Source organism: Rubrivirga marina (genome assembly GCF_002283365.1).
Lineage (GTDB): Bacteria > Bacteroidota > Rhodothermia > Rhodothermales > Rubricoccaceae > Rubrivirga > Rubrivirga marina.
The window spans coordinates 2,543,858-2,655,190 of the sequence record NZ_MQWD01000001.1; the positions used below are offsets into that span (position 1 = coordinate 2,543,858).

A 111,333-nucleotide genomic window follows, 5' to 3' on the forward strand; every position below is an offset into this window, starting at 1 on the left:
GTCCGGGGGGTGGGTGGGCGTCGAATCGGGAACGGGCGGCCCTGTTCCATCCGTGCGGGGCGGTCGGGTGGATTCTCCGTGCGACCGGCGAGCCGTCGAGCGCCCGCCCCGAACGGCCTCAAACTACGGCCCATCGGCACGCGGACCGGCGGAATTCGACGTGCGGAACGCGCCCCGCGTCATCCTTCCCCACGCGGACGCCGAGGCGGGGGACGGCGTCACGCGAGCGACCTGACGCTACGGCCGCGCCAGAACGACCACGCCTCGGAGGGTCTCCGTCGTCCCGCCCTGCGCGTCGACGGCCTCCACGAGGACGACGTAGATGCCAGCGCGGAGCGGCCGACGGGCGTCGTCGGTGCCGTCCCAGGTCAGCGTCGCGGTGCTCCCGCTGAGCCGGCCCGCCTCGACCTCACGCACGAAGCGCCCACCGCCGTCGTAGATCCGGGCGCGGACCAGGCCCGCCTCGGTCGAGAGCTGGTAGGTGATCTGCGCAGCCTCGCCGCGCGTCGGGGCGAACGGGCTCGTGATCGTCAGCCCGGCCTCGCGCTCGACGGGGGTCTCGGAGAGGCCGACCGAGTTAGGAGCCGAGGGCGTCCCGCCTCGCACGTCGAGCGACGACGACCAGTTGGCTGGATCGTTCGGCGGGCCTGCCGGGTCTCGGCGTTCGAGGCTGATCCCGGTCGCGTCGTCGAGCTCCACGCGGTGCCAGTCGGGGTCGTACGCCACAGAGTCGAGGACGGCGCCGTCCGCGCGGAGGACGATGGCCTCGCCGCTGTTCGACAGGCTGATCCCGGTACCCTCGACGAACGGCGCCTCCGGGAACGCGGCACGAAAGCCGGCCGCGTCGCGGACGACCGTGAGCGGTTCGCTAGGGAGCAGAATCGTGGCCTCACCAGAGAGCACGTCGCCATTGCCCGATCCGTCGTCGAGTGTGATCCCGCGCAGGTCAAACACGCCATCCGCAGTCGCGTTGAGGAGCTCGAGGTACTCGCCATCGCTCCCGGTCTGCGGGTCAAACATGATCTCCGTCACCACCACGTCGCCGGGCCCCGGTGTGTCGGGCGTGCCGACGAGGAACCGGGCCTCGGCGCGGTCGGTCACGTTGCCGGCGAGGTCGGTCAGTCCGGTCACCGAGAGTGTGTAGAGCGTCTGGTCGTCGAGGGGCTCGGCGAGGGCGAGCTCGACGCTCAGGATGCCCACCTCGTTGGCCGTGTCGAGCTCCGTCACTGAGACCACGGGCTGGCCGAGGCCGACGACGTCGTAGGCGCCTGCGTCCGTCGCCGAGGCGTCTGTCACGGGCTCGGTGAACGTGACGCGGACCTGCCCCGGCGCGTCCGGAAGCGCGGAGGCCCGTACGATCCCCGGGGCCGTCGTGTCCGGGGTGAACTCGACCGTGGTCGACGTCGAGGCCGTCGTGTTGCCCAAGAGATCGACGAGGGACGTTGCCGTGATCGTCGTGGTGCCAGCCGACAGCACGCTGGCGAGCGCCAGCGTCACGGTCGTGGCGCCGTCATAAGCCGCCTCGGTGACCGTGGGGCCGGACTCGAGCGAGAACGCTGACGCCGTCACCGAGGCGGGGTCGGCCGGCTCGTCGAGCGTGACCGTGACCCTCCGCCCGTCGGGGCCGGCGGACGCCGAGACGAGTTGGGGGCCCGTCACGTCGGGTTCGTAGCGGCTGTTCTGCACGCCTGGGGTGCCGCCGCGGAGGTCCGTCGTCGTGGCGTAGTTCGAGGCGACCGACGATGGGCCGTCTGGGTCCTTCCGTTCGAGGCTCGCGTCCTCACCGCCCCAGGCGGGGTCGTAGAAGAGCGAGTCGACCGTCACGTCGCCGTATTTCAGGACAATCGCGTCGCCCGTGTTGTTGAGCGCGCTCCACGCCGGCTGCTCGACGAACGGGACACTGGGGAAGACCGCCGCGAACAGCTCGCCGTCCTCGACGATCACGGCGTACTCGCCCGGCCCCACGAACGCGAGCTGGTCCGTCACCGGCTCGGGGTCGCCCGTCCCGTCGTTGAGCGTGAGGTCGCGGAGGTCGAACGCCTGGTCGGTCCGGTTCAACAGCTCGACGAACTCGCCGGGGGTATCGGAGGTCGGCTCGTCGTAAAGGAACTCGTTGATGACGAGATCGCGCGGGCCTGCCGTGCCCCCCTCTCCAAAGAAGAACGTCGTACTCGCCTCGGCGATCGCGTTGCCGCGGAGATCGGCCACGTTGCGGACCGTGAGCGAGTACGACGCCGGTCCTTCGAGCGGAGCCGCAAGTGCGAGGACGACCTCGCTCGGCACGTCGCCACGCATCGCCATCGCGGGCGTCCTGGCACCGCCGCCGATCGTGTAGTTCGATACGACTTCAGTTGTCGCGGGGTCCACGGGTTCGCCGAACGTCACGCGGACGGTCTGCGCGTCGAGCGCCTCGGCCGCGACGAGCGTCGGCGGAGTCGTGTCCTCGAAGAAGAGCGTGTTCTGTGCGCCGGGCGTCCCACCGTCGGGGCTCGTCGTCGTGCCGAAGTTGCCCGCCTCGGTGCTCGGGCCGAGCGGGTCGCGCCGTTCGAGCGACGCGTCCGAGCCGCCCCACGACGGGAGGTAGGGGACGGCGTCGATCTCGGTGCCGCCCATCAGCAGGGCCGGGCGGTCTCCTGTGTTGTTGAGGGAGGGAAACCCATCAAGATCGACGAAAGGCACCCCCGGGTACGCCTCTGCGAACGCCTCGCCGTCGCGCGCGATGACGAGGTAGTCGCCGGCCGCGAGCGTCGTTCCACCGGGGATCGGGTCCGTGGCGCTGCCGTCGTCTGTGAGGAGGAGGCCCCCGAGGTCGAGTGGGCCGTCCGTCACGTTGAGGATCTCGACCCACTCGTTGCCCGACGGCTGCGGCGCCGGCGGGTCGTACATCACCTCGTTTATGATCAGGTCTCCCGCCACAGGCGCCTGCGCAGAGGTGGACGTGGACACGAGGGCGAGACAGACGAGCGAAAGCCAGCGCATCGAGCGAGTGAAGAATCGCTCGAAGCTAGGGTGGACCCGCCAATCGCCCGCCGCGGCCCCGTCCGCCTCGGCGCCGAGGTGGGCCGAGCCGGTGGGTCGCTACGCCTCGGCCCGCGCGGCGAGGTCGCGGAGGCAGACCTCCGTCATCAGCCGGGCCGCGAGGGGGAGCGCGCTCTCGTCGAGGTCGAACCGGGCGTGGTGGAGCGGGTAGCGCGTCTCGGGGCCCGCCGCCGTCCCCACGCGGACCATGCACCCCGGCACCTCCTGGAGGTAGTACGCGAAGTCCTCGCCGCCCATACTCGGGAGCGGGATCCGCACGGCGGCCTCCGGCCCGAACAGGTCGGCCGCGGCCTGCCGCGCGCGCTCGACTTCGGCCCCGGTGTTGACGACGGCCGGGAGCGTCACGTCGAAGTCGACGTCGACGTCGGCCTTGTAGACGGCGCCGAGGGCGCCGGCGACCCGGCGGATCTTCTCTCGGAGGAACCCGAGCGTCTCGCCGTCCGAGCACCGGATCGTCCCGCCGAACTCGACCTCCGACGGGATCACGTTGAGCGCGTCGCCGCCGCGGAACCGGCAGATCGTGAGGACGGACGCCTTTCGGGCGTCGGTCACGCGACCGGGGAGCTGGTACATCTCCGTCGCGATCTGATTCGCCACCCAGACCGTGTCGACCGCCTCGTGCGGTCGCGCCGAGTGGCCCGAGCGCTCGCTGCACACGGTCACGCGGAACGGCGCGCAGGCGGCCGTCAGCGACCCGCGCCGGAAGCCGAACCGGCCGACGGCCTGCGACGGGTCCATGTGGACGGCGTAGATGGCGTCGACGCCATCGATTGCGCCAGCCTCGATCATGGCCGGGGCGCCGGACGGGTTGATCTCCTCGGCCGGCTGGAACAGCACGCGGACCGTCCCGGCGAACTCGTCGCGCCGCGCGTGCGCGAGGGCGGCCACGCCGCAGGCGACCGTCATGTGGGCGTCGTGGCCGCAGGCGTGCATCACGCCCGGCGTCTGCGAGCGGTACGGCGCGTCCGTCGCTTCCAAAATGGGGAGGGCGTCCATGTCCGTCCGGTACGCGACCGTCGGCCCGGGCCGGGTGCCCACGACGTCGACCACGAAGCCGGTGCCGGCGAGGGGCGCCGACGGCGTGAGGCCGCGCGCTTCGAGCCACGCCCGGACGCGGCGCGACGTCTCGACCTCCTCGAACCCCAACTCGGGGTGCTGGTGGAGCTCGCGACGGAGCGAGACGAGGTCCGTGCGGAACGCGTCGGAAAGGGCGGGGTCGGCGGCGGGGGGCGCGTCGGCGAGCACAGAGACGAGGGTTGGGACGTGTGATCGAATCGTGACCAACGTACCGACCTGTCGACTCGTTCGCCGTGGCTGCGAAGGGCCAGCGAGGAGCCCACGCAGGCCCCGCGAGTTTGCGGGGGACCTAGCCCGCCTCGGGCGTCGCCGCGGCCAGGACGCTCTCCCGGAGTTCGGTCGAGAGCGCCGCGACGACGTCCGGCAGCCGACTCGACCGTTCCATCGTGCGGCGCTGGCGCTCGTACGACGCGCCTCCCTCGAGAACCCGGTGGAGGCCGCGGAGCTCCTCGAGGCAGTTCAGCTGCTCGGCGACCGGCTCCAGCTTCGCCACGAGGTCGGGGATCTGCTGGCGCAGCGGCGCGTGGTCGCCGTCGTTGTCGCAGATCACGTCGGCGTCGAGGCCGTGGCGGGCGGCGCGCCACTTGTTCTCGCGCAGGATCCACGGCTTGAGGAGCTGGAGCGGCGACCCCTTCTCGTACCGCTCGCCGATGGCGACGACGAGGCACTGGACGAGCGCCACGAGCGACGCGACCTCGTGCATCGTCGAGGGCGCGTCACAGATCCGAATCTCGAGCGTCCCGAAATTGGGGTGCGGCCGGATGTCCCACCAGATCTCGCGGATCGTCTCGATGGCCTTGGCCCGGACGAGCGTGTTCATGAACCGCTGGAACTCGCCGTAGTTGGCGAGCCGGTACGGGAGCCCAGCGGTCGGCATGCCCTCGAAGATCTTCGACCGCGTGCTCGCCAGGCCGGTGTCCTCGAAGTCGACGAACGGACTCGACGCCGACACGGCGAGCAGATGCGGGAGGTAGCTCGCGAGCGCGTTCGAGACGGCGATGGCCTTCTCGCCCGAGGAGATCCCGACGTGGACGTGGAGCCCGTAAATCAAGAGCCGCCGCGCCGGCCACTGGATCTTGTCGACGAGGTTCTGATAGCGGTCGTTGGGGAAGATCTTCTGGTCTCGCCACTGCCCGAACGGGTGCGTCCCGGCAGAGGAGAACGCCAGGCCCAACTCGTCGCCGAGGTCGTACAGCTCGCGGAGCGACCCGCCGAGGTCGGTCACGCAGCCGGCGACGTTGTCGCAGATGCCCGTGATGACCTCGATGGTCGACTGGGTCAGCTCCTGCTTGATCTTCGGGTGCTCCCCGCCCAGCCGGTCCAGCAGTTCGACGGACCCCTGCTTGAGGTTGAATGTGACGGGGTCCACGATCTGGAGCTCAATCTCGACTCCCAACGTCGGATTCGGCGACGGCGTGAACGGGATCGGGGCCAGGGCGTCGGCCGTGGAGAGGTCCATCTGGGCAAGAAGGGGCATGGGAGGAAGAAACCGCCCGTGTGAAGGAATGGCAAACGAGTCGACGTGCACGCGGGTCCCAGACAGGAGCGCCCCGCCGACACGAGGCCGGCGGGGCGCGGGGCAGAGGCTGCTGAGAGGTGCGCTAGCGCACGATCGTCAGCGCCCTCGTCTGCACGAGGCTCTCGCCCGCGGCCCGGACGAGGTAGGCGCCCGGCACGAGCTGGCCCGGCGCGATCGACGCCTCGAAGGTGCCGGCCACCGGCCCGTCGTGGAGCACCGCGACCTCACGGCCGAGCGCGTCGTAGATCGCGACGCGGACGTCGCCGGTCACGTCGGACAGGGCCACCGTGGCCCGCCCGGCGGACGGGTTCGGGTAGACCGACAGCGACGGCAGGGCCGGGCTGCCTTCCGACGCGACGCCGGCGCCCACGGAGAGCTGGATCGCGAAGCGGCCTGCGAGAACGCTGTCGCCCTCGGCCACCGTGAACGTGAACGGCGTCCCGGCCTCGAGCTCCGTCGGGGCCGTCCCATCGAACAGCTCGACGATGACCGGGCGGCCGTCGATCTGGCTCGGCATCTCGGTCAGCACGAACTCATAGGCGCCCGGCTCCGGCACCCGGAGGTAGATCGGCATCGCGATGAGCTGGCCGACCTCTGGCGCCGGCCACGAGAACGCGGCGTAGAGCGCGTCGGTGTCGACCGGGCCCGGCGTCGCGAGCGAGGCGCCGGGCGGGCTGACCACGTCGAAGCCGTCGAACTCGTCGAGGCCCTCGCCGCCCACGCCGAGGCGGAGCACGAGGACGTCGCCCGGCGCGTCGGCCACGAGGCTCGCGCCGCCGCCGCTGGCGGGGCGGACCTGCAGCACGACCGCCGACTCGTCGTCGGTCGGGGTGAAGTCGGCCTCGGTGATCGACTCGCCAGCGCCGCCGGCGGCGTCCTCGCCGATGGTCACGCTCACGTCGTCGGCGTCGCCGTCCGGCGTGACCTGGAGGATGACGGCCGCGTACGGGTAGAGGTACGGCGACGCGGCGTCGCAGCAGTCCTCCGCCGCGAGCGAGATCGGCTCGAAGGCGCCCGACATCGGGTTGAACACGAGCGCCACGTCGGCGAGCGTGCCGCCCTCGACGGTGATCGCCGAGAGCGAGACCGGCTCGTCGGACGGGTTGCCGATCGGGACGAGCACGCGGGAGGCGTCGTCGACCGCAATCGTCGTCTGGTCGTAGGCCGTCGCGCCCATCGGGGCCGAGCCCGTGAACGTCAGGTCCGAGCCCTCGGCGACGTCGATGAGGACCGGCTGGCCGGCCATCAGGACCGTCCCCGGCGCGGCCGGGACGAAGGCGCCCGTGGCCGCGTCGTAGATGAACACCTCGTCCGACCCGGCGGCGTCCGCGAGATCGGCAGCCGAGACGCCGTTGATGGGCAGCGAGAGGGCGCGGAGGCCGGGCTCGCCTACCGGGACCGTCGTCGTGACCGGGTCGCCGTCGTTGTCGACGACGACGAGCACCAGCGTCCCGCCGCCGACCTGGTTGGGCGGATTGACGGAGAGCTGGAACACGAACGGCTCGTTCTCCTCCGGGACGAAGTCGTCCGTGATCGGGATCACGACCGTGTACGGCGGCGAGGTGCCGAACCCGCCGATCGTCGTCGTGGTCGAGGTGAACCCGTCGAGGTCGGCCGGGTCGCCCGAGAGAAGCGAGACCGTCACGCGGACCGGGTTGTCGAGGTTGTCGGCCTCGAGCTCGACGATCGCCTCGCCGGCCCCCTCGCTCACGACCTGCTGGACGCGCGCGAAGCGGACGGTCGCGCCGCCCTGGACCACCGCCGTGCCCGTCAGGTTCACGCGGTAGCTGCCGGTGGAGCCGCCGTTGTCGGCCCAGTCGTCGAGGACGCCGGTGGCGCCGTTGTCGAACTCCTCGTCGTCGGCGTTGACGGCGTCGTTGTTGAAGCTCGAGACGCACAGGCTGTAAGTCCCGGCCATCCCGCCGGCATCGGTGAGATCACCCGCGCCGAACCGCGAGTTGAGCCCCTCGCCGCCGTCGTCGTCGAAGAGGACGAACGTGCCGTCGGCGCGGAAGAGGTGGAACTGCGAGTCGCCCAGCGGGAAGCTCTCGCCGCTCGTGAACAGCTCGGCGGAGAAGGCCGCCGGGTCGACCACGCGGAAGACGAAGCAATCGGCGTCGTTGGTCGGGTCGGCCTCGGGGCCGTTGCCGATGTAGCCGAAGAACGACGTGCCGTCGCCGCCGACGAGGAAGGGCGCGTTGTCGACGATGTTGCCGGCGTCACCGGGCTGGCCGTCGTCGCCCTCAAACGGGTTCTCTTCGTCGTCCTCGATGGTCACCGACGCGATGCACGAGGCGCCCTCGCCCATGGCGAGCGCGCCGCCGAGGCCGGCGCGGTCGTCCTTCGAGGTCGTGATCTCGGGTCCGCCGCCGAGGCACATCGGGTCCTGCACGTTGCCCGAGACGTCGGAGATGTAGACGACCGCGTCCTCGACGGGCTCGAACTCGTCGTCGTCGAGGGCCGTGAGCGTGACGCTCCCGCTGGAGGTGCCCGAGCCGATGACGATCTGGACGCCGGCCGTCTCGCCGTCGTCGTCAGAGAGCGTGTAGTCGGAGCCGAGGACGGCGTCGCCGAAAGGCGCCGCGTCGATCGTGACCGTCACGTCGCCGTCGGCCGCTGAGGAGAGGAAGGCCGTCAGCGTCGAGGTCCCGCCGTTCTCGGAGATCGACGACGGGCTGGCGATGAGCGAGACCGTGGGGTCCGCCGCGCCGATGTCGAACATGTTCGGTAGGTACGTGCTCGGCTCGAAGTTGATCGCGACGACGTAGTTCGAGAGCGCGTTGAACGCGGCGATGAGCTCCTCGACGGTCCCGGAGGTCGGCGCGTTGAGCCCGGTCGGGCGGGTGTCATAGGCGAACCCGTCGTTGTTGTCGAACTCGACGACGGCGTCGGGGCCGAGCGCGCTCGGCGCATCCGAGGTCGCGTCGACGAGGTCGACGTAGTAGAGGAACGTGCCGCCGGCCGGCGTCGTCCCGTCGGCCCCCTGGTAGGCGACGATGGAGTCGCCGGAGAACTCGGACAGGACGAACCCGGAGTTCGTCACGAGGACCGTGCCCTGGCTGGCGGTCTCGGGCGTCGAGTTGTTGACGTTGATCGTGACGACCGTCCCGGCGGGCAGCGCGTTGAGCGTGACCGAGACGACGCCGTCGTTGCCGTCGTCGGTGGCCGCGCCGCCGGCCGTCATGTCGAAGTCAGAGAACCGGACGACGGTCCCGGAGGAGACGTCCGTCAGGAGGACGAACGAGAACTGCTCGCCGCCCGTGGCGCCGGCGTCGACCGCCAGGATGGCGACGTCGCCTTGAGAGAGGATGGTCTGCGCGTGGGCCGTCGGGGCCAGCAGCAGGACCGAGAGGGCTGTGCCGAGGAGCGCGCGGGTGAGGGGTAGCAATCGCATGTGGGAGCGTGGAGGGGAAGAGGCATCCTATATACTGGAGACCGAGCTACCCGTGGTCAGGGGAGTCAGGATTGAGGGGTCCGCCCCCGCTCGCCGCGACTCCAACCTGCTGTGTCGGGAGCCTTGCCCCGCCTGCTCTGTCGGGGCCTTGCTACCCGTTCACCGTATTCAGCGCCTCCAGCGCCTTGCCCCGCCGCTCGCTGTGGTCCACGATGGGCTCGGGATATGTGTCGCCGAGCACAACCCCGGCCGCCTCGAGCACGTCGTCGGGCGCCTCCCACGGGGCGTGGATGTGCTGTGCCGGGAGGTCGGCGAGCTCCGGCACCCAGCGGCGGATGTAGTCGCCGTCGGGGTCGTGCTTTCGGCTCTGCGAGACCGGGTTGAAGATGCGGAAGAACGGCTGGGCGTCGGCGCCGCAGCCGGCGGCCCATTGCCAGCCCATCGTGTTGTTGGCGAGGTCGCCGCCGCAGAGGGTGTCCCAGAACCACCGCGCGCCCTCCTGCCACGGCACGAGGAGGTCCTTCGTGAGGAAGCTGGCCGTCACCATCCGGACCCGGTTGTGCATCCACCCGATGTGCCACAGTTGCCGCATGCCGGCGTCGACGAGCGGGTAGCCCGTCTGGCCCCGCTGCCACGCTTCGAGGTACGATGGCGTCGCGCGCCACGGCATCGAGGCGTACTTCTCCTTGAGCGGCTCCGTCGGCGTGTCGGGGAAGTGGTGGAGGACGTGGTACGAGAACTCGCGCCAGCCGATCTCGGAGAGAAACACGTCGGCGTCCTCGCGCATGGCGCCGTTCGAGACCCAGTGCTCGACCCGGTTCCAGACCGTCCGCGGGGAGACCTCGCCCCAGTGGAGGTGCGGCGAGAGCATCGACGTGTCGCGTGCGGCTGGGACATCGCGGCCCTCCGGGTAGTGCGAGAGCGCGCCGTCGAGGAACGCGTCGAGGCGGGCGAGGGCGCCGGCCTCGCCGGGCGTCCATTCGTCGCGCATCCCGCCGGCCCAGTCGACGCCGTCCTGGGCCTCGGGGGTGAGGCCGAGGTCGCCGAGGTCGACGGAGTCGGGCCACGAACCGGGCGCCTTCGTCTCGCCCATCCGCGGCACGTCGAGCGGCTCGCCGACGTCGAGCTGGGCCTGGGCCTTCTTCCAGAACGGGGTGAACACCTTGTACGGCGTGCCCGAACCCGTCTCGACCCCCTCGGGGTCGTGGAGGATCCGGCCGGCGAACTGACGGACCTCGACCCCGGCCTCTTCCAGCCCGGCCTTCACGTCGGCGTCCCGCTGGCGGAGGGCGGGGGCGAGGCGCGACTGCCAGACCACGCGGTCGGCGCCGGTCGCCTCGCAGACGGACGTCAACTCAGCGAGGCTGTCTCCCCGTCGCAGGACGAGCCGACTTCCCTTGTCGCGGAGCGACGCGTCGAGGGCCTGGAGTGACTCGTGGAGCCACCAGCGGTGCGCGCCGCCGGGCGCCCAGTCGCCTTCCTCGTCGGGAGCCCACACGAAGACCGGGACGACGTCGCCGCGCTCGGCGGCGTGGGTCAGGGCGGCGTGGTCTCCGAGGCGGAGGTCGTTGCGAAACCAGACGACGGTGGCGGGCATGGGCGTGGGGGTGGGGCGCCGTGCCTACCCCGCGACCGTCACCCGCCGTTCCGCCCGCCTCGGTCGTCAGGCGGGCCCTGCCGTGTCGTCGTCGGCGTCGTCCTCTGCGTCCAGCGTGAGGACCTCCTCGGTCGGCTGGTAGCTCTCGCCGTAGAAGTCCTTGTCGCGCCAGGTGTGGATCTCCTCGTAGACCGCACGGACGAGGTCGAAGGCCTCCTCGTCCGTCGTGTCTGCGGGCGACCACAGCAGGATCTCGAGCTCGTTGATCTCCTTCGTGGCGAGCGAGCGGCGGCGGTAGCGGAGGCGCTCGACGTGGCGGAACCCCTCGCGCTCGTAGAACCGCTGGCGCTTGACCGTGTCGGTGTCGTCGTAGTCGGCGGGTTCGACCTCGAGGAGGATCGGCTTGCCCTTTTCCTTCAGCATGTCGAGCAGCTTCTTGCCGAGCCCCTGCCCGCGGGCCTCCTTCGCCACGAGGAGGTAGTCGACGAACACGAGCCGCTCGCCCTCGACGTAGAGCAGGACGTGGTGGTCGCCGTGGTCGACGTGGTAGACGTCGCCGCGGTCGTCGAGGAGCGCCTCCATGTGCTCGCGCGACTTCATCTCCTCGATCGGGAAGTAGCGCTTGAGCTTCTCGTACCAGTGCATGGGCCTCGGGGGATGGGTCTCAGCCTACCCGCCGCCCCCGCGCGCGTTGTGGGCTGGGGATGAAAGCCGACGGTGAGCGGTCGAAAGCTCGGCTCCGACCGCCTCGGCCTAGATGCCGACGCGCAGGACCTCGACCGTCACGGCGGCGAAGTGGCAGACGCTGCCGGCGAGAACGAACCCATGCCAGACGGCGTGGGCGTAGCGCCAGCGGGCGAGGTAGAACAACGTGCCGGCCGTGTAGGCGAGGCCGCCGCCGACGAGCCACGCCAGCGTCGTGCCCGGGAGGGCCTCCCGGAGCGGCCCGGTCGCGACGACCACGAGCCAGCCCATCGCCACGTAGACGAGCGTCGAGAGCTTCTTGAACCGGCCGGTGAAGAACAGCTTGAACACGATGCCGACGAGGGCGAGGCCCCAGATGGTCGCGAACAGCGACCAGCCCCACGGCCCGCGGAGGCCGCCGAGAAGGAACGGCGTGTACGTCCCGGCGATGAGGCCGAAGATGGCGCAGTGGTCGAGCGTCTTGAGACGCCGCTTGGCCTGCTCGAACGGGATCGCGTGGTAGAGCGTCGACGAGACGTAGACGAGCACCATCGTCCCGACGAAGACCGACACCCCGACGATCGTCCACGGGTCGCCGGTGAGGACCGCCAGCGTGACGAGGACCGCGCCGGCGCCGACGCTCAGGAGCACGCCCAGCCCGTGCGTGATCGCGCTGGCGACCTCGTCGGCGAGGGAATACGTTGGACGGCGGGCGGACATCAGCATTGGCGGGGCTCGGGAGGCTACGGGCGACAGACCGAACGGTGCCCGACGCGCGCAGGCTGGGGTGTTTTCTTAGTCGCCGCTCGGGGTCCGGTCGGCGACGGGGGCCCAGACGGGCTCGGCGACGCCGGCGGCGTGGTTGACCCAACGGGCGAGCGTGAAGAGAAAGTCCGAGAGCCGGTTGAGGTAGTGGAGCGCGTCGGCGGAGATCTCCTCCAGGGCCGCCGTCTCGACGACGTGGCGCTCGGCGCGGCGGCAGATCGTCCGGGCGAGGTGGAGCGCGGCAGCGGCCGGCGTGCCACCCGGCAGGACGAAGTGCTTGAGCGGCGTGAGGTCGGACGTCAGCGCGTCGATGTCGGCCTCCAGCTGCTCAGTGTGCGCCGCGTCGATCCGGGGCACCGGGTATTTGACGTCGCCGGGCGAGGCGAGGTCGCCGCCGAGGACGAACAGCTCCTCCTGGATCCGGCCGAGGAGGGCGTCGGCCCGCTGGCGGAGCGCGTCGTCGGCGTCGGCGAGCGCGGCGCGGGCCATCCCGAGCGCGGCGTTGGCCTCGTCGACAGTGCCGTAGGCGGCGATGCGGGGGTGACTCTTGGCCACGCGGCCGCCGCCGAAGAGCGCCGTCGTGCCGTCGTCGCCGGTGCGGGTGTAGACCTTCATCGTGGGGCGTCGGGCGTGAGTCGTGGGGGAGGGGAGCGGTGCCGCCGCGGTCCTCGAGAACCCCACGGACTACGCACCACGCGCCACGCCAAGGTACCGGACCCTCGGTGCAGATCCGGCCCATTCGACCTCGGCCTCGACGCCGAAGGCGTGGCGGAGCGTGGCGGAGGTGAGGACGTCGGCGGGCGCGCCATCGGCGGCGAGCGTGCCGTCCGACAGGACCCAGAGGCGGTCAGCGAAAGCCGCGGCGCGGTCGAGGTCGTGGAGCGCGGCGACGACGGTCTTGCCGGCCTCGGCGAGCGCGCCGAGGCGGTCGAGGAGGTCGAGTTGGTGGCGGACGTCGAGGTGGGCCGTCGGCTCGTCGAGGAGGAGGAGGGGGGCGTCCTGGGCGAGCGCCTGGGCGAGCGCCACGCGCTGCTGCTCGCCGCCGGAGAGCTGCGTGACGGGGCGGCCGGCGAGGGCGCCGAGGTCGACGGCCTCGAGCGCGGCGTCGACGCGCTCGCAGTCGGCGTCGCGGAGCCGCTCGGCCCACCCGAGGTGCGGGGCCCGGCCGAGGGCGACGAGCTCGCGGGCCGTGAAGTCGACGGCGAGGTCCGACTGCTGGCGGACGAGGGCCACCTGGCGGGCGCGGTCCTTCGCGTTCCACTCGCGGACCTCGCGCCCGCGGAGCGCCAGCCGCCCGGCGTACGGGATCAGGCCCGCGACGGCCCGGAGGAGCGTCGTCTTGCCCGCGCCGTTCGCGCCGACGAGCGCGATCCGCTCGCCCTCGCGGACCGCGAACGCCACGTCGGACAGCACCGGCCGGCCGCCGAGGGACACGCCGAGGCCGTCGGCCGCGAGGACGTCGGGCACGGAGCGGGGGGACGGAGCGTTCATCGGGGCCACCACGGTCTTCCCATGCTACGCCCGCTCACCGCTCTGACTGCCGTCCTCCTGCTCGCCGGCTGCGATTCCAACCGGGCCGCCGAGCAGGAGCTGTTCGAGGACGAGGCCCTGTTCTCGGCCGTCGCCGGCATCACCGAGACCGAGGAGGAGCCGTACACCGTCGGCGCCCGCGACGCGTCGGACTGGCGGATCGGGCCGGCGTACCTCAACCGCGTGACGCTCCTTCAGCTCCCGGCGCCCAACCCCGTCCGCCTCGGTCAGGCCGTCAGCTTCCTCGTCGACACGCAGGGCCTGCCCGGCGGGCTCCGGCTCTACGTGCTGCTGGAGGACCCGGACACGGGCAACGTCGACCTGTTTCCGATCGCCGACCCGAACGCGAACCAGCCCGGGGCTCAGCAGCCGGGGTTCTACCCGTTCTCGATCAGCGCGCGGCAGATCGCCCTCGGCGGCGTGGGGCTGTACCGCGTCGTGCTGCTGGACGGGACCTCCGGGATCGTGACCTTCGGCGACATCGAGGTCACGAACTGACGACCGTCGGTCAGCCGCCGGCGGTGCGGGCCTGGAGGCGCTCGAAGTAGCGCTTGATGAGCTCCTGGTAGTCCGGCGCGTAGCCGCTTTCGAGGGCCCGGATGAGGTCGCCGCGGACGCGGTCGGCCGGGCGGCCCGGGCGGGGTGCCGAGGCGGGCGGGGCCGGTCGCTGCTGGGCCTGCTGGGCCTCGCGCTGCTGCTCGCGCCCGCGCTGGTTGACGGACTCCTCGGCCTGGAGGAGCCGTTCCAAGATCTGCTGCTGGCGCGGCGCGGTCCGCCGGTCGAGCCCGCCGCGCCGCATCTGCTCGGCCGACTGCCGCATCTCCTCGCCGACCCGCTGGAGCGCGCTCCGGTCGTTCGGGTTCATCCCCTCGCCGGCGCCCTCGACCGCCCGCTCGAGCTGGCGGCGGATGGCCTCCTGCTGCTCGGCCATCTGGCGGAGCCGCCGGCCCTGCTCGCCCGACAGCCGCTCGCCGGCCGACTCGTTCAGCATCTGCTGGATCCGCTGGTTGAGCTGCTGCTGCGCGCGACCGAGCTGCTGCATCTGCTGGGGCGACATGCCGCCGCTGCCGCCGCCCTGCCCGCCGCCGCCCTGGCCGCTCTGGTTCTGCTGGTTCTGGAGCTGGTCGAGGACGTCGGCGAGGAGGAGCGCGAGCTCGTTGAGGTGCGTCATGGCCGAGCGCTGGTGGCCGGCGGCCGGGCCGGAGCGGCGGTCGGCGAGTCGCGTCACGGCGAGGTCCATCTCGCGTCGGCCGTCGGCGGCGCGCTCCTCGATGCGCGGCCCGAGCGAGGGGACCGTCTGCGCCACGCGCTGGAGCGTGTCGGCGACCGTCCGGAGGGCGTCGCGGAGCTCGCTCTGCTTCCGGGCGGACGGGACGAGCGCTGGGCTCCCGTTGGGAAGCACGCCCGTGTCGGACGCCAGCGTCTCCTGGTCGCGGGAGATCGTGAGGACGTCCTCGAGCGCGCGGCGGAGCGCGGCCTGGTCGACCTGCCGCTGCTGGCCCTGCATCTGCTGGCTCTGCTGGCGCATCCGGCCCGCCATCTGGCGGAGTTGCTGCGACATGTTCTGCTGGCCCTCCTGCGCGTCTTGGAGCCGGTTCTGCTGGAGCTGCTGGGCGTTCTCCTCCATCTGCTGCGGGAGGCCGCCGTCCTGCTGCATCTGCTGGCGCATCTCCTCGACCGCCTCTTGCGGCGCGTTGCGGACATCCTCCAGCTGCTCCTGGAGGTCGTCAAGCTGTTCCTGGAGCGCCTCGGCATCCTCGCGGGCCTGACGCTGCTCCTCCGCGAGCCGCTCGCGCTCGGCCTGCGTCTGACGCTCGCTCCGCTGGGGTTGCTGCCCGTTCTGCGGGTTCTCCTGTCGCTCGCCGTTCCGCGGCTCCGAGTCCTGGCGCTCGCCGTCCTGGCGCTGCTCCTCGGCCCGACGCTCGGCGTCGGGGCGGTCCGCCTCGGTCTGCTCGCGGAGGGCCTCGGTCTGGCGGGCCAGCTCCTCCTCGGTCTCGGCGAGATTCTCCGCGCGGCGCGCGATCTCTTCCATCTCGACGGCCGCCTCGAGCCGCTTCATGAGCTCCATCGACCGCTCGAGGCGGCGGCGGAGCTCCTCCTCCGACGCCGCGGCCTCGTCGGCCTGCTGGAGCATGTCGCGGAGGTCGAGCTTTTCCATGGCCTCGCGGAGCCGTTCGAGCGCGTCGCGGACCTCCGGCGTGTCGAGCTCCTCCAGCACCCGCTGCATGTCGTCGAACTGACGCTGGAGGTCGTCTGAGCCAAGGTCCTCGTTCTGCATCTGCTCGCCGAGCTGGCGCATCTGCTCGCGGAGCTGCTGGGCCTGGTCGCGCAGCGCGTCCTGCTGGCGGAGGAGCTCCTCGACCTGCCGGCGGTCCTCCCAGTCGGGGTCGACGTTCTCGCGGAGCTCCTCGCGGAGCCGCCGGAACCGCTCGCCCGACTCCTCGGCGTCCTCCTGCAGTTCTTCCAGCGCGTCGACGGTCGAATCGCGGCGGGCGCCGAAGTCGTCGAGGCGGTCGGCCATCGACGGGTAGCGGAGGGTGAAGAGCGGCGTCCGCGCGGTCTTGCCGCCTGCGGCGTCGTTGTCGGTGATCTGGCCGTAGAACTCGACCGTGTCGCCGGGCCGTGCGCCGGGTACCCGCCAGTCGACGGCCACGTCCTGGTCGAGGGGCCGCGTCCGGACGCCGAGGCCGAGGGCCCGGGGCGCCGACGTCCCGCCGCCGCGCGTGACGCGGTACACGAGCCGGCCGCCGCGGAAGCCGAAGTCGTCGGTGACGCGGAAGACGAGGCGCCGGGCGCCGCCGTCGAGCGACCCGTCGGCGCCCTCGACGAGCGCGATCTGCGGCGGGCCGTCCGATAGGACGCCGAGCCGGTAGCGGGCGGGCTCGGTGTTCTCGAGGCCGTCGGCGGAGCGGAGGTGGACGGTGTACGTCCCGGCCGCCCGGAGGCGGAACTGGCCGAGCGCGGCCTCGCTGCTGAGGCGGAGCGGCACGCGCTGGCTCCGGCCGTCCTCCCACGCGACGCTCAGCCACGCCTCGACGGGCGCCGGCCCGCCGTGCTGGACCTGTACGCGGACGGCCGACCCCACGAGCCCCGTCGCGTCGCCGACGCCCTCGGGCAACTGGCGCGCGCTCCGCCCGCTGTAGCCCGGCGGGATGACGGCCACGCGGACGCCCCGCACGAGCGGCCGGTCGACGGCCCGGACTGTGTACCACGGCGTCCGCACGCCGTCGGCCTCGAGGCGGTAGCGGAGGTCGGCCCGGACGGCCTCGATGGTGTGCTGGAAGACGTCCCCCTCCGCCTGGATCCGGACCTCCTCGGTCGCGCGTTCGTCGTTCCGGCCGAACTCGAGGGTCGTCGTGAGTGGCAACTCACGGCCGACGGCGCGGGCCGTGACCTCGAACGCCGCGCCGCGCGTGACCTGGGCGTCGCCGGGGTCGACGACGAGTTGGAAGGGGGCGGGCGGGGCGAAGTAGACGCCCGGCGCCAGCAGCCGGCCTGCGGCGGCCGTCATCGGCTGAGGCCAGAGCGCGAAGCCGAGCACGAGGAGCGCGACCGGCACGAGCGCCCACCGCGCGGCGTTCCTGGCGGGCCCGAACGCGTGGACCCGCTCGAACGGGATCTGGGCGACCTCCCGGCCGAGTGCGTCGAGCGCGGCCGCGTGGAGCTGCTGGTCGTCGCCAGAGTCGTGGCCGTCGGCGAGGTCGAGGAGCGTCGCCAGCCGGTCGTCGGCGCCGGGGTAGTCGCGGCCGGCGCGGCGGACGACCGACCGCTCGTCGAGGCCGGGCAGCACGCCCCACCCACGCAGCAGCGGGATAAGCACGAGCGCGCCGACGAGCCCCGTCAGCGCCAGCACGATCATCCAGAAGAGCGCCGTGCGGAATTCGACGCCGAGCCAGACGGCGGCCTCCGCCCCGACCGCGAGCCCCGCGATCGCCCCGACGACACCGAGCGTCACGAGCGCCCCGTGCGCCACAGCCGCGCCCGTCAGCCGGCGGCGCGCGGCGCGGATCCGGCGGCGGAGCGAGTCGACGAGGGGAGAGGCAGTCACGGGCGAGGGGAGGCGGCAAGCTAGCGGGAGACAGGACGCCAACGAACGCGAGGATCGCGGATTGCCCCGCCCCGCAGATCGTCGGCCCCCGGTCTGGCACCCGCGCGGCCGACTCCGCTGGCGTCGGCATCGAGGCGGGGCGGGCCCGCGGCCGCCGCCGGTCTCCGCCCCCATCGTTCCGGGAGCGCTTCCTGCGTACGGATCAATCTGGGGCGGCGGCCTTATCTAGCAGTCCCTCTCTCCCCTCTCATCCCATGCGCGACACGCTGGCCGTCATCCTCGGGGGCGGCGCGGGCACGCGGCTCTTCCCGCTCACCCGCCACCGCTCGAAGCCCGCTGTCCCCCTCGCGGGGAAGTACCGGCTCATCGACATCCCGATCTCGAACTGCGTCAACAGCGAGCTCATGCGGATGTTCGTGGTCACGCAGTACAACTCGGCCAGCCTCAACCGCCACGTCGCGCGGGCCTACCGGTTCGACCGGTTCGGCCACGGGTTCGTGACCATTCTCGCGGCGGAGCAGACGCCGGACTCCGACAAGTGGTACCAGGGCACGGCTGACGCCGTCCGCCAGTGCCTCCAGCACATCGACCCGTACCCGCACCGCCGGGTGCTCATCCTCTCGGGCGACCAGCTCTACCGGATGGACTTCAACACGCTCTCGGCGCACCACCGGTCGAGCTGGGCCGACCTGACCGTCGCCACGATCCCGGTCACGGCCGACGAGGCCCCCGCCTTCGGCATCCTCAAGACCGACGCCGACGGGGTCATCACGGAGTTCCACGAGAAGCCGGCGCGCGACCAGCTCGACGGGCTGGACAGCCCGGTCTCGGCCAAGATGCGCGAGCAGGGCCGGATCTACCTCGCCTCGATGGGGATCTACATGTTCGAGCGGGACGTGCTCCGGGAGGTCCTGCTCTCGGACCCCTCGCAGGCCGACTTCGGCCACCAGATCATCCCGGCCGCGATCCGCGAGCGCCGCGTGGTGAGCTACCCGTTCGACGGGTACTGGTCCGACATCGGGACCGTCCGGTCGTTCTACGACGCCAACCTCGCGCTGGCCATGCCCGAGCCGGAGTTCGACCTCTACGACGAGGACGCGCCGATCTACACGAACGCGCGGACGCTCCCGCCGGCCAAGGTCCAGGGCTCGAACGTGCGCAACTCGATGATCTGCGAGGCCTCCGTGGTCGCCGACGCGACCGTCGAGCACTCTGTGATCGGCATCCGTTCGTTCATTTCGACCGGCGCCGAGATCCGACGGACGGTCATGTTGGGCGCCGACTACCTCCCGTGGCGGGACCCGTCGAGGCGGCCCGGCCTGAACCCGCCTCCTGCGCCCGGCATCGGCCCGAACAGTGTCGTCGAGGGGGCCATCATCGACAAGAACGTCCAGGTCGGCGCCAACTGTCGGATCACGAACGCGGAGGGCGTCCAAGAGGCCGACGGCGACGACTGGTACATCCGCGACGGGGTGATCGTACTGCCCAAGAACGCCATCATCCCGGACGGGACGGTCATCTGACCCCCCTCTGACCCCGCCCGCCTCGGCGTCGAGGCGGGGGAGGTCAGTCCACTGCGTACTGGCTGTGCGCGACCGGCGCTGCCGCGAAGAACGGGACCGTCAGGGCCCACGTCTTGCGGAACAGGTCCGACTGGCGGTAGGCCTGGAGTGCCGCGTCGTCGTCCCAGCGGCTGAACGTCGTGAGGACGTTCGGGAAGCGGGCGTCGCGCCAGAGCTCGAGGTGCTGGCACCCCGGCACCCCCGCGATCTTCGGGCGGACCCGGGAGAACAGGTCGAGGAAGTCGTCGACGACGGCCGGGTCGAACGTCATGCGGACGGTGCGGAGGAGCATGGCGTGTTCGGAGTTCAGGGTTCAGAGGTCGTGTCGCGCAGGAGCGCCGTTCGCCCGGGCTCCGGACGCCGAGGTCACCACCACGCCCAGCGCTCGAAGGCGACGACGGCGCCGGCCGGGGCGTCGTCCCAGTCGGCGGGGAGGTGGGCGAGGCCGTCGGAGAACGCGAGGGAGAGGGCGACGTGGGAGCCCTGGGCGCCGGCGGGGGAGGCGCAGAGGCGGCCGTCGGGGTCACGCCGGACGGCGACGCGGGCGAACGTGTGGAGCCCGGCCGGCGTGGCGATCGGCGCGTCGAGGGTGGCCGGCTCCGTGACCCGATCCGTCGGCCGCCCGAGGCCGGCCAGGAGGAGCGGCCGGACGTAGACCTCGAAGCACACGGCCGCGCTCACGGGGTTGCCGGGCAGCCCGACAACGGGCCGTCCGTCGAGCGTCCCGAACGCGAGCGGCTTGCCGGGCCGCTGGCGGACCTTCCAGAACGCCCACTCGGCGCCGCGCGCGTCGAGAGCCTCACGGACGAGGTCCCGCTCGCCCATCGACACGCCGCCGGCGAACACGAGAACGTCCGCCTCGGCGGTGGCATCGAGGACCCGGGCGAGGTCCTCGGCCGTGTCGCGCCCCCAGTGCGGGCCGCTGACGTCGCCGCCCGCGGCCTCGACCTGCGCGGCCAGCCCGGGGCCGTTGGAGTCGCGGATCTGCCCGGGGCCGGGCGTCCCCGTCGCGTCCACCAACTCGTCGCCGGTCGCGATCACCGCGACGCGCGGCTTGCGGCGGACCTCGACGGTCGCGGCGCCGACCGAGGCGAGCAGGCCGAGCACTCCGGGCGTCACGAGGGAGCCCGCGCTGAGAACCTGCGCGCCGTTGGAGAGCCACTCGCCCGCGTGGCGGATGTGGGCGGCGGCCTCGGGGAGCCCGTGGAACCGGACCGTGTCGCCGGTGCGCGTCGCCCGCTCGACCGGGACCACGGCGTCGGCGCCGGCCGGAACGGGGGCGCCGGTCATGATGGCGACGGCGGTCCCGGGCGGCAGGGGGGAGGGCACCTCGCCCGCGTGGATCGTCGCGGCGACCGGGAGCTCCCCGGTGCCATCGCCGAGGTCCGCCCGGCGGACGGCAAATCCGTCCATGGCCGAGGTGTCGAACGGCGGCTGAGCGCCTCGGGCGACGACCGGTGCCGCCAGCGTCCGCCCGACGGCGCTGCGCAGGGCAACGGTTTCCTCCGGCATCGGCCGCGCCGCGTCAAGGACGGCGCGCCGGGCGTGCTCGACGGTGACGAACGTGTCCATAGCCGGGGCGGTCCGCCGCGGCCCCGAGGCGGGCGGGGCCGGCCTCAGCCGCCGTAGCCGAAGAGGCCCATGAACTTGGTCGCGAACGGGACCGAGCCCTTCATCTTGACCTTCCCCTGCATCATGGCCATCATCGGGTTGAGCTCGCCGTTCTCGATGGCGACCCAGTCCTCGGTCTTGGCCGTGAGCTTCAGCGTCGGGTCCTCCGGCACCTCGCCGTCGAGGATGTCGAGCTCGCCGTGGTGGACGTACAGCGTGACGTCGCGGGCGTTGTCACCGGTCAGGTTCATGTAGACCCGGTCGTCCATGGACTGGGCCTTGGCGCTGTTGAAGCGGTCGGGGTAGGAGGCGAGGACCTCGTCGAAGTCGGCGTAGCGGGCCATGTCCAGAAGGGGGGATGGAGAGGGGCCGGAGAAGATAGAGCGGTCGGAACAGCACGTACGGCCTCGCGTGGGCGGCGTTCTCCCCCGTCCCCATGCCGCCCGAGTCGTCCGTCTCCGTCGCCACGCCGCGCGGGCTCGTCACGATCACCTCCCGGCCGCCGCCTTCGCGGCGGGCACGGTTGCGTGTCGAGGCCCACCGCGACTTCCTGGCCGGCCACTGGGCCGAGCTCTCGGCGGCGGCCTACGAGGGATACCGGCGGCACGGCGCCGGAGCCGTCGTCCTGTGGCGCAGCGAGACGCCCCGCCGGTTCCGGCCGCGCCCGTTCGAGCCGGAGCGGCTGTTCTACACGACGCAGATACACAATCTCCCTGGCACGACGGAGGCCGACTTCGACGGCTGGGAGGCCCGCCAGCTCGAGACCTACGACCCCGACGCCGAGGGCCTCGTCGTCTTCGTCGAGGGCAGTGGCGTGGTCGGGTACCGCGTGGCGGGGCAGCCCGCGCCCCCCGAGGCGCTCCGGGCCTCGCGGGCACGGGAGAACTGAAGGAGTCCGCCAGGGGCGCGCGTCATGGGCACGTTCGGCGGGGGCGCGCCGTTCGTGCCCTGTCGCCCCGTTCACGGTCGGCGTAGCTTCGTCCCGCACCCGACCCCCGACCGCCCGGCGTCTCCGCTACCCCGCTTTCCGTTTCCCCTCGTGGTCTCGATGCGCCCCGCGTCGTCGGTTCGTTTGTCGTCTGTGCTCCTCGCCCTCGTCGGGCTGGGGATCGGTCTATCCGGGTGCAAGGCGGGGTCGCCGCTGCACAGCCGGTACAACAACTTCCGGGCGTACTACAACACGTTCTACAACGCGGAGCGATCGCTGGAGGAGGGGGAGGGCGCCCTGGAGCGCTCGGCGGTCACCATCGACCGGAACCAGTTCGTCGCCGTCTTCCCCGTGACGACCGGCGCGGCCACCGCCGGCCCGTTCCAGGAGGCCATCGACAAGAGCGCCGACCTGCTCCGCGAGCGGCCCAGCTCGAAGTGGGCCGACGACGCGCTCCTCGTCATCGGCAAGGCGTACTTCTACCAGCGCAACTTCGCCGGGGCGGACCAGAAGTTCCGCGAGACGATGGCCGCGGCCGAGGCCGTCGGCGACGACCGGCTGGAGGATGAGGCCCGGTTCTGGCTTGGCCGGACGTACGCGGCCTCGAACCGGTTCGACGAGGGCGTCGCCGTGCTCGAAGAGGGGCTGGCCGACGAGGAGGGCGACCAGCGGTGGCACCCGCAGATGCAGCTCGCGCTCGGCGAGCTCTACGCCCGCGCCGGTCGGTGGGACGAGGCGGCCGAGGAGCTCCGCCTCGGCGCGCCCGAGGAAGGGGACGCCGACGTCGCCGCGCGGGCCTACGTGCTGCTCGGGCAGGTCGAAGAGCAGGCGGAGCGGTGGGACGAGGCGGCCCAGGCGTACACCGAGGCGCTCCGCCGCAACCCCGCCTACGAGCTGGGCTACGCGGCCCGCCTCGGCCGCGCGCTCGTCATTGGGCTCCAAGCCGGCCGACCCCGGGAGGGGCTGGACATCATCCGCGCGATGCGGTCCGACGACAAGAACTACGACCGGCGCGGCGAGCTGGCGCTCGTCGAGGCCCGCCTCCGCGCCGCCGACGGGCAGGCCGACCGCGCGCTCGGCCTCTTCCGCGACGTCCTCTACGACGAGACGCTCGCGGGTCAGAACGTGCGCGGGCAGGCCCACTACCGCCTCGCCGAGTTCTACCGCGACGCGCTCGACGACTACGTCCGCGCCTCGGCCCACTTCGACACGGCCGCCACGTCCCTCCGCGCGCCCTCCGGCGACGTCCGGCCGACGCGGGGCGCGATCCTCGACGTGTCGGGCGAGGCGCAGACGTACCGGGCGCTGGCCGAGACGGCCCGCCAGATCGCGGCGACCGACTCGCTCCTTGCCTTGGGAGACCTCTCCGAAGAGGCGTTCGAGGCGCGGATCGCAGAGATCGAGGCCCAGCGGCTTCGCCAGTACCGCGAGGAGCAGCGTCAGCTCCAAGAGGCTCGGACGGCCCAAGAGTTCAGCGGTGCCCCGGGCGTGATGGGTCAAGAGCGCGGGGCGGAGCGGGGCGGCGCCGCGCAGCCGACGCCGTCGGCCGACGCGGGCTTCCTTTCGTACCGTGCCCCGTCGTCGATCCAGGCCGGGCTCATCGCGTTCGAGCAGGCGTGGGGCGACCGACCGCTCGTGCCCAACTGGCGCCGCCGCGCGGCCATCCAGGCGGGCGACGTGGCCTCGGCACGCGGCGTGATCGAGGGCGAAGTCGAGGGTGGGTTCGGCATCAACGAGGGGCCGCCGCCGCTCGACCTCAGCGAGGTCCCCCGGACGCCGGCCAAGCGCGCCGAACTGGTGACGGAGATGGCCGGTCTCCGCTACGAGCTCGCCAACGCGTTCTTCCTCTCGCTCGGGCGCGCCGACACGGCCGCCGCGCTCTACCGCACGATCCTCACCGACACGCCGGACCTGCCGGTCGCCACCCGGGCCCGCTACGCGCTGGCCGAGATCGAGCGGGCGGCGGGCCGGGAGGACGCCGCGCGGCCGCTGTACGAGGCCGTCGTCGCCGCCGACTCGTCGGCCCTCCGGCGGGCGTCGCGCCTCCGCCTCGGTCTCGACGAGGAGGGGGGGGCGGCCGACACGAGCGTCGCGTCGTCGCCGGCCTACGACGCGATTCGCCAGCGATGGCGCCGGGGCGATCCGCTCGGCGCGACCGAGGCGTTCGTGGCCCTCGGCGACGCGGACCCCGATGCCGGCGTCGCACCGCGGGCCTACCTCGCGGCCGCCATCGCGTACGCAGAGTGGGCCGGTCGGGACTCGACGGCCCTGGTTCGACCGCTGCCCGACAGCCTGGTCTCGGCCGTCCTCTTCTCCGTCGCCGACTCGCTGTCGACGGTGGAGATGGCCGAGGCCGCGGCGGCCTACGAGGCCGAGCGCGCCGCCGAGGCGGACTCGCTCGCGGCCCCGGCCGATTCCGTCGCCGCTCCGGCCGCCCAGCCCGACGCGCCCCTGCGAGACGGCGTGCAGCCCGTGGGCCTCCCGGACGACGAGCGGCCGGTCCTCCGTCCCCCTGGAGACGACGACGAGCAGCCGATCCGGCCGATTCGCGCCGAGCCCGATGACGTGGTCGACGAGATTCCCCCGGCTGACGACGACCGGCCTCTCGTGCGCCGTCCTGAGAGCCTCGGTGGTCCCGGCGCGCGTCGTCCGACCCCGGCCCCGGTCGCGCGCGCCACACCGGCCGCTCCGCTCGAGCCGCAGGGTCGGACCGCGCTCCCCCTCGTCGACTCGACATCGTTCACTCTGCGACACCACCTCCGGGCGATCACGTCCCGGTACGCTGGGACGCCGGCTGCCGTGCGGGCGGCTGAGCTCGTCGCCGCGCTCCCCGCGCTGCCGCCGTTCGACCCGTCCGAGCTTCGTCCCGAGGCCGACTCGGTCGATGCGGAGGGGCTCCTCGCTCGGGCTCTCGCTGCGCCACCGCCGCCGGTGCAGGCGGACTCGACGGTCGCCGTGGACTCGACGGCGGCCCCCGACACGTCCGCGCCGGAGCCCAGGCCCGTGCCAGCCGATGACGAACCCGTGGCCCAGGTCTCGACCACCGCCCCGGCGCCCGCCACCGTCGGCGGACTTCGCGGCGAGGGCCCGCTCGATCCGAGCGCCGGTGGGTTCACGTGGCGCGTCCGGACACTCTCGATACCGGGTGAAGGCGAGCAGATGGTCGACGTGCTCACGCGCGCCGGTTTCAAAGCAGCGATCCTCCGAGAGACGGGCGGCGGGGCGTACGTCATCGCCATCGGTTGGTTCGAGGAGGAGGTGCAGGCCCGAGCCGCCCGCGACGCGCTGCCGGCCTGGGCTCAGCTTCGAGGCGAGATCGTTGCGCTCGCGGGCTATGAAGCTCTCCCGGAGTCCGAAACGTCGCGAGACGACGGGCCGTAATCCTCGCGTTACCGTCGTCCGTAGGTTTCCAGCGGCGCCCGCTTGGGGGCGCCGTGGCCTCACCCGGAGGAACCTCCCCCCAAGGGTCGTGTACCGGCCTCCTTTGTATTGATCCGACCGCGCGGGACTCCGCGCACGCGCCTCGCGCGCACGATTCCCTATGGCTTCCCCCCCGCGATCCCCCCAAAACCCCCGCGACGGCCAGTCCGACCGGAACGGGGGCGGTGGTGGCAAGCGTCCCCGGCTCTCCCTCGGGACGTTCTACCTGTTCGTCCTGATCGCCCTGCTCCTGCTCGCCGTGCAGACGTTCGTCGCCGGCGGCGGCGGGTCGTCGGAGGTCGAGTACTCGACGTTCCTCGAGCAGATCGAGGACGGGTACGTCCAGTCGTTCGAGGTCCAGGACCGCGTCGACATCCGGGGCACGTACACCCAGGAGGCCGTCGACGAGGGGGCCGTCGAGGTCGCCCAGCCCGAGCCGTCGTTCGGCCGCCAGCCGGACGCCGACGCCGGCCGCCGCTTCCGCACCACGAAACCCGACGACCACGACCTCACCGATTACGTCCAGGGCATCAACGAGCAGCGAACGGCGGCGGGCCAGGATCCGGTCGGGTTCGAGGCCGACTACACGTCGAGCATGTGGAGCGGCCTGCTCTCGTGGGTCATCCTGTTCGGCTTCCTCGCGCTGTTCTGGATCTTCGTGCTCCGCCGGATGGGCGGGCCGGGGCAGCAGGTCCTCAACATTGGCAAGAACAAGGCGACGCTCTTCGACCAGACCGAGGGCGCCCCCATCACGTTCGAGGACGTGGCCGGCCTCGACGAGGCCAAGGAGGAGGTCGAGGAGGTCGTCCAGTTCCTCAAGGACCCGCAGCGGTTCACGAAGCTCGGCGGCAAGCTCCCCAAGGGCGTCCTCCTCGTCGGCCCTCCGGGCACGGGCAAGACGCTCCTCGCGAAGGCCGTGGCCGGCGAGGCCGGCGTCCCGTTCTTCAGCCTCTCCGGCTCCGACTTCGTCGAGATGTTCGTCGGCGTCGGCGCGGCCCGCGTGCGCGACCTGTTCAAGCAGGCCAAGGAGAAGGCGCCGTGCATCATCTTTATCGACGAGATCGACGCCGTGGGCCGGTCCCGCGGGCGCGGCGCCATCATGGGCGGCAACGACGAGCGGGAGAACACGCTCAACCAGCTGCTCGTCGAGATGGACGGGTTCAACACGGACAAGGGCGTGATCCTGATGGCGGCCACGAACCGCCCCGACACGCTCGACTCGGCGCTCCTCCGCCCGGGCCGGTTCGACCGCCAGATCCTCATCGACCGGCCGGACCGCCGCGAGCGCGCGGCCATCTTCCGCGTCCACACCGAGAACCTCACGCTCTCGCCGGACCTCGACGTCGAGCTCCTGGCGGGCCAGACCCCGGGCTTCGCGGGCGCCGAGATCGCCAACGTCTGCAACGAGGCGGCCCTGCTGGCGGCCCGCGACGGCAAGGACGCCGTCGAGATGATCGACTTCGAGCGGGCAATCGACCGCGTGATCGGCGGGCTCGAGAAGAAGAACAAGCTCATCAGCCCCGACGAGAAGAAGATCGTCGCGTACCACGAGGCCGGCCACGCCGTGGCCGGGTGGTTCCGCGAGTACACCGACCCCGTCGTCAAGGTGTCGATCGTCCCCCGTGGGATGGCCGCGCTCGGCTACGCCCAGTCGCTCCCGGAGGAGCGCTACCTCTACACGAAGGAGGCGCTGGTCGACCGGATGGTCATGACGATGGGCGGGCGCGTGGCCGAGGAGATCATCTTCGGCCAGATCACGACGGGCGCGCAGAACGACCTGGAGAAGATCACGAAGATGGCCTACGCGATGGTCGTGGACTATGGGATGAGCGAGGAGATCGGCTACGTCTCGTTCAACCTGTCCGGGCAGCAGGACCAGCCGATGTTCGACAAGCCGTTCTCCGACGACCTCGCCCGGCGGATCGACGGCGAGGTCAAGCGGATCATCGACGACGTCCGGGCGCAGACGCGCGTTCTTTTGGAGGAGCGGGGCGACGAACTCGAGACCCTGGCTCAGGCACTCCTGGAGAAGGAGGTGCTCAACGAGAACGACCTCAAGGAGGTGCTCGGCGAGCGGCCCTACAAGCGCGTCACGCACGACCCCGGCGTCGACGCCGAGGGCGAGCCGGTCAACCTGCCCCCGGGTCCCGCGGCGGCCGGCGACGGCCAAGCCTCAACCGAGCCGACGCCGATCGACGATCCTGACGCGCTCCCCGACCCCGGCTCAGTCGGTCCCTGACCACCCGCCTCGGCGAACGGAGGGTCGAGGTGAGCGCAGGCTGAACTGCGCTTGAGGGGGAGGTGGGTTCGCTTGGTCGATTGATACAGACCAGTTGCCGGACTCCATCCAAGCTTCGCGGTCTGGGCGGTCGGATGGGCGGTCGGGGCGGGGAATGTGAAGGTCCGAACATGGGGATTCGGCGGGGAGCCCGGTATGTTGAGGGTTCCGAAACGCGCGCGAAGGCCGGTCGCCGATCGCGCACTCCTCAGACTCGAGACCGCACCGCAGTGCCTACGATCAACCAGCTCGTCCGCAAGGGCCGCACGCCGAAGCGCAAGACGTCGAAGTCGGCCGCGCTCCAGGGCAACCCGCAGCGCCGCGGCGTCTGCACCCGCGTCTACACGACGACGCCGAAGAAGCCGAACTCGGCCCTCCGGAAGGTGGCCAAGGTCCGCCTGACGAACGGCTACGAGGTCATCGCCTACATCCCGGGCGAGGGCCACAACCTCCAGGAGCACTCGATCGTGCTCGTCCGTGGCGGCCGCGTCAAGGACCTCCCGGGCGTGAAGTACCACATCGTTCGTGGCGCGCTCGACACGGCCGGCGTCGCCGACCGTCGCCAGAGCCGCTCGAAGTACGGCGCCAAGAAGCCGAAGGGCTGAGCCCCAGGCCGCGGAGCCTCCGGTCGTCGCCGACCGGCTCCGGGCCGCCTGCCTCGGCCGCCGCGCCGAGGCGCTCCGACCACTCCCGTCCACGCTGATCGCCGGCGCCCAGCGCCCGTGCGGATCGCCGACTGAAAACCCCATGCGCAGGAAGCAAGCAGACAAGCGGATCCCCACCCCGGACCCGATCTACGGTGACGTCACCGTCGCCAAGTTCATCGCCGCCGTCATGCGCGACGGCAAGAAGTCCGTGGCCCAGGGCCTCGTCTACGGCGCCTTCGACCTCATCGAGGACCGGACCGGCGAGCCCGGCGTCGAGGTGTTCCGCCAGGCGCTCACGAACGCGGCCCCGCTCGTCGAGGTCCGCAGCCGCCGCGTCGGCGGCGCGACCTACCAGGTCCCGATCGAGGTCCGCCCCGAGCGGCGGACGTCGCTCGCCTTCCGCTGGCTCCTCCAGTACGCCAAGGCTCGCGGCGACAAATCGATGGCCAACCGGCTCGCGGCCGAGCTCATCGCCGCCAGCCGCGGCGAGGGCGGTGCCGTCAAGAAGAAGGACGACACGCACCGGATGGCCGAGGCCAACAAGGCGTTCGCCCACTTCGCCCGCTTCTAAACCGCATCGTCACGCGCGGGGCCGCCGACTGACGGCCCTCGCCCGTTCCACCTCGGTCCCCCCGACCACACCGAGACCCCACCATGGCCGACCTCACCGGCAAGACTTTCTCGCTCGAGAACACCCGGAACATCGGGATCTCTGCCCACATCGACGCGGGCAAGACCACGACCACCGAGCGCATCCTGTACTACACCGGCCGGACGCACCGGATCGGTGAGGTCCACGAGGGCGGCGCCACGATGGACTGGATGGAGCAGGAGAAGGAGCGCGGCATCACCATCACCTCGGCCGCCACGACGGCCGAGTGGAAGGACCACCGCATCAACATCATCGACACGCCCGGCCACGTCGACTTCACGGTCGAGGTCGAGCGTGCGCTTCGCGTCCTCGATGGCGCGGTCGCCCTGTTCTGCGCCGTCGGCGGCGTCGAGCCCCAGTCCGAGACGGTCTGGCGGCAGATGGACAAGTACAACGTCCCCCGCATCGCGTTCGTCAACAAGATGGACCGGACGGGCGCCGACTTCCAGAACGCCGTCGCGATGATGAAGGACCGGCTCGGCGCCAACGCCGTGCCCGTCCAGATCCCGATCGGCGACGGCGACATGTTCCGGGGGGTCATCGACCTCATCGAGAACAAGGCCATCGTCTGGGACGACACGACGCAGGGCGCGACCTGGGACGAGATCGACATCCCGGAGGACCTCAAGCCGACGGCCAAGAAGGCCCGGATCAACCTCCTCGAGGCCGTCGCCGAGCACAACGACGACCTCCTCATGATGTACCTCGAGGGCGAGACGCTCCCCGTCGAGGACGTCAAGGCGACCGTCCGCGAGGCGACCATCGCCATGCACATCACGCCGGTCTTCTGCGGCTCGGCGTTCAAGAACAAGGGCGTCCAGCGGCTCCTCGACGGCGTCCTCGACTACCTCCCGAGCCCGCTCGACGTCCCGCCGATCGAGGGCCACAAGCCCCGGACGGAGGACATGGTCACGCGCGTCCCGGACCCCGACGGCCCGTTCGCGGCCATCGCCTTCAAGATCGCGACCGACCCCTACGTTGGCCGCCTGACGTTCGCGCGGGTCTACTCGGGCACGCTCAACAAGGGCGACTCGATCATCAACGCCAACACCGAGAAGAAGGAGCGGGCCGGTCGCCTCCTGTTCATGCACGCGAACACGCGTGAGGACATCGACCAGGTCAAGGCCGGCGACATCTGCGCCATCGTCGGGCTGAAGGACACGAAGACCGGCGACACGCTGTGCGACCCCGACTCCCCGGTCGTCCTCGAGTCGATGGACTTCCCGGAGCCCGTCATCAAGATCGCCATCGAGCCGAAGACGAAGGCCGACATCGACAAGCTCGGGACCGGCCTCCAGAAGCTCGCCGAGGAGGACCCGACCTTCAAGGTGTCGACGGACGACGAGACCGGCCAGACCCTCATCGCGGGGATGGGCGAGCTCCACCTCGAGATCATCGTGGACCGCCTCAAGCGCGAGTTCAAGGTCGAGGCCAACGTCGGCGAGCCCCAGGTCTCGTACCGCGAGGCGATCCGGTCGAGCATCGACCACAAGTACACGCATAAGAAGCAGTCGGGTGGCCGCGGCCAGTTCGCCCACGTCGAGATCGAGTTCTCGCCGGCCGAGCCGGGCACCGAGGGCCTCGAGTTCATCGACGAGATCAAGGGCGGGTCGATCCCGCGCGAGTTCATCTCGTCGGTCCAGAAGGGGATCGAGAGCGCGCTCGATCAGGGCCCGCTCGCCGGCTTCCCGATGGAGGCCATCAAGGCCCGGCTCTATGACGGCAAGTTCCACAACGTCGACTCCGACCAGCTCTCGTTCGAGATCGCCGGCCGGATGGCGCTCCGCGAGGCCGCGCGCCGCGCGAACCCCGTCATCATGGAGCCGATCATGCACGTCGAGGTCATCACGCCCGAGGAGTACATGGGCGACGTGATCGGTGACCTCTCCTCGCGGCGCGGCCGGATCGAGGGGATGGGCCAGCGCGGCGACGCCCAGGTCGTCAACGCGTTCGTCCCGCTCTCCGAGATGTTCGGCTACTCGACCGACCTCCGCTCGAACACGCAGGGCCGGGCCATCTACTCGATGCAGTTCGACCACTACGAGGAGGTCCCGACCTCCATCGCGGAGGAGATCTCGGCGGCCGGCAAGGCCGCCGCATAGTGCCCCACTCGGCCCGCCTCGGCAGCGAGGCGGGCCACCCCACTCTCTCAGACAAGACTCAACCCAGACCAACAGAATCATGGCGAAGGAGCAATTCCAGCGGACGAAGCCGCACGTGAACGTCGGGACGATCGGCCACGTCGACCACGGCAAGACGACGCTGACGGCGGCGATCACGAAGGTGCTCGCCGAGGCGTCGGGCGGCGAGGCGAAGAACTTCGAGGACATCGACAACGCCCCGGAGGAGCGGGAGCGGGGGATCACGATCGCCACGGCCCACGTCGAGTACGAGACGGCCGAGCGGCACTACGCCCACGTCGACTGCCCGGGCCACGCGGACTACGTCAAGAACATGGTGACGGGGGCGGCCCAGATGGACGGGGCGATCCTCGTCGTCGCGGCGACCGACGGGCCGATGCCCCAGACCCGCGAGCACATCCTCCTGGCCCGCCAGGTCGGCGTGCCCTACATCGTCGTGTTCATGAACAAGGCGGACCTCGTCGACGACGAGGAGCTCCTGGAGCTCGTCGAGATGGAGGTCCGCGAGCTCCTCTCGAGCTACGAGTTCCCGGGCGACGACCTCCCGGTGATCCAGGGGTCGGCGCTGGGGGCCCTGAACGGGGAGCCGGAGTGGGTGGCGAAGGTCGACGAGCTCATGTCGGCCGTCGACGCGTACATCCCGACGCCGGAGCGGGCGGTCGACCGGCCGTTCCTCATGCCGGTCGAGGACGTGTTCTCGATCACGGGCCGGGGGACCGTCGTGACGGGCCGGGTCGAGCGGGGGTCGATCAAGGTGGGGGACCCCGTCGAGATCGTCGGGATGCAGGAGGAGAAGATGACGTCGACGGTGACGGGCGTCGAGATGTTCAGGAAGCTCCTGGACTCGGCCCAGGCCGGGGACAACGCGGGGATCCTCCTCCGGGGGATCGAGAAGACGGCGGTCGAGCGGGGGATGGTCCTGACGAAGCCGGGGGCCGTCACGCCGCACAAGCGGTTCGAGTGCGAGGTGTACATCCTGTCGAAGGACGAGGGGGGCCGGCACACCCCGTTCTTCAAGGGGTACCGTCCCCAGTTCTACTTCCGGACGACGGACGTGACGGGGGACATCGAGCTGGCCGAGGGGGTCGAGATGGTCATGCCGGGGGACAACACGCAGTTCACGGTGGACCTCATCGTCCCGGTGGCGATGGAGGAGGGGCTCCGGTTCGCGATCCGCGAGGGCGGGCGGACCGTGGGGGCCGGCGTCGTCTCCAAGATCCTCGACTAGAACACACACACGCGGGGGGCGGCCGGTCCCATCTTGACCGGCCGCCCGCACGCCTCACCCAGCCACAATGGCGAACCAGAAGATCCGGATCAAGCTCAAGTCCTTCGACCACACGCTGGTCGACAAGAGCGCCGAGAAGATCATCCGCACGGTCAAGTCGACTGGCGCGGTCGTGAGCGGGCCGATCCCGCTGCCGACGCGCAAGAAGATCTTCACCGTGCTCTCGGGCCCGCACGTCGACAAGAAGGCGCGCGACCAGTTCGAGACGCGCGACCACAAGCGGCTGATCGACATCCTGTCGACCTCGTCGAAGACCGTCGACGCGCTCATGAAGCTCGAGCTTCCGAGCGGCGTCCACGTCGAGATCAAGGTCTGACCCCGCTGGCGATCGTCGCCAGCGTTCCTACTTCCCGCTTAACTAACCACACGGTTCAATGAGCGCCATCCTCGGCCGCAAGGTCGGAATGACAAGCGTCTTCGATGAGTCCGGCCGCCAGACGGTCGTGACGGTCATCGAGGCCGGCCCCTGCGCCGTCACGCAGGTCAAGACGCCCGACACGGACGGCTACTCCGCCATCCAGCTCGGCTTCCAGGACAAGAAGGCCAAGCGGACCACGAAGGCCCTCCAAGGTCACTTCGAGGCCGCCGGCGTGTCCCCCAAGAAGCATGTCGTCGAGTTCCGCGACGTCGACCTCGACGTCGCGCTGGGCGACGAGGTGACCGTCGACGTGTTCGCCGAGGGCGACCGCGTGGCCGTCTCCGGCACGTCGAAGGGCAAGGGGTTCCAGGGCGTCGTTAAGCGCCACGGGTTCCGCGGCGTCAACGACGCCACGCACGGCCAGCACAACCGCCAGCGGGCGCCGGGCTCCATCGGCCAGGCCTCCGACCCGAGCCGCGTGTTCAAGGGCACGCGGATGGGTGGGCGGACCGGCGGCGAACGCGTGACCGTCAAGAACGTCCGCGTCGTCCGCACGCTCCCCGACAACAACCTGATCCTGGTCAAGGGCGCCGTGCCCGGCCACAAGAACGGGATCGTCGAGATCCGCAAGGCCTAGAACGATGAAACTGACTGTCTACACCCGCGAAGGCGCCGAGGCCGGCCGCGAGGTCGAGCTCGACGACGCCGTCTTCGGCCTCGAGCCGAACGACCACGCCATCTGGCTCGACGTCCGCGCCATCCAGGCCAACAAGCGCCAGGGCACGCACAAGACGAAGGAGCGGAGCGAGGTCTCGAAGTCCCGCCGCAAGCTCTACCGCCAGAAGGGCACGGGCAACGCCCGCGCCGGCGACGCCAAGAGCCCGCTCCGCAAGGGCGGCGGCACGATCTTCGGGCCCAAGCCGCACGAGTACCGGCTCCGCGTCAACCAGAAGACGAAGCAGCTCGCTCGCCGGAGCGCCCTGAAGTACAAGCTCGACGGCGACGCGCTCCGCGTGGTCGAGGCCCTCGAGCTCGACGTGCCCAAGACCCGCGAGGTCGTCGGCATGCTCACGGGCAACGGCGTCGAGGGCAAGGCCCTCGTGCTGACGGCCGGCCGCGACGACGTGTTCTACCGCTCGGCCCGCAACCTCAAGGGCGTCCGCGTGCTCCCGGCCGACCAGGCCTCGACGCTCGACCTCCTCAACGCCAAGACGATCGTGCTCCAGGAGGGCGCCGTCGAGGCGCTGACCGAGGCGCTCCGCCCGGCCCAGAAGGCCACGGTCGCCGCGGACACGACCGACGCCCCCGAGGGCGACGACAACGCCTAGGACCCATGAGCCAGATCATCATCACCCCCGTCCTGACCGAGAAGTCGACGCGCCTGGCCGACGAGGGCCGGCACTACAGCTTCCGGGTCGCGAAGGACGCCAACAAGCTCGAGATCCGGAAGGCCATCGAGGACCGCTACCCCGACGTCACCGTCAAGGAGGTCCGCACGATGGTCGTCCGCGGCAAGCGCCGCCGCCAGTTCACCAAGCGCGGGCTGGTCCAGGGCCGCCAGGCCGCTTGGAAGAAGGCCGTCGTGACGCTGGCCACCGGCGAGATCGACTTCTACGAATCCGTTTAACCCACCAGGGCGCAAAGCCGGCGGTCGCCGTCGGCAGGTAAGCCCTCCTCACTATGGCTATCCGTAAGCTCAAGCCGACCACGCCCGGTCAGCGGCACCGCTCGGTCTCGGCCTTCGACACGATCACGAAGTCGGAGCCGGAGAAGAGCCTGCTCGCCCCGCTGAAGCGGAAGGGCGGTCGCAACAACAACGGCCGCATCACGACGCGCCACCAGGGCGGCGGCCACAAGCGGCGCTACCGCATCATCGACTTTAAGCGGACCAAGGACGGCATCCCCGCCCGCGTCTCCGCCATCGAGTACGACCCGAACCGGAGCGCCCGCATCGCCCTCCTCGTCTACGCCGACGGTGAGAAGCGCTACATCATCGCGCCGGACAAGCTCGAGGTCGGCCAGACCGTCGCGTCTGGCCCGGACGCGTCGCCGGACCTCGGCAACTGCCTCCCGCTCCAGAACATCCCGCTCGGCACGCAGGTGCACGCGATCGAGATGAAGCCGGGCAAGGGCGCCCAGCTGGCCCGCTCGGCCGGCACGTACGCCCAGCTCACGGCGCGGGAGGGCAAATACGCCAACCTCAAGCTCCCCTCCGGCGAAGTCCGCCGCGTCCCGGTCGAGTGCCGGGCCACGATCGGCCAGACCTCGAACCCGGACCACTTCAACATCGACATCGGCAAGGCCGGCCGGAAGCGCTGGCTCGGCGTCCGTCCGAAGACCCGCGGCGTCGCCATGAACCCGGTCGACCACCCGATGGGCGGCGGCGAGGGCAAGGCGTCCGGCGGCCACCCCAAGTCCCCGACCGGCGTCTACGCCAAGGGGTTCAAGACGCGCAAGAAGAAGAAGGCGTCGAACAAGCTCATCGTCCGTCGCCGCAACGCGAAGAAGTAACCCCTATGGCACGCTCGCTCAAGAAAGGACCCTTCGTCCACTACAAGCTCCGCCAGAAGGTGGAGGAGATGAACGAGGGCGGCAAGAAGCGCGTCGTCAAGACGTGGAGCCGCGGCTCGATGATCACCCCGGACATGCTCGGCCACACGTTCGCCGTGCACAACGGAAAGCAGTTCATCCCGGTCTACGTGACGGAGAACATGATCGGGCACAAGCTCGGCGAGTTCGCTCCGACGCGCACCTTCCGGGGCCACGCCGGCGCCAAGAAGGACCGCCGCCGCTAACGACCTAGAACACCGAACCAATGGAAGCACGCGCCAAGCGGAAGTACCTCCGCATCAGCCCGCGCAAGATGCGGATCGTGGCCGACGTCGTCCGCGGCAAGAACGCGCAGCAGGCGATCGACACGCTCGAGTTCATGCCGCAGAAGGCCGCCGCGATGGTCCGCCGGGCCATCCAGGACGCCTACGGCAACCTGATCGACCAGAACCAGGACGAGCGGATCGACGACGAGCGTCTCATCGTCAAGACCATCATGGTCGACCAGGCGCCGGTCATCAAGCGGTTCCGCCCCGTCTCGCGCGGCCGGGCCCACCCGATCCTCAAGCGCTCCAGCCACCTTACCGTCGTCGTCGGCACGCCCGATGAGAAGGAGCCCCGCTCCATCCGTCAGGGCGAGCGCGTCGAGGACTAACTCTTACACCCAGACAACAAGACCATGGGTCAGAAAACCAACCCCGTCGGCTTCCGTCTCGGTGTGATCCGAGGCTGGGACTCCAACTGGTACGCCGACGGCTCGTACTCCGACAAGATCGTCGAGGACCACGAGATCCGTCGCTACCTCGAGGCGCGCCTTAAGCGCGCCGGCCTCTCCCGGACCGTCATCGAGCGGACGCCGAAGCGGATCATCCTCACGCTCCACACCTCGCGCCCGGGCGTCATCATCGGCCGCGGCGGCTCCGAGGTCGAGAAGCTCCGCGAGGAGCTCAAGGCGCTGACGGCGAAGGACATCCAGATCAACATCAACGAGATCAAGCGTCCCGAGTTGGACGCCTCGCTGGTGGCGCAGAACATCGCGCAGCAGCTGGAGGGCCGCGTGTCCTACCGCCGCGCGATGAAGCAGGCGCTCGGCGCCGCGATGCGCATGGGCGCCCAGGGCATCCGCATCAAGCTGGCCGGCCGCCTCGGTGGTTCCGAGATGGGCCGCGTCGAGCAGTACCTCGAGGGCCGCGTCCCGCTCCACACGATGCGGGCCGACATCGACTACGCGCAGGCCACGGCCTTCACCATCCAAGGCACGGCCGGCGTCAAGGTCTGGATCTTCCACGGCGAGGTCATCGGCACGCCCGACCTCTCGCCCAACGCGACCGCCCAGCGCCAGCAGAACGCGGCGCCGAGCGTCCCCGAGCGCCGTCGTCGCGACGGTCGCGGCGGCGGGCGTGACGACCGCCGTGGCGGTCGGGACAGCGGCGGACGTGGCCGGGGCGGCAGCGGCGGTGGCGGTGGCGGTGGCGGCGGCCGACGCTAACCGAACCCTTCGCAGCAGCACACACATAGACTGAATTTGCCATGTTGATGCCGAAGCGGACCAAGTTCCGCAAGATGCAGAAGGGCCGCGTCAAGGGCCTCGCCCAGCGCGGGTCCCGCGTCACCTTCGGCGACTACGGGATCAAGGTCCTCGAGGCCGGCTGGATCACGTCCCGCCAGATCGAGGCCGCCCGTATCGCCATGACGCGCAAGATGAAGCGCGTCGGGAAGGTGTGGATCCGCGTGTTCCCCGACAAGCCGATCACCAAGAAGCCGGCCGAGACCCGAATGGGCAAGGGCAAGGGTTCGCCCGAGTACTGGGTGGCCGTCGTCAAGCCCGGCCGGATCGTGTTCGAGATCGGCGGCGTGGACGAGGAACTGGCGCGCGAGGCCATGCGCCTCGCCATCCAGAAGCTCCCGATGAAGGCCAAGTTCGTGGTCCGGCCCGAGGCCCAGCCCGTGCCGATCCCGGACAACGTCACCGGCGACGACTCCGGCCTCACGGCGGAGGTCACGACGGAGGACCTGACCAAGATCTACGGCCTCGGCGACACGATGGCCGAGCAGCTCCGGGCCGCCGGGATCGACACGTATGCCAAGCTCGCCGACGCCGACCTCGACAAACTCCGCGAGATCGTGGAGTCCGACGGCGCCGACGAGCAGTCGGTCAACGAGGAGACGTGGGCCCAGCAGGCGCGTTACCTCGCCGACGGCGACTTCGACGGCCTCGACGAGTACGTCGAGGGCCTGCGCGAGGCCGACGGCAACGTGGTCGAGATCGACGAGCCGGAGGCCGAGACCGCGACCGAGGAGGCGCCCGAAGAGGGCGCGCCCGAGGCCGAGGCCGGCGAGCCGTCCGACGACGAGACCAAGGCCTAGACCCGACTCTATAGCACCTGGCCCCGGGCTCCGGCTCGGGGCCTTTCCATGACCGATATGAAAGCCAACGAGATCCGCGACCTCAACGAGGCCGAGATCCGCCAGCGGATCGCCGAGGAGGAGCGGGACATCACCGACCTCCGCTTCCGGCGCTCCGTGACCGGGCTCGAGAACCCGATCGTGCTCCGCCAGAAGCGGCGCGAGATCGCCCGCATGAAGACCATCCTCCGGGAGAAGTCCGAGGAGGCCGGCGCCTAGCGCGCCGCGCGCCACCGCGTGAAGCTTCGGTGGGGGAGGGGGCGCTGCCCCGGCTCTGACTGAACCTTCACCGGGTGCGTGCCTATCCTCACTTTTCCCGCCGGGCGCAGTGCCCGGCCCGCGCTCCGGCGCACCAACCGTAGTTGGTGGGGTCCCGGCCCACCAAGCGAATAGCAACCCGCCCGCGAGGGCACCCAGGCTATGGCAGACACCCAGCAGACCGCCGAGGCGGTCGCCGAGCGCGGCGCGCGCAAGTTCCGCGTCGGCCTCGTCGTCTCCGACAAGATGGACAAGACGATCACCGTGGCCATCGCGCGCCAGGTGAAGCACCCCGTCTACGGCAAGTTCGTCAAGCAGACGACGAAGCTGAAGGCCCACGACGAGACGAACGACGCCAACGAGGGCGACACCGTTCGCATCCAGGAGACCCGCCCGCTGTCGAAGACGAAGCGGTGGCGGCTCGTGGAGGTCGTCGAGCGCGCCCGATAACTCTCTTCCCGCACGGGACCGCCCGGCCTTGTCGGTCGGTCCGCACTCGGCACCACCCATGATTCAGCAAGAGTCCCGACTCAACGTCGCCGACAACAGCGGGGCCAAGGAGGTCCTCTGCATCCGCGTCCTCGGCGGCTCCGGCCGCCGCTACGCCCGCGTCGGCGACATCATCGTCGTCTCGGTCAAGAACGCCATCCCCGGCGGCAACGTGAAGAAGGGCGACGTCTCCCGCGCCGTCGTCGTTCGGACCAAGAAGGAGCTCCGCCGGCCGGACGGCTCCTACATCCGCTTCGACGAGAACGCCGCCGTCCTCCTCAACGACGCCGACGAGCCCCGCGGCACGCGCATCTTCGGGCCCGTGGCCCGCGAGCTCCGCGACCGCCAGTTCATGCGGATCGTCTCCCTCGCCCCCGAAGTCCTCTAGAGCGATGCCGCGCACGACCAACAAGCAGAAGAAGCTCCACGTCAAGAAGGGCGACACCGTCGCCCTGACGAAGCGGATCACGGCCCACGGCGGCGGTCAGAACGACCGGCCGAAGGGCTACCAGGCCCGCGTGCTCGAGGTCTACCCGGAGAAGCAGACCGTCCTCGTCGAGGGCGTCAACCTCCGGCTCAAGCACACCAAGCCGAACCAGACCTACCCCAACGGCGGGCGCATCGAGGCCGAGCGGCCCATCCACGTCTCGAACGTGATGCCCACCGACGGCAACGGCGCCCCCACCCGAATCGGTCGCAAGCGCGTCGAGGACCCCAACACGGGCAAGGCCCGCTGGGTCCGCTACGCCAAGACGACCGGCGAGGAGCTCGACAGCTAACACCGGCGGCCCCGAGCCGCCCTTCCCGTCCACGAGGCCGCCCGCCTAGGCCGACCCTCCCGGGTCCACGAACGGCCGGCTTGACGACGACAATACCATGGAGAACTACGTCCCCCGCCTGAAGGAGCGCTACCGCTCCGAGGTCGCGCCGGCGCTCACCGAGCAGTTCGGCTACGAGAACCGCATGCAGGTGCCCCGACTGCTCAAGGTGGTCGTGAACAAGGGCATCGGCGAGGCGTCCCAGAACAAGAAGGTCCTCGACGACGCCGTCGAGGAGCTCCGCAAGATCACCGGCCAGCAGCCGACCGTCCGCAACGCGCGGAAGTCGATCTCGAACTTCAAGCTGCGGGAGGGCATGCCCGTCGGCGCGGCCGTCACGCTCCGGGGCGACCGGATGTGGGAGTTCGTCGACCGCCTGGTCACGCTCGCCCTCCCGGCCGTCCGCGACTTCCGCGGCATCCCGGACCGGAGCTTCGACGGCCGCGGCAACTACACGCTCGGCGTCAAGGAGCAGATCATCTTCCCGGAGATCGACATCGACAAGACGCCGCAGATCTCGGGCCTCGACATCACCTTCGTGACGACGGCCGACACCGATGAGGAGGCCTTCGCCCTCCTGAAGGGCCTCGGGATGCCGTTCGTCCGGCGTCAAACCCAGGAGGCGTAACCCCTAGCAACCCAGAGATCCCATGGCCAAGACCAGCGTCATCGCCCGCGAGAAGAAGCGCCGGAAGGCGGTCCAGAAGTACGCCAAGAAGCGCGCCGAGCTCAAGGAGCAGCTCCGCCAGCTCAAGTCGTCGGAGGACTTCAACCCGGCCGAGGCCCAGGCCATCGCGGAGGAGCTCCAGAAGCTCCCGCGCGACGCCAGCCCGGTCCGCCTCCACAACCGGTGCGCCCTGACGGGCCGCCCGCGTGGTTACCTCCGCACGTTCGGCGTCTGCCGAAACGTGTTCCGCGAACTGGCCGTCGAGGGCAAGATCCCCGGCGTCCGCAAGTCGAGCTGGTAACGCGACCGCTGGCGCTTGCCGCCAGCCGCGCCGACCGGCACCGAATTCCACCCCTCTAGCGGTCAGGTGGGGGCGACCCCAAACCGACCGAAGACACCATGAGCGCAATTAGCGACCCCGTCGCGGACTACCTCACCCGGATCCGCAACGCCCAGAAGGCCCGCCACCCCTACGTGGACGTGCCGGCCTCGAACCTCAAGCGGGCCATCACCCAGATCCTCGTCGACAAGGGCTACGTCGCCGACTACGTCAACGTCGAGGACAACAAGCAGGGCCTGATCCGGATCTACCTCAAGTACCTCCGGGGCGGGAAGCCGGTCATCCAGCGGCTCGAGCGCGTCTCGAAGCCGGGCCTCCGCCGCTACGTGGGCGCGGAGAAGCTCCCGCGCGTGATGAACGGCCTCGGCGTGGCGCTCGTCTCGACGAGCCGCGGCGTGATGACCGACAAGGAGGCGCGGCGCGCCGGCATCGGCGGCGAAGTGCTCGCCTACGTCAGCTAACCCGATTCTCTCACCGCGAGGCGCCGGCGGGGCGGCCTCACACCCCAGACTCCCATGTCCCGAATCGGAAACCTTCCTATCCCGGTCGTCGACGGCGTCACCGTCGACGTGGCCGACAACAACCACGTCACGGTCAAGGGCCCCAAGGGGCAACTGGGTCTCGACGTGGACCCCGACATCATCGTCGAGCAGAAGGACGGCGAACTCATCGTCTCGCGCCCGACGGAGCAGAAGCGGCACAAGGCGCTTCACGGCCTCACGCGCTCGCTCCTGGGCAACATGGTCCAGGGCGTGACCGAGGGCTACTCGAAGGACCTCGAGGTCATCGGGGTCGGCTTCCGGGCCGAGGCCAAGAAGATGGCCGGCCTCGACGTGCTCGAGCTCGCGCTCGGCTTCTCGCACCCGATCTACTTCGTCCCGCCGGACGGCATCGAGATCGAGGCCGAGACGGTCCGTGGCCAGAACCCGAAGGTCAAGGTCTCGGGCATCGACAAGCAGCTCGTCGGGCAGGTCGCGGCCAAGATCCGCGCCCTCCGTCCGCCGGAGCCCTACAAGGGCAAGGGCGTCCGCTACGCCGACGAGTTCGTCCGCCGGAAGGCCGGCAAGACCGCCGCTCGCTAATCCACTCCTCGGCCGGCCTCGGGATCACGCCCGAGGCGGCCGGACTCACCACCTCTGTGCGTGGCCGGACGGCCAACCCGTCGGCCCGAAGCGCACCCCGAATCATGGCAAAGACCGCCCATAAGGTCACGCAGCGCCAGCGCATCCGCCGACGCATCCGCTCGAAGATCTCCGGCACGCCGGAGCGCCCGCGCCTCGCCGTGTTCCGCTCGAACAAGCACATTTACGCCCAGCTCATCGACGACTTGGCCGGCCACACGCTGGCCGCCGCGTCGACACAGGAAGGCGAGGGCACGATCGGCGTCGACGCCTCGAAGGCCGTCGGGCAGCGGATCGCCGAGCGGGCTAAGGAGGCCGGCATCGAGCGGGCCGTGTTCGACCGCGGCGGCTACCGCTACCACGGCAACGTCCAGGCGGTCGCCGAGGGCGCCCGGGACGGCGGCCTCCAGCTCTAAACCCCCACACCACTCCATTCATGGCACAGCAGCAGAACCGAGGCGGTCGCGGGGGCCGTGGCCGCCGGAACGACGGCCGCGACAACGAGGCGAACCGTTCGAACCTCATCGAGAAGCTCGTCGCGGTCAACCGCGTCGCGAAGGTCGTCAAGGGCGGCCGGCGCTTCTCGTTCAACGCCGTCGTCGTCGTCGGCGACGGGAACGGGCGCGTCGGGCAGGGCCTCGGCAAGGCCAACGAGGTCGCCGACGCGATCTCGAAGGGCACCGAGGACGCCAAGAAGAACATGATCGCGGTCCCGGTCACGGGCACGAGCTCGATCCCGCACGCCGTCCGCGGCGTCCACGACGCGGGCATCGTTCTCCTGAAGCCGGCCACCGAGGGTACCGGCGTCATCGCCGGCGGTGGCGTCCGCGCCGTCCTCGAGTGCGCCGGCATCTCGAACGTGCTCTCGAAGAGCCAGGGCTCGTCGAACCCGCACAACCAGGTCTCGGCCACCATGGAGGCGCTCAAGCAACTCCAGGACCCGGCCGAAGTCGCCGCCCGCCGCGGCGTCACCATCAAGCAGGTCTTCGAGGGGTAGAACGGGGAGAGGGGGCTCGCGCCGCCTCGCCCTGACGCCTCACGCACCACGCAGTACGAATCCCATGGCGCAGATCAAGATCACCCAGACGCGGAGCCAAATCCGCCGGCCGGGCGACCAGAAGAAGACGCTCACCGCCCTCGGCCTCGGCCGGATCGGCAAGACGAACACGGTCGAGGAGACGGACCAGATCAAGGGCATGGTTGCCAAGGTCCGGCACCTCGTCACGGTGGAGGCGGCGTGAGCCCGCGCCGGCCCGCTGGCAGACGCCGGCGGATCGGGCCTTTCACCAAAAACCGAACCGAGGTCGGCCCGGCTCCCTGCCTGGCCGGCCTATCTTTTACGGGCGCCGCCATCGGCGCCGCGCCCGCCTCGGGCGCCTCGCGAGTCGGCCCGCCTGGAAGGGCGTCCGCCGGCGTCTCTAGCCACACCATACGATGGACCTCAGCAACCTGAAGCCCGCCAAGGGCTCGACGAAGAACCGCAAGCGCGTCGGCCGCGGCGAGGGCTCCGGCCACGGCGACACCGCCACGCGTGGCCACAAGGGCCAGAAGAGCCGCTCGGGCGGCAAGATCCCGACCTGGTTCGAGGGCGGCCAGATGCCGCTCCAGCGGCGCGTTCCGAAATTCGGGTTCAAGAACCGCAACCGCGTCGCCTACGACCCGATCAACATCGGCCGCCTCGCGGCGCTGGTGGAGGAGGGGCGGCTGGAGGCCGGCGCCACCGTCTCGCCCGAGACGCTCCGCGCGCTCGGCATCGGCGGGAAGAACGGCCGCTACAAGATCCTCGGCGGTGGCGACTTCGACGTCAAGCTCGACGTCCACGCCCACGCGTTCTCGGCCACGGCCAAGGAGAAGATCGAGGCGGCCGGCGGCTCGGCCACCGTCGTCGAGGCCTAGGGGAGAGGTCGGGGCCCCGCCCCACCCTCAGTCCCCATCCCCTGAACCCCCATCGAAACATGGCCTCCGTCGCCGAATCGATCCGCAACATCTGGAAGATCCACGAGCTCCGGCAGCGGATCCTCTACACGCTCGGGCTCCTCGTCGTCTACCGGCTCGGGTCGTACGTGACGCTCCCGGGCGTCGACGCCATCGCGCTCCAGGAGCTCGCCAACGCCAACCCGAACCAGGGCGGCCTGTTCGGCCTGTTCGACCTGTTCGTGGGTGGCGCGTTCTTCCGGGCTGGCGTGTTCGCGCTGGGCATCATGCCCTACATCACCGCGAGCATCATTATCCAGCTGCTCGGGGCCGTGTGGGCGCCGATCCAGAAGCTGCAGCGTGAGGGGGAAGACGGCCGGCGGAAGATCACGCAGTGGACCCGCTATGGGACCATCGGAATCACGGCGCTCCAGTCGATCGGCTACGCGATCAACCTCCAGGCCACGAGCGGACAGGCCATCGTGATCCCGGAGTGGGCGTTTACCGTCGTCTGTGTGATCTGCCTCACGGCGGGCACGACGTTCGTGATGTGGCTTGGTGAACGGATCACCGAGAAGGGCATCGGCAACGGTATCTCGCTCGTCATCATGATCGGGATCATCGCCTTCCTGCCGCAGTCGTTGCTCAACGAGCTGCCGCAGATCGGGGGCGTTGGCCGGGCCGACACGAACATCTTCATCTTCCTGATCGAGATCGCGGCCCTGTTCATCGTGACGGCGGGCGTCGTCTTCGTGACGCAGGGGACGCGGCGGATCCCGGTCCAGTACGCCAAGCGCGTGGTCGGCCGGAAGCAGTTCGGCGGGACCACGCAGTACCTCCCGCTCCGCGTCAACGCGGCGGGCGTCATGCCGATCATCTTCGCGCAGTCGATCATGTTCATCCCGAGCACGATCGCCTCGTTCTTCCAGGAGAGCACGTTCTGGCAGACGGTGGGCACGGCGACAGGCGACATCTTCGGGTTCTGGTACTCGGCGATCTTCTTCGTCATCTGCGTCTTCTTTACGTACTTCTACACGGCCATCGCGGTGAACCCGCAGGAGATGGCGGACACGATGAAGCGCCAGGGCGGCTTCATCCCGGGCGTCCGCCCGGGTCGCCAGACCAGCGAGTTCATCGACACGATCCTGACGCGGATCACGCTGCCGGGCGCGCTCTTCATCGGCTTCGTCGCCATCCTGCCGGCGATCGCCGCGCAGTTCGGCGTCCAGCAGGGCTTCGCCCAGTTCTTCGGCGGGACGAGCCTGCTCATCCTCGTCGGCGTGACGCTCGACACGCTCCAGCAGATCGAGAGCCACCTCCTCATGCGGCACTACGACGGGTTCATGAAGACGGGTCGCGTCCGCGGCCGGCGCCGGTAATGGCCGTCGGGCGCATCCAACTCAAGACCGACGCCGACGTCGCGGGCATCCGCGAGGCGGCGAAGGTCGTGGAGCGCGCCCTCGCGGCCGCGGCCGCCGAGATCCGCCCGGGCGTCCAGACCCTCCGCCTCGACGAGGCCGCCGAGGCGGTCATCCGCGACGCGCACGGTCGGCCGGCGTTCAAGGGCTACCGGCAGGGGAACGACACACCGCCGTTCCCGGGCAGCCTCTGCATCTCGGTGAACGACGTGGTCGTCCACGGCATTCCGAGCGAGTACGAGCTCCGCGAGGGTGACGTCGTGACGGTCGATTGCGGCGTCGAACTCGACGGGTACTTCGGCGACTTCGCGTACACGTTCGAGGTCGGCGAGGTGGCGCCCGAGGCGAAGGCGCTCCTCGAGGCCACGCGCCAGTCGCTCTACGAGGGCATCGGGCAGGCGACGGCGGGCAACCGGATCGGCGACATCGGCCACGCCGTCCAGAGCTACTGCGAGAGCCGCGGCTACGGGGTCGTCCGCGACCTCGTGGGGCACGGCGTCGGGAAAAGACTCCACGAACCGCCCAACGTCCCGAACCTCGGGCGGCGGGGTGTGGGTAAGAAACTGCGCGAGGGCCTGACGATCTGCATCGAGCCGATGATCAACGGCGGCACGGGCGACGTCACGGTCGACGCCGACGGCTGGACCGTCCGCACGGCGGACGGCGCGCCGAGCGCCCACTTCGAGCACATGGTGCTCGTGAAGCGCGGCGGCGCCGAGATCCTCTCGTCCTGGGCCCTCGTTGAGGCCGCGCTCGCGGCCAACGCCGAGGCGCCCACGCCGGCCGCCGCCGGCACCCCCTAACCGACAGCATCACCCCCCGCGCTCCGGCGCTCCCGCATGGCGAAGCAGCCCGCGATCCGACAAGACGGCAAAGTCACCGAGGCCCTCCCGAACGCCCAGTTCCGCGTGGAACTGGAGAACGGACACGAGATCCTGGGTCTCCTCTCCGGCAAGATGCGGAAGTTCTACATCCGCATCCTCCCGGGCGACCGCGTGACGGTCGAGATGTCGCCCTACGACCTGTCGAAGGGCCGGATCGTCTACCGCTACAAGTAGCGGCCCCCTCGGGCTGACTCGCTCCACCTCGGCACCGAGGCGGACGGGCTCGGCGCGGGATGGGCGGGCTTTTCACGCCATCTGGGGCACATCTGCCCCCGCGCGGAGCGTTCTTCCAGGCCGGCCTCTCCCGGCCGACCCCGACACTCATCGACTCAGACGACCCATGAAGGTTCGCGCCAGCGTCAAGAAGCGGTCGGCCGACGACAAGATCGTCCGCCGCAAGGGCCGCATCTACATCATCAACAAGAAGAACCCCAAGCACAAGCAGCGCCAGGGGTAGAGCCTCCCGGGAGGCGCGAGCGCGGAGTGCTCGCCGGCCCTCCCGGAGCTCCCAGTTCAACACACTCAAGACTATGCCTCGAATCGCAGGAGTCGACGTCCCGGGCCGCAAGCGTGGCGAGATCGCGCTGATGTCCATCTACGGCGTCGGCCAGAGCCGGGCCAACGAGATCCTGGAGCGGGCCGGCCTCGACGCCGACACGTACCCGGACGAGTGGTCCGAGGACGAGACGCGCCGCGTCCGCACCCTCATCGAAGACAACTACGTCGTCGAGGGGTCGCTCCGGACGGAGACCCAGCTCAACATCAAGCGGCTGATGGACATCGGCTGCTACCGCGGGCTCCGGCACCGCCGCAGCCTCCCGGTCCGCGGCCAGCGGACGAAGACGAACGCCCGCACCCGGAAGGGCCGCAAGAAGACGGTCGCCGGGAAGAAGAAGGCGCCGCGCAAGTAGCGCCCCGCCGGTCGCACCGCGGCCGCCGGTACCTCCTTTCGGGAGCGCACGCACGCAGGCACCGCCGCTCGGCGGTCACCCCTGACGCGCTCGCACCGCACTCCGAACACCTCCGAGCTCTCGGGCTCTCACCCTCAGCACCATGGCGAAGCAGCAAGGCGGCGACCGCCGCCGCAACCAGCGCACCGCTCGCAAGAAGAAGGTCCAGGTCGAGTCGAACGGCAACGCCTACATCAAGGCGTCGTTCAACAACGTCCTCATCACCATCACCGACGCCTACGGCAACACGATCTCGTGGAGCTCGTCGGGCAAGATGGGCTTCCGCGGCTCGCGGAAGAACACCCCGTACGCGGCCCAGGTCGCGGGCACCGAGGCGGCCAAGGAGGCCTACGACCTCGGGCTCCGCCGCGTCGACTGCTACGTGAAGGGCCCCGGCTCCGGCCGCGAGGGCGCCATCCGCGCGCTCGCCATCGCCGGCCTCGAGGTCCTCTCGATCCGCGACACCACCCCGATCCCCCACAACGGCTGCCGGCCCCCGAAGCGCCGCCGCGTCTGACGCACGGTGCCGGGCATAACCGTCCGGCTGCGCCCGCCTCGGTCGCCCGCTCTGCGGAGTGGCCGGGGGCGGACCGCACGTAGTTCCTCCGCCGCCCCGCAGCCTCGGGGCGAGCGAACTCACGAGACATCACAGAAGCAATGGCCCGTTACCGCGGACCCAAGCAGAAGGTCGCCCGCCGCTTCGGCGAGCCCATCTTCGGCCCCTCGAAGGCCCTCGATCGCAAGCCCTACGGCCCCGGTCAGCACGGCAACGCCCGCCGCCGCCGCGAGTCCGAGTACTCCGTCCAGCTTAAGGAGAAGCAGAAGGCGAAGTACACCTACGGCCTCCTCGAGCGCCAGTTCAGGAACCTCTTCGAGAAGGCGGCCCGGAAGAAGGGCGTCACCGGCGAGAACCTCCTCCAGTTCCTCGAGGCCCGCCTCGACAACGTCGTCTTCCGCCTCGGCTTTGCGCGGACGCGCCGCCAGGCCCGCCAGCTGGTGACGCACGGTCACGTGATGGTCAACGACCGCGTCTCGGCCATCCCGAGCCACGGGCTCCGCCCCGGCGACATCGTCGAGGTCCGGCCCAAGTCGAAGAACCTCGACGTGATCCGCGACGCGGCCAACGTGAACCGCCGGAGCTACCCGTTCCTGGAGGTCGACCGCGACGGGCTCAAAGGCAAGTTCCTGGATTACCCGGCGCGTGAGGACGTCCCGGAGAACATCCGGGAGCAGCTCATCGTCGAGCTCTACTCGAAGTAACCCGCCCGGCGCCGGGCCGGCGGATCTCGCCGGTTCTGGGGCCGACGCTCTCATTCAGACAACGACAAGCCTCATTATGGCACAGATTCAGCTCCAGATGCCCGACGGCGTTCAGGTCGAGGAGATGAACGAGACGTATGGGCGGTTCGTCGTCCAGCCGCTCGAGCGCGGCTACGGCGTGACCATCGGGAACGCGTTTCGGCGCGTTCTTCTCTCGTCCCTCTCCGGCACGGCCATCACGGCCGTCCGCATCGACGGCGTCCAGCACGAGTTCTCGACGATCCCCGGCGTGACCGAGGACGTGACCGACATCATCCTCAACCTCAAGGGCGTCCGGTTCCGGGCCGAGGAGGAGGACGAGGGCTCGGTCTCGATCCACCTCGAGGGCCAGGGCGACTGGACCGCGAAGGACATCGCCGACAACACGGCGGACTTCGAGGTCCTCAACCCCGACCACCACATCGCCACGCTCGCCGAGGACGCCGACGTCCGGATCGACCTCCGCATCGAGCAGGGCCGCGGCTACGTCGGCGCCGAGGAGAACAAGCGGGCCGACGACCCGATCGGCGTGGTGGCCATCGACGCCATCTTCACCCCCATCCTCAACGTCCGCTACAACGTCACGCCGACCCGCGTTGGCGACAAGATCGACTACGAGCGGCTGACGCTCGAGGTCGAGACGGACGGGTCGCTCTCGGCCGAGGACGCCCTCACGAACGCGGCGGCCATCCTCCGCGATCACATCGGCCTCTTCGTCGAGGTCGACACGTCGGCTGGCGAGGACGAGGAGGAGACGGAGGTCGACGCCGAGGTCCAGCGCGTCCGGGCCATCCTGGGCCAGTCGGTCGACGACCTCGACCTCTCGGTCCGCGCCCAGAACTGCCTCCGCGCCGCCTCGATCAAGACGATCGGCGACCTCGTGCGCCGGGAGGAGAGCGAGATGCTCAAGTTCCGGAACTTCGGCCGCAAGAGCCTCCTCGAGCTCGTCCAGGTCCTCGACGAGCGGGGCCTCCGCTTCGGCATGGACGTCGAGCGCTACGGCGAGTTGAACTAGATCGGTACGGGGTACACGGTACGGGACGCGTCCCGGCCGGTCCCCAGTACCCTGTACCAAGTACCGAAATGAAACACGGAAAGAAGATCCTCAAGATCGGCCGGACCGCCTCCCACCGGAAGGCCACGCTCCAGTCGATGTCGGCCGCGCTCCTCGAGCACAAGCGGATCACGACCACGTTCGGCAAGGCCAAGGCGCTCCGCCGGTTCGTCGAGCCCATCATCACGCACGGCAAGGACGACTCGACGCACTCGCGTCGCCAGGCCTTCCGGAAGCTCAACGACAAGGCGGCCGTCAAGCGGCTCTACGACGAGGTGGCTCCCGAGGTCGGCGACCGGCCCGGCGGCTACGTCCGGATCGTGAAGCTCGGCCAGCGGGCCGGCGACGCGGCCGAGATGGCCGTCGTCGAGCTCGTCGACTTCAACGACGTCCAGCCGGAGGGCACGGGCGGTTCCAAGAAGCGGACGCGTCGCGGTGGCGGCGGCGGTCGCCGGCGGAGCAAGTCCTCGACCCCGGCCGCCTCGACCCCGGCCGCCTCGACGCCGACGGAGGCCGCCCCGGCCCCGTCGACCGAGCCCGCCGAGGCGGAGCCGGTCGAGGAGACGCCCGCAGACGAGACGACGGCGGAGGCCCCGGCCTCCGAGGAGTCGCCCGTCACGGACGCTCCCGCCGAGGACGCGCCTGAGAACCCGAAGGCCGAGGCCGCCGGCAGCGACGCTGCCACGCCCGACCCGGCCGGCGCCGTCCAGGTCCCGCCGCACGCCGACGAGCACCCGGACGCCGCCCAGGGCGCACCGACCCAGACCGGCGAGCCCGGCCCGGGCGCCGACGCCGAGAACCTCGGCCGGAGCCACGACAACCGCTAAGGCGATCGCCTGACGCGCTGGCGTTCGCCGCCAGGCGCACGGTCCCGCGGGGCCCCGTTCTTCGGAGCGGGGCCCCGCGTTCGTTCGTGTCCGCCACGGGAACGCCGCCGAGGTGGGCGGGGTGGGGGAGGGACGCGCGGGCTCTTCCTACTTTGCGGGCCCGATCGCTCGTCCCTGGGGCGTTCTCACCGGACGCCGCCGCCCCCATGATCCAGGCCTCCGCCGACCTCCACCGCCAGCTCGACGGCCTCGTCGTCGCGCCCGACTACGAGCGCCGCCTCCGCGTGCTCTTGGAGCACTGCCAGCGGAATCTCCCCTCGGTCGACGAGGCCATGATCCGCCGCGCCTTCCGCGTGGCCTACTGGGCCCACCGCGACGACCGCCGCGCCTCCGGTGAGCTCTACATCTCGCACCCCCTGGAGGTCGCGCTCATCGCGGCCAAGGACATCCGGATGGACGACGTGACCGTGGCGGCGGCGCTCCTCCACGACACGGTCGAGGACACGGACCTGTCGCTCGACCTCCTGGAGAGCGAGTTCGGCACCGAGGTCGCGCGGATCACCGATGGCGTGACCAAGATCGGGAGCGTGTTCGAGAACCGGGCGCTCGGCCGGGCCGAGAACGTCCGGAAGCTCATGCTCTCGATGGCGTCGGACGTCCGCGTCATCCTGGTCAAGTTCGCCGACCGGCTCCACAACATGCGGACGCTCGTGGCGATGCCGACCGAGAAGCAGCTCCGCATCGCGGCCGAGACCGCGGACCTGTTCGCGCCGCTGGCGCACCGGTTCGGGCTCCACGAGGTCAAGACGGAGCTCGAAGACCTCTCGCTGAAGTACCTCCAGCCCGAGGCCTACCGCGAGATCGCCGACGGGCTCAACGCCAAGCGCCGCCAGCGCGAGCGGTTCATCGAGCGGTTCATCGAGCCGCTCCGCGAGGAGCTGAAGGAAGCCGGGTTCGCCTTCGACATCTACGGCCGGCCGAAAAGCATCACGTCGATCTACAGCAAGATGAAGCGGCAGGGCGTCGGCCTCGACGAGGTCTACGACCTGTTCGCGATCCGCGTGATCCTTCACACGACGGGCAAGCAGGGCCGCGAGGACTGTTGGCGCGTCTACTCGACCGTCACGGCCAACTACCCCCCGGTCGACGGGCGGCACCGCGACTTCATCTCCAAGCCCAAGTCGAACGGGTACCAGAGCCTCCACGCGACGGTCATGACGCCGGAGGGCCGGCCGGTCGAGGTCCAGATCCGGACGCAGGAGATGCACGAGGTCGCCGAGCGCGGCGTCGCGGCCCACTGGAAGTACAAGGAGACGCCGGGAGGCGACGGCGCGGCCCCGGCCGGCGCCGGTGATGCCCGCGTGGACGAGCTCTACGCGTGGGTCCGCGACCTCCTCGAAAACCCCTCGCCCGACGACGCCGGCGAGTTCGTCCGCCAGTTCCAGCTCAACCTCTACGACGAGGAGATCTACGTCTTCACGCCGGCCGGCGAGCTGGTCACGCTCCCGACCGGCGCCACGCCCGTCGACTTCGCCTTCCAGATCCACTCCGAGGTCGGGTTCCACTGCATCGGGGCGAAGGCCGATGGGAAGATGGTCCCGCTCAGCTACCGGCTCCAGTCGGGCGAGCAGGTCGAGATCCTGACGTCGAAGCGCCAGACGCCCAACCCCGACTGGGCCACGTTCGTCGTCACCCACAAGGCGCAGGCGCGGATCCGCCACTGGATCAACGAGCGTCGGCGGAAGACGTCGGCGCACGGCCGGGACCTGCTAGACAAGAAGCTCGCCCGCGCCCACCTCGAGCCCGACGAGCAGGCCATCAACCGCCTCGCCGCCGACCTCAAGTTCGCCTCGACCCAGCAGCTGTTCTACGAGATCGGCTCCGGCAAGTACGACCCGGCCGACTTCGTGGCGGCGCTCAAGAAGGGCCTCCCCCCGGAGGCGCCCGAGTCGGACGTCCCCGAGGGCGTCTCGCCCGCCCTCCTGGAGGTCGACGAGATCGACTTCCGCGAGGACGCCCGCGAGCGCGTCGGCGGCCGGACGGCCCTCGTCATCGAGGGCGAGCGCCACACCGACCTCGCCGTCGAGTACGCTGCGTGCTGCGGTCCCATCCCCGGCGACGACGTGTTCGGGTTTCTCTCGCGGACCGGCGTCGTCAAGATCCACCGGAAGGGGTGCAAGAACGCGAACCACCTGTTCTCGGACCACGGCGAGCGCGTGATCCCGGTCGAGTGGAGCCGCCAAAAGGACGTCCAGTTCTCGGCCACGCTCCGCGTCGTCGGCGAGGACCGCGTCGGGATCGTGAGCGACATGACGGCCGTGATCTCGAAGAGCCTCAAGACCAACATCCGCTCGATCACCGTGACGTCCGAGGACGGGATGTTCGAGGGGACCATCGTGCTCTACGTCAGCGACGTGAAGCAACTCCGGCGGATCATGAAGCGGCTGGGGCGGCTCGATGGGATCTACGGCGTGTACCGCGAGGAGTAGGGGAATCCTTGGGTCTCGCGGTGGTATGTGCGTTATCGGCGCCTGGGGCGCTGGGGGAGGGGTGAAACTTTGACTCTGACCCGACGCAGTTCGTTGATCGGCGTAGGTTTGTGACTCTATTCCCCGATTCCAGGCTCCCCGTGCGGGCGGAGCCTATTCCCTGTGACAACCGGCCTCGCGCCCGCGTCGGTATGTGCGCGGTGCGAGGCCACCTTCCCACCACGATGGCTTCCAATTCCAACCGCACGCCGACCCTCACGAAGAAAGACGTCGCTCGCGAGGTCGCCGCGGCGTCCGGCGAACCGCTGTACAAGTGTGAGCCGTGGGTCCAGGCGACGATCGACGCCCTCCGAGACCTCATGGCCGGGGCCGACCCCGAGCTCCGCATCGAGCTCCGCGACTTCGGCGTCTTCGAGGTCAAGAAGACGAAGGCCAAGCCGAAGGCCCGCAACCCGAAGACGAACGAGACGGTCTTCATCCCGGCCCGCCGCAAGACGCACTTCAAGCCGGGCAAGAAGCTCCGCGAGACGCTCCAGGAGCCGCTCCAGGAACTCGGCTACGCGATCCCCGAGGGCAGCGCTGATCACCCCGCCAACCGGAAGCAGGCGGCCTGACCACGACGCGACGGCGAGGCCACCCCGCCCGCCTCGGTGACCCCGCGGCCCGCCAGCGAGACGCGTCGCCGGCGGGCCGCTAGCTTTCCGGCATGGACCTCCCGCCCCGCGTGGCCGGGGTCGACTACGGCGCCCGTCGCGTCGGCGTCGCCCTGGCCGACCCGCTCCGTCTCGTCGCCCGCCCGCACGGGACGTTCGCGCCGGGCGCGGCGCTCGCTGAGCTGGCCCGGCTGGTGGACGAGGACGGCGTCGGCGTCATCGTCGTCGGGTGGCCGCTGACGGACGACGGGGCGGAGGGGCACGCCGTCGACCGCGTCCGGCCCTTTCTCGGGCGGCTTAAGAAGGCCGCGCCCAGCGCCGAGGTCGTCGTCCAGGACGAGCGGGAGTCGTCGCGCCGCGCGCTCCGTGACCTCGTCGAGGCGGGCGTGTCGAAAAAGCGCCGCCGCCACAAAGGGACGCTCGACGCGGCCGCGGCGTGCGTCATCCTCCAGGACTGGCTGGATGAGCAGCGCTCTCCGTTCGGGTGAAGGGTGGGCTGAGACCCCGTCCGGCCGGGATCCTCAGCCCCGCACTGGGCTATCCTTTGCACCCGAACCGCGACACCCGATGGTCCTCCCGATCTACGCCTACGGCCAACCCGTCCTCCGCGAGCGCGCGGCTGAGATCGAGTCTGACAGCCCCGAGCTTCAGGCGCTCATCGACGACATGATCGAGACGATGTCCGTAGCGCACGGCGCCGGCCTCGCCGCGCCCCAGGTCGGGCAGTCGATCCGCCTCTTCGTGGCCGACCTCACGTCGTACGCCGAGGACCTGGCCGAAGACAACGACGGGGAGGTGCCGGACTACGCGACGGGCCCGCTTGTCTTCATCAACCCGGAACTGGTCGTGGAGGAGGGGGCGCCGGAGATCGACATGGAGGAGGGGTGTCTCTCGATCCCGGACCTCCGGGAGACCATCTCCCGCCCGGACGCGTTGCGGATCCGGTTTCTGGACCGCCACTTCCAGCCGCACGAGTGGCCGGTCGAGGGGCCGCTCGCGCGCGTGATCCAGCACGAGACGGACCACCTCGACGGCGTCCTCTACCTCGACTACCTCTCGCCGCTCCGGCGCAAGTTCCTGGGCCGCCGGCTCAAGGCCATCGCCCGTGGGGAGTGCGAGGCCGAGTACCCGATGGCGTTCCGCGACGACGCCTGACGCGTCGGTTCGCTCGGTCGGCCCCGGCCCCGGCCCCGAGACCCTGGACCCCGCGCGGCGGGCCGGAGTAGGAGCGGCTCCCACCCCTCAACCCCGATGGCCGACTCCGAAAACATGGACGATCCCAAGGACCTCCGCGACCAGCGCCCCGATTACGTCGAGGACAAGTCGGGCTCCGGCGACGTCGACGGGGAGGACCATTCCGAGGAGGAACAGCCGACCGTCGGGACCGACCCCCAGGACACCGGCGACACGGATGTGCAGAAGCCGCACGTGGAGCTCGACGAGGACGCCGTGCGGGAGGCCGAGCGGGAGGGGAAGGGCTATCGGTAAGCGCGACCGTCGGCGCCGCGTCCGTCGGGCCCCTTAGACTCCGCCCGTGTCCGCACCGGTCGCCGCGCTCCTCTCCGTCCTCGCGATCTCGCTGGCCTCACTGGCCGGCGCGCTCACGCTGTCGCTCGGCCGCGCCCGGCTGGAGCGCGTGATCTTCCTCCTCGTGGCGTTCGCCGTCGGCGCGATGCTGGGGGGCGCGTTGCTCCACCTCATCCCGGAGAGCTACGAGGCGCTCGGTGGCGGGCCGAAGACCGGTCTGCTCGTGCTCGCGGGCGTCGTCGCGTTCTTCGTACTCGAGAAGTTCCTCCACTGGCGCCATCAGCACGGGGCGCCGGAGGCGCTCGAGGGCGCGAGCGGCCACGTCCATCACGGGCACCATCACCACGGGCACGCCCACCTCGGCGCCGAGGCGGGGGGGGGCGCGGCGCCGTTCGCGCTCGTCAACCTCGTCGGGAGCGTGGCCCACAACGTGATCGACGGGGCCATCGTCGCGGCGGCCTACCTCGTCTCGATCCAGACCGGCGTGGTGACGACGCTGGCCGTGATGCTCCACGAGATCCCCCAGGAGATCGGCAACTTCGGCGTGCTCGTCTATGGCGGGTACCCGCCCCGGAAGGCGCTGATGTACAACTTCATCGCCGGGCTCGGCGGGCTGGTCGGCGCCGGCCTCGTGCTCCTGCTCGGGAGCGGCGTCGACGGCCTTGCCGACTACCTCCTCCCGATCACGGCGGGCGCGTTCCTCTACATCGCCGGCAGCGACCTCATCCCGGAGCTCAACCGCCGCCACAGCTACCCCGCCACGAAGGCCGTCGGCCAACTCGTGATGATGCTGCTCGGGATCGCGATCATGGCGCTGCCGTTGCTCTGGGAGTAGGGGCGCTCGTCAGGCGGCTCACGGGCCGTGAGGCGGGCGCGCCGCGTCCCATGCCACCGACTCCGCGAGCCCATCCTCACGCCCGACCTCCTGCTGGCCGCGTACCAGATCGGCGTCTTCCCGATGGCCGACGCCGACGGGTCGATCGCGTGGTATGCGCCGGACCCGCGCGCCGTCCTCCCGCTCGACGCGTTCCACGTGCCGAAAACGCTCGCCAAGACGGTCCGCCGTGGGGAGTTCGAGGTGGTGGTGGACCGGGACTTCGAGGGGACCATGCGCGCGTGCGGGGCGCCGGCGCCGGACCGACCGGAGACGTGGATCTCGGAGGAGATGGTCGAGGCCTACGTCGCGCTCCACGACCTCGGGTACGCCCACTCCGTGGAGTGCTGGCAGGACGGGGCGTTCGCGGGCGGGCTCTACGGCGTCGCGCTGCGGGGCGCGTTCTTCGGCGAGAGCATGGTGACGCGCGTCCGGGACGCGTCGAAGGTGGCACTCGTGCACCTCGTCGAGCGGCTACGGGCGGGCGGGTACCAGCTCCTCGACACCCAGATGGCGACGCCTCACCTCGAGCGGTTCGGCGTGGTCGAGATCCCGCGCGAGACGTTCGAGCGCCGCCTCGGCCTCGCCCTCGCCGCCGAGGCCGACTGGGCCGCCATTGAGCGGACCGAGGGGGCGGACCGGTAACACTCGGGCGCGTCGGGCGTTCACCCCTCCCGTCGCCCCGTCGCCCCGATGCTCCGTCTCGTCCTCGCCCTCAGCCTGACCGCCCTCGGCGCAGCGTGCAGCTCCCGCCAGTCCGAGCCCGGGTTGCCCGCCTCGGTCGAGCGCGCGCCCGAGGCGGAGGTCCTCCCGGCGACGCCGCCGGTCTCGAACGCCGCCCCCGTGGTCGCGGCCGCTGCGGCCGACGCGCCCGCCGACACCGTCGAGGCCGCCGAGCAGGCGACGCGGGCCACCTTCCGGCAGATCCTGGACGACGCGGCGGCGCAGGACGTGGCCTCGCGGCCGTACGGCGAGATCGTCCAGTGGGTCGGCGAGCAACTCCTCGGCGTCCCGTACCGCGCCGGGATGCTCGACGCGCCCGCGTCCGAGACGCTCGTCGTTGACCTCACGGCGTTCGACTGTGTGCTCTACATCGAGAACGTCCTGTCGCTGGCGACGGCCATCGCGACGGGCGAGACTAGCTACCAGGCCTACACCGACGGCGTCCGCACGCTGCGGTACCGCGACGGCGCGCTCGACGGCTACTGCTCACGGCTCCACTACTTCTCGGACTGGATCCGCGACAACGAGCGCCGCGGCACCCTCCAGAACGTGACGCAGGCGATCGGCGGCCAGCCGTTCGAGAAGCGGCTGACGTTCATGGGCGAGCACCGCGACGCGTACCCCAAGCTGGCCTCGGACTCGACCTACGCCTGCATCCTCGACATGGAGGCCTCGCTCGCCGGCACCGAACTGTTCTACGTCCCCCAGGATCGGATCTCGACGGTCTACGACTCGCTCCGACCCGGCGACATCATCGCGACGGCCACGAGCATCGGCGGGCTCGACGTGACGCACACCGGGTTCGTTCACAAGACGGACGCCCACACCGGGTTCATGCACGCCTCGCTCTCGTCGGACCGCGTCAAGATCTCCGACGACCTCCAGAGCTACGTCCAGGGGATTTCGAGCCAGGTCGGCGTCGTCGTCGTCCGCCCGCTGGACCCGCGGGGGTGAAGGAGCGAGAGGATCGGGAGCGGGGCGGTGCGGTCTGAGTCGAGCGCGTCTGCCAGTTCCCGGTTCCCCTTTCCCATCGCCGGCGAGCGCCGCGAGCCTCACGCTGTCTTCGTCGCGCACGGCCGGCCGTCTCGCCCGATCTTCGGGTGTCTCCCCACACCACTGGCATGGACCTCAAGCGCATCGGCGTGTTCACCTCGGGCGGCGACTCGCCCGGCATGAACGCGTGCATCCGGGCCTCGACGCGGCGCGCCATCGCCGAGGGCCTCGAGGTCATCGGGATCAAGCGGGGCTATGCGGGGATGATCGACGGCGACTACGTTGAGATGGACCGGCAGTCGGTCTCGAACATCCTCCAGCAGGGGGGCACGATCCTCAAGAGCGCGCGCTCGGAGCGGTTCCGGACGCCGGAGGGCCGCGCCGAGGCGGCCGCCAAGCTCCGCGAGGCCGGCATCGACGCGCTCGTCGCGATCGGCGGCGACGGGACGCTCCAGGGCGCGACGCACCTCGCCAACGAACACGGGATCGCCGTCGTCGGCTGCCCCGGGACGATCGACAACGACCTGTTCGGGACGGACGAGACGATCGGGTTCGACACGGCGCTCAACACGGCGCTCGACTCGATCGACAAGATCCGCGACACGGCCGACGCCCACGACCGGCTGTTCCTCGTGGAGGTGATGGGCCGCGACACCGGGTTCATCGCGCTCGCGTGCGGCATCGGCGGCGGCGCCGAGCTCGTCCTCATCCCGGAGATGATGACCGACGTCATCTCGATCAAGGACCGGATCCTGTCGCTGATGGCGGCCCAGAGCCGGTCGAGCATCGTGGTCGTGGCCGAGGGCGACGAGCTTGGCGGGGCCCACCGGATCCGCCAGGCGCTCGCCGAGGACCCGGCGTTCGACCGGATCGACACGCGCGTGTCGGTCCTCGGCCACATCCAGCGCGGCGGCTCGCCGACGGCCCGCGACCGCGTCCTGGCCTCCCGCCTCGGCGCAGCGGCCGTCGAGGCGCTCCTCGAAGGCCACGACGGTGTGATGGTCGGCATCGTGAACAACGACCTCAAGCTGACGCCGATGCGCAACGTGTGGGCGCGGAAGAAGGACGTCGACTACGACCTCCTCCAACTCACGGCGCTCCTCAGCTAGCGGCCCGACCTCGTCGGCCTCGGCGCCGAGGCCGGCGGGGTCACCGGACGACCACGAGCGGTCGGGCGGTGCGCTCCGTCCCGGCCGTCAGCACGATCCGGTACGCGCCGGGCGCGAGGGCGGAGACGTCGAACACCGCACGGGTCTCGCCGCGCGGGCGGGGCCCCTCGACGAGCACCGCCACGCGTCGGCCAAGAGCGTCGACGACCGTGAGGGCGACCGCCTCGGGCGCGTCGAGGGCAAAGCCGACGGAGACGAGGGAACGGGCCGGGTTCGGGGCGGGAGGATGGAGGCGAAGGGCCGGAGCGGGAGATGCGCCAGTGGCGACGGGCGCCGCGAACGCCTCGCGGACGAGTCCACGGAGCGCGACGTAGGTCGGCACGACGTCGGCGAGCGTGCCGCGGGTGATCAGGACGCCCCCGAGGCCCGCCTCCAGGTCGATCCACGGCGCGACGCCGGTCTCGCTAAGTGCACTGGCCACTCGCAGCGAGCTGTCGAGGCGGAGGTCCTCACGCCACACGCCGAGGCCGTAGCGGATCACCTCCGACGGGGCTCGCTCGGGGTAGGCGTCCATCACCGGCCCGTACGGTGTCGCGACGAACGCGGCGCCGGCGGTCTGGTCAGAGAGGATCGTCTCGACGGTTTCTGAGGCGAGGATCTGCTCGCCGTCGGAGAGGCCGCCACCGAGCATCATCTCGAGGAAGGCGGCGAGGTCGTCGGCCGTGCCGCTCGCGCCGCGGGCGATGCCGGGGTTGCGGGAGCTGTCGTAGGCCGTGCCGACGAGCCCGAGCGGGCCGGCGAGGACGTCTCCGAAGAGGGCCGTCCACCGCCGCCCGGTCTGGAGCTCGGCCATCCGCGCCGCGAGGTGGAGCGAGGCGTCGCCGTGGGCGAACGCGGCGCCCGGCTCCGCGACGAGGTCGAGCGTCACGACGTCGTCGACGCACGCCGGGAGCGTCGTCGCCGGGTCATTCAGGCAGGCGGGGGCGTCGACGCCCAGGCCGGTGGGGAAGCCGGAGACGTGGGCGGCGAGCTGGCGGACCGTCACACCGCGCTTGTCCCCCTCGGTGTCCGGAAAGAAGCTGGCGAGCGGGGTGTCGAGGTCGAGCGTCCGGTTCGCGTCGAGGGCCGCGAGGACGGCGCCGGACAGCCACGACGTCGTGGTCCCGAGCGGGACGACCTCTCCGAGGGCGCCGTCGCCGTACGCCGCGCGGTAGCGGACCGTGTCGGCGTCGACCACCACGAGGACGGCGCCGCCGCCGAGCGCCACCAGGGAGTCGGTGAGGAGCGCGTCGATGGCGCTCGCGTCCTGCGCCGCGCTTGGGCCAGCACCGAACCACAGAGCGAGGAGGGCGGAGGCGAGGCGCATGGCGGGCGGGGGCTGGCCGGTGGACGCGGTTCCCGCCCTCGGGCTTACTCCCGTTCGACCGTCATCCGGACCTCGTTCGTCCCGCGGTCCCAGCGGTAGGCCAGGTCGTCGACGAGCCGGCGGATGAGGTGGAGGCCGTAGCCGTGCTCGGAGTGCTTCTGAACGACCTCCTGGGCCGGCGTCGCCGGCGCCGACGTCGGGTCGAACCGGATGCCGCGGTAGCGGATCACGACGGTCAGCCGGCCTCGGCCGGGCGCGCCGCGGACGACGACGTGCCCGCCGTCGGTCATCCCGTGCTCGATGGCGTTTGCCACCGCCTCGTCGACGGCGAGCTGGAGGCGGCGCGCGCGCGCGTCGCCGAGGCCGGCCGCCTCGGCCCACACGCCGACGCGGCGCCGCACCCGGGCCAGCTCGGCCGTGTCGCCGCGCACGCGCATGCTATGGGCCTCCGCGCCCATTAGGCGCCCTCGAAGGACGTGACGGCGCCCTCGACCGTCTCGTGCATGTCGAACACCGTCGGGAAGCCGAGGAGGTCGAACACCTCGAACACCCGCTCCGGGAGGGCCGCGATCTTGAGGTCACCGCCCCCGTCGCGCGCCGGCTCCACGAACGCCATGAACACGCCGAGGCCGGCCGACGACACGTAGTCGAGCCCGGACCCGTCGGCGACGAGCCGGGCGTCGCCGTCGTCGAGGCAGGCCTGGAGCGCGGCCTCGAAGTCGGGCGCCGTGTGGGCGTCGAGCTCGCCGCGGAGGGCGAGGACGCGGACGGGCGCCTCGGGCGTGCCGGTGCGGCGGTCGAAGGAGACGGAGAAATGGCTCATCGGGTCGGGTGTAGTCGGGCGAAGTCAGACCGGGAGGTCGGGGTCGGCGGGGAAGGCCGCGCGCTCCGTGACCGGCGGGCCGTCGGAGACGTCGGCGGGCTCGACGGGCTCGCCGCGGCCGGTCCACCGGAGCAAGACGAACGTCGTGTCGTCGTCGGGCTCGTCGCTGCCGGACCACGCGCGGTGCTCGGCCAGGAGGAGGTCGCGGAGGTCGAGCGCGCCGACGTGGGCGTGCTGCTCCACGAACGCCGCGAGGCGGTCGTAGCCATACTCCTGGCCTTGGGCGTCGCGGGCTTCGGTGAGGCCGTCGGTGTAGAGGAGGAGCGTGTCGCCGGGGGCCAGCTTCACGCACTGCTCGCGGAGCGTCTTGCGGAACGTGGCCCCGGCCCGGTCGAGGCCGATGGCGAGCCCGTCGCCGCGGAGGAGCCAGCGCCCGCCGTCGGGCCGCTGGCGGTCGCGGACGAGCACGGCCGGCGTGTGCCCTGCGCGGGCGAGGGCGAGCGTCCCCTCGCGGGCGTCGACGACGGCGTAGACGGCGCTCGCGAACACGCCGCGGCCGAGCGACGGCGCGAGCGCGTCGTTGGCGCCGGCCAGGAGCTCGCCCGGCGACCGCGTGAGGCGGCTGCCGGCCTGGAACACCCCTTTCAACTCGGCCATGTAGAACGCGGCCGGCGTGCCCTTGCCCGAGACGTCGGCCACCATCACCCCGACGCAGTCGTCGCCGATCCGGACGACGTCGTAGTAGTCGCCGCCGACCTCGCGGGCCGGGCGTTCGGCCGCGGCCAGCTCCAGGCCCTCGACCTCGGGGAGCGACTGGGGGAAGAGCCGTTTCTGCACCTCCCTCGCCAGCGACAGCTCGCGGGCGAGGCGCTCGCGCTCGAGCGCGTCGGCGAACAGGTCGGCGTGGGAGAGCGAGAGGGCGGCCTGGCCGGCGAACGTCTCGAGCGCGGCGAGGTCGTCAGGTTCGAAGGCGTCGGCGGTCGTGCGGGCCACGAGCAGGACGCCTCGCGTGAGCCCGCCGGGGCCGTCGATGGACGAGGCGCCGAGCGGGAGCGTGACGAGGCTGGCGACGCCATCGCCTGGCCGAGCGCGGACGCGGTGGTCGGCCTCGGCGTGGGAGAGGACGAGCGCGCCGTCGGCCTCAGCCGCGGCGCGGTACAGGGCGTCCGCGTCGGCGGCCCGCGTCGCGGCGTCCAGCGTCAGTCCCGAGGCGGCCACGACCGTCGGCCGGATGTTGCCGTGGGAGGGGTCCGTCAGCGCGACCCACGCCGCGTCGCCGAGCCGGGCGTCGACGGGGCCGCGGGCGATGGCGGCCGCCAGTTCCGCCCGGTCGAGGACGCGGCCGGAAAGGTCGGCGAGCGAGCGGAGCGCCCGGCGCTCGCCGGCCCGCTGGTCTTGGGCCGCCGCCGTCGAGAGCCCGAACAGGAGCGAGAGGGCCGTCGCCAAGCCGTACAGCGCGCCGAAGACGGTGACGGACAGCACGAGCGCCGCGAGCGACCGGCTCAGCACGGCGGTGTACGGGAAGTCCGGGATCCGCCCGGTCCCGTCGCCGACGGGCAGCGCGCCCGGTCCACCGAACTGAACGTAGAGGAGGGCCACCATCGTGGCCGACAACCCCAACGCGAGGGCGCCGGCGGCGACCCGGTGCCGGCGCGCGAGGTCGCTGATCCATCGCTGTCGGAGAGCGAGCGCGACGCCCGCCAACACGGACGCGGCCCCGAACACGGCCATCGCCGTCGGCACGTAGACCACCAGCGGCCGCCCGGCGACCGTCAGCGCGGTGAGGACGGTGAGGCCGAGGAAAGTGGCCCACAGGAGGAGCGTCGACCGGCGGCGGCCGTGGAGCGCGAGCGGCCGGAGTGAGGCCAGGAGCGTCGCTCCGAGCGCGGCCTCGGAGGTCCCGAGGACCGCGGCCCAGACGACCGTAAGGGTCCGGTCGGGGAGCCCGGTCTTGGGGTCGATGTACCCGTCGAACCCCGCGCCGACCGCGAGGGTCAGGACGAGGACGCCGAGCCCGAGGCCGAACGGGACGGCGAGGCTCCGAAGCGGGCCCGTTCGGCCGCCGGTCCCGGCAAGCGCGAAGTACAGCGCCGCGGCCGCTCCAACGGCGAGCACGTCGAGGCCGATCGCGGCGGCCAGCCCGGCCGCGGCCCCGCCGGTGACGGCCGCCCCCCGGGCGGCGGCCACCACGGCCAGGCCGAGGACCGCGCCGACGCCCAGCGACACGCGCCGGGGGGCGGTGGCCAGCAGGGCGCGGAACGCGCGTCGGGTGGTGGGCAGCGGGGAGGACAGGGCGGGGCGGGCGGCGAACCGCTGTGTTCGGTCGCGGGAGCGCGGGGTTGCGAATATATCCGGGCTGCGGACAGCCCCGGGCAACCCCGACGGCTGCCTCCCGTAGCGCCCGAACTCCCCCGGATTCCCGTGCGCACTGTCCTCTCCCGCCTCTTCCTCGTCGGCCTCCTCGGGGTCGCCATCTTCGCCGTCATCCGCTTCGCGGACGGGACCGGCCGCGCCGTGGTCGATCTCACGAGCCCCGACGTCGACGACCTCGAGCACGAGGCCTTCCGGATCGATGCGCCGGGGACGTTCGCCGTCGACGCGGCGGGGTCTTACGAAGAGGTGTCGGGCGGCCCGTCCGACACGACGCTCGCGGCCTACGGCTGGCTCGTCCGCCGCTCCGACGGCGCCATCGTGTGGAAGCTTTCCGGGCGGCGGCCCGAGCGGGGGACCCTCGTCACGGTCAACGACACGATCCGACTCGGGCCCGGGACCTACGACGCGTACTTCACCGCCTACGGCGACCCGCTCGTCCGCCAGCCCGGCCCGCGCGACGGGTCGCTCGGCGAGCGGATCCGGGCGTTCCTCAGCCGCGGCGGGCGGTCCTGGGTGGGCGACGCCGGACGCTGGCGGCTCATCCTGCGCGGCCTCGACGCGCCCGCCCGCGAGGCCGAGACTGGCGGCCTCGGCGACCCCGCCGAGGCGGACGCCCCCGAGGACTCGACCTTCCTGTGGCAGGCCCTCGGCGTCCGCAGCCGCCAGCGGCGGGAGGAGATCCTCCACGTCACGGCGCCCGCCCGCGTCGCCGTCCGCACCGTGACCGAGATCACCGACGGCGTCGTGGCCGACCGCGCGTCGATCGTCCGGCTCGGGGGCCGCGACACCGTGTGGACCGTCCCCGCCCGGGGCACCTGGGCTGGCGGATCGCTCAAGAATCGGATCGTTGAGGACGAGGTCGAGCTCCAGCCGGGCCTGTACCGCGTCGCCTTCGAGGCCGACCGGTCGCACGCCTACGGCGACTGGACGGCGAACCCGCCGCTCGTCCCGTGGTCCTGGGGGGTGTCGGTCCGCCGCGCCACGCCCGATCAGGCCGTCGCCCGGCTCGACCCCTCGGCGCTCGACCTCCCACAGATCGCCGCGTTCGACTGCGTCGGTTCGGACCAAGAGTTAGAGGCCGTGTTCACGACGGCCCAGCCGCTCGACGTCCTCCTCGTGGCCGTCGGCGAGATCACGTCGGGGTCGCGCTACGACTACGCCACGCTTGAGGTCGAGGGGGAAGACGGCGACTGGGACGAGGTCTGGGAGATGCGCGACGACCTCGAGCCGGCCGGCGGCGACGACAAGAACAAGCGGGCGACCGCCGCGCTCTCGCTCGACCCGGGCACGTATCGGCTCCTCTACGAGACCGACGGGTCGCACGACTGCAGCGACGGCTACAACGGCGGCGGCGGCCCCGACGAGCCGCTGTGGGGCGCCGTGCTCTACGCCCTCGACCCCGATCTCGACGTCGCGTCCCTCGACGTCCAGGTCGTCGAACCCTCGGAGCCGGTCTCCAGCGGTGGCGCCCTCGCCCTGCCCGACGCGGGCCGGCTTCTCGCGCGGATCGACTCGGTGGGCAACGATGAGGACCACCGCGTCACGTTCCAGCTCGATGCGGGGACGGAGGTGCTCGTCGTGGCCCAGGGCGAGATGTCCGACGAGGTCGAGTACGACTTCGCCCGGATCGAGACGACGTCGGGCCGCGAGGTCTGGAGGATGTCGTGGCAGAACACGGTCCCGGCCGGCGACGCCTTTTTCCACCGCCGCTTCGAGGGGACGGTCCCGCTTGCTCCGGGGACGTACGTGCTCCACTACGAGTCCGACGGCAGCCGCTCTTTCGGCGACTTCGGGCCGAGCAGCGACGTGCTCTGGGGCGCCCACGTCTACGCGCCAGACGCTCCTGCCCCAGAGGCCCCGGCCGCCGACACGCCGATGCCGCCACCGCCTCCGGCCCCACCTGCTCCCGCGCCGGAGACGCCGACCTCGGACGTCTAGGGCACCGCGGTGGACGGGTGGCGTTGACCCCGCCCGTCCCCCCGTGCCCGTGCCCGATACCCTCCGCCTGACCCTCGCCGTCCCCGACGACGGCACCCGCGAGCCGCTCCTCGCCGACCTCGCCGACCTCGGCTTCGACGCCTTCGAGGAGGAGCCGGACGCGCTCGTGGCCTACGCCCCGGCCCCGCGGTGGGACGGCCCGGCGCGCGAGGCCGTCGGCGCGCTCCTCCGCCAGCGCGGCCTGACCGCGGCGGCGTTCCGTGAGGAGGTGGTCCCCGACCAGGACTGGAACGCGCGGTGGGAGGCGAGCCTGCAGCCCATCGAGGCCGGCCCGTTCGTCGTCGCCCCGTCGTGGACCGAGGTGCCGCCCGACGCCGGCGGAGCGACCGTGCTTCGCATCGACCCGAAGATGGCGTTCGGGACGGGCTATCACGAGACGACGCGGATCTGTCTCCGCCTCCTCGCCGACGCCGTGCCCGAGGCGGGCCGGGTGCTCGACGTCGGCACGGGCACGGGGGTCCTCGCGATCGCCGCGCTCCGCCTCGGGGCCGCCTCCGCCGTCGGCGTCGACGTCGACCCGTGGAGCGTCACGAACGGGCGGGACAACGCCGCCCTGAACGGCGTCGCCGACGCGTTCGACGTGCGCGAGGGCTCGGTCGAGACGGTGCCGGAGACCGGGTTCGACCTCGTCATCGCCAACATCATCTCGTCGATCCTCGACCCTCTCCTTCCCGGCCTCCTCGAGCGGGCCCCCCCGTCCGCCTCGGCGATCCTCTCGGGGCTGCTGGCGTCGGAGCGGGACCGGTTCGTCGATCGGCTGGCGGGCGAGGGGTTCGACCTCGTCGCCGAGGCGGCCGAGAACGAGTGGTGGGGCGGCCTCTGGCGGCGGGCGGAAGCATGAGAGTGTGCGCCATCGACGTCGGGACGAACACCGTCATGAGCGTCGTCGCTGATGTGAGGGACGGGCGGCTGACGGTCGTCGAGGACGAGGAGCGGTTCGCCCGCCTCGGGCAGGGCGTGGACGCGAGCGGGCGGCTGGCGCCGGAGGCCATCGACCGCGTGCTGGACCGGCTGGCCGCGGCGCAGGCGACGGCCGAGCGGCTCGGCGCCGAGCGGGTCGTCATCGGGGCGACGAGCGCGAGCCGGGACGCCGCGAACGTCGGCGAGCTCCGGGGGCGGGTGCGCGACGACCTGGGGCTGGACTACCGCGTGATCTCGGGCGAGGAAGAGGCGGAGGCCTCGTTCCGCGGGGCACTCGCCCTGCTCCCCGACGTCGACGCCGCGCTCGTGGTCGACGTCGGCGGCGGGTCGACGGAGGTCGCGCTCGGGACGAGGGCGGAGGGCGTCATGCGGCGGCAGAGCGTCGATGTGGGGAGCGTCCGCCTCACCGAACGCCGCTTTTCGGAGCGCCCTCCGTCGGACGGCGCCGTCGAGGCTGCCCAGGCGGACGCCGAGGCGGCGTATGCCGCGGTCGGGTTCGAGAGGGGAGGGGTCCCGCTCGTGGCGACGGGCAGCGTCGGCCGCCTCGTGGCGCGCCTGGTCGGGGCGACGGACCGCGTGTCCGCCGCCGCGCTCCGCGAGTGGCGCGACCGGCTGCTGGCGCTCACGCCCGACGAGGCGCTGGCCATTTCTCCCGACGTGCTCGCGGGCCGGGAGGACGTGGCCGCGGCGGCCCTCCTCCTGCTCGACGCCGTCCTCGCCCGCTTCGGCGCCGACGCCTACGTCCCGACGACGGGTGGCCTCCGCCACGGCCTCGCGCTCGCCGAGGCGGACCGGGCCGGCTGAGCGGCATTTCGCCGCATCTCTCCCCACGGCGCCGGAACCGGGGGGCATCCTCCCGGTCCCCACCGAAACGACTCCCGCTCCCATGGCCGCCCCGAACGACGCCCCCAAGCCGACCGCCCCGCGCGGCGTGTCGCAGGTCACCAACTTCATCGCCGTCGCCTCGGGGAAGGGCGGGGTGGGGAAGAGCACCGTCGCCGCCAACCTCGCCGCCGCGCTCGCCGCGTCCGGCGCGAAGGTGGGCCTGCTCGACGCCGACGTGTACGGGCCGAGCGTGCCGCTCATGTTCGGCGTCCCCGCGGACGAAAAGCCGCGGCTCAACGACGAGCGCCACATCGTCCCGCTCGTCCGCTACGGCGTCAAGCTCCTCTCGATGGGCTTCCTCGTCGACGACTCGAACGCCGTGATCTGGCGCGGGCCGATGGTGTCGAGCGCCGTGCGCCAGTTCCTCGGGCAGGCCGCGTGGGGCGAGCTCGACCACCTCATCATCGACCTGCCGCCGGGCACGGGCGACATCCAGCTCACGCTCGTCCAAACCGTTCCGCTGACGGGCGCCGTCGTCGTGTCCACGCCGCAACCGGTCGCTCTCGCCGACGCCCGGAAGGCCGTCAAGATGTTCGAGAACGTCCACGTTCCGGTCCTCGGCGTGGTCGAGAACATGGCATACTTCACGCCGCCGGACCTCCCGGACCGGAAGTACTACCTCTTCGGCGAGGCCGGCGCTCAGAAGCTGGCGGCGGAACTCGACGTGCCGGTCCTGGGCGAGGTCCCGATCGAGCAGGCGGCCCGCGAGGCCGGAGACAACGGGACGCCCGTCGTCCTCGCCGAGCCCGAGAGCGCGACGGCGCAGGCCTTTCGCCAGATGGCCGAGCGCGTCGTCACGGAGGTCGAGCGCCGCAACGCCGACGCGCCGCCGACGCAGCCCATTGAGATTCTGTACAAGTAGCCGGCCGAGGTAGGACTGGCGGCCCCCACTGCGTCTCATTGGCGCATCACGCCGGGCCCCTGCCCGGTGGTATCTTCCGGCTCCCCCCCGCGGACATGGCAGACGACCCGACTCTCGACCCCGCCGACCCCGCGCTCCGCCAACGGATTGAGGAGACGCTGGACGCCATCCGGCCCTACCTCATGGCCGACGGCGGCAGCGTGCGCCTTCAGGGCGTGACCGACGACATGGTCGTCGAGCTCCAGCTCCTCGGCGCCTGCGGCACGTGCCCCATGAGCATGATGACGCTCCGGGCCGGCATCGAGCAGGCCATCCGGCGCGCGGTCCCCGAGATCACGCGCGTCGAGGCCGTCGCCCCGGCTGCCGCCTAGTCCGCCTCGGTCGGTCGCTCGGCCGTGTTCGCTAACAATCGGCTGCCGCCTGGCGGCCGACCCGCGTCGACTCACCCCGACCCGATGGCCCTTGAGACTGCGGGCGCTGCCGACGAGCGCCAGCCGGAACCGCGCCGGCTCCACCACATCACGCGGATCGACATCGAGCCGTCCGAGGCCCACCCGCGCCGTCACCCGACCCACGGGTGGCAGGTCCGCGCGCGGCGCGACGGCAAGCGCCTGTCGAAGTTCTTCGCCGACGCGAAGCACGACGGCCGCGAGGGCGCGCTCGACGAGGCCCTGGCCTACCGCGACCGACTGCTCGACTCCATCCCCGACGAGCCCCAGAAGCCGCGAAAGGCCTGGAGCAACACGGGCGTCGTGGGCCTCTCGGTGCGCGAGAAGGACGAGGGCCCGACGCCGAAGCTGTACGTTCAGCTCAACTGGGTGAACGCCGACGGCAAGCGGAAGGCCGGGTCGTACTCGGTCGAGAAGTGGGGCCTCCGACGGGCGCTCTGGAACGGGTGCCTCAAGCTGTACCGCGAGCGGCAGGCGGCGGGTTACCCCGTCGAGGAGCCGCACGTCATGTTCGCCCGAGCCCAGGAGCCGTTCCAGGACCAGATCGCCGAGGAGATCCGGACGGAGCGGGCCGCCGAGCGCGCCAAGGCCGAGCGCGCCGAGGTCGAGCAGGCCGCGGTGGAGACGCCAGCGGCGCGACCGGAGCCGCGCCGGTTCGAGAGCCGCGCGGACGCGCTCGCCCATGAGGAGGCCACGATGCGCCGGCTCGAGGACGCCCTCTTCAGCTAGGTCCGCCTCGGCGGAGTCGAGGGGCGCGGGGACCGTGCGGTCGGGACGCACCGTCGGTGATCCCCGGCCGCGTCCCGACGGGTGCCCGAGGCGGACCGGATCGGCGCGTGTCGGCGAGGGGCGTGGACAAAAAGAGGGCCGCCCCGAACGGATCGGAGCGGCCCCGGTCGGAGCGCGCGGCGGCGCGGTAGCGCTACGGTTGCGGCGGGAGCGCCGGCTGCCCGCCCGGCCCGAAGGCCCCCGGCGGCGGCGTCATGTTGAGGACCTCGACGAGCGTGAGCTCGAACTGGAGCGCCGAGTTCGGCGGGATGCCGCCCTGGCCGCCGCGGCCCGGCTGGCCGAGGACGCCGTAGGCCTGCGCCGGCGGGAGGTAGACCGTCCGCGTCTCGCCCTCCTGCATGTCGAGGAGCGCGTCGCGGAAGCCCGGGACCACCTGCCCGACGGCGAACACGGCCGGCTCCTCGCCGGACTCGTCGAACACCTCGCCGTTCGCGAACTGGCCGCGGTAGCGGACCGCCACGCGGTCGCCCGGCGACGGGCTCGCGCCCTCGCCCTCCGTCTCGACCGAGTAGAGCACGCCGGTGTCGCCGAGCCGATGGACGCCCTGGCGGGCCGCGACGGCCGTCAGGAAGGAGTCGGCCGTGACGGCGTTGGCCTGGATCTCGCCGAGGCGGCGGCGCGCCTGGTCGTCGGTCCGGGCCTGGGCGCGGAGCTGGCGGATCGCCATCGAGTCCTCGACGACGGCCTGGGCCGCCTGGAACTGCTCCACGGAGATCCGCGCCGAGTCGCCGGCGAGGCCGGAACGGACGCCGGCCAGGAAGAGGTCGCGGTCGAGCGTGTCGAGCGTGTCCTGCGCCAGCTGGAGCCCGTACTGGAGCCCGAGCGCGTAGGCGATCTCGACCGAGTCGCCGCGGAGCCCGGCGTTGAACCCGTCGACGAATCGGTCGAAGCTGAACGACGAGTCCTGCTGGAGGAACTGCTGGGCCGACTGGAAGCCGACGTTGTACGAGACCTGCTCGAACGGCGAGCCGTTGGCGATGTCGTCGAGGTCGGCCGAGCCGGAGGCGCCGGAGCCGGCGCCCTCGCAGCCCGCGAGAGCCGTCAGGCCGGCGAAGCCAACCAGCACAGCGGCGAGGGGGAGAAAGCGGAGGGTCATGGAGGGATTCCGTGGGGAGTCGGTGAAGCTACCGGGGCCGCGCTGGGGGCGTTGTGACGCTTCGGGGAATGCTCCCGAGCGATCGGTCACCCCGATCCGACCGCGCGGCGGCCGTCCCACCCACCGGCCTCGGCTCCCTCGCGGACGCGACCGAGGCGGGCGGAGCGGGGCCTCACGGCACCTTCGCGGCCGGCGCGGGTAGCTTGGCCGCCCCCTCTGCGCCGCCATGTCCGCCCGCCCGCTCCTCGTCACGTCCGCGCTCCCGTATGCCAACGGGCCGCTCCACCTCGGCCACCTCGCCGGGGCCTACCTCCCGGCCGACCTCTTCGTCCGCTACCAGCGGCTGGCCGGGCGCAACGTCGTGTGGGTGTGCGGGTCCGACGAGCACGGGGCGGCTATCGAGATCCGGGCCCGGCGCGAGGGCGTCTCGCCGCAGTCCATCGTCGATCGGTACCACGCCGAGCTTGCGGCGGCCTTCGAAGGGTTCGGCATCGCGTTCGACGTCTACGGGCGGACGACCTCGGACACGCATCGGGAGACGAGCCAGGACCTGTTCCGGTCCATCGAGGCCGCCCACGGGTTCGTCCGCAAGACGACGACGCAGCTCTACGACCCCGAGGCTGGCCTCTTCCTCGCCGACCGGTTCGTCCAGGGCACGTGCCCCGTGTGCGGCTACCCCGACGCCTACGGCGACCAGTGCGAGAACTGCGGCTCGACGCTCTCGCCCGACGACCTCATCGACCCGCGGAGCACGCTCTCCGGCGCCACTCCTGAGCGCCGTGAGACGACGCACTGGTACCTCCCGCTCGGCGACCTCCAGCCCAAGCTCGAGGCGTGGATCGGCACGAAGACGGACTGGAAGCCGAACGTGCTCGGCCAGGTCCGGAGCTGGTTCCAGGCCGGCCTCACGGACCGCTCGATGACGCGCGACCTCGACTGGGGCGTGCCCGTACCCGACGGCGTCGAGGGCGAGACGGCAGGGAAGGTCCTCTACGTCTGGTTCGACGCGCCCATCGGCTACCTCTCGGTCACGAAGGAGTGGGCGCAGGCGCAGGGCGACGAGGACCTCTGGCGGCGCTACTGGCAGGTCCACGAGGACGGGACCGAGCCCGAGCTCGTCCACTTTATCGGGAAGGACAACATCGTCTTCCACTGCCTCACGTTCCCGGCCATCCTCATGACGGCGAACGCGGCGCAGCCATCGCTCCCGCAGTTCGTGCTCCCGGCGCACGTGCCGGCGAACGAGTTCCTGAACTTGGAGGGCCAGAAGCTCTCGACCTCACGGGGATGGGCAGTCTGGGCTCACGAAGCGCTCGACGCGTTCGACGCCGACCTCCTGCGGTACGCCCTCGCCGTCGGCCTGCCCGAGACCAAGGACGCCGACTTCACGTGGTCCGACTTCCAGAACCGCGTCAACGGCGAGCTGGCCGACGTCGTCGGCAACTTCGCAAACCGCGCGCTCACGTTCGCCGCGCGGTACTGCGACGGCGAGGTGCCCCGCCTCGACGAACCGACGGACCAGGACCGGCAGATGCTCGGTCTCCTCGCGGAGGCGCCGGCCCAGATCGCCGCGGCCTACGAGGCGTACCGGCTCCGCGAGGCCGTCGCCCTCACCGTCGACCTCGCGCGCAAGGGGAACCAGTACCTCCAAGAGACCGAGCCGTGGAAGACGCGGACCACGGACGAGCGCGCGATGCGCAACTCGGTCCACGTGGCGCTCCAAGTCACGGCGGGCCTGTCGATCCTGCTCGAGCCCGTCGTGCCCGGCGTGGCCTCGCGGCTCCGCGGGATGCTCGCGCTCGACGGCGTCCGCTCCTCCGCCGAGGCGGGCGTCGACGGGCTCGGCTGGGACGACGTCGGGCCGACGACGCTCGACGCGGGCCACGTGATCGGCGAGCCGGGCATCCTCGTGCGGAAGGTCGAGGACGAGGAGGTCGAGGCCCAACTCCAGCTACTGAAAGACCGCGCCGCGGCGGCCGGCGCCGACGCGTCCGAGGAGGGCGCCGAGGCGGAGCCGGAGGCGCCCTACGCCGACCTCGGCGACGAGATCACGTTCGACCAGTTCACGCCGCTCGACTTCCGCGTGGGCGAGATCGTCGCGGCGGACCTCCACCCGAAGGCCGATAAGCTCCTCCGCTTCGACGTCGACCTCGGCTTCGAGACGCGCCAGATCCTGTCGGGCGTCCGGGAGTTCTTCGCGCCGGAGGACCTGCTGGGCAAGCGCGTCGTCGTCGTGGCCAACCTCGCGCCGCGGACGATCCGCGGGCTCGAGAGCAACGGGATGATCCTGTTCGCCGAGGACCGCGACGGGACGCTCTGGCCGGTCGAGGCGCAGGGCGAGCCCGGCGCCGTCGTCCGCTAGCCTCCTCCGCCTCGGCGCCGAGGCGGGAGGAGCTAGAACGACACGTCGAACCGGCCACCCGAGACCTCGACGGTCGCCCCACTCGCGTTCCGGGCCGAGAAGGCGAACGTGCCCTCGGCCGAGTCGTCGGAGACCGCCGTGACGGTCAGCGTGCCGCTCGTGGCGACGTAGACCTCGTCGCTCTGGTCGTTCGGGTCCTCGGTCCGACGCGCGAAGGCGGCCGTCGCCACGTCGTTGCTCAAGTCGTACGAGCGGAGGTCGTCGCTGGGGAGCGCGAGCGTGATGATCTCCTGGTCGTTCTGCGACACCACGTTGTCGGCCCCGACGATCGTCAGCGTCCCGGATTCGCGGTCGACGCGGACGCAGGTGCCGGAGAACGAATCGCCGCTCACGGTCGCGCGCACCGTGCCGCTGTCGGCGTAGCCGCTGGCCTGACACGCGGCGTCGTCGACGGCGTCGCTGACGGCGTCGCAGGCGGGGAGCGTGAGGACGGCGAGGAGCAGGAGGGCAGGGCGCATGTCGGGGGGAGGGGAAGTTCGGAGGCCGTCGAACCCACCCCCGCGTCGGAAGTGCCCCGCGCTCCCGGTCGATGCGGAAACGTCCCTCCCACTCGCGGACGGAGATGGAGCATGGCGCGAGCGAATCGGACAGGACCTTTCGCCGGCGCGGGCGGCGCTAGGTTCTTGGATCCGTCTCTTCTCTCCATGCGCCGACTCCTCCTCGTCACCGCCCTCGCGACCGCCGCCAGCGCTCAGCCGGGCGATCCCGGCGTCAACGACTCCGGCCTCCCGCTCCTCCCTGAGCAGGCCGCCATCGACGTGACCTACGTCGAGCTCGACCTCGCCGTCGACGCCGACGGCCGCACGATCGCCGGGACGGCGACGACCGAGGCCCGCGTCGTCCAGCCCACGTCCGAACTGGTTTTCGACCTCGACGCGCCCCTCGCGATCTCCGCGGTGGAGGAGGTCGGGTACGTCGTGGGGAGCGGGCAGGAGGTGGCGCTCGCCCGAGGCTTCGCTCGCGACGGCAACCGGTTCCGCGTCGACCTGGGGCGGACGGCCCAGCCGGGCGAGGGGCTCCGGATCCGCGTGGCCTATGGGGGCACGCCCCGCGTGGCGCCGAATCCGCCGTGGGAGGGAGGGTTCACCTGGGCCGAGACCGCCGACGGTCAGCCGTGGGTGGCGGTGAGCTGCCAGATGAACGGAGCCGACCTCTGGTGGCCCGCCAAGGATCATCCGTCCGACGAGCCCGACTCGGTCCGCGTGTCGCTGACGGTCCCGGCCGAGCTCCGCGCGATCTCGAACGGCGTCTGGGAGGGGCGCGTGGAGAACGGCGACGGGACGGCGACCGAGACGTGGGCCACGACGCAGCCGATCAACAACTACGGCGTCTCGTTCGGGATCGGGCCGTACGAGGTGGTCGAGGCGGAGTACGAGAGCCCGGCGGGGTGGGGCCAGGCCGTCCCGTTCTTCGTCCTGCCGGACCGCGTGGCCGACGCCGAACGCCAACTCCCCGGCTTCCTCGACGCGCTCGCCTTCCTCGAGCGGACGTACGGCCCGTACGCCTGGCGCGCCGACGGCTACAAGGTCCTCCACACGCCGTACCTCGGGATGGAGCACCAGACGCTTGTGGCCTACGGCTCGGAGTTCGGGGACAACGCCTATGGGTTCGACTGGCTCCACTTCCACGAACTCGCCCATGAGTGGTGGGCCAACCTCGGGACCGCGCCCGACTGGCGCGACTTCTGGGTCCACGAGTCGTTCGCCAACTACTCGGAGGCGCTCTACGCCGAGGACCTCGCCCGCCGCCGGTCCGGCGACGAGGCCGCCGAGGCGGCCTACCTCGCGTACCTCGCCGGCACGCGCGGCGGCATCGTCAACCGGATCCCGCTCGCGCCGCGCGAGACGCGCACGACGCAGTACATGTACGGCGCCCAGCGCGGCGGCAACCCCGACATCTACGTCAAGGGCGGCTGGCTCCTCCACACGCTCCGCGGGCTGATCGACGACGACGAGCGGTTTTTCGCGGCGATGCGCTCGATCCTCTACCCGTCAGAGCAGGCCGAGGCGATCACCGACGGCCGGCAGGCCCGGTTCGTCTCGACCGACGACGTGCTCGCGGCGTTCTCGCGGGCGTCGGGCCGCGATCTGTCGGGCGTGTTCGAGGTCTACATCCGCCAGCCGGAGCTCCCGCGGCTCGCCGTCGAGCGCGGGGACGGGGAGGCGACGATCCGGTGGGTGCTGCCCGAGGCCGTCGCCGATGTCGCCTTCGACGTGCCGGTCTGGGTCTCGGTCGACGGCCGCCGCCAGCGCGTCGCGATGGCGGGCGGGGTGGGGACCGTCGCCGCCGCGTCCGGCGCCGACCTCGTGCTCGACCCCGATGGGCGGCTCCTCTTCGCGCCGACGGAGTAGCGCGCTATCCTTGACGATGCGCCTCGCCGTCCTCGCGTTCGCTCTGTCCGCCTCGGCGGCCGCTCAGCCCGACCCGCTGGCCGCCCTCGCCGACGCGCTCGGCGGGCGGGCGCGGATCGACGCGGTCGAGACCCTCGAGGTCCGGTCGCGGACGCGCGCGACGGTGGGGGAGGCGACCGTCACCGTCCGCTCGACGCTGGCCGTGGAGTTTCCCGACGCCGCTCGCTGGACCGCGAAGACCGACGGTCCCGAGCGCGCGACGTGGCTGGACGGCGAGGCCGGTCGCGTGGCGGCTGGCGACTCGGTCCGAGCGCTCCCCGAGGCGGCCGTGGACGCGCTCCAGGCTGCGCTCTGGCTCCGCCCGCTGGTTCTCGCCGCCCGCCGCGCCGAGCTCTCGGCCGAGGCCCTGGGCGCCGATCTCCTCCGCGTCGACGTGCCCGGCCGTCGGGATCCGCTCATCATCGGGCTCGACGACGCCGGACGGCCCGCGCGGATCACGACGTTCCGCCGGCAGGGGGGGCGCCGCGAGTACGTCGAGGTCGTCCTCCGCGACTACCGCGAGGTCGACGGCGTGTTCGTGCCGCACCGCGTCCGCCAGGCCGTCGGCGGTGTGGTCACCGGGGTGACCACGGTCGAGTCCGTGCGCCTCGGGGCCGCGTTGGAGGGGGCGCCGTTCGGCGCCGGGGGCGGCTGACGGGGGGGGGCGGCGGCGTCCTACAGCCGGGTGGAATCGGCGCCGGAGCCGGCTCGTTTCTCTCCAGACGCCATCCGACACCTTCCATGCCCCGACTCCGACCTCTCGCGCTCGCCGCGCTCGTCCTCGGCCTGACCGCCTTCGCGCCCGGCGACTACGTCGTCGCGTCGTTCTCCAACATGTCGCCCGGCGGGACGATCAACGGTTGGGAGACGATGAGCTTGGGAGACGCGCCTCGGAGCAACTACGCGCTCGTCCGCGACGGCGGCTCAACCGTCGTCAAGGGCCAGGCCGACGGGTCGGCCTCGGGCCTCGTCCGGCGCATCGCCATCGATGCCGCTCGGTTCCCGGTCCTCACGTGGCGCTGGAAGGCCGACAACGTGATCGCGGGCGGCGACATCCGGCGCCGCGGCGGCGACGACTACCCGGCCCGGATCTACGTCACGTTCGACTACGACCCCGGCGACCTCTCCTTCGGCGACCGCCTGAAGTACCGCGCCCTCCGCGCGCTGGGCTACGACGACATCCCCGTCCGCGCCCTCAGTTACGTCTGGGCCAACCAGTCCGGCGAGACGGCGATCGTGCCGAACGCGTTCACCGACTGGGTCCAGATGGTGCCCGTACGGAGCGGCTCCGCCGGCCTCGGCGAGTGGCATACGGAGCGCCGCGACCTCATCCGCGACTATCGCGCGGCGTTTGGCGAGGACCCGCCGCCGATCTCGGGCGTCGCCATCATGACCGACGCCGACAACACCGGCGGCGCGGCCACGGCCTACTTCGGCGACATCCGCCTGACGACGCGCTAGCGGACGGGTGCCGGACGCGCCCCCGCCGGGACTCCGTTCGGGCGGGTCGCGCTAGGTTCGGGCATGGCCGACCTGTTCGCATCGGAATCCACGCCGGAACTCGACCTGCCCGATGGGGCGGAGCGGCGGGCGCTCGTGGCCCTGTCGTTGGTGCCGGGCGTCGGGCCGGGGCGCGTGCTCGCGTTGCTGGCGGCGTTGGGCAGCGCGAACGCGGTGATGCGCGCGCCCGTCGGCCGGCTCGTCCGTGCCGAGGGCGTCGGGCGCCAGACCGCCGAGGCGATCCGCGCGTGGGACGACTGGCCCTCCGTCGACGCCCAGTTCCGCCGGGCTGCGTCCGTCGGGGCTCGGCTGGTGGCGCTCTCGGACCCCGAGTACCCGGACCTCCTTCGCCGGATCTACGACCCGCCATCGCACCTCTGGGTCCGCGGGCGGCTCACCGAGGCGGACGACCTCGCGGTGGCGATCGTCGGGACGCGGCGGGCGAGCGACTACGGCCGGCGAGTCGCGGAGGCGTTCGCAGGCGACCTCGTCGCCGCGGGCGTCACCGTGGTCAGCGGGCTGGCGTACGGCGTCGACGTGGCCGCGCACCGCGCGGCGCTCGCGGCAGGCGGGCGGACGATCGCCGTCCTCGGCTCGGGCGTCGATCGGATCTACCCGTCGCGGCACGCCCCGGTCGTCCGCCAGATCCTGGAGCGTGACGCTGGGGCCGTCGTCTCGGAGTTCCCCCTGGGCGCGGCGCCGGACGCCGCCAACTTCCCACGCCGCAACCGGGTCGTCTCCGGCCTCTGCCGCGCGACGGTCGTGGCCGAGGCGTTCGAGACCGGCGGGGCGCTGCTGACCGCAGGGATCGCCCTCGAGCAGAACCGCGAGGTGTTCGCCGTGCCCGCCTCGGTGTTCACGGAGGCGGGGGGGACGAACCGCCAGATCCAGCGCGGGGAAGCGGCCCTGGCCACGTCGGCTGTCGACGTGCTCGACGCCATCGCGCCCCAACTCGAGACGCCGAAGGCGTTGCCCATACGGCCTGAAGAGCCCGAGCTCCCACTCAACCGCGTCGAGCAGCGCCTTGTCGACGTGCTTACGACCGAGCCACGCCCGCTCGACGCCGTCTGCGTCGACGCCGACCTCGACGCATCGACGGCGCTCGTGTACCTGCTCCAACTCGAGTTCCGAGGGGTCGTCCGCCAGCTCCAAGGGAAGCAGTTCGCGCGGACGTAGGGCCCTCGTCGGGAGGCGCATCGGTACCTCCCCGAGCGGTCCGTGGGGCGCTGGAGGAACGGCAGCCGAACCGCTCCGTAGGCTCGGCCCCTCTCTTTGGCCCCGTGACCGCGATCCGCATCACCTTGACCGTCCTCGCGGTCGCCCTCGTCCTCGCGACCGTGTTGCCCCTCGTCCGGTCGTCGGAGTGGTGGGTCCGGATGTTCGACTTCCCGCGGATGCAGATCGCCGCCGCGGCGGTCGTCGTGCTCGTGCTCTACGCCGCGTTCGACCTCTGGCTCGGCGAGCCGAACACCTGGGAGTGGGGGCTCCTCGTGGCGCTGGCCGTGGCGACGGCGTATCAGGTCGTCCGGATGGTGCCGTACACGCCGCTCCACTCGGTCCAGACGATCGGTGCCGACCCCGTCCTCGCAGACTCGTCGCGCCGCTTCCGGTTCGTCGTGTCGAACGTGCTGATGGAAAACCGCGACGGCGACCGCTGGCTCGACGTCATGCGCGAGGCCGACCCCGACGTGATCGCGGCCGTTGAGACCGACGCGTGGTGGGCCGAGACGGCGCGGGCCCTCGCCGACGACTACCCGCACTACGTCGAGGTCCCGCAGGACGACACGTACGGGATGCTGGTCTACTCCAAGCTGCCGCTGTCGGAGACCGAAGTGCGCCACCTCGTCGAGCCAGAGGTCCCGAGCCTCTTCACGTCGGTCGAGCTCCGCTCCGGCGAGTCGGTGTCGCTCGTCGTCCTCCACCCGCGGCCGCCGCGGCCCGACATCCAGCAGGACTCCGAGCTCCGCGACGCCGAGCTCGTGCTCGCCGGCCGCGACGTGGCCCAGCACGACGGCCCGGTCGTCGTCGGCGGGGACCTCAACGACGTGGCGTGGAGCCACACGACGAGCCTCTTTCAGGAGCTCTCCGGCCTCCTCGACCCGCGCGTGGGCCGCGGCACGTTCTCGACCTTCCACGCTGACCACTGGTGGCTCCGCTACCCGCTCGACCACGTCTTCCACTCGGAGCACTTCGCTCTCCGCGAGCTCCGGCGGCTCGGCAACGTCGGGAGCGACCACTTCCCAATCCTCATCGAGCTCGAGCTGAACCCGGCCGTCCAGCCCCTCCAGGAGGCGCCCGAGGCGGAGCAGGAGGACGTCGAGGAGGGGCGCCACATGGTCGAGGAGGCGGAGCGGATGAAGGCCGAGGAGACGCCCGAAGATCACCGCGAGCGGGTCCGGGAGGACCAATGAGGGGCGAGGGGCGGCGTCTGGAAAGTTCCGGACGTCTTCGGCACGGCGCCCTGGCGGCTCCGGCGGGCGCCTGGCATCTTGCTCCTCCGCTCCTCCGCTCCTCCGCTCCTCCGCTCCTCCGCTCCTCCGCTCCTCCGCTGTGACCCTCGACGCCTACCGCGACCTGTTCGACGTCTCCGCGGACGGCGCGTACCTCGACCACGCGGCGACGGGCGTGCTCGGGCGGCACGTCACGGACGCCGTCGGCGACTACCTCGAGGGACGGGCGGGGCGCATCGACGGGCGGTCGCCGAACAACTTCCCGGCCGACCTCGACCGGATCGAGCGAGCGCGCCGGCGGGCCGCGGACCTGGTCGGCGTGCCGGTCGAGTGGGTCGCGATGGTCCCGAACACCTCGTACGGGCTGAACCTCCTCGTCCAAGGGCTCGACTGGATGCCGGGCGATCGGGTGGCCGTCCCCGGGTGCGAGTTCCCCGCCAACCTGCTCCCGTGGCTCGGCCTGGCCGACCTCGGCGTCGAGGTGGACCGGGTCGCGCACCGCGACGGCGTGTTCTCGGTCGACGACGTCGCCGCGGCGATCCGGCCCGAGACGCGCGTCGTGGCGGTCTCGGCGGTCCAGTTCCTGTCCGGCTTTCGGTGCGACCTAGAGGCGATCGCCGCGCTGTGCCGCGACCGCGGCGTGCTGTTGGCCGTCGACGCCATCCAGGCGGTCGGCGCCGTCCGCCTCGACGCGGGCGCGCTCGGGATCGACCTGCTGGCGACGGGCGGCCACAAGTGGCTCGGGGCGATGCAGGGGGCCGGCTTCGTGGCTGTCGCGCCCGATCTGATGGAGCGCCTCCGGCCGATGCGCGGCTGGCTCAACGGGCCCGTCGACTGGGACGACTTCGACGCGATCTCGACCGACCTCCACCCGGACGCGACCCGCTTCCACGTCGGCACGATGCCGACGGCCGGGCTCTACGCGCTCGACGCCGCGCTCGGCGCGATCCTCGGGGTGGGTCCGGACGCCATCGAACGGGCCGCGCTCGCCAACGCGGCCCGCCTCGGGGACGGGTTGGAGCGTCTCGGGTACGACCGAGTCGGGCCGCAGGGGGAGCCGAGGTCCGGCATCGTCACCGTCCGCGCCGACGACCCCGAGGGGCTCCATGCCCACCTCGTCGAGCGCGGTGTGACCTGCTCGTTGCGGAGCCGGCTCGTTCGGTTCGCCGCCCACGCCCAGACGCGTCCCGAGGCGGTCGACCTCGCGCTCGACGCCGTCGCTTCCTTCAGCCGCCCCGTCGCTGCATGAGCCAGGAGCCCGACAAGATCGAGACGATCATCGAACTCGACGTCCCGCCGGGCCAGTCGCCCGTTCGGCTCGACGTCTACATCACCGACAAGACGGCGAACGCGACGCGCTCGAAGGTCCAGCGCGGCATCAAGGACGGCAACGTCGACGTCAACGGCGAGACGGTCACGAAGGTCTCGACCCCGGTCCAGCCCGGCGACCACATCGTGTGCCGCGTGATGCGTCCGCCCCCGATCGAAGTCGTCCCGGAGGACATTCCGCTCGACGTCGTCTACGAGGACGACACGCTCCTCGTGGTCAACAAGCCGGCCGGGATGGTCGTCCACCCGGCCTACGGGCACCGCTCGGGGACGCTCATCAACGCGCTCCTCCACCACGTCGGCGCCGGCCCGCTCGCGGCCGACGACGTCGAGGACTCCGACGACGACGACGTCGGGCTGGCGACGGCGACGGCCGGGCCGCGCTTCGACGGGGACCCGACGATTCGGCCGGGCCTCGTCCACCGGCTCGACAAGGACACGACGGGGCTGATGGTGGTCGCCAAGACGGACATCGCCGCCGCCCATCTGGGTCAGCAGTTCGCCGAGCGGACGATCGAGCGGCGCTACCTCGCCCTCGTCTGGGGGGGGCTCGACGGCCCCGGCCGGGTCGAGGGCTGGCTCGGGCGGAGCCCCCGCGACCGGAAGAAGATGTCGGTGCGCCCGGAGGGGGAGGGGAAGTGGGCCGCCACGACCTACGAGCCTGTCGAGTCGTTTGCCCACACGGCCCTCGTGCGCTTCAAACTCGAGACCGGACGGACGCACCAGATCCGCGTCCACGCGGCCTCCGTCGGGCACCCCGTCTTCGGCGACACGACCTACGGCGGGGACCGGATCGTCTACGGATCGGCCGAGGGGTCACGGAAGGCGTTCGTCCGGAACCTCTTCTCCCGCCTCGGTCCCCGGCAGGCTCTTCATGCGGCGACGTTGGGGTTCGTCCACCCCGACACGGGAGACGTGCATTCATTCGAGGCGCCCCTCCCCGACGACATGGCTTGGGTGGTCGGTCGTCTTCGGGGGGTCGAGCCCGGCTGATCGGGCAGGGGGGCGTGATCCCGCCCGTCGCCGGGCGGCGGGACCCCGGATGCGGGGTGCTGGTACCTACCGGCGCCCCGCATCATCCGCATGACTGACATCCCTCGGCTCGCCGACCTCCTCGCTCCCGACCGTGTGGCGGTCCGCGTGTCGGTGGCGACGCGGGAAGAGGCCGTGGACATCGCCGTCGGCCTGCTCGCCGACTGTCCCTCCGTCGTCGACCCCGCCCGCCTGGCGGCCGACGTGGAGGGCCGGGAGGCGCTCATGTCGACCGGAGTAGGGGAGGGTCTGGCCCTTCCGCACGCCCGGACGTCGGCCGTGACGTCGACCGTCGCCACGCTCTGCACGCTCGCGGTCCCGGTGGATTGGGACGCGCACGACGGCGCGCCCGTCGACCTCGTCCTCCTCTTCGCGGGGCCCGAGGCGGCGCGGGCGACGCACGTCCGTCTGCTGGCGCATCTGTCGCGCGTGTTGAGCGCGGCCAAGGTCCGCCATCGCATCGCCGAGGCGGAGACCCCGGAGGCGCTGGTGGCCGCCGTCGTGGAGGCCGAGGCGAACGTGTAGGCCCGTCGGGTCGGATTTCGCAGAGTGCGCGTGTCGACGCGCGCGGTCCCGCCGGACCTTCCGGTCCCATCTGCCCGCCTCCGCATGGCTTATCAGACGATCCGCGGCACGTTCGACGTCCTCCCCGACGCTCACAGCTCGGGCGGCTCCGAGATCCCCGGCTCGTCCGCGTGGCGCCACGTCGAGGGCGTGGTCCGCGGCGTGATGGAGCGGTTCGCGTTCGAGGAGGTCCGGACGCCCGTAATCGAGCCGCTCGAGCTCGTCGCGCGCGGCGTCGGCGGGACGACGGACATCGTGCAGAAGGAGATGTTTACGGTCGAGCGGACGAAGGAGACGTACGTCCTCCGCCCCGAAGTCACGGCGCCGGTCATGCGGGCGTACCTCCAGCACCACCTCGACCAGCGCGGCGGGGCCCAGCGGCTGTACTACCTCGGGCCGTGCTTCCGCGCCGAGCGTCCGCAGAAGGGTCGGTTCCGCCAGTTCCACCAGTTCGGGACCGAGCTCCTCGGTTCCGACGACCCGCGCGCGGACGCCGAGGTCATCGCCAACATGCGGGCGGTCTACGACGCGTTCGGGGTCACGAATACGCGGCTCCGCCTCAACACCCTCGGCGACGCCGCCGACCGCCCGGCCTACCGCGACGCCCTCCGCCAGTACTTCGAGCCCCACGCCGACGTCCTCTCGGACACGTCCCGCCAGCGGCTGGAGACGAACCCGCTCCGGATCCTCGACACGAAGGATCCCGATGAGCGCGCGCTTCTCGCTGACGCACCCAAGCTCCCGGACTTCGTAGGCGACGAAGCTCTCGCCCACTACGAGACGGTCAAGACGCTCCTCGACGGCCTCGGCGTCCCGTACGTCGAGGACCCCCTGCTCGTCCGCGGCCTCGACTACTACACGCGGACTGTGTTCGAGCTGGAGTCCGACGCGCTCGGCGCCCAGGGCGCGTTGTGCGCAGGGGGGCGCTACGACGGGCTCGCGCAGGCCGTGGGGAGCAAGCGTCCGGTGCCGGCGGTCGGCTACGCAGCCGGGATCGAGCGGCTGTTCATTGCCCTCGAGGACGAGGGCTACGCGTTCCCCGCGCCGCCGCGGCCCGACGTCTTCCTCGTCTGCCTCGGTGACGCCGCCGAGGCGGCCGGGTTCGGGATCGCCCAGACGCTCCGCCAGGCCGGCCTCGCCGTCGACTTCGCGCTCGGCGGCCGCTCGATGAAGGCCCAGATGAAGGCCGCCGACCGCTCGCAGGCGGGCTACTCTGTCATCCTCGGGGAGGACGAGCTCGCGCAGGGCGTGGCCCAGGTCCGCGACCTCGGCGAGAGCGAGCAGCGGGCCGTCCCCATCGGCCGGCTGGCGGTCGAGCTCGTCCGCGAGACGGCGGCGTAACCCGTTCGCACCCCGGGGCGTCTCGGCGTCCGCTAGCTTCCCGCGACTCTCCTCCGCCCGATGTACCCCCGGATCAGCGACCTCACGCGCGACCTCTTCGGCTTCGAACTGCCGGTCCCGCTCTACTCGTTCGGCCTCATGGTGGCCGTCGCCATCCTCGTCGCGACGGCCATGACCCGGATCGAGGTCGACCGCCGGTACGCGCTCGGGTGGATGTCGGCCGTCCGCGCGAAGGTGAAGGACGCGAAGGGGCGCGAGAAGGTGGCGCTCACGAGCCCGTCGGCGCTCTTGTGGAACATGGCGCTGATGGCCGGCTTCTTCGGCGTCGTCGGCGCCAAGCTGTTCCACATCATCGACTACTGGGACGAGTTCACGGCCGACCCGCTCGGGATGATCTTTTCCGGGTCCGGGCTGACGGTCTACGGCGGCATCCTGCTCGGCTCCGTCGTCATTCTGTGGTACGCCAAGAAGAAGGGCGTCAGCCGCGCCCACCTCGCCGACGCCGCGGCGCCAGGCCTGCTGTTCGCCTACGGCATCGGGCGGATCGGGTGCTACCTCTCCGGCGACGGTGACTGGGGCGTGTGCTCGCAGCTCGAGGACAAGCCCGGCTGGATTCCGTCGTGGCTGTGGAGCGAGACGTTTCCGCGCAACATGCTCGGGCAGATGGACCCCGTCGTGTACAACGCCACGCAGCGGGGGGCCGAGTGCACGCTCGCCAGCCCCGACGGCGTGTATCCGACGATGCTCTACGAGTTCGCGATGGCGGCCGTGCTCGCCGGCGTCCTCTGGATGCTGCGCAAGAACCCGTTCCAGGCCGGCTGGCTGATCTCGCTCTACCTCGTGTTCGCGGGCCTCGAGCGGTTCCTGATTGAGTTCATCCGCGTCAACCCGGAGGCCGCGTTCGGGATGCCACAGTCGCAGCTGATCTCCATCGGCTTCGTTCTGGCCGGGCTCGTCGGCCTCGCCCTCACGACGCGGCGGCGGACCGACGACACGACGCCCGACGCCGAACCGGCCGCGGCGACCGCCACGGCATGAGGCGCGCGGCCCTCGCCGTCGCGCTCGTGGCCTGCGGCGCTTCCGCCCAGCCGCCTCGGGTCACGTCCGTCGACGTGGCTTCGGCCACCTCGGGCGACGACTCGACCGAGGTGGAGCGAGTCGCCATGCCGGCCTTCGCGTTCCCGTCGCTCGCCGACCCGGCGGTGGTCTACACCCCGGACCGCTTCGCGGGTCGGTTCGTGCTCATCGACTTCTGGGCCTCGTGGTGTGTGCCGTGCCACGCTGAGATCCCGCGCATCGCGGCGGTCCACGAGGCGTTCGGCGACCGGCTCGACGTCCTCAGCGTCTCGCTGGACCTGTACCCGGACGACGCCGAGGCCTTCCGCCAGCGCGTCGCGCCGATGCCGTGGCTCCACGGCTTCGTGGGCGAGGAGTTCGACCACCCGTCCGTGGCGGCCTTCGGCGTCGACCGGCTCCCGGCCGCCGTCCTCCTCGGCCCCGACGGAACGATCCGCGCGCGCGGCGGGGCGCTCCGACGCGACCTCCTCTGGCCGACCATCGAACGTGAGCTCGGCCAGGAGCGACCCGACGCCGATGCACCCTGACCCGCTCGACCTGATCCGCCAGGGTTACGCCGCGCTCGACGCGTGGGAGGCCGGCTTCGGTGCGGTCGAGGCCCACCCCAGCCTCGGCGTCGACGCGGACCGTCTCGGCGCGGCCGTCGAGGAGTACCTCGGGAGATTGACGGCGCCGCCGCGCGGGGAGACGCCGGGGATGTACCCGTTCGGTCACCCGCGCTACGCCGGGCAGATGCTGAAGCCGCCGCACCCGGTCGCGCTCGCGGCCTATGCCATCGCGGCCCGCATCAACCCGAACAACCACGCCCTCGACGGCGGCCCGCCGACGAGCGAGATGGAGAAGGAGGTCGTCGCCGGCCTCGCGGCGATGTTCGGGTTCGCGTCCCCGCTCGGGCACCTCACGGGTGGGGGGACGGTCGCGAACCTCGAAGCGCTGTTCATCGCGCGGGAGGAGACGGGCGGAAAGGCCGTCGCCGTGAGCCGCGAGGGCCACTTCACGCACGCCCGAATGGCCGGTGTCCTGGACGTCGACTGCGCCGTCGTGGCCTCCGACGACGCGGGCCGGATGGACCTCGACGCGCTCGAAGATGTGCTCCGAAGAGGGGACGTCGGCACGGTCGTGCTGACGGCGGCCACGACCGGCCTCGGCGCCGTCGACCCGATCGCGGAGGCCATCCCGTTGTGCCGGCGCTACGGCGCCCGCGTCCACGTCGACGCCGCGTACGGCGGGTTCTTTCGGCTGCTGGCAGACGCCGCCGACGCGCCCGTCGGCTTCCCGGCCGAGCACTTCCGCGCGATCGCCGAGGCGGACTCGGTCGTGGTCGACCCGCACAAGCACGGGCTCCAGCCGTACGGCTGCGGCGCCGTCCTCTTCGCCGACCCGGCCGTCGGGCGGCACTACCGCCACGACTCGCCTTACACCTACTTCACCTCGACCGACCTCCACCTCGGGGAGATCAGCCTGGAGTGCTCGCGCCCCGGGGCCGCCGCCGGCGCGCTCTGGCTCACGTTAAAGGCCCTTCCGCTGGCGTCGGACGACGGGCTCGGCCCGATCCTCGCCGCCGGCCTCCGCGCTGCCCGCGCCTTCTACGGAGAAGTCCGGGCCTCGGAGCACCTCGCGCCGATCCTCGCCCCGGAGACCGACATCGTCGTCTACGCACCCGAGGCGGACACCCTCGACCGGCTCGACGCCCGATCCGCCGCCGTCTTTCAGCAGGCGATGGACGATCCCGACGATCCCGTCTTCGTCGGCCTCTACCGCCTCGGCGCCGACCGTCTTCGCCGTCGGTTCCCGGCCCTCGGCGGCGACGCGCCGGCCGCGCGCGTGCTCCGGAGCGTCCTCATGAAGCCCGAGCACGAGGCCTGGGCGACGCGTCTCGTCGCCCGCCTCGACGGGCTCGCGGGCCCCCTCGGCGGCTGACGGCGGGCCGACAATTGCCCGGGAATGCGTCCGCGGCGGGTTGCGGGGAGGCCGCCCAGCCGGGACTTTGCGATCACCCGATCACCCGATCACCCGATCACCCGATCACCCGATCACCCGATGGCCCACTCCGACTCCCGCACCGACGTCCTCGCCGGCCGGCACCCCGTCCGCGACGCGCTCGACCTCGCCGACGGCCGGATCGAGAAGGTGTACCTCCAGAAGGGCGTCCACGGGAGCGCCATCGACGGGATCCGTCGCGCGGCGAAGGCGGCCGGCGTGCCGGTCCAGATGGTGCCCAAGCCGAAAGTCGACGGCCTCGCGCCCCAGGCCGAGCACCAGGGCGTCGTGGCCGTCGTCGCGCCCGTCGCCTACGCCGACCTCGACGACATGCTGGCCGGCATCGCGCCGACGCTCGACGTGGTCCGCGAGACCAAGCCCGTCCTGATCGCGCTCGATGAGGTCGAGGACCCTCGCAACTTCGGGGCGATCCTTCGGAGCGCCGTCGCCGCCGGCACCGCCGGCGCTGTGGTGCCCGAGCGGCGGATGGCCCCGCTTTCGGCCGTCGCCATCAAGGCGAGCGCCGGGACGGCCCTCCAGATCCCCGTCGCCCGCGTGGCGAACCTCGTCGACGCGATCCAGCAGCTCAAGGAGCGCGGCTACTGGGTCGTCGGTCTGGCCGACGACGCGGAGGGCGACAAGGCCACGACCGTCTGGACGTACGACTGGGACCGGCCCGTCGTGATCGTGGTGGGGAACGAGGGGAGCGGGCTCCGTCCCGGCGTCCGTGCGGCGTGCGACGCCCTCGCGTCGATCCCGATGCGCGGGCCGGTCGAGTCGCTCAACGCGAGCGTCGCCGCCGGGATCGCCCTGTTCGCGGCCGTCAAGGACCGGGACTGACCTCCTCCGCCTCGGCGTCGAGGCGGGCGGAGTCAAAAAAACGGCGGGGTGACCCGAGGCCACCCCGCCGATCCCTCTGTGGGCTGCGGTCCGGAGACCGGGCCCGGTTCTCACCCAACCCTGGGGAGATTCGTCGGACGCGCGGTGGAGGAGGCCGCGTGCCCGGGCGCGCTAGGAGCGGCGCCGGAGGCCGTAGACGATCTTGCGGATCGTGTCGAACTGGAGGTACGGGTGCTGCTCACGGAGCTCCTCGATCGCCTCGTAGGCGGGGACATCCTTGTTCCGCATGGTCTTGAACTGCCTGCGGATCTTATAGTCGCGGACGCCCTTCTCGTTGAGCAACTTGTGCTCTTCGAGCACCTGATAGATCTCGTCGGGGACGAGGTCGCCGAGGGGGTTAAAGTCGGACGTGATCTCCATGGAGACGCGGGGGGCTGTCGGTGTGTCTGCAACGACGGTAGCCACGGGCTCCGGGTCAAACCGAGTGCACTGCCCGAACGGTCGGAAGGCGGGACTGAATGGTTAGAGCCCAGGCTCCGACGGGGGCCGCACGCCCGTCTCGACCCGGGCCCATGACTCGACGTCCACCCATCGGCGCCCCCCTCGTGACCGGAGCCGCCCGACCGCCAACAGCCGGTCCTCGACCTCGAGGTCGCCCGCCTCGGGGAAGACGAGGGCGACCGCGTCGCCCCCCGTTTCGAGCCAGACGTCGTCACCGGGGCCGATCTGCGTCACGGTCCCCTCGAGCGACACCTCGACGCGGCGGCCTCGCACCGAGACCGTGTCGAGCGTCGTCGCCGTGACGTCGGGGAGCGCCACGCGCTCCCGAAACGGGCCCGACTCGCGGATCAGGAGGGCGGCCCCGAGCGCGAGGCCGCCGAGGCCGAGGACGCTGGCCAGGACCGCCTTGCCGCTCACGCCTCGACGGCCTCCGCCTTGTCGATGTCAGCCTCGGTGTGGGTGAGCGCGCTCAGCGACGTGCCCTGGACGGCGACCGCCAGCACGCCGAGGACGCAGTAGAACACGACGCCGGCCGCGTGCACGAGGAGCGCGTAGGTCGCGGCCGGCGTCACGGCCACGCCGAACAGGAGCGTCAGCGCCTGGACCGTCGCGTAGTGGAACGAGCCCGTCCCGCCCGGCGCCGGCAGCGCCATCCCGATCCCGCCGACGGCCATCACGGCCCACGCCTCGACCGGCCCGAGCCCGTACGCGGCGTCCATCCCGAGGAGCCGGAAGGGGAGGTCCGACATCAGCCCGTAGCTGAGCCAGAGGAGGACGGTCGAGAGGATGATCAGGCCGGGGCGGCCCGTCCGCGTGACCGACGCGAGCCCGTCGCGGAACTGCGCGAGGAGCGCCCCGATCCGTCCGCTCCGCCGGAGCAGGAGCCCGACGGCGAGGGCGCCGAGGCCCGCCACCAGCACGACCCCGAGGCCGATCGCCCAGAGCGGGACGGCGAGCGCGCCCACGAGCGTCTCGCGGGCCTGCCCGAGGATGCCGCCCACGCGGTCGCCGTAGAGCAGGAGCACGGACAACAGCGCGATCGCCAGCATGATCACGTCGAGGATCCGCTCGGCGACGACGGTCCCGAGCACGGACGTGAACGGGACGTCCGCCTGGCGCGACACGTTCGCCGTCCGCGCGACCTCGCCGAGGCGGGGCGCCGCGTAGTTGACGAGGTACCCGATGGCCACCGACGCCGACGTGAGCGTGAGCGGCACGCGCTCCGTGCGCCCGGGCAGGGCGTCGATCAGCATCCCCCAGCGCCACGCACGGAGGGCGACCGACGCGAGCCCGACGCCGACGAATGGCACCATCCAGCCCCACTCGCCGTCGGCGAGGGCGTCGGCGACGGCGCCGAGGTCGGCGTTGCGGAGGGCCAGCCACAGGAGGAGGGCGCCCAGGCCGAGGCTCAGGAGGAGCGAGAGGAGGCGTTTGGTCTGGTCCTTCATTCAAGCACGTGGGCGCGGGGCCGCGCACCGGCGGCCCCGCGCCCAACGTCGCTGTGGCGGGAGGGTTCGTCCGTGAGGATCAGCGGAGGTCGACGACCTCGGTGCCCGACGGCGCGTCGAACCGGAACGTCGAGGCGGGCAGCGACACGTTCCGCTGGACGTCGCGGAGGTCGAAGGCGAGCGTCCCGCCGTTCGTGTCGTGGACGCGCACGCGGGTCGGGACGGCGTCGGAGGAGCGGACGTAGAGCGTCGCGTCGCGGACCGACATGCCCGACTGACGGGGCCGGAGCGTCAGCACGTCGTGCTGGACGCCGCCGATCGTGGCCTTCGTGGCGCCGGTCACTCGGAATACCTCGAGGTAGTCCGTGAACAGCTGGCCGACCGAGAAGCCGACGCGCGTGAGCTCGTAGTCCTGGACCACGACCTGCTCGTCGTCGCGGGAGTACGACCACAGCGTGCCGCCGTCGGTGACGAGGACCTGATGTCCGAGGTCGAGCCGGAACGCGTCGCGGCGGACGGAGAGGGTGCCGCGGAGCTGCTGCCCGCCGGCGGTCTGGACGAACGAGGCGCGGAGGGAGGAGAGCGCGCCGTAGCGCTCCTGGAGCCGCTGGGCCACCGCCTCGGGCGTCTGGGCCTGGACCTGTCCAGCGAGGAGGACGGCCGCGAGCAGGGTCAGCAGGCCGAGGGGGCGGAAGGGTACCGAGTGGGTCATGGTGGTGGGGGGAGTGTCCGATAAACGGGGGACTGACGTGGATCGTTCAAGGGGCGTGCCGCGTCCCGGGCTGTGACGGCAACGCCACACATTCGCGACATCCATGGCCCTCACGATCGTCTCCGGTGGACAGAGCGGGGTCGATCGCGCCGCGCTCGACGCGGCGATGGCGCTCGGACTGGACGTCGTCGGCTGGTGCCCCGCACACCGCTGGGCCGAAGACGGGCCGATCCCGGGCCGCTACCCGCTCCGCGAGACGCCCTCCGCCGATCCCGCCGAGCGGACGCGTTGGAACGTCCGCGACAGCGACGCGACGCTCGTGGTCGCCCCGGCCGCGCCGTCGGGCGGCACGGCGCTCACCCTCGAGGTCGCCCATGACCTCGGCCGGCCGCGTCTTGTGGTCCCGCCCGACCCCGACCGCCTCGGTGAGGCCGCGGACTGGGCCGCCCACGTGGTGCCCGAGGCGGGCCGGCTCAACGTAGCGGGGCCGCGCGAGAGCGAGGCGCCGGGCGTGTACGTTGCCGCCCGCGCGTGGCTGACCGACCTCTTCACGCGGCTCCGTCAGCGCTGACGAGGCGCCCGGATGGTCAACGACCGCGAGTCGCGGTCGAACCGGAATTCGACGTCGGCCTCTCCCAATCGACCCGTCGACCGGACCTGGTCCGCCGTGTAGAACCCGTCCGCGCCTGGAGGTCCGAGCTCGGCCCGCATGCCGTCGGCCATGCGGTCGAAGTCGTCGTACGCCATCGGGGCGGCGACGGCGTCGAGCGCTGCGAGCACGCCGCCCCGCACGTGGACGTAGATCGCCGACACGTCGCGGTCGCCCCCTCGCCAGAGCAGCGTGCCGGCCTTGCCGACGACGTGCCCCGAGTCCGGCGCCGCGAGCCCGACCTTCGCCTCGCTCCACGGACGCCCGAGGAGCGGGAGTACCGTGTCGGGGTCGAACTCGGACGCCTGAGCGAGCGCCGGGGTCGTAAGGACAGCGAAGAGGAGGAGCCAGCGCATCGATTCCGGGGGCGAGGCTCCGAAGCTACTCGCCGTCGACGAACCGCTCACCGCGGCGACGGAGGCCCCGGCCGAGGCGCTCTTCGTAGAGGTCCTCGCCATTGCGGAGGCGCCGGTACGCCGTCCACAGCACGAGCCCGACGAGCAGGGCGCCGCCCAGCGTCACGGCGAGCACCGGGAGCCAGTACGAGTGGTCGAACGCGCCCTGCACCCAGTCCGGCTGCTTCAGGCGGACGTCGGGGTTCGCCCAGGCAGCCCACCCGAGGTAGGCGCCCGCAGCGACGAGGAAGCCGACGACCGCACCGATGGCGAGTCGTAGGAGCCGGACGCCGAGGCTCGTCTCGTTCATGACGCGGCGGGGCGGACGGGGACGCCGGCCTCGGCGAGGTGCGCCTTGGCCTCGGCGACCGTGACCTCGCGGAAGTGGAACATCGAGGCGGCGAGGACGGCGTCGGCGCGGCCCTCCGTGAGCCCCTCGGCGAGGTGGTCGAGCGTGCCGGCCCCACCCGACGCGATGACCGGCACGTCCACGACGGCGTCGAGCGCGCGGAGGAGGTCGAGGTCGTAGCCGATCTTCGTCCCGTCGCGGTCCATGCTCGTCACCAGCAGCTCGCCGGCGCCGAGGCGGGCGCCCTCGGCGGCCCACGCCACGGCGTCCCGGCCCGTTGGCTTCCGGCCGCCGTGCGTAAACACCTCCCAGCCGCTCGCCGTCGTGCCGGTCCGCTTCGCGTCGATGGCGAGCACGACGCACTGGGCGCCGAACGCGTCGGCCGCGCGCGTCAGGAGGTCGGGGTCGGCGAGCGCGGCCGAGTTGATGGCCACCTTGTCCGCCCCCGCCTCGAGCAGGTTGCGGACGTCCTCGACGGTGCGGACCCCGCCGCCGACCGTCAGCGGGATGAACACCTCGTCGGCCGCACGGCGGATCGTGTCGTAGAGCGTCGCCCGCCCCTCGTGCGTTGCCGTGATGTCGAGGAACACGACCTCGTCGGCGCCAGAGGCGTCGTAGAACCGGGCCTGCTCGACCGGGTCGCCGGCGTCGACGAGGTCGACGAACTGGACGCCCTTCACGACGCGCCCGTCGTGGATGTCGAGGCAGGGGACGATGCGCTTGGCAAGCATGGGAATGGGAACTGGAGAGGCGGGGACGGGCAGAACGCGGGGCAATGGATCTGCCATGCCCCGGTGCCCGTCTCCCTATTTGCCCTTCAACGCCAGCCGGGCCGTGGAGAAGCGCTCGAGGTCGACCTCGTTCTTGCGGTGCCAGCACCAGAACTGCTGGCAGGGGAATCGATTCTCGTAGAGCGCGCGCCCCACGATGACGGAATCGACGCCCGAGGCCTCGACGGCTTGGAGCGCCAGGAGGTCCTTGTAGTCGCCGACGCCGCCGGAGGCCGTGAGGTGGGCCTTGTCGAGCTGCTCCGCGAGCTCCCGGTACGCCTCAATGTTGGGGCCTTCGAGCGTCCCGTCGCGGCTGATGTCGGTGTAGACGAACCGGCGGACGCCGCGGCGCTCCATGTCGAGCGCGAGGTCGACGGCGTCGACGCCGGACCCGGCCTCCCAGCCCTCCGTCATCACCTCGCCGTCGTGCGCGTCGATCCCGACGACCACGCGGCTAGCGCCGAACCGCTCGATCACCTCGCTCACGAGGTCTGGATCGCGGACGGCCGCCGTGCCCATCACGACGCGGTAGACGCCGAGGTCAAGCATCGCCTGGACATCGTCGAGGGTCCGGATGCCACCGCCGACCTGGACCGGGACGTCGAGCGTCTCGGCGATCTGGGCGATGACGGCTCGGTTGTCGCTGACTTCGTCCGCCGTGGTCCGCGCCGCGTCGAGGTCGACGAGGTGGAGGACCTTCGCGTTCATCACCCGCCACAGCTTGGCCATCCGGACGGGGTCGTCGAAGTAGACGGTCTCGTCCTCGTAGCGCCCCTGGCGGAGCCGGACGCACCGGCCGTCGCGGAGGTCGATGGCGGGGATGACGAGCATCAGACGGGGGCCGTGGTGGGGGAGGGCGTCCAGGACGCGAACCTACGCAGCATCGCGAGCCCCGCGCGGGCGCTCTTCTCCGGGTGGAACTGGACGCCGACCACGTTCGCCCGCCCGACGACCGCGGGCACCTCGGCGCCGTAGTCGACGGTCGCGACGACGTCCGTCGGGTCGGCGGGCGCGGCGTGGTACGAGTGGACGAAGTAGACCCAGTCGTCTCCCTCGACGATCGGGTGCGGGCGCTGCGGTCGGAGCCGGTTCCAGCCCATGTGCGGCACCTTCAGGCGGCGCCCATCGGCCTCGGCGTCCCGGGCGAAGCGGACGACCCGGCCCGGGAGAAGCCCGAGGCCGGCGTGCTCGCCGCGCTCTTCGGAGGCGTCGAATAGGAGCTGCATCCCGACGCACACGCCGAGGAGCGGGACGCCGGCCTCGGCGCGCTGGCGGACGAGGTCGAACAGCCCGCGTGCGCGGAGCTCGGCCGCGCAGGCCCCGAACGCGCCGACGCCCGGCAGCACGAGGCGCTCGGCCTCGGCAATCCGGTCGGCGTCGTCGGTGCGGACGGCCTCGACGCCGGCCGCGGCGAACGCTTTGGCCAGCGACCGGAGGTTGCCGATGCCGTAGTCGATGAGGGTGGTCATGGACCTATGGAACGGCACGGACGGGGCGGGGTGCGCGGTCGCGAGGCGCTTCCCCCATTCTTCGCCCGGGCGGTTCGACGTGCCAATGAGCACGAGGGGTCGGCCGCAACGCTAGATTTCCCAACGGTCTTGACGGCCCATGCCCATCCTCCGACGCGCCCTTCTCGCCGCCTGCCTCGCGGTCGCGCTCGCCGACGCGCAGCCGGCTTTCGACACGCTCACGCGCGTCGACGGGTTGCCGTCGGACTTCGTTCAGGCGGTCTATCAGGACCGGTTCGGCTTCCTCTGGTTCGGGACCGACGCCGGGCTCGCCCGCTACGACGGCCGTCGCGTCGTCCCGTTCACGGCCGACGACGGGCTGCCCGACCCGTTCGTCTACGCCATTGGGGAGGACGGCGACGGGACGCTCTGGGTCGGGACGTTCCGGGGACTCGCCCGGCGCGAGGGCGGCGGCTTCGCGGAGGTCGAGACGCCGTTCGGGGACGATCCGGTCCTGAGTGTGTCGCAGGGGCCGGCTGGCGAACTCCTGATCCGGACGGGGACGCACGCCGCGCTCCGCCGCGGCGGTGGATGGCGCGTCCTCCCCGTGGGCGAGGGGAGTGGGTGGGCCGGCGCGATCCCCCTCCCCGACGGCTCCATCGCCACCTCCCACCGGGTCGGTCCCACCGACGACGACGCGTGGGAGCTCCGCGCCTTCCCCGCCGGTGGCGGCCCGCCGACGCCGGTCGCGTCGCCCGAGGGCGTCGTCGGGCCCCGCTGGCTGTCCGAGGCCGGCGACGGGCTGACGTTCTGCGCCGGGCTCGAGGGCGTGGCGCTGGGGCGGATCAAGCTGGACCGGTTCGTGGCCGAGGCCGTCTACCCGCTCACGCGCGCCCGTCGTGTCGTGCTCGGCTCTCAGGGCGAGGTGTACGCCGTCGGCGACAACGGCGGCGTGTGGGTCGCCGACGCGCCCGATACGGAGCCAGTCCTCCTGAGCCCCCTCCGCGGCCAGGACCTCATCGTCGACCGCGAGGGCGGCGTGTGGGTCGGGACGTTCGGGCAGGGCGTGCTCCGGCTCGCGGGCCGCCACGTCGAGCGGCTGACCGAGGACCCCACGCTCCGACTGACTGCGGCCGACGGGGTGGTGTGGGCGACCGGCCGCGACGGCCTCGTCCGCGTGGACGCACGGACGAGGGTGGTCCAGAGAAACGCGTTTCGGGAGGGCCTCCGTGAGGTCGCGCCCGCGCGGAGGGGGGTCATCGTCACGAGAGGCGCGAGCGCCTACGCGCTCTCCGACCCGATGGCCCCTCTCGGAGTCCTGGTGGCAGAAGATCCCGGCTGGATCTCGGGCATCGACGCGCGGACCGATACGCTTTGGGTGTCCGGCTACGGTTCGGGCGTCGTCCGCCAGTGGAGCACGACGCGGGACACGATCCGCGCGGACGACGGCCTCGGCACCGACATGGTCGAAGGCCTCGTTCGCACGCGTCGCGGCGTCTGGGCGCTGACGCGCTCGAACGGTGCGGCGCTCCTCCGGGGCCGTCGCGTGACGACCGTGGACCGGGTCGCTGGCCTGCCCTCGTCGGCGGTCTACGCGGTCGCCGAGGCTCGAGACGGAACCGTTTGGTTCGGCACCGATCGTGGCCTCGGGCAGTGGGACGGGGCGCGCGCTCGCGCCGTCGGCGAGGAAGCGTTGGGACGGCAGAGGATCCTGGCCGTGTTCGAGCGCCCGGCCGACCGCGGGGCCGTCTACGCCATCGGCGACCGCGGGCTCTATCGCGCCGAGGCGGAGCATGTCCGGCCGCTCGGCGCTGTGCTCTATGGGGCCGCATCGCGCGCCTCGATCAACGACGCGGCGTACTCGGCGGCGAGCGATCGGCTGTTCCTCGCCACGTCCGCGGGCCTCGTGTCCGTCGACCTCGCGCGGATCCCGAACGCGACGACGCCGCCGCAGGTGGCCCTCCTCAGCGTCCGCGTGGACGACGCGGTCCGGGCGCTCGGCGGGGCGCCGCTCGGCGGCGACCGCGTCTCGATGCCGGCCGGACGGCACCGGGTCGAGGTCCAATTCGCGGCGCTCCTCTACAGCGGCGCGGCCGTCGTCGAGTACCGCGTCGGGCGGGGGCCGTGGGAGCGGACCGGCCCCGAGCACCGCGTCGTGTTCTCCGACCTCGGGGCGGGCGACCACGTCGTCGAGGCGCGCGCGGTGGGGCCGGACGGGGCGCGCTCGGCCGAGGTGGCCCGGCTCACGCTCGCCGTCGCGCCGCGGTGGTGGGAGCGCCCGCCGGTCGTGCTCGGGCTCGTCGCTCTCGCGCTCCTCGCGTTCGGGGCGGCCGTCCGGAGTCTGTCGCAGCGGCGGCTCCGGCGCGAGGTCGAGCGGCTCGAGGTGGAGCGGCGTGTCCAGGACGAGCGCGAGCGGATCAGTCGCGACCTCCACGACCACGTCGGGGCGCAACTGTCGTCGCTGCTCGCCGGCGTCGAACTGGCGAAGCTGGCGCGGCGCGCGCGCGGCGGCGGCGCCTCGGCCGACCCGCTGGAGGCCGTCGAGTCCGACGCCCGCGAGACGATCCGGCAGCTCCGCGAGACGATCTGGGCGCTCCACGACGAGACCCTCACGGCTGGCGCGTTCTGCCACCGGCTCGACGCCTACGCCAAGAGCCGGGTGAAGGGCCGCATCGGGACCGTGTCCGTGGTTTGCGAGGGGAGCGCAGAGCGCGAACTGCCTCCCGTGTTGGCGCTGTCCCTGTACCGCGTGGCGCAGGAGGCGATTACGAACGCGCTGAAGCACTCGGGCGCTCAGACTCTGACCGTCCGGCTTCGCCCCGAGGACGCCTCCGTCGTGCTCGTGATCGAAGACGACGGGACGTTCGTGGAGCCGGCGGGCGGTGACGGGCTCTCCGGCTTCGGCCTGGGCTCGATGCGCACGCGCGCCGAACGGCTCGGGGGGACGTTCGACCTCGCCACCGAGGCGGGCACGCGCGTTCGGGTTCGCGTGCCACTGGACGCCCGGCCCTCCCCGGCGTAGGGGAGAGCGAGAACCGGCGCTAGCGGCGACCTTGTCACACGTTCCCGCACCCGCCCCATGTCCAGTCCCATCCGCGTCGCCGTCGTCGAGGACCACGCCGGCCTTCGCGAGCGGCTCGTCCAGCAGCTCGCGTTCTTCGACGAGGTCGAGCTCGTCCTCGTGTCGGAGAGCGGCGACGCGTTCCTCGCTGACCTCGCCGTCCGCGAGCGGAGTGGCGCCCCGACGCCCGACGTCGTGCTCATGGACATCGAGATGCCGGGCCGCGACGGGATCGCGACGACGGCCGAGCTCAAGAAGACGTGGCCGTCGATGGAAGTCCTCATCCTCACGGTCTACGAGGACGAGGACCGGATCTTCGCGGCCGTCCAGGCCGGCGCGAGCGGGTACCTCCTCAAGGACGCCGGGCCCGACGCCGTCGTCCGGGCCGTCGGCGAGATCGCGCAGGGCGGGGCGCCGACGTCGCCGCTCGTGGCGCGGAAGCTGCTCGGGTACGTCCGCCAGCAGCAGGACGACGCCCGGCGCTCGGCCGAGACCGCCGAGGCCCTCCGCCTCACGCCCCGCGAGACCGACGTGCTGACCCGCCTCGTAGAGGACGACACCGAGGCCGGCATCGCCGATTCGCTCGGTGTGAGTCCTCACACCATCAGGACCCACGTCAAGAACCTCTACGCCAAGCTCCAGGTCCACAGCCGCGCGCAGGCCGTCCGGGCCGCCTTCGAGCGCGGACTTGTCTAGTTCTTCGCGGGATAGGGCGCCTGAGTGCGCGGCGGTTTTGTCCTGAGCCGTACCATACTCCAACCGCTCCACGCCCCAGGCGTGAGCGATGCGGGGCCGGGTGCCTGTGGTGGGACGCCCGGCCCCGCCCCTGTGTCCGGCTGGTTCGCCGGCGTGGCGGCACCAAGGCGACGGGGGGCGACGGCCGGCAGGCGCGGTCGGTGAGTCCTCGGACGACCGTCGCCCGCGGAGCGAGGTCGGGGGCTCTCGCCTCGGCGCCGAGGCGGAAGGGGCTACGCCTCCACGTCGGCCCCCTCGGCCTCGGCGCCGTGGAGGTGGGCGTCGAGCGCGAACTCGTCCGGGATCAGGACCTCGCGCGCCTTCGACCCCTCGAACGGCCCGACGATGCCGGCGTCCTCGAGCTGGTCGACGAGCCGGGCCGCGCGCGTGTAGCCGACCGACAGCTTCCGCTGGAGGAGCGAGACCGAGCCCTGCTGGCTCCGCACGATGACCTTCGCCGCGTCCTCGAACAGGTCGTCGCGGTCCTCCGACGAGTCGCCGGCCGAGCCCGCGGGCGTGTCGCTGCCGGCCTCCATCGGCGGGAGGAGGTACGGGCCGGCGCCCTCCTGGCCCGCGATGAAGCCGGCCACGGCGTCGACCTCGTCGGTCGAGACGAACGGGCCCTGGAGGCGCGTCAGGCGGCTGCCGTTCATGTAGAGGAGGTCGCCGTTGCCGACGAGCTGCTGCGCGCCGCCGCCGTCGATGATCGTCCGCGAGTCGATCTTCGACGACGTCTGGTAGGCCATCCGGGAGGGGAAGTTGGCCTTGATGAGGCCCGTGATGACGTCGACCGAGGGTCGCTGCGTGGCGAGGACGAGGTGGATCCCGACGGCGCGGGCCATCTGCGCGAGCCGAGCGATCGGTGCCTCGACCTCCTTCGCCGACGTCATCATGAGGTCGGCCAGCTCGTCGACGATGACGACGATGTAGGGGAGGTGGCGGTGGTCCTCGCCGAGCTCCTCGAGCTTGCCGGTGGCGAACTTCTTGTTGTAGTCGTCGATGCCGCGGACGCCGGCCTCGGCGAGGAGGTCGTAGCGGAGCTCCATCTCGCGCTCGCAGCTCCGGAGCACGGCCGCGGCCTCGTTGAAGTCCGTGATGATCGGGTCGTCGGCGTCCTCGGGCATCGCCGTGAAGTGGTTCAGGAGCTCGGCGTAGCCGTTGAGCTCGATCTTCTTCGGGTCGACCATCACGAACTTGAGGTCGGCCGGGTGCTTGGCGTAGAGGAGCCCGACGACGAGGGCGTTGACGCCGACCGACTTGCCCGAGCCGGTCGCGCCGGCGACGAGGAGGTGGGGCATCTTGGCGAGGTCCTCCATGAACACCTCGCCCTCGATCGTCTTCCCGATGGGCGCCGGGAGGGCCATCTTCCCGCTCCGGGCCGCGTCGCGGAACTTGGCCGTGGCCAACAACTGCCGGAGGCGGACCATCTCGCGCGTCCGGTTCGGGATCTCGACGCCGATCGAGCTCTTCCCCGGGATCGGCGCGATGATGCGGATGCCGGGCGCGGCGAGCGCCATCGCGAGGTCGTCCTCCAGCGACGTGATCCGGCTGATCTTGACGCCGGCGGCCGGCGTGAGCTCGTAGCGCGTGACCGTCGGCCCGACGACGGCCTCGATGGCGTCGATCTCAATGTTGTAGGTCTCGAGCTTGTCGAGGAGGATCTGCTTGTTGTCCTCAATCTCCTCGAAGTCGACCTCCTGGTCCGAGTCGGACTCTTCGAGGAGCTCGATGGATGGAAACTGGTAGGGGAGGGAGGCCGCGTCGGGGGTGGCGGCGCGGGCGGCGTCGAGGTCGGCCGGCGCCTCTTCCTTGGGGCCGGTGACGTGGAACGCCGGGCCGTCGCCGCGCTCGCTGCTCACGAGCTCGTCGAGGAGCGGGTCGTCGGCGTCGACCGGCGTGAGCTCGGGCGCGGCCTTGGGCCTGACGTTCGAGAACGGCGCCTCCGGTTCCTTCGGCGCGGGTGCCGAGGCGGCCGGGGCCGGAGTGGGCGTGCGGGTCGGCGCGGGTGGGAGCGGCGGGGCAGAGGGCTTCGCGGCCTTCTTCGCCTCGCGCTCCTTCTGGGCGGCCTCGCGCTGCTCCGCACGGGCGGCGATCGCCTCCGCGCGGGCCTGCGCCCGGAGCTGCTTCCGCTCGGCCGCGCCGACGCGGTAGCTCGCCCACGACTCCGTCAGGCCCGACTTCAGGCTCGTCACGGCGCCCTCGGCCCGGTCGAGCGACGTCTGAATGTCCCGGTCCCACACGAGGAGGAGCGTGACGAGGACGGCCACGAGGAGCACGATGAACGACCCGACGGGCTTGAGCACGCTCGTAAGCCACCCCGCGATGCCGATCCCGAGGTCGCCGCTGAACGCCGCGAGGTCGGTGTCGAGCTGAGCGTCGAACCATCCAAAAAAGCAGGCCAGGAAGAGCGCGCCGGCCAGCGAGAGCCCGGTGAGCGTGGGCAGGAAGACCGGCGTCTTTTGCCGGAGCAGGACCCAGCCCCACGCCAGGAGCGCTACGATCGGCAGGAGCACCGGGTAGCCGACGAGGCCCGACACGAGCGCCCGCGCCAGCGTCGCGCCGACGAAGCCGAGGAGGTTGTCGAACCGGTTGTCGCCGGGGTCGACGAGGTTCTCCCAGTTCTCGTCCGCCAGCCGGACGTCGTCGGCCGCCGAGAACGTCACGACGGCGAGGCCCGCCAGCACGGCGAGCGCGAGGAGGAGGATGCCGAGGATCTCCTGCTTGCGCTGGCGGGAGAACCCGGCCGCGGCCTTCGTCTTGGACGACGTCCGCTTCTTGCTTCGGGATCGGGTGGTGCTCACGGACGTGGGGGGACGAACGGCCGAGCGACGCCCCACGCAGATACGTGGAGCCGTCGTGAAGGTACGACAAGGCGGGCCCGCCCTTGGGCGACGGGCTCAGACAAGGGGTTAGGCCGCGTCGGCGACGAGCCGATTGTCGCGGTAGACGGGCAGCACGTCGGAGGCGTCGAGGCGGGCGCAGAGGGCCACGTCGTCGCCGGCGCCGAGGGCGACGAGGCGCCGGGTGTGGTCGGCGCCGAAGAGGGCGCGAGCCAGGTCGTCGCGGGCGCCGCGGTAGAGGCCGTGCGCGATCCGCGCGCCGTCGTTGAGCGGCGGGGCCGACGGGTGGTCGATGAGGCGGTCCACCAGGAGACCCGCGCAGAGGGCGTCTTCGAGCGAGACGCGCCCCTCCCAGCCGGCGCAGAGGACCACGGCGTCGAGCCCGTCGTCCAGCGCGCGATGGAGGAAGGCGGCGGACGCCCCCGCGTTGACGAGCGCGCCCATCGCCAGTCGAGCCGCGCCGCGCGCCCGGACGAGCGCGGCCGTCCCGTTCGTCGTCGTCAGCACGACCGTCTTGCCGGCCACGGCCGCCTCGGTGTACTCGCGGGGGGAGTTGCCGAGCGCGAACCCGGCCAGCTTCTCGCCGCCTCGCTCGCCGCCGAGGACGGACACGTCCCGGTCGAGCGTCGCCGCGAGGCGGCCAGCCTCGCCCTTGTCGGCCACGGGGATCACGGCGCGGGCGCCGTTCTGGAGCGCCGTCACGACCGTCGTCGAGGCGCGGAGGACGTCGACCACGAGGACCGCGCGGCCGTCGAACGCCTCGGCGTCGAGCCCGGCCGGCGAGAGGGCGACGGAGAGGCTCACGAGGCCTTGTGGAACGGCGGCTTCGTCACGACCGCCGGCAGCACGCGTCCGCGGACCGAGACGCCGAGCTCCGTGCCCAGGGCCGTGTAGGCCGGGTCGTTCGGTACGAACCCGAGCGCGACGCCCTTCCCGAGCGTCGGCGACTGGCTCCCGCTCGTGACGATGCCGATCTCGTTCTCGTCGCGGTCCACGATCGGGTACCCGGCGCGGGGAATCCCTCGGCCCTCGACCACCAGGCCGACCAGCTTGCGCGGGATCCTGTCGGCCTTCTGCTGGGCGAGCGCGTCGCGGCCCACGAAGTCGGCGGCGTCGGGCTTGACGACCCAGCCGAGGCCCGCCTCCAGCGGCGTCGTGTCGGGGTCGAGCTCGTGCCCATAGAGGCAGTAGCCCGCCTCCAGGCGGAGCGTGTCGCGAGCGCCGAGCCCGGCCGGCGTCGCCCCCGCCTCGACGAGCGCATCCCACGCGCGGCCGGCGGCCTCCGGGGAGAGGTAGAGCTCCAGTCCCGACTCCCCCGTGTAGCCGGTGTGCGAGACGATCGCCCGCTCGGCGCCGAACACCGCACCGGTGTCCATCGGCCGGAAGTGGTAGTAGGGGACGTTCGAGACGTCGAGGCCCGTCGCCCTCTGGAACACATCGAACGCCGTCGGTCCCTGGAGTGCGAGGAGCGCCCAGTCGTCCGACTCGTTCTCCAGCGTCGCGTCGAGCCCGGCCCGCTCCGCCTCGGTCGAGACGTGGGCCCAGTCGCCCTCGATGTTGGCCGCGTTGACGACGAGAAGCACGTCGTCGTCGGCGAGGCGGTAGACGAGGAGGTCGTCGACGGCGCCGCCGGCCTCGTGGCAGAGCACAGCGTACTGCGCCTGGCCGTCCGACAGCTTCGATACGTCGTTCGTCACGAGCCGCTGGACGAGCGCGAGCGCGCTCGGCCCGCGGACCCTGAACTCGCCCATGTGGCTCACGTCGAACAGCCCGGCCGCCTCGCGGACGGCGCGGTGCTCGTCGAGGATGCCGGTGTACTGGATGGGCATGTCCCAGCCGCCGAACGGGGCCATCTTGGCGCCCGCGGCGAGGTGCCGGTCGTGGAGTGGGGTGGTGCGGAGGGGGGCGTCGGTCATGGGGGCGTGGCGGGGCACGCGGAAGGTACGGGGCAAGTCGAGGGTGCCGTCGTCGTTCGGCGGCGCTTCTGGCCGTTAGGCAACTTCTCGATCGGTGCCGGCGTGCAACGGCTCCCCTCACCACCCGCCCCTCCCATGGCTGGCAGCCTCTTTTCTGTCTTCATCGTCCTCGCGGTCGTCGCGCTCGTCGCGGCGCTCCTCGGCTTCCGCGGGGTTGCCGGACTCTCGGCGAACTTCGCCAAGATCGCCCTCGTCGCCGCCGTCATCCTGTTCGTGCTGGCGTTCATCTTCTAGCGCGGCGTTCCGTCTGCAACGGCGTCCGGGCTTCGGTCCGGGCGCCGTTTTTTTATGGGACCGCCACCGCCGGTTCGCCATGCCCCCGCCTCGTCACGGCCTTCGCTCTCCCCACGTTGGTGGGACGTGCCCCCGGTGGATCCGATGTGGCGGCGTGCCCCCCGGACCTCCGCGGAGACCTCCCGAGGTAGCCCCAGTCACTCCTCGCGCGGCCGGCCCGCACCGGACGGCGGCGACCTCCGAGGCGATGGAGTCGGCCTTCGGCCTCGTCGGAGTCAGCACGCGGATCTTCTCGGAGGACGCCGACCGGGCGGAGGCGCCCACCGCCAGCCTCGATCGGGTCCAGGCAATCCGTTTCGACGCCGTGACCGACCGCCGGCCGGAGTACGCTCAGCCGGGCGTGAGCGGGCAGGTCACGCTCGACGACGGAACAACGCTCCCGCTCTCGGTTACGGTGCTTCGTCCCTCCGGCCCCGATCCCGTCCTCGCCGTCCCCCCAGGTTAGATGCCTCGCGCCCTCGTCCTCCAGTCCGCCGCCGACCCGGAGCCCACCGTCACCGAGGTGGACCGGGCCGATCTCCCCGACGGCGACGTGCTCCTCGACGTCTTGCACTCCAGCCTCAACTACAAGGACGGACTGGCCGTCACGGGGAAGGGGAAGATCGTCCGCGGTGACTTCCCGTTCGTGCCGGGCATCGACGTGGCCGGGACCGTGGCCGAGTCCGCCTCGGACGCGTGGCAGGCCGGCGACCGCGTCGTGCTGACGGGGTGGGGTACCGGGGAGGACCGCTGGGGCGGGTTCGCGGAACAGGCCCGCTCGTCGGCCGAGCACCTCGTTGCGCTCCCCGACGGCCTCTCGGCCGAGGACGCGATGTGGATCGGGACGGCCGGCTTCACCGCCATGCTGAGCGTGCTCGCCCTCGAGGACCACGGCGTCGACGCCGGCGACGGGCCGATCGCGGTGACCGGCGCCTCTGGCGGCGTCGGGTCCATCGCGACGGCGCTGCTGGCGGCGGCCGGCTACGAGGTCCACGCCGTGACCGGGACCGAGACCGCACACGACTACCTCCGCGGGCTCGGGGCGAGCGAGATCCTCGGCCGCGAGGCGCTCTCCGACGACGCGGGCGGACCGATGCAGAAGGGGGTCTGGGCGGGTGCCGTCGACTCGGTCGGCGGGACGACGCTGGCGACGCTCCTCGCCCAATCAAAGCGGCACGCGTGCGTCGCCGCCTGCGGCCTCGCGGGCGGGCCGAGCCTGAACACGACCGTCTTCCCCTTCATCCTCCGCGGCGTCACGCTCGCCGGCATCGACTCGAACACCGCGCCGACGGCGCTCCGCGAGGAGGCCTGGAGCCGGCTGGCAGAGGCCGTCCGCACCGGCGCCCTCGCGGACGTGAAGCGGACCGTGATCGGCCTCGGCGACGTCCCCGAGTGGAGCGAGCGGATCGTGGCAGGCGAGACCGTCGGCCGCGTCGTCGTCGACGTCCGCCGCTGATGGCGACCGTCTCGCTCTGGCAGCGGCCCGCGCGTGTCGAGGCCGACGTCGCGATCGTCGGCGGCGGCGTCATCGGAACGGCGACGGCGTGGGCGCTCCGCCGACTCGCCCCCGACCTCCGCGTCGCGATCCTCGAGGCCGAGCGGCTGGCGCATGGGGCGAGCGGCCGGAACGCAGGGTTCTTGCTGCTCGGCACGGCGTCAGATTACGCGTCTGCGGTCGAGCAGTACGGCCGCGACGCCGCGCGGCAGATCTGGGCGTTCACGGCCGAGGCCTTCCGCCTCGCCGCCGAGGTGGGCGAGGCCGAGGACGTGGGATTCGCGCACACGGGGTCTGTTATTGCAGCTGCGTCCGACACAGACGCTGCCCGCCTTCGCCGGTCCCGTGCGCTGCTGGCGGAGGACGGAGTGGAGACCCAGTGGTGGGACGAGGCCGACATCGACGACGAGATGGGTGGATTGGGGTTTCCTGGCGCTCTGTTCGTGCCGGAGGGCGGAGCCATCGACCCGGCCCGACTCGTGCGCGCGCTGGCGAGGCTGAGCGACGCCCAGGTCTACGAGAACTGGCGGGTTGAGGGCGTCGAGTCCGAGGGCGGGCGCGTTCGGCTGGTGGCGGAGGGCGGGGGAGAGGCGGTCGCCGACCGCGTCCTCCTGGCGACGAACGCCTTTCTGCCCCGACTGCTGCCCGGCCTCTCACACGTCGTACGGCCCGTCCGCGCGCAGATGCTGGCGACGGCGCCCGCCCCGCCGACGCTCGACGCGCCCGTCTACTCGCACGAGGGCTACTTCTACGTCCGCCAACGGGCCGACGGCCGCGTGCTCCTCGGCGGCGCCCGCCACCTCCACCGCGACGCCGAGGTGGGCTATGACGACGCGACGACCGAGGCGCTTCAGGCGAGCCTGGGCGACTACCTCGCCACCCACTTCCCCACGCTGGCGGGCGTCCCGGTCGAGCGCCGCTGGTCCGGCACGATGGGGTTCAGCCCCGACGGCCTGCCCTGTCTCGGCGCCGTCCCGGGCGTTCCCGGCGCCCGGTTCGCCGCCGGCTTCACGGGCCACGGGATGGGCTACGCCCTCCGCTTCGGCGTTCTCGCCGCCCGGACGCTCCTCGGCGAATCCGACGACGCCCTCGATCTGTTCCATGCCGACCGGTTGATGAGCGGATGAAGCCCGACCGGGCTAGACTGCCGCACGCCGATCCGCGTTCTTCCCCCCGATCCAGCCTCCCACCCCATGGACCTCACCTATCGCACCCCGGTCGCCGCGCTCGGCGACGACGCCCGGGCCGCGTTCCTCACGCGGACCTACGCGCACCTCCTGGGTGCCATCCTGCTGTTCGCGCTCATCGAGGTGTTCCTCTTCACCTCGGGCCTCGCGTACCCGATGGCCCAGGCGATGCTCGGCGTCAGCTGGCTCCTCGTGCTCGGCGGGTTCGTCATCGTGAGCTGGTTCGCGTCGTCTGCGGCGGCGCGGGCCGAGTCGAAGGCGGCGCAGTACGGCGCGCTCGGCGCGTTCGTGCTCGCCGAGGCCGTCATCTTCGTCCCGCTCCTCGTCATGGCCGAGCTCTCGGTCGGCGGCGGCGTGATCGCGAGCGCGGCGTGGGTCACGCTCCTCGGCTTCTCGGCGCTCACGGCCATCGTGTTCTTCACCGGCAAGGACTTCTCGTTCCTCGGCGGCATCCTCAAGTGGGCGTTCGTCCTGGCCCTCGTCGCGATCGTGGCCGGCGTGCTGTTCGGGTTCAACCTCGGCACGTGGTTCTCGGTCGCCATGATCGGCCTGGCCGGCGCGGCGATCCTCTACGACACGTCGAAGGTGCTCCACCATTATCCCGAGGACCGCTACGTCTCGGCCGCGCTCGAGCTCTTTGCCTCTATGGCGCTGATGTTCTGGTACGTCCTGCGCCTCTTCATGAGCCGCGACTAGGGGGGAAGGGGAATGGGTGAGGAGCCCCGACCCCGCCCGCCTCGCTCTCTCTCTGCGCCCCGCTCGGCCTCGGTCGGGCGGGGCGCCTCATTGGTGGGGAGGCGTCTCGGTTGCCACTCTGTCAGTCCCCCTTTTTCCTGCCGGGGGAGCCCCCGACGTGGGCAGCGCGTTGACCTCGCATGACGCGCCGCACCCGTGCCATCCTCATCTCCTCCGCCTCGCTGACCGCAGGCGCTGCGCTCGGCACGTGGCTGTGGAAGCGGTGGGGCTACCCCGTTCGCGCCGTCGAACGCGACGTGCCGAAGGCGCCCGACCCGCCGCCGACGGCGGCCCCGCACGGCGAGCGTGAGCTCCAGCCCGAGGAGGCCGGCGTCGGTCCACGGTTCCACCGGCGGTACGAGGTCGACGTCGAGCGGACGACGAAGTCGCCGGAGGAGCTGATGTCGTGCATCGGCCAGGACATCCAGCACTACGTGCCGGACGAGATCGCCACGTTCGAGAAGACGACCGGGCAGGAGGGACGGCTCGCCGTCGGGGACGAGTTCGACATCCACATCCGGTCGCCGTGGGACGGGCCGGTCCGCGTGGTCGAGGTCGAGCCGCGGCGGTTCACGCTGGCCACGCTCGACGGGCACATGGAGGCCGGCCAGATCCGGTTCGAGGCGGGCGATCACCCGACCGAGGCGGGCGCCCTCCGCTTCTCCATCGAGTCGTGGGCCCGGAGCCGAGACGGCGCCGTCGACTTCGTCTACGACGGGCTCGGGCTCGCCAAGAAGGCCCAGCAGGGCATGTGGACGTTCTTCTGCGAGCGCGTCGCCGAGGACTGCGGCCAAAAGATGGAGGAGGTCCGCGTCCTCACGGAGCGCGAGGAGACCGACGACGAAGACGATGGCTGACGATCCGTTCTGGCACCGCGCCGTCCCCCGCCGGCCCGACTGGCGGCGCTACCACGACCGCCTCGACGCGGTCCGCGAGGCCCGCTACAACTTCGAGCTGTCGGACGACCACGAGTACTCCGAGGCCGACGGGTGGCGGCTCGATCACCACGAGGCCGAGCTTCCGCCCGAGCCGCCAGGCCCGCCGCTCCCCCCGGACGACGCGCGCGCCTCGTTCGCCATCGCCTGCGATCTCGTCCGCCACTACGCCTTCCCCGACCCCAGGCTCATCACGGGCATCTTCTCGCCCGACGACCCGCTCCCCGGCCGGCCTATGCTCCTCCGGGCGCGGTTCCTCGGCGTCTCGTTCTGGTTCGGCGTCCGCGTCGGCGACGAGATCGACGAGGTCCGGACGACCGACGCCGGCCCGGTCCACGCCTACGGGTTCGACTACGCGACGCTCGAGGGCCACTTCGAGATGGGCCAGATCACGTTCGAGATCCGGAAAACGGAGCGGACGGGCGCCGTCGACTTCCACATCGACGCGTTCTCGAAGCCTGACCGGATCCGCAACCCGTTCTACCGCATCGGCTTCAAGCTCTTCGGGAGGCACCTCCAGCTCAAGTTCGCCCGGTCGGCCAAGGAGCGGATGCAGCGGTTCGTGAGGGAAGAGCTGGAGGCCCGCGCGAAGGGGCGGCCCGCGACGCCGCACGAGACGGTGGAGCCCACCCGGCCCGATGCCGAGGCGGCCGAGCAGATGGCGAGCACGCTGGAGGAGTAGGGGGCGCAACCTCGGCAGCGTCCCCCGTAGACTCTCCTCTCCTTCCTGACCCTCCATGCGTCTCGCTCCGCTCGCGCTCGCCGCGCTCATCGCCCTCCCCGTCGCCGCCCAGGACACGCCCGAGGCGGCCGTCCAGGCCACCATCACGCAGCTCTTCGACGGGATGCGCGCCAAGGACACGACGGCCATCCGCGCCACCCTCCACCCCGAGGCCCGACTGATGACGACCGTCAACCGCGACGGCCAGCGGTCCGTGCAGGAGGCCCCGATCGGCCAGTTCCTGGCCTCCATCGCCGGAGCGCCCGTCGACCTCGACGAGCAGATCCCCGACGACTACCCCGTGATGGTCGACCACGGCCTCGCCGTCGCGTGGACGCCCTACGAGTTCTACGCCGGCGGCGAGTTCAGCCACTGCGGCACCAACGCGTTCCTCCTCGCCCTCGGCGACGACGGGTGGCAGGTCGTCCAGATCATGGACACGCGCCGCCGCGAGTGCGAGTCGGAATAGCGGGTCGGTGACGGCGGGGCCCGTGGACGCGTGAACCCTTCGCCGGCTCGCACGTCCACAGGTCCCACGCCCCCGAGTCCGCCCATGCTCGACCGCCCCGTCACGTACGACACGCCGCCGGCCGACCTCAACCTCCGCCAGAACAACTTCTCCGCCGGCCCCGGCGCGCTGCCGACCGAGGTGCTGGAGGAGGTCCGCGACGACTTCCCCGTGTTCGCCGGCCTCGGCGCCTCGATCGTCGAGGTCAGCCACCGCTCGGGCGCCTACACCGAGATCCACGAGCGGGCGAAGTCCCGGCTGGCGTCGCTCCTCGGGCTCGGCGACGACTGGCACGTCCTGTTCCTCCAGGGCGGCGCGTCGATGCAGTTCCACCAGGTGCCCCTCAACCTGATGCCGCGGGGCGGGACCGTGAGCTACCTCGACACAGGCTCCTGGAGCGCGAAGGCCATCAAGGAGGCCGAGATCGTGGCCCGCGACCGCGACGGCACGGTCACCGTCGCCGCCAGCAGCCGCGACGCGGACTACACGTACATCCCGCGGCCCTCGGAGTGGACTGTCGACCCCGAGGCGGCCTACCTCCACTTCACGAGCAACAACACGATCTACGGCACCCAATTCCACGAGGAGCCGATCTGCGACGTCCCGCTCGTGTGCGACATGTCGTCGGACTTCCTCAGCCGACCGATCGACCCTAAGAAATACGGGCTGATCTACGCCGGGGCGCAGAAGAACATCGGCCCAGCTGGAGTCACCGCGGTCCTCGTCCGCGACGACGTGCTCCAGTCGCGCGCCGAGGGGCTCCCGACGATGCTCGACTACGGGACGCACGCGGCCAAGCTGTTCAACACGCCGCCGGTGTTCGCGATCTACATCGTCGACAAGGTGCTCGGGTGGGTCGAGCGGCAAGGGGGCCTCAAGGGGATGGTCGAGCGGAACGAGGCCAAGGTGAGCCGGCTCTACGGCGCCCTCGACGCGAGCGACTTCTACCGGCCAACGGTTCGGGAGGACAGCCGCTCCCACATGAACGTCACGTTCCGCCTGCCCAACGAGGACCTCGAGGCGCGATTCATTCAGGACGCCGCTCGCGAAGGGCTCCTCGCCCTCAAGGGCTACCGTACCGTCGGTGGCGTCCGGGCGTCGATCTACAACGCCGTCGAGCCCCGCTCGGTCGAGCTGCTGGTCGAGTTCATGCGCCGGTTCGAGGCGGCGTATGGCTAAGGTCGAGGAGGAGCTTTTTTTCTATCGACCCAGATTTCTGCCTATAAGAATCCGTTCGGCTCTTGATGGTGAGTCCTAGGGTCGGTAAGGTGGGGACTTCACTGGTCCTGCCATGCTCGTGGTCTACGTCATCGGAGCTATCGTCGTCGGGGCCATCGCAGCTGTGGCGTTCAGGTCGCAGATGCGCGTTCGTCGGCGGAAGGAAGCGTTCGCCGCGATGGCGGAGCGCCTCGGTCAAGCCTACGACCCGTCGTCGTTCCCCACCGGGGCCGTGCTGCTCGTGTCGCCCCCTGGTCCTCCGGGCGAGGTGGCCATCGACGAGTCGGGACTCCACCTGCGCATCGGGCCGAGCGGGCTTCGGTTCGTGCCGTGGTCGGCGATCCAGAGCGTGATGCCCGTGGCGGGGGGCCGGAGCGCCGTCCGTGTGAGTCGGGTCGGGGCGGTGGTGGTGCCGGCGGCGCTGGGCCGACAGATCTGGGACCTCGCCGGGCGTGAGGGTGCGGCCAAGGCGGAACGGGCACGCGCCGCCCGCGTGTAGCCCCGCCCCGCCTCCAGACCCCGGCCATGCCAGAGGGTCGTCACCGGCGGGGGCTAGCTTGCCCGGCTCGCCCGGTTCCCGGTACAGACCCCACCTATGAAGCGCCTCGTCGTCGTCGAGTCCCCCACGAAGGCCCGCACGATCCGCAAGTTCCTCCCGCCCGGTTACCAGGTCGAGGCCTCGATGGGCCACGTCCGCGACCTCCCGTCGTCGGCCTCCGAGATCCCGAAGGCCGTCAAGAAGGAGAAATGGGCCCGCCTCGGCGTGAATGTGGAGGAAGGCTTCGAACCGCTCTACGTCGTCCCCGCCGACAAGAAGAAGGTCGTCAAGCAGCTCAAGGACGCGCTCAAGGACGCCGACGAGCTGTACCTCGCGACGGATGAGGACCGCGAGGGCGAGTCGATCGGGTGGCACCTCCTGGAGGTGTTGAAGCCGAAGGTGCCGGTTCGCCGGATGGTGTTCCACGAGATCACGAAGGAGGCCATCCTCAAGGCGCTCGACCAGACGCGCGAGCTCGACACGCGCCTCGTCGACGCCCAGGAGGCGCGCCGCGTCCTCGACCGGCTCGTGGGCTACTCCGTGTCGCCCGTCCTCTGGAAGAAGATCGCCCCGAAGCTCTCGGCCGGGCGCGTCCAGTCGGTCGCGGTTCGCGTTCTTGTGGAGCGCGAGTGGGAGCGGCTCGACTTCATCTCGGCCAGCTACTTCGACCTCTCGGCCACGCTGGAGCAGGGCGCCGTCCCGTTCGAGGCGAAGATGACCCACCTCGGCGAGGACCGGCTCGCCACGGGCAAGGACTTCGACGAGAAGACCGGGAAGCTCAAGGACCAGAGCGACGCGCTCGTACTCGGGGAGGAGCAGGCCACCGGGCTGGCGTCCCGTCTCAAGGACGCGGCGTGGCGCATCTCGGAAGTCGAGCAGAAAAAGGCCCGCCGCTCGCCTGCCGCGCCGTTCATCACCTCCACGCTCCAGCAGGAGGCCAACCGGAAGCTGGGCATGAGCGCCCGGCGGACGATGCAGACGGCCCAAAAGCTCTACGAGCAGGGCCACATCACGTACATGCGGACCGACTCGCCGATCCTCTCGACCGAGGCGGTCGTGGCGGCCCGCGGCGCCGTCGAGGCGCGCTATGGCAAGGAGTACCTCTCGCCGAAGCCGCGCCAGTACTCGGGCAAAGTCCGCAACGCGCAGGAGGCGCACGAGGCCATCCGCCCGGCCGGCACCGCGATGAAGACGCGCGACGAGCTCCGGCTCTCGGGCGACGAGGGCAAGCTCTACGACCTCATCTGGAAACGGACAGTCGCCAGCCAGATGGCGGAGGCCCGGCTCCTCCGCACGCGCGCCACGATCCTCGCCGCCGAGGGCACCGACGACGAGTCGACGTTCCGGGCGACCGGCCAGGTCATCGAGTTCCCGGGCTTCTTCCGGGCCTACGTCGAGGGCAAGGACGACCCGACGGCCGCGCTCGACGACCGCGACAGCCCGCTCCCGCCGCTCGTCGAGGGCGACACGCCAGGCTGCAAGGCCGTCGACGCCGTCGGCCATGAGACGAAGCCGCCGTCGCGCTACACCGACGCCTCGCTCGTCCAGGCCCTCGAGAAGGCCGGCGTCGGGCGGCCGTCGACGTACGCGTCGATCATCGACACGGTCGTCCGCCGCGGGTACGTCATCCGCAATGGCAACCAGCTCGTCCCGACGTTTACCGGGATGGCGACGACGAACCTGCTGGCGAAGAACTTCGACCGGCTCGTCGACACCGACTTTACGGCGCGGATGGAGGAGGAGCTCGACGAGATCGCCGATGGGACCGAGGAGCGCCGGCCGTACCTCGAGCGGTTCTTCAACGGGCCGGAGGGCCTCGAGAAGAAGGTCGAGGCGGGCGTCGAGACCATCGACCCCCGGGAGATCTCGACGATGCGCCACGTCAAGTGGGGCGATTACGAGGTGCGCGTCGGCCGCTACGGGCCGTATGCGGCGGCGCCCGACGGCTCGACGGCATCGCTCCCGCCGGAGCAGGCGCCGGCCGACCTCACCGAGGCCGACATCGCCGGGCTCATCGACGCCAACGACGACGAGCGCCCGCTCGGCATCCACCCGGAGGCCGAGATGCCGGTCCTCCTCAAGTCCGGCCCATACGGCCCCTACGTCCAGCTCGGCGACGACGAGGAGAAGAAGCCGAAGCGGACGTCGCTGCCCAAGGGCACTGAGCCCGGCGACGTCGACCTCGACCTGGCCGTCCAACTCCTCAACCTCCCGCGGACGCTCGGTGAGCACCCGGAGACGGGCAACCCGATCAAGGCGAACATCGGCCGGTATGGACCCTATGTCCAGCACGAGCGGACCTTCGCCAGCCTCAAACCGGCCGAGGGCGACAACGTCCTGACCGTCGAGTTGGACCGCGCGCTCGAACTCATTGCGCAGAAGCGCCAGAAGTCGGCCCCGCTTCGGACGCTCGGCGCGCACCCGACCTCGGGCAAGCCGATCGACGTCTTC

The 111,333-nt window shown here is 71.7% G+C and carries 112 protein-coding genes and 2 pseudogenes (1 of these 114 running past the window's edge); 83 read left to right on the plus strand and 31 right to left on the minus strand.

The annotated features are described in order from the left end of the window. Positions 1-237 precede the first annotated feature (237 nt). The 9 genes from BSZ37_RS10440 to BSZ37_RS10480 form a co-directional block, all read right to left on the minus strand. Positions 238-2,979, minus strand: a complete 2,742-nt coding sequence (locus tag BSZ37_RS10440) for a lamin tail domain-containing protein (RefSeq protein ID WP_095510494.1) — start codon at positions 2,977-2,979, stop codon at positions 238-240. Between the two features lie 99 nt (positions 2,980-3,078). After that, positions 3,079-4,284 carry a M20 metallopeptidase family protein gene (locus BSZ37_RS10445; protein WP_179299568.1) on the minus strand — a complete coding sequence of 402 codons (1,206 nt, stop codon included), beginning with the start codon at positions 4,282-4,284 and terminating at the stop codon, positions 3,079-3,081. 121 nt (positions 4,285-4,405) lie between these two features. Continuing rightward, a complete protein-coding gene (locus tag BSZ37_RS10450) occupies positions 4,406-5,593 on the minus strand; it encodes a glutamate--cysteine ligase (RefSeq protein ID WP_218830468.1) in 1,188 nt (395 codons plus the stop codon). 124 nt (positions 5,594-5,717) lie between these two features. After that, the gene (locus tag BSZ37_RS10455) at positions 5,718-9,029 is read right to left on the minus strand and encodes a T9SS type A sorting domain-containing protein (RefSeq protein WP_095510497.1); all 3,312 of its coding nucleotides are present in this window, start codon (positions 9,027-9,029) and stop codon (positions 5,718-5,720) included. Between the two features lie 151 nt (positions 9,030-9,180). Then, on the minus strand, positions 9,181-10,626 hold the full coding sequence (locus BSZ37_RS10460; protein WP_095510498.1) for a cryptochrome/photolyase family protein: 1,446 nt from the start codon (positions 10,624-10,626) through the stop codon (positions 9,181-9,183). Positions 10,627-10,692: 66 nt separating this feature from the next. Then, on the minus strand, positions 10,693-11,271 hold the full coding sequence (locus tag BSZ37_RS10465; RefSeq protein WP_095510499.1) for a GNAT family N-acetyltransferase: 579 nt from the start codon (positions 11,269-11,271) through the stop codon (positions 10,693-10,695). 108 nt (positions 11,272-11,379) lie between these two features. Beyond that, entirely contained in the window at positions 11,380-12,030 is a 651-nt protein-coding gene (trhA, locus tag BSZ37_RS10470; RefSeq protein ID WP_095512364.1) for a PAQR family membrane homeostasis protein TrhA, read from the minus strand. 75 nt (positions 12,031-12,105) lie between these two features. Continuing rightward, complete coding sequence (locus BSZ37_RS10475; protein WP_095510500.1) at positions 12,106-12,690, minus strand: cob(I)yrinic acid a,c-diamide adenosyltransferase; 585 nt, start codon at positions 12,688-12,690, stop codon at positions 12,106-12,108. A gap of 69 nt (positions 12,691-12,759) precedes the next feature. Beyond that, positions 12,760-13,566 (minus strand): ABC transporter ATP-binding protein, encoded by an 807-nt coding sequence (locus tag BSZ37_RS10480; protein WP_095510501.1) that lies wholly within the window; start codon positions 13,564-13,566, stop codon positions 12,760-12,762. Between the two features lie 21 nt (positions 13,567-13,587). On the opposite strand from BSZ37_RS10480, the gene BSZ37_RS10485 reads away from it, so the two are divergent. Further along, complete coding sequence (locus BSZ37_RS10485) at positions 13,588-14,103, plus strand: hypothetical protein (protein ID WP_095510502.1); 516 nt, start codon at positions 13,588-13,590, stop codon at positions 14,101-14,103. Positions 14,104-14,113: 10 nt separating this feature from the next. On the opposite strand, the gene BSZ37_RS10490 is transcribed toward BSZ37_RS10485, so the two are convergent. Beyond that, positions 14,114-17,653 carry a DUF4175 family protein gene (locus BSZ37_RS10490; protein ID WP_095510503.1) on the minus strand — a complete coding sequence of 1,180 codons (3,540 nt, stop codon included), beginning with the start codon at positions 17,651-17,653 and terminating at the stop codon, positions 14,114-14,116. Positions 17,654-17,907: 254 nt separating this feature from the next. Here BSZ37_RS10490 and BSZ37_RS10495 point away from each other — a divergent pair, with 254 nt between their 5' ends. After that, positions 17,908-19,176 carry a glucose-1-phosphate adenylyltransferase gene (locus BSZ37_RS10495; protein ID WP_095510504.1) on the plus strand — a complete coding sequence of 423 codons (1,269 nt, stop codon included), beginning with the start codon at positions 17,908-17,910 and terminating at the stop codon, positions 19,174-19,176. A gap of 43 nt (positions 19,177-19,219) precedes the next feature. Here the strand turns inward: BSZ37_RS10495 and BSZ37_RS10500 are convergent, their stop codons facing one another. From BSZ37_RS10500 to BSZ37_RS10510, 3 genes are all read right to left on the minus strand, one after another. Continuing rightward, positions 19,220-19,507, minus strand: coding sequence for a putative quinol monooxygenase (locus BSZ37_RS10500; protein WP_095510505.1), 288 nt, complete (start codon positions 19,505-19,507; stop codon positions 19,220-19,222). A gap of 74 nt (positions 19,508-19,581) precedes the next feature. Beyond that, positions 19,582-20,787, minus strand: coding sequence for a molybdopterin molybdotransferase MoeA (locus tag BSZ37_RS10505; RefSeq protein WP_095510506.1), 1,206 nt, complete (start codon positions 20,785-20,787; stop codon positions 19,582-19,584). A 44-nt stretch (positions 20,788-20,831) separates the two neighbouring features. After that, positions 20,832-21,170, minus strand: a complete 339-nt coding sequence (locus BSZ37_RS10510; protein WP_095510507.1) for an SCP2 sterol-binding domain-containing protein — start codon at positions 21,168-21,170, stop codon at positions 20,832-20,834. A 92-nt stretch (positions 21,171-21,262) separates the two neighbouring features. Here BSZ37_RS10510 and BSZ37_RS10515 point away from each other — a divergent pair, with 92 nt between their 5' ends. The 47 genes and pseudogenes from BSZ37_RS10515 to pfkA all read left to right on the plus strand — a co-directional run bounded on the left by BSZ37_RS10515 (position 21,263) and on the right by pfkA (position 57,901). Then, on the plus strand, positions 21,263-21,715 hold the full coding sequence (locus BSZ37_RS10515) for a hypothetical protein (RefSeq protein WP_095510508.1): 453 nt from the start codon (positions 21,263-21,265) through the stop codon (positions 21,713-21,715). Positions 21,716-21,907: 192 nt separating this feature from the next. After that, entirely contained in the window at positions 21,908-25,135 is a 3,228-nt protein-coding gene (locus tag BSZ37_RS10520) for a tetratricopeptide repeat protein (protein ID WP_179299569.1), read from the plus strand. Positions 25,136-25,295: 160 nt separating this feature from the next. Then, complete coding sequence (gene ftsH / locus BSZ37_RS10525; RefSeq protein WP_095510510.1) at positions 25,296-27,413, plus strand: ATP-dependent zinc metalloprotease FtsH; 2,118 nt, start codon at positions 25,296-25,298, stop codon at positions 27,411-27,413. Between the two features lie 269 nt (positions 27,414-27,682). Beyond that, positions 27,683-28,057 (plus strand): 30S ribosomal protein S12, encoded by a 375-nt coding sequence (gene rpsL / locus BSZ37_RS10530; RefSeq protein ID WP_095510511.1) that lies wholly within the window; start codon positions 27,683-27,685, stop codon positions 28,055-28,057. A gap of 142 nt (positions 28,058-28,199) precedes the next feature. Further along, positions 28,200-28,670, plus strand: a complete 471-nt coding sequence (gene rpsG / locus BSZ37_RS10535) for a 30S ribosomal protein S7 (protein ID WP_095510512.1) — start codon at positions 28,200-28,202, stop codon at positions 28,668-28,670. Positions 28,671-28,753: 83 nt separating this feature from the next. After that, the gene (gene fusA, locus BSZ37_RS10540) at positions 28,754-30,853 is read left to right on the plus strand and encodes an elongation factor G (protein WP_095510513.1); all 2,100 of its coding nucleotides are present in this window, start codon (positions 28,754-28,756) and stop codon (positions 30,851-30,853) included. A gap of 79 nt (positions 30,854-30,932) precedes the next feature. Beyond that, positions 30,933-32,120 (plus strand): elongation factor Tu, encoded by a 1,188-nt coding sequence (gene tuf / locus BSZ37_RS10545; protein ID WP_095510408.1) that lies wholly within the window; start codon positions 30,933-30,935, stop codon positions 32,118-32,120. Positions 32,121-32,187: 67 nt separating this feature from the next. Continuing rightward, positions 32,188-32,496: a 30S ribosomal protein S10 gene (gene rpsJ, locus BSZ37_RS10550; protein ID WP_095510514.1), complete on the plus strand. Its 309-nt coding sequence runs from the start codon at positions 32,188-32,190 to the stop codon at positions 32,494-32,496. Positions 32,497-32,554: 58 nt separating this feature from the next. Then, positions 32,555-33,175 carry a 50S ribosomal protein L3 gene (rplC, locus tag BSZ37_RS10555; RefSeq protein ID WP_095510515.1) on the plus strand — a complete coding sequence of 207 codons (621 nt, stop codon included), beginning with the start codon at positions 32,555-32,557 and terminating at the stop codon, positions 33,173-33,175. A 4-nt stretch (positions 33,176-33,179) separates the two neighbouring features. Continuing rightward, a complete protein-coding gene (rplD, locus tag BSZ37_RS10560; RefSeq protein WP_095510516.1) occupies positions 33,180-33,866 on the plus strand; it encodes a 50S ribosomal protein L4 in 687 nt (228 codons plus the stop codon). Between the two features lie 5 nt (positions 33,867-33,871). Next, the gene (rplW, locus tag BSZ37_RS10565; RefSeq protein ID WP_095510517.1) at positions 33,872-34,165 is read left to right on the plus strand and encodes a 50S ribosomal protein L23; all 294 of its coding nucleotides are present in this window, start codon (positions 33,872-33,874) and stop codon (positions 34,163-34,165) included. A gap of 53 nt (positions 34,166-34,218) precedes the next feature. Beyond that, complete coding sequence (gene rplB, locus BSZ37_RS10570; protein WP_095510518.1) at positions 34,219-35,049, plus strand: 50S ribosomal protein L2; 831 nt, start codon at positions 34,219-34,221, stop codon at positions 35,047-35,049. Between the two features lie 5 nt (positions 35,050-35,054). After that, positions 35,055-35,333: a 30S ribosomal protein S19 gene (gene rpsS / locus BSZ37_RS10575; protein ID WP_095510519.1), complete on the plus strand. Its 279-nt coding sequence runs from the start codon at positions 35,055-35,057 to the stop codon at positions 35,331-35,333. 20 nt (positions 35,334-35,353) lie between these two features. Beyond that, a complete protein-coding gene (rplV, locus tag BSZ37_RS10580) occupies positions 35,354-35,743 on the plus strand; it encodes a 50S ribosomal protein L22 (RefSeq protein WP_095510520.1) in 390 nt (129 codons plus the stop codon). A 24-nt stretch (positions 35,744-35,767) separates the two neighbouring features. Next, on the plus strand, positions 35,768-36,577 hold the full coding sequence (gene rpsC, locus BSZ37_RS10585) for a 30S ribosomal protein S3 (protein ID WP_095510521.1): 810 nt from the start codon (positions 35,768-35,770) through the stop codon (positions 36,575-36,577). Between the two features lie 41 nt (positions 36,578-36,618). Further along, positions 36,619-37,020, plus strand: a pseudogene (gene rplP / locus BSZ37_RS22505) (50S ribosomal protein L16); the annotation flags it as partial. Continuing rightward, on the plus strand, positions 36,997-37,455 hold the full coding sequence (locus BSZ37_RS22510) for a helix-hairpin-helix domain-containing protein (protein ID WP_425442616.1): 459 nt from the start codon (positions 36,997-36,999) through the stop codon (positions 37,453-37,455). The pseudogene rplP and the gene BSZ37_RS22510, both read left to right, overlap by 24 nt. 48 nt (positions 37,456-37,503) lie before the next feature. After that, entirely contained in the window at positions 37,504-37,713 is a 210-nt protein-coding gene (rpmC, locus tag BSZ37_RS10595; protein WP_218830469.1) for a 50S ribosomal protein L29, read from the plus strand. A 201-nt stretch (positions 37,714-37,914) separates the two neighbouring features. Beyond that, positions 37,915-38,202, plus strand: coding sequence for a 30S ribosomal protein S17 (rpsQ, locus tag BSZ37_RS10600; RefSeq protein WP_095510523.1), 288 nt, complete (start codon positions 37,915-37,917; stop codon positions 38,200-38,202). 58 nt (positions 38,203-38,260) lie between these two features. After that, positions 38,261-38,629 (plus strand): 50S ribosomal protein L14, encoded by a 369-nt coding sequence (gene rplN / locus BSZ37_RS10605; RefSeq protein WP_095510524.1) that lies wholly within the window; start codon positions 38,261-38,263, stop codon positions 38,627-38,629. 4 nt (positions 38,630-38,633) lie between these two features. Beyond that, positions 38,634-39,020 (plus strand): 50S ribosomal protein L24, encoded by a 387-nt coding sequence (gene rplX, locus BSZ37_RS10610; RefSeq protein ID WP_095510525.1) that lies wholly within the window; start codon positions 38,634-38,636, stop codon positions 39,018-39,020. 97 nt (positions 39,021-39,117) lie between these two features. Beyond that, positions 39,118-39,687, plus strand: a complete 570-nt coding sequence (gene rplE, locus BSZ37_RS10615; protein WP_095510526.1) for a 50S ribosomal protein L5 — start codon at positions 39,118-39,120, stop codon at positions 39,685-39,687. A 22-nt stretch (positions 39,688-39,709) separates the two neighbouring features. Further along, positions 39,710-40,027, plus strand: a complete 318-nt coding sequence (rpsN, locus tag BSZ37_RS10620; RefSeq protein ID WP_095510527.1) for a 30S ribosomal protein S14 — start codon at positions 39,710-39,712, stop codon at positions 40,025-40,027. Between the two features lie 98 nt (positions 40,028-40,125). Next, positions 40,126-40,527 (plus strand): 30S ribosomal protein S8, encoded by a 402-nt coding sequence (gene rpsH, locus BSZ37_RS10625; RefSeq protein ID WP_095510528.1) that lies wholly within the window; start codon positions 40,126-40,128, stop codon positions 40,525-40,527. Positions 40,528-40,581: 54 nt separating this feature from the next. Further along, a complete protein-coding gene (rplF, locus tag BSZ37_RS10630; RefSeq protein ID WP_095510529.1) occupies positions 40,582-41,148 on the plus strand; it encodes a 50S ribosomal protein L6 in 567 nt (188 codons plus the stop codon). Between the two features lie 104 nt (positions 41,149-41,252). Continuing rightward, positions 41,253-41,603 (plus strand): 50S ribosomal protein L18, encoded by a 351-nt coding sequence (gene rplR, locus BSZ37_RS10635; protein WP_095510530.1) that lies wholly within the window; start codon positions 41,253-41,255, stop codon positions 41,601-41,603. A 20-nt stretch (positions 41,604-41,623) separates the two neighbouring features. Beyond that, complete coding sequence (gene rpsE / locus BSZ37_RS10640) at positions 41,624-42,184, plus strand: 30S ribosomal protein S5 (RefSeq protein ID WP_095510531.1); 561 nt, start codon at positions 41,624-41,626, stop codon at positions 42,182-42,184. Between the two features lie 64 nt (positions 42,185-42,248). Next, the gene (rpmD, locus tag BSZ37_RS10645; protein ID WP_095510532.1) at positions 42,249-42,428 is read left to right on the plus strand and encodes a 50S ribosomal protein L30; all 180 of its coding nucleotides are present in this window, start codon (positions 42,249-42,251) and stop codon (positions 42,426-42,428) included. Positions 42,429-42,621: 193 nt separating this feature from the next. After that, on the plus strand, positions 42,622-43,083 hold the full coding sequence (gene rplO, locus BSZ37_RS10650) for a 50S ribosomal protein L15 (RefSeq protein WP_095510533.1): 462 nt from the start codon (positions 42,622-42,624) through the stop codon (positions 43,081-43,083). Positions 43,084-43,142: 59 nt separating this feature from the next. Then, entirely contained in the window at positions 43,143-44,480 is a 1,338-nt protein-coding gene (secY, locus tag BSZ37_RS10655; protein ID WP_095510534.1) for a preprotein translocase subunit SecY, read from the plus strand. Continuing rightward, positions 44,480-45,322, plus strand: coding sequence for a type I methionyl aminopeptidase (map, locus tag BSZ37_RS10660; RefSeq protein WP_095510535.1), 843 nt, complete (start codon positions 44,480-44,482; stop codon positions 45,320-45,322). Before secY ends, map begins: the two co-directional genes overlap by 1 nt. A 36-nt stretch (positions 45,323-45,358) precedes the next feature. Next, entirely contained in the window at positions 45,359-45,577 is a 219-nt protein-coding gene (infA, locus tag BSZ37_RS10665) for a translation initiation factor IF-1 (RefSeq protein WP_095510536.1), read from the plus strand. A gap of 166 nt (positions 45,578-45,743) precedes the next feature. After that, positions 45,744-45,860: a 50S ribosomal protein L36 gene (gene rpmJ / locus BSZ37_RS10670; RefSeq protein WP_095510537.1), complete on the plus strand. Its 117-nt coding sequence runs from the start codon at positions 45,744-45,746 to the stop codon at positions 45,858-45,860. Positions 45,861-45,933: 73 nt separating this feature from the next. Further along, positions 45,934-46,314 (plus strand): 30S ribosomal protein S13, encoded by a 381-nt coding sequence (gene rpsM, locus BSZ37_RS10675; protein ID WP_095510538.1) that lies wholly within the window; start codon positions 45,934-45,936, stop codon positions 46,312-46,314. A gap of 142 nt (positions 46,315-46,456) precedes the next feature. Further along, positions 46,457-46,870: a 30S ribosomal protein S11 gene (gene rpsK / locus BSZ37_RS10680; protein ID WP_095510539.1), complete on the plus strand. Its 414-nt coding sequence runs from the start codon at positions 46,457-46,459 to the stop codon at positions 46,868-46,870. Positions 46,871-47,010: 140 nt separating this feature from the next. Then, on the plus strand, positions 47,011-47,613 hold the full coding sequence (rpsD, locus tag BSZ37_RS10685; protein ID WP_095510540.1) for a 30S ribosomal protein S4: 603 nt from the start codon (positions 47,011-47,013) through the stop codon (positions 47,611-47,613). Between the two features lie 76 nt (positions 47,614-47,689). Then, positions 47,690-48,667: a DNA-directed RNA polymerase subunit alpha gene (locus BSZ37_RS10690; protein WP_095510541.1), complete on the plus strand. Its 978-nt coding sequence runs from the start codon at positions 47,690-47,692 to the stop codon at positions 48,665-48,667. A 68-nt stretch (positions 48,668-48,735) separates the two neighbouring features. Then, a pseudogene (rplQ, locus tag BSZ37_RS22650) lies at positions 48,736-49,317 on the plus strand (50S ribosomal protein L17); the annotation flags it as partial. 422 nt (positions 49,318-49,739) lie between these two features. Then, a complete protein-coding gene (locus BSZ37_RS10700) occupies positions 49,740-52,022 on the plus strand; it encodes a RelA/SpoT family protein (protein ID WP_095510542.1) in 2,283 nt (760 codons plus the stop codon). Positions 52,023-52,246: 224 nt separating this feature from the next. Beyond that, the gene (locus tag BSZ37_RS10705; protein WP_095510543.1) at positions 52,247-52,636 is read left to right on the plus strand and encodes an HU family DNA-binding protein; all 390 of its coding nucleotides are present in this window, start codon (positions 52,247-52,249) and stop codon (positions 52,634-52,636) included. A 92-nt stretch (positions 52,637-52,728) separates the two neighbouring features. Then, the gene (gene ruvX / locus BSZ37_RS10710) at positions 52,729-53,163 is read left to right on the plus strand and encodes a Holliday junction resolvase RuvX (RefSeq protein ID WP_095510544.1); all 435 of its coding nucleotides are present in this window, start codon (positions 52,729-52,731) and stop codon (positions 53,161-53,163) included. Positions 53,164-53,242: 79 nt separating this feature from the next. Next, positions 53,243-53,830: a peptide deformylase gene (def, locus tag BSZ37_RS10715; RefSeq protein WP_095510545.1), complete on the plus strand. Its 588-nt coding sequence runs from the start codon at positions 53,243-53,245 to the stop codon at positions 53,828-53,830. A 96-nt stretch (positions 53,831-53,926) separates the two neighbouring features. Next, positions 53,927-54,163: a hypothetical protein gene (locus BSZ37_RS10720; protein ID WP_095510546.1), complete on the plus strand. Its 237-nt coding sequence runs from the start codon at positions 53,927-53,929 to the stop codon at positions 54,161-54,163. A 46-nt stretch (positions 54,164-54,209) separates the two neighbouring features. Next, positions 54,210-55,037, plus strand: coding sequence for a ZIP family metal transporter (locus BSZ37_RS10725; RefSeq protein WP_095510547.1), 828 nt, complete (start codon positions 54,210-54,212; stop codon positions 55,035-55,037). A gap of 27 nt (positions 55,038-55,064) precedes the next feature. Further along, a complete protein-coding gene (aat, locus tag BSZ37_RS10730) occupies positions 55,065-55,721 on the plus strand; it encodes a leucyl/phenylalanyl-tRNA--protein transferase (RefSeq protein ID WP_218830470.1) in 657 nt (218 codons plus the stop codon). A gap of 48 nt (positions 55,722-55,769) precedes the next feature. Then, positions 55,770-56,753, plus strand: a complete 984-nt coding sequence (locus BSZ37_RS10735) for an N-acetylmuramoyl-L-alanine amidase-like domain-containing protein (RefSeq protein ID WP_095510548.1) — start codon at positions 55,770-55,772, stop codon at positions 56,751-56,753. 167 nt (positions 56,754-56,920) lie between these two features. Further along, positions 56,921-57,901 carry a 6-phosphofructokinase gene (gene pfkA, locus BSZ37_RS10740; protein WP_095510549.1) on the plus strand — a complete coding sequence of 327 codons (981 nt, stop codon included), beginning with the start codon at positions 56,921-56,923 and terminating at the stop codon, positions 57,899-57,901. Positions 57,902-57,941: 40 nt separating this feature from the next. Here the strand turns inward: pfkA and BSZ37_RS10745 are convergent, their stop codons facing one another. The 4 genes from BSZ37_RS10745 to BSZ37_RS10760 are packed head-to-tail and all read right to left on the minus strand — an operon-like array spanning position 57,942 to position 62,316. Then, positions 57,942-59,267 carry a serine hydrolase gene (locus BSZ37_RS10745; protein ID WP_095510550.1) on the minus strand — a complete coding sequence of 442 codons (1,326 nt, stop codon included), beginning with the start codon at positions 59,265-59,267 and terminating at the stop codon, positions 57,942-57,944. 44 nt (positions 59,268-59,311) lie between these two features. Continuing rightward, complete coding sequence (locus BSZ37_RS10750; protein ID WP_179299572.1) at positions 59,312-59,704, minus strand: ATP-binding protein; 393 nt, start codon at positions 59,702-59,704, stop codon at positions 59,312-59,314. Between the two features lie 20 nt (positions 59,705-59,724). Beyond that, positions 59,725-60,090 carry an STAS domain-containing protein gene (locus tag BSZ37_RS10755; protein ID WP_095510552.1) on the minus strand — a complete coding sequence of 122 codons (366 nt, stop codon included), beginning with the start codon at positions 60,088-60,090 and terminating at the stop codon, positions 59,725-59,727. Between the two features lie 24 nt (positions 60,091-60,114). Next, positions 60,115-62,316: a PP2C family protein-serine/threonine phosphatase gene (locus BSZ37_RS10760; RefSeq protein WP_095510553.1), complete on the minus strand. Its 2,202-nt coding sequence runs from the start codon at positions 62,314-62,316 to the stop codon at positions 60,115-60,117. Positions 62,317-62,511: 195 nt separating this feature from the next. On the opposite strand from BSZ37_RS10760, the gene BSZ37_RS22005 reads away from it, so the two are divergent. The 6 genes from BSZ37_RS22005 (at position 62,512) to BSZ37_RS10785 (ending at position 68,307) form a co-directional block, all read left to right on the plus strand. Then, positions 62,512-64,401: a hypothetical protein gene (locus BSZ37_RS22005; protein WP_179299573.1), complete on the plus strand. Its 1,890-nt coding sequence runs from the start codon at positions 62,512-62,514 to the stop codon at positions 64,399-64,401. Between the two features lie 49 nt (positions 64,402-64,450). After that, positions 64,451-65,302, plus strand: a complete 852-nt coding sequence (gene prmA, locus BSZ37_RS10765) for a 50S ribosomal protein L11 methyltransferase (protein ID WP_179299574.1) — start codon at positions 64,451-64,453, stop codon at positions 65,300-65,302. Beyond that, a complete protein-coding gene (locus BSZ37_RS10770; protein WP_143537624.1) occupies positions 65,299-66,186 on the plus strand; it encodes a Ppx/GppA phosphatase family protein in 888 nt (295 codons plus the stop codon). The genes prmA and BSZ37_RS10770 overlap by 4 nt, the downstream gene beginning before the upstream one ends. Before the next feature lie 82 nt (positions 66,187-66,268). Beyond that, the gene (locus BSZ37_RS10775; RefSeq protein ID WP_095510556.1) at positions 66,269-67,129 is read left to right on the plus strand and encodes an Mrp/NBP35 family ATP-binding protein; all 861 of its coding nucleotides are present in this window, start codon (positions 66,269-66,271) and stop codon (positions 67,127-67,129) included. 95 nt (positions 67,130-67,224) lie between these two features. Next, entirely contained in the window at positions 67,225-67,500 is a 276-nt protein-coding gene (locus BSZ37_RS10780; RefSeq protein WP_095510557.1) for a NifU family protein, read from the plus strand. A gap of 84 nt (positions 67,501-67,584) precedes the next feature. Beyond that, positions 67,585-68,307 (plus strand): AP2 domain-containing protein, encoded by a 723-nt coding sequence (locus tag BSZ37_RS10785; protein ID WP_095510558.1) that lies wholly within the window; start codon positions 67,585-67,587, stop codon positions 68,305-68,307. A gap of 193 nt (positions 68,308-68,500) precedes the next feature. Here BSZ37_RS10785 and BSZ37_RS10790 read toward each other — a convergent pair whose 3' ends face one another. Further along, positions 68,501-69,463 carry an FKBP-type peptidyl-prolyl cis-trans isomerase gene (locus BSZ37_RS10790; protein WP_179299575.1) on the minus strand — a complete coding sequence of 321 codons (963 nt, stop codon included), beginning with the start codon at positions 69,461-69,463 and terminating at the stop codon, positions 68,501-68,503. A gap of 226 nt (positions 69,464-69,689) precedes the next feature. Here BSZ37_RS10790 and metG point away from each other — a divergent pair, with 226 nt between their 5' ends. Continuing rightward, on the plus strand, positions 69,690-71,825 hold the full coding sequence (gene metG / locus BSZ37_RS10795) for a methionine--tRNA ligase (protein ID WP_095510560.1): 2,136 nt from the start codon (positions 69,690-69,692) through the stop codon (positions 71,823-71,825). A 32-nt stretch (positions 71,826-71,857) separates the two neighbouring features. On the opposite strand, the gene BSZ37_RS10800 is transcribed toward metG, so the two are convergent. Continuing rightward, positions 71,858-72,343, minus strand: a complete 486-nt coding sequence (locus BSZ37_RS10800; RefSeq protein WP_095510561.1) for a DUF6252 domain-containing protein — start codon at positions 72,341-72,343, stop codon at positions 71,858-71,860. A 186-nt stretch (positions 72,344-72,529) separates the two neighbouring features. On the opposite strand from BSZ37_RS10800, the gene BSZ37_RS10805 reads away from it, so the two are divergent. The 13 genes from BSZ37_RS10805 to rlmB all read left to right on the plus strand — a co-directional run bounded on the left by BSZ37_RS10805 (position 72,530) and on the right by rlmB (position 86,388). Beyond that, entirely contained in the window at positions 72,530-74,236 is a 1,707-nt protein-coding gene (locus tag BSZ37_RS10805; RefSeq protein WP_179299576.1) for a M1 family metallopeptidase, read from the plus strand. Positions 74,237-74,252: 16 nt separating this feature from the next. Next, a complete protein-coding gene (locus tag BSZ37_RS10810; RefSeq protein WP_095510563.1) occupies positions 74,253-74,930 on the plus strand; it encodes a hypothetical protein in 678 nt (225 codons plus the stop codon). A gap of 86 nt (positions 74,931-75,016) precedes the next feature. After that, positions 75,017-75,736, plus strand: coding sequence for a DUF3047 domain-containing protein (locus BSZ37_RS10815; RefSeq protein ID WP_095510564.1), 720 nt, complete (start codon positions 75,017-75,019; stop codon positions 75,734-75,736). Between the two features lie 63 nt (positions 75,737-75,799). Next, on the plus strand, positions 75,800-76,951 hold the full coding sequence (gene dprA, locus BSZ37_RS10820; RefSeq protein WP_095510565.1) for a DNA-processing protein DprA: 1,152 nt from the start codon (positions 75,800-75,802) through the stop codon (positions 76,949-76,951). 104 nt (positions 76,952-77,055) lie between these two features. Next, positions 77,056-78,186: an endonuclease/exonuclease/phosphatase family protein gene (locus BSZ37_RS10825; RefSeq protein ID WP_095510566.1), complete on the plus strand. Its 1,131-nt coding sequence runs from the start codon at positions 77,056-77,058 to the stop codon at positions 78,184-78,186. A 139-nt stretch (positions 78,187-78,325) separates the two neighbouring features. After that, positions 78,326-79,474, plus strand: coding sequence for an aminotransferase class V-fold PLP-dependent enzyme (locus BSZ37_RS10830; RefSeq protein ID WP_179299577.1), 1,149 nt, complete (start codon positions 78,326-78,328; stop codon positions 79,472-79,474). Continuing rightward, complete coding sequence (locus tag BSZ37_RS10835; RefSeq protein ID WP_095510568.1) at positions 79,471-80,547, plus strand: RluA family pseudouridine synthase; 1,077 nt, start codon at positions 79,471-79,473, stop codon at positions 80,545-80,547. The genes BSZ37_RS10830 and BSZ37_RS10835 overlap by 4 nt, the downstream gene beginning before the upstream one ends. A 90-nt stretch (positions 80,548-80,637) precedes the next feature. Next, positions 80,638-81,111 carry a PTS sugar transporter subunit IIA gene (locus tag BSZ37_RS10840; RefSeq protein WP_095510569.1) on the plus strand — a complete coding sequence of 158 codons (474 nt, stop codon included), beginning with the start codon at positions 80,638-80,640 and terminating at the stop codon, positions 81,109-81,111. A gap of 84 nt (positions 81,112-81,195) precedes the next feature. Further along, positions 81,196-82,491 (plus strand): histidine--tRNA ligase, encoded by a 1,296-nt coding sequence (hisS, locus tag BSZ37_RS10845; protein WP_095510570.1) that lies wholly within the window; start codon positions 81,196-81,198, stop codon positions 82,489-82,491. Positions 82,492-82,551: 60 nt separating this feature from the next. Next, on the plus strand, positions 82,552-83,529 hold the full coding sequence (locus tag BSZ37_RS10850) for a prolipoprotein diacylglyceryl transferase (RefSeq protein WP_095510571.1): 978 nt from the start codon (positions 82,552-82,554) through the stop codon (positions 83,527-83,529). Continuing rightward, positions 83,526-84,095, plus strand: coding sequence for a TlpA family protein disulfide reductase (locus tag BSZ37_RS10855; protein ID WP_095510572.1), 570 nt, complete (start codon positions 83,526-83,528; stop codon positions 84,093-84,095). Before BSZ37_RS10850 ends, BSZ37_RS10855 begins: the two co-directional genes overlap by 4 nt. After that, positions 84,085-85,488: a pyridoxal phosphate-dependent decarboxylase family protein gene (locus BSZ37_RS10860; protein ID WP_095510573.1), complete on the plus strand. Its 1,404-nt coding sequence runs from the start codon at positions 84,085-84,087 to the stop codon at positions 85,486-85,488. The genes BSZ37_RS10855 and BSZ37_RS10860 overlap by 11 nt, the downstream gene beginning before the upstream one ends. A 120-nt stretch (positions 85,489-85,608) precedes the next feature. Continuing rightward, the gene (gene rlmB, locus BSZ37_RS10865) at positions 85,609-86,388 is read left to right on the plus strand and encodes a 23S rRNA (guanosine(2251)-2'-O)-methyltransferase RlmB (RefSeq protein ID WP_095510574.1); all 780 of its coding nucleotides are present in this window, start codon (positions 85,609-85,611) and stop codon (positions 86,386-86,388) included. 171 nt (positions 86,389-86,559) lie between these two features. Here the strand turns inward: rlmB and BSZ37_RS10870 are convergent, their stop codons facing one another. From BSZ37_RS10870 to BSZ37_RS10885, 4 genes are all read right to left on the minus strand, one after another. Further along, positions 86,560-86,808 (minus strand): hypothetical protein, encoded by a 249-nt coding sequence (locus tag BSZ37_RS10870; protein ID WP_095510575.1) that lies wholly within the window; start codon positions 86,806-86,808, stop codon positions 86,560-86,562. 102 nt (positions 86,809-86,910) lie between these two features. After that, positions 86,911-87,306, minus strand: coding sequence for a hypothetical protein (locus tag BSZ37_RS10875; RefSeq protein ID WP_095510576.1), 396 nt, complete (start codon positions 87,304-87,306; stop codon positions 86,911-86,913). Continuing rightward, positions 87,303-88,337, minus strand: a complete 1,035-nt coding sequence (locus tag BSZ37_RS10880) for a lysylphosphatidylglycerol synthase transmembrane domain-containing protein (protein WP_095510577.1) — start codon at positions 88,335-88,337, stop codon at positions 87,303-87,305. Before BSZ37_RS10880 ends, BSZ37_RS10875 begins: the two co-directional genes overlap by 4 nt. 79 nt (positions 88,338-88,416) lie before the next feature. Continuing rightward, positions 88,417-89,049: a LolA family protein gene (locus BSZ37_RS10885; RefSeq protein WP_179299578.1), complete on the minus strand. Its 633-nt coding sequence runs from the start codon at positions 89,047-89,049 to the stop codon at positions 88,417-88,419. A 103-nt stretch (positions 89,050-89,152) separates the two neighbouring features. Here BSZ37_RS10885 and BSZ37_RS10890 point away from each other — a divergent pair, with 103 nt between their 5' ends. Further along, the gene (locus BSZ37_RS10890; protein WP_095510579.1) at positions 89,153-89,620 is read left to right on the plus strand and encodes a putative molybdenum carrier protein; all 468 of its coding nucleotides are present in this window, start codon (positions 89,153-89,155) and stop codon (positions 89,618-89,620) included. Here BSZ37_RS10890 and BSZ37_RS10895 read toward each other — a convergent pair. The 5 genes from BSZ37_RS10895 to hisH form a co-directional block, all read right to left on the minus strand. Continuing rightward, a complete protein-coding gene (locus BSZ37_RS10895) occupies positions 89,611-90,054 on the minus strand; it encodes a hypothetical protein (protein WP_095510580.1) in 444 nt (147 codons plus the stop codon). The two genes, BSZ37_RS10890 and BSZ37_RS10895, sit on opposite strands and share 10 nt — an antisense overlap. Before the next feature lie 25 nt (positions 90,055-90,079). Further along, positions 90,080-90,403, minus strand: coding sequence for a hypothetical protein (locus tag BSZ37_RS10900; protein WP_095510581.1), 324 nt, complete (start codon positions 90,401-90,403; stop codon positions 90,080-90,082). After that, complete coding sequence (gene hisF, locus BSZ37_RS10905; RefSeq protein WP_095510582.1) at positions 90,400-91,173, minus strand: imidazole glycerol phosphate synthase subunit HisF; 774 nt, start codon at positions 91,171-91,173, stop codon at positions 90,400-90,402. Before hisF ends, BSZ37_RS10900 begins: the two co-directional genes overlap by 4 nt. Positions 91,174-91,248: 75 nt before the next feature. Then, on the minus strand, positions 91,249-92,043 hold the full coding sequence (gene hisA / locus BSZ37_RS10910; protein ID WP_218830471.1) for a 1-(5-phosphoribosyl)-5-[(5-phosphoribosylamino)methylideneamino]imidazole-4-carboxamide isomerase: 795 nt from the start codon (positions 92,041-92,043) through the stop codon (positions 91,249-91,251). Then, a complete protein-coding gene (gene hisH / locus BSZ37_RS10915; RefSeq protein ID WP_095510584.1) occupies positions 92,043-92,681 on the minus strand; it encodes an imidazole glycerol phosphate synthase subunit HisH in 639 nt (212 codons plus the stop codon). Before hisH ends, hisA begins: the two co-directional genes overlap by 1 nt. Before the next feature lie 139 nt (positions 92,682-92,820). On the opposite strand from hisH, the gene BSZ37_RS10920 reads away from it, so the two are divergent. After that, on the plus strand, positions 92,821-95,682 hold the full coding sequence (locus tag BSZ37_RS10920) for a sensor histidine kinase (protein ID WP_095510585.1): 2,862 nt from the start codon (positions 92,821-92,823) through the stop codon (positions 95,680-95,682). A 57-nt stretch (positions 95,683-95,739) separates the two neighbouring features. Continuing rightward, positions 95,740-96,417, plus strand: a complete 678-nt coding sequence (locus tag BSZ37_RS10925; RefSeq protein ID WP_095510586.1) for a response regulator — start codon at positions 95,740-95,742, stop codon at positions 96,415-96,417. Positions 96,418-96,689: 272 nt separating this feature from the next. Here BSZ37_RS10925 and BSZ37_RS10930 read toward each other — a convergent pair whose 3' ends face one another. The 3 genes from BSZ37_RS10930 to gcvT form a co-directional block, all read right to left on the minus strand. After that, positions 96,690-99,257: an FtsK/SpoIIIE family DNA translocase gene (locus tag BSZ37_RS10930; RefSeq protein ID WP_218830472.1), complete on the minus strand. Its 2,568-nt coding sequence runs from the start codon at positions 99,255-99,257 to the stop codon at positions 96,690-96,692. 108 nt (positions 99,258-99,365) lie between these two features. After that, on the minus strand, positions 99,366-100,100 hold the full coding sequence (locus BSZ37_RS10935) for a 2-phosphosulfolactate phosphatase (protein ID WP_095510588.1): 735 nt from the start codon (positions 100,098-100,100) through the stop codon (positions 99,366-99,368). Further along, the gene (gene gcvT, locus BSZ37_RS10940; RefSeq protein ID WP_095510589.1) at positions 100,097-101,212 is read right to left on the minus strand and encodes a glycine cleavage system aminomethyltransferase GcvT; all 1,116 of its coding nucleotides are present in this window, start codon (positions 101,210-101,212) and stop codon (positions 100,097-100,099) included. Before gcvT ends, BSZ37_RS10935 begins: the two co-directional genes overlap by 4 nt. 135 nt (positions 101,213-101,347) lie before the next feature. On the opposite strand from gcvT, the gene BSZ37_RS10945 reads away from it, so the two are divergent. The 11 genes from BSZ37_RS10945 to topA all read left to right on the plus strand — a co-directional run. Next, on the plus strand, positions 101,348-101,506 hold the full coding sequence (locus BSZ37_RS10945; RefSeq protein WP_095510590.1) for a DUF1328 family protein: 159 nt from the start codon (positions 101,348-101,350) through the stop codon (positions 101,504-101,506). A 247-nt stretch (positions 101,507-101,753) separates the two neighbouring features. After that, complete coding sequence (locus BSZ37_RS10950; RefSeq protein WP_095510591.1) at positions 101,754-102,011, plus strand: hypothetical protein; 258 nt, start codon at positions 101,754-101,756, stop codon at positions 102,009-102,011. Continuing rightward, complete coding sequence (locus tag BSZ37_RS10955; RefSeq protein ID WP_095510592.1) at positions 102,012-103,001, plus strand: MDR family oxidoreductase; 990 nt, start codon at positions 102,012-102,014, stop codon at positions 102,999-103,001. Continuing rightward, a complete protein-coding gene (locus BSZ37_RS10960) occupies positions 103,001-104,167 on the plus strand; it encodes an NAD(P)/FAD-dependent oxidoreductase (RefSeq protein WP_095510593.1) in 1,167 nt (388 codons plus the stop codon). The genes BSZ37_RS10955 and BSZ37_RS10960 overlap by 1 nt, the downstream gene beginning before the upstream one ends. Before the next feature lie 66 nt (positions 104,168-104,233). Further along, a complete protein-coding gene (locus BSZ37_RS10965) occupies positions 104,234-104,923 on the plus strand; it encodes a Bax inhibitor-1/YccA family protein (protein WP_095510594.1) in 690 nt (229 codons plus the stop codon). Positions 104,924-105,102: 179 nt separating this feature from the next. Continuing rightward, positions 105,103-105,819 (plus strand): DUF1990 family protein, encoded by a 717-nt coding sequence (locus BSZ37_RS10970; protein ID WP_095510595.1) that lies wholly within the window; start codon positions 105,103-105,105, stop codon positions 105,817-105,819. Further along, positions 105,812-106,579: a DUF1990 family protein gene (locus tag BSZ37_RS10975; RefSeq protein ID WP_095510596.1), complete on the plus strand. Its 768-nt coding sequence runs from the start codon at positions 105,812-105,814 to the stop codon at positions 106,577-106,579. The genes BSZ37_RS10970 and BSZ37_RS10975 overlap by 8 nt, the downstream gene beginning before the upstream one ends. A 55-nt stretch (positions 106,580-106,634) precedes the next feature. After that, the gene (locus BSZ37_RS10980; RefSeq protein ID WP_095510597.1) at positions 106,635-107,087 is read left to right on the plus strand and encodes a nuclear transport factor 2 family protein; all 453 of its coding nucleotides are present in this window, start codon (positions 106,635-106,637) and stop codon (positions 107,085-107,087) included. An 84-nt stretch (positions 107,088-107,171) separates the two neighbouring features. Next, on the plus strand, positions 107,172-108,305 hold the full coding sequence (gene serC, locus BSZ37_RS10985) for a 3-phosphoserine/phosphohydroxythreonine transaminase (protein ID WP_095510598.1): 1,134 nt from the start codon (positions 107,172-107,174) through the stop codon (positions 108,303-108,305). Between the two features lie 112 nt (positions 108,306-108,417). Next, positions 108,418-108,843 (plus strand): hypothetical protein, encoded by a 426-nt coding sequence (locus BSZ37_RS10990; RefSeq protein WP_095510599.1) that lies wholly within the window; start codon positions 108,418-108,420, stop codon positions 108,841-108,843. A 96-nt stretch (positions 108,844-108,939) separates the two neighbouring features. Beyond that, on the plus strand, positions 108,940-111,333 hold the 5' portion of the coding sequence (topA, locus tag BSZ37_RS10995; protein ID WP_095510600.1) for a type I DNA topoisomerase. Its footprint extends 162 nt past the window's final position; 2,394 of the gene's 2,556 nt are visible here — the first part of the coding sequence; it begins with the start codon at positions 108,940-108,942; its stop codon lies beyond the right edge, outside the window.

Coding starts and splice junctions, on each gene's coding strand:
- BSZ37_RS10440 (WP_095510494.1), bottom strand. CDS start 2,979: ATGCGCTGGCTTTCGCTCGTCTGTCTCGCCCTCGTGTCCACGTCCACC.
- BSZ37_RS10450 (WP_218830468.1), bottom strand. CDS start 5,593: ATGCCCCTTCTTGCCCAGATGGACCTCTCCACGGCCGACGCCCTGGCC.
- BSZ37_RS10455 (WP_095510497.1), bottom strand. CDS start 9,029: ATGCGATTGCTACCCCTCACCCGCGCGCTCCTCGGCACAGCCCTCTCG.
- BSZ37_RS10460 (WP_095510498.1), bottom strand. CDS start 10,626: ATGCCCGCCACCGTCGTCTGGTTTCGCAACGACCTCCGCCTCGGAGAC.
- BSZ37_RS10465 (WP_095510499.1), bottom strand. CDS start 11,271: ATGCACTGGTACGAGAAGCTCAAGCGCTACTTCCCGATCGAGGAGATG.
- trhA (WP_095512364.1), bottom strand. CDS start 12,030: ATGTCCGCCCGCCGTCCAACGTATTCCCTCGCCGACGAGGTCGCCAGC.
- BSZ37_RS10475 (WP_095510500.1), bottom strand. CDS start 12,690: ATGAAGGTCTACACCCGCACCGGCGACGACGGCACGACGGCGCTCTTC.
- BSZ37_RS10480 (WP_095510501.1), bottom strand. CDS start 13,566: ATGAACGCTCCGTCCCCCCGCTCCGTGCCCGACGTCCTCGCGGCCGAC.
- BSZ37_RS10485 (WP_095510502.1), top strand. CDS start 13,588: ATGCTACGCCCGCTCACCGCTCTGACTGCCGTCCTCCTGCTCGCCGGC.
- BSZ37_RS10495 (WP_095510504.1), top strand. CDS start 17,908: ATGCGCGACACGCTGGCCGTCATCCTCGGGGGCGGCGCGGGCACGCGG.
- BSZ37_RS10500 (WP_095510505.1), bottom strand. CDS start 19,507: ATGCTCCTCCGCACCGTCCGCATGACGTTCGACCCGGCCGTCGTCGAC.
- BSZ37_RS10505 (WP_095510506.1), bottom strand. CDS start 20,787: ATGGACACGTTCGTCACCGTCGAGCACGCCCGGCGCGCCGTCCTTGAC.
- BSZ37_RS10510 (WP_095510507.1), bottom strand. CDS start 21,170: ATGGCCCGCTACGCCGACTTCGACGAGGTCCTCGCCTCCTACCCCGAC.
- BSZ37_RS10515 (WP_095510508.1), top strand. CDS start 21,263: ATGCCGCCCGAGTCGTCCGTCTCCGTCGCCACGCCGCGCGGGCTCGTC.
- ftsH (WP_095510510.1), top strand. CDS start 25,296: ATGGCTTCCCCCCCGCGATCCCCCCAAAACCCCCGCGACGGCCAGTCC.
- rpsG (WP_095510512.1), top strand. CDS start 28,200: ATGCGCAGGAAGCAAGCAGACAAGCGGATCCCCACCCCGGACCCGATC.
- fusA (WP_095510513.1), top strand. CDS start 28,754: ATGGCCGACCTCACCGGCAAGACTTTCTCGCTCGAGAACACCCGGAAC.
- tuf (WP_095510408.1), top strand. CDS start 30,933: ATGGCGAAGGAGCAATTCCAGCGGACGAAGCCGCACGTGAACGTCGGG.
- rpsJ (WP_095510514.1), top strand. CDS start 32,188: ATGGCGAACCAGAAGATCCGGATCAAGCTCAAGTCCTTCGACCACACG.
- rplC (WP_095510515.1), top strand. CDS start 32,555: ATGAGCGCCATCCTCGGCCGCAAGGTCGGAATGACAAGCGTCTTCGAT.
- rplD (WP_095510516.1), top strand. CDS start 33,180: ATGAAACTGACTGTCTACACCCGCGAAGGCGCCGAGGCCGGCCGCGAG.
- rplW (WP_095510517.1), top strand. CDS start 33,872: ATGAGCCAGATCATCATCACCCCCGTCCTGACCGAGAAGTCGACGCGC.
- rplB (WP_095510518.1), top strand. CDS start 34,219: ATGGCTATCCGTAAGCTCAAGCCGACCACGCCCGGTCAGCGGCACCGC.
- rpsS (WP_095510519.1), top strand. CDS start 35,055: ATGGCACGCTCGCTCAAGAAAGGACCCTTCGTCCACTACAAGCTCCGC.
- rplV (WP_095510520.1), top strand. CDS start 35,354: ATGGAAGCACGCGCCAAGCGGAAGTACCTCCGCATCAGCCCGCGCAAG.
- rpsC (WP_095510521.1), top strand. CDS start 35,768: ATGGGTCAGAAAACCAACCCCGTCGGCTTCCGTCTCGGTGTGATCCGA.
- BSZ37_RS22510 (WP_425442616.1), top strand. CDS start 36,997: ATGAAGGCCAAGTTCGTGGTCCGGCCCGAGGCCCAGCCCGTGCCGATC.
- rpmC (WP_218830469.1), top strand. CDS start 37,504: ATGACCGATATGAAAGCCAACGAGATCCGCGACCTCAACGAGGCCGAG.
- rpsQ (WP_095510523.1), top strand. CDS start 37,915: ATGGCAGACACCCAGCAGACCGCCGAGGCGGTCGCCGAGCGCGGCGCG.
- rplN (WP_095510524.1), top strand. CDS start 38,261: ATGATTCAGCAAGAGTCCCGACTCAACGTCGCCGACAACAGCGGGGCC.
- rplX (WP_095510525.1), top strand. CDS start 38,634: ATGCCGCGCACGACCAACAAGCAGAAGAAGCTCCACGTCAAGAAGGGC.
- rplE (WP_095510526.1), top strand. CDS start 39,118: ATGGAGAACTACGTCCCCCGCCTGAAGGAGCGCTACCGCTCCGAGGTC.
- rpsN (WP_095510527.1), top strand. CDS start 39,710: ATGGCCAAGACCAGCGTCATCGCCCGCGAGAAGAAGCGCCGGAAGGCG.
- rpsH (WP_095510528.1), top strand. CDS start 40,126: ATGAGCGCAATTAGCGACCCCGTCGCGGACTACCTCACCCGGATCCGC.
- rplF (WP_095510529.1), top strand. CDS start 40,582: ATGTCCCGAATCGGAAACCTTCCTATCCCGGTCGTCGACGGCGTCACC.
- rplR (WP_095510530.1), top strand. CDS start 41,253: ATGGCAAAGACCGCCCATAAGGTCACGCAGCGCCAGCGCATCCGCCGA.
- rpsE (WP_095510531.1), top strand. CDS start 41,624: ATGGCACAGCAGCAGAACCGAGGCGGTCGCGGGGGCCGTGGCCGCCGG.
- rpmD (WP_095510532.1), top strand. CDS start 42,249: ATGGCGCAGATCAAGATCACCCAGACGCGGAGCCAAATCCGCCGGCCG.
- rplO (WP_095510533.1), top strand. CDS start 42,622: ATGGACCTCAGCAACCTGAAGCCCGCCAAGGGCTCGACGAAGAACCGC.
- secY (WP_095510534.1), top strand. CDS start 43,143: ATGGCCTCCGTCGCCGAATCGATCCGCAACATCTGGAAGATCCACGAG.
- map (WP_095510535.1), top strand. CDS start 44,480: ATGGCCGTCGGGCGCATCCAACTCAAGACCGACGCCGACGTCGCGGGC.
- infA (WP_095510536.1), top strand. CDS start 45,359: ATGGCGAAGCAGCCCGCGATCCGACAAGACGGCAAAGTCACCGAGGCC.
- rpmJ (WP_095510537.1), top strand. CDS start 45,744: ATGAAGGTTCGCGCCAGCGTCAAGAAGCGGTCGGCCGACGACAAGATC.
- rpsM (WP_095510538.1), top strand. CDS start 45,934: ATGCCTCGAATCGCAGGAGTCGACGTCCCGGGCCGCAAGCGTGGCGAG.
- rpsK (WP_095510539.1), top strand. CDS start 46,457: ATGGCGAAGCAGCAAGGCGGCGACCGCCGCCGCAACCAGCGCACCGCT.
- rpsD (WP_095510540.1), top strand. CDS start 47,011: ATGGCCCGTTACCGCGGACCCAAGCAGAAGGTCGCCCGCCGCTTCGGC.
- BSZ37_RS10690 (WP_095510541.1), top strand. CDS start 47,690: ATGGCACAGATTCAGCTCCAGATGCCCGACGGCGTTCAGGTCGAGGAG.
- BSZ37_RS10700 (WP_095510542.1), top strand. CDS start 49,740: ATGATCCAGGCCTCCGCCGACCTCCACCGCCAGCTCGACGGCCTCGTC.
- BSZ37_RS10705 (WP_095510543.1), top strand. CDS start 52,247: ATGGCTTCCAATTCCAACCGCACGCCGACCCTCACGAAGAAAGACGTC.
- ruvX (WP_095510544.1), top strand. CDS start 52,729: ATGGACCTCCCGCCCCGCGTGGCCGGGGTCGACTACGGCGCCCGTCGC.
- def (WP_095510545.1), top strand. CDS start 53,243: ATGGTCCTCCCGATCTACGCCTACGGCCAACCCGTCCTCCGCGAGCGC.
- BSZ37_RS10720 (WP_095510546.1), top strand. CDS start 53,927: ATGGCCGACTCCGAAAACATGGACGATCCCAAGGACCTCCGCGACCAG.
- BSZ37_RS10735 (WP_095510548.1), top strand. CDS start 55,770: ATGCTCCGTCTCGTCCTCGCCCTCAGCCTGACCGCCCTCGGCGCAGCG.
- pfkA (WP_095510549.1), top strand. CDS start 56,921: ATGGACCTCAAGCGCATCGGCGTGTTCACCTCGGGCGGCGACTCGCCC.
- BSZ37_RS10745 (WP_095510550.1), bottom strand. CDS start 59,267: ATGCGCCTCGCCTCCGCCCTCCTCGCTCTGTGGTTCGGTGCTGGCCCA.
- BSZ37_RS10750 (WP_179299572.1), bottom strand. CDS start 59,704: ATGCGCGTGCGCGGCGACACGGCCGAGCTGGCCCGGGTGCGGCGCCGC.
- BSZ37_RS10755 (WP_095510552.1), bottom strand. CDS start 60,090: ATGAGCCATTTCTCCGTCTCCTTCGACCGCCGCACCGGCACGCCCGAG.
- BSZ37_RS10770 (WP_143537624.1), top strand. CDS start 65,299: ATGAGAGTGTGCGCCATCGACGTCGGGACGAACACCGTCATGAGCGTC.
- BSZ37_RS10775 (WP_095510556.1), top strand. CDS start 66,269: ATGGCCGCCCCGAACGACGCCCCCAAGCCGACCGCCCCGCGCGGCGTG.
- BSZ37_RS10780 (WP_095510557.1), top strand. CDS start 67,225: ATGGCAGACGACCCGACTCTCGACCCCGCCGACCCCGCGCTCCGCCAA.
- BSZ37_RS10785 (WP_095510558.1), top strand. CDS start 67,585: ATGGCCCTTGAGACTGCGGGCGCTGCCGACGAGCGCCAGCCGGAACCG.
- BSZ37_RS10790 (WP_179299575.1), bottom strand. CDS start 69,463: ATGACCCTCCGCTTTCTCCCCCTCGCCGCTGTGCTGGTTGGCTTCGCC.
- metG (WP_095510560.1), top strand. CDS start 69,690: ATGTCCGCCCGCCCGCTCCTCGTCACGTCCGCGCTCCCGTATGCCAAC.
- BSZ37_RS10800 (WP_095510561.1), bottom strand. CDS start 72,343: ATGCGCCCTGCCCTCCTGCTCCTCGCCGTCCTCACGCTCCCCGCCTGC.
- BSZ37_RS10805 (WP_179299576.1), top strand. CDS start 72,530: ATGCGCCGACTCCTCCTCGTCACCGCCCTCGCGACCGCCGCCAGCGCT.
- BSZ37_RS10810 (WP_095510563.1), top strand. CDS start 74,253: ATGCGCCTCGCCGTCCTCGCGTTCGCTCTGTCCGCCTCGGCGGCCGCT.
- BSZ37_RS10815 (WP_095510564.1), top strand. CDS start 75,017: ATGCCCCGACTCCGACCTCTCGCGCTCGCCGCGCTCGTCCTCGGCCTG.
- dprA (WP_095510565.1), top strand. CDS start 75,800: ATGGCCGACCTGTTCGCATCGGAATCCACGCCGGAACTCGACCTGCCC.
- BSZ37_RS10835 (WP_095510568.1), top strand. CDS start 79,471: ATGAGCCAGGAGCCCGACAAGATCGAGACGATCATCGAACTCGACGTC.
- BSZ37_RS10840 (WP_095510569.1), top strand. CDS start 80,638: ATGACTGACATCCCTCGGCTCGCCGACCTCCTCGCTCCCGACCGTGTG.
- hisS (WP_095510570.1), top strand. CDS start 81,196: ATGGCTTATCAGACGATCCGCGGCACGTTCGACGTCCTCCCCGACGCT.
- BSZ37_RS10850 (WP_095510571.1), top strand. CDS start 82,552: ATGTACCCCCGGATCAGCGACCTCACGCGCGACCTCTTCGGCTTCGAA.
- BSZ37_RS10855 (WP_095510572.1), top strand. CDS start 83,526: ATGAGGCGCGCGGCCCTCGCCGTCGCGCTCGTGGCCTGCGGCGCTTCC.
- BSZ37_RS10860 (WP_095510573.1), top strand. CDS start 84,085: ATGCACCCTGACCCGCTCGACCTGATCCGCCAGGGTTACGCCGCGCTC.
- rlmB (WP_095510574.1), top strand. CDS start 85,609: ATGGCCCACTCCGACTCCCGCACCGACGTCCTCGCCGGCCGGCACCCC.
- BSZ37_RS10870 (WP_095510575.1), bottom strand. CDS start 86,808: ATGGAGATCACGTCCGACTTTAACCCCCTCGGCGACCTCGTCCCCGAC.
- BSZ37_RS10880 (WP_095510577.1), bottom strand. CDS start 88,337: ATGAAGGACCAGACCAAACGCCTCCTCTCGCTCCTCCTGAGCCTCGGC.
- BSZ37_RS10885 (WP_179299578.1), bottom strand. CDS start 89,049: ATGACCCACTCGGTACCCTTCCGCCCCCTCGGCCTGCTGACCCTGCTC.
- BSZ37_RS10890 (WP_095510579.1), top strand. CDS start 89,153: ATGGCCCTCACGATCGTCTCCGGTGGACAGAGCGGGGTCGATCGCGCC.
- BSZ37_RS10895 (WP_095510580.1), bottom strand. CDS start 90,054: ATGCGCTGGCTCCTCCTCTTCGCTGTCCTTACGACCCCGGCGCTCGCT.
- BSZ37_RS10900 (WP_095510581.1), bottom strand. CDS start 90,403: ATGAACGAGACGAGCCTCGGCGTCCGGCTCCTACGACTCGCCATCGGT.
- hisF (WP_095510582.1), bottom strand. CDS start 91,173: ATGCTTGCCAAGCGCATCGTCCCCTGCCTCGACATCCACGACGGGCGC.
- hisA (WP_218830471.1), bottom strand. CDS start 92,043: ATGCTCGTCATCCCCGCCATCGACCTCCGCGACGGCCGGTGCGTCCGG.
- hisH (WP_095510584.1), bottom strand. CDS start 92,681: ATGACCACCCTCATCGACTACGGCATCGGCAACCTCCGGTCGCTGGCC.
- BSZ37_RS10920 (WP_095510585.1), top strand. CDS start 92,821: ATGCCCATCCTCCGACGCGCCCTTCTCGCCGCCTGCCTCGCGGTCGCG.
- BSZ37_RS10925 (WP_095510586.1), top strand. CDS start 95,740: ATGTCCAGTCCCATCCGCGTCGCCGTCGTCGAGGACCACGCCGGCCTT.
- gcvT (WP_095510589.1), bottom strand. CDS start 101,212: ATGACCGACGCCCCCCTCCGCACCACCCCACTCCACGACCGGCACCTC.
- BSZ37_RS10945 (WP_095510590.1), top strand. CDS start 101,348: ATGGCTGGCAGCCTCTTTTCTGTCTTCATCGTCCTCGCGGTCGTCGCG.
- BSZ37_RS10950 (WP_095510591.1), top strand. CDS start 101,754: ATGGAGTCGGCCTTCGGCCTCGTCGGAGTCAGCACGCGGATCTTCTCG.
- BSZ37_RS10955 (WP_095510592.1), top strand. CDS start 102,012: ATGCCTCGCGCCCTCGTCCTCCAGTCCGCCGCCGACCCGGAGCCCACC.
- BSZ37_RS10960 (WP_095510593.1), top strand. CDS start 103,001: ATGGCGACCGTCTCGCTCTGGCAGCGGCCCGCGCGTGTCGAGGCCGAC.
- BSZ37_RS10965 (WP_095510594.1), top strand. CDS start 104,234: ATGGACCTCACCTATCGCACCCCGGTCGCCGCGCTCGGCGACGACGCC.
- BSZ37_RS10970 (WP_095510595.1), top strand. CDS start 105,103: ATGACGCGCCGCACCCGTGCCATCCTCATCTCCTCCGCCTCGCTGACC.
- BSZ37_RS10975 (WP_095510596.1), top strand. CDS start 105,812: ATGGCTGACGATCCGTTCTGGCACCGCGCCGTCCCCCGCCGGCCCGAC.
- BSZ37_RS10980 (WP_095510597.1), top strand. CDS start 106,635: ATGCGTCTCGCTCCGCTCGCGCTCGCCGCGCTCATCGCCCTCCCCGTC.
- serC (WP_095510598.1), top strand. CDS start 107,172: ATGCTCGACCGCCCCGTCACGTACGACACGCCGCCGGCCGACCTCAAC.
- BSZ37_RS10990 (WP_095510599.1), top strand. CDS start 108,418: ATGCTCGTGGTCTACGTCATCGGAGCTATCGTCGTCGGGGCCATCGCA.